Source organism: Streptomyces sp. NPDC047525, from assembly GCF_040643025.1.
GTDB classification, from domain to species: Bacteria; Actinomycetota; Actinomycetes; order Streptomycetales; family Streptomycetaceae; genus Streptomyces; species Streptomyces durmitorensis.
This window is the reverse complement of sequence record NZ_JBEYTL010000004.1, coordinates 454,538-565,666: the sequence shown is the minus strand read 5'-3', so window position 1 is coordinate 565,666 and position 111,129 is coordinate 454,538. Positions and strand designations below refer to the sequence as shown.

Here is a 111,129-nt window from a genome sequence, read left to right as displayed (position 1 = left end):
GGGTACGACGACCCAGGCGAGGCCCCGCACAAGGCTCTTCACCGCGCACCCCGCTCGCCGAGCAGCCGCATCCCGCGCCGCACGGCTTCGGCTTGCGCAGGGGCGAAGTCGGCGAAGAAGGCCCCGAGAAAGCCGTCACCGCTGCCGCTGCTGCTGCTGCCGCCGCCGCTGCCGAGCCCGTCGGCCACGGCCCGTACGCCCTCCGTGCCCAGCTCCTCCAGGAGGGAGTCGGGCAGCGCTCCGGCGAGCGCGCGGGCCGCCTCGTCCACGGCGGCTTGTGTGCGCGGGTCGGCGAGGTCGGCGTCCGCGAGCGCGTCGAGCAGTGCGTACACCTCGTGCGCGCGCTCCACCGCTCCCGGCGTGGTCAGCGCCGGGCGCATCGCGGCCAGGAGCCTGTCCCGGTCCTCCCGGGGCGCGGTGGTGTCGATCAGGGCGAGCAGCTCCCGGTCCTTCGCGGCCATCGCGGACTCGGGCCCTTCGCGGCCGGCGGTGGAGCGCGCCAACTCGGCGAAGAACTCACCGAGTTCGGGCGAGACGGGTCCTTCGGCGGACAGCGCACCACGCTCGGCGTCGTCCAGCAGAACCCGCAGCCGCGCACGCCGCCCACGGATCGCGGCCTCCTGCCGGGCGAGGTCGGCGTCCAGCTCCGCGAGCACCTCGGCGAGCTCGCGCCCCGCGTCGTCCGCGAGCACGTCCCGCACCTCGGCGAGCCCGAGCCCCAGCTCGGTGAGCCGCCGGATCCGCGCGAGCACGACGGCGTGCCGAAGGCCGTACTCCCGATATCCGTTGGACCGCCGCTCGGGCTCGGGCAGCAGCCCGAGGTGGTGATAGTGCCTGATGGCCCGCGTGGTGACGCCGACGATCCCGGCGAGCTCCCCGATCCGCATCCCGCCCGCCTGCCCGTTCATCCCGTTCATCGCGCTCATGAGGCCAGTAGAAACGTTGACGCTGCGGCAAGGTCAAGCGACGGCCCGGCGGGACCCGCCGGGCGGGCGAAGCCTGACGCCTACCGGTGACCCTGCGCCACGATCGAGGGAACAACTCCCGATCTCTTGGACGGCGGATCGAGCGATGTCCCAGTCTGGCGAGCGACCGAGGAAGGGGTGTGACATGGCTGCCATGCCACACGATCCGCTCACGCAGGCGGAGGTCCTGCTGGAGGGCTTCCTGGCCCTGGACACCCCGGAGGGATTCCGGGCGGAGCTGATCGAGGGGGAGATCGTCGTGACGCCGCCGCCGGACGGGGGTCACGAGGACTGCATCAGCCTGATCGTGAAGCAGGTGGTCAGGCGCTCCAGGACCGATATGCAGTTCTCCGGAAACAAGGGCCTGAAACTGAAGAGCGTGGGCGCCTGCCCGACGAACCACGCCATCACGGACGGCACCTTCGCCCCCATGGAGCGGCGCCTCTTCCGCGGCGCCGACCCCTGGATGCCCTGTGACGGCGTCGCTCTGGTCGTCGAGGTCACCTCCACCAAGCCGCAGGCGGACCGCGAGGCCAAACGGCGCTGCTACGCCCGTGGCGGCATCCCGCTCTACCTGCTCGTCGACCGTGAGGGCTCCTCGGTGACGCTGTTCAGAGACCCGGAAGGGGACGACTACCGCCAGGACTGCACGCTCCCCTTCGGCAAGACGGTGGCCCTGCCCGAACCGTTCGGCTTCGAGCTGGAGACCGCGGAGTTCGACTGAGGCGCCGACCGCATCGCCCGCACCGTGCGCGGCAGGCGTCGCGTTCCTCTCCGAACCCCTGACGGCGGGCATCGCGGCGGCCTTCACGCTCACCCTCGCAGGCTCGTTCCTGGCGGCGGGGGCGTCCGCGGGGCGGAGACCCGGCACACGCCGGGTAGCATGGTCGGCACGGCAGACGAGCCGGGCGGACGGCCGCGTGAAGCTCCCCTCACCAGGGGCTCTTCCCGAGGAACGTCCGGGCTCCACAGGGCAAGGTGGTGGCTAACGGCCACCCGGGGTGACCCGCGGGACAGTGCCACAGAAAACAGACCGCCGGAGACTTCGGTCTCCGGTAAGGGTGAAACGGTGGTGTAAGAGACCACCAGCGCCTGAGGTGACTCAGGCGGCTAGGTAAACCCCACCTGGAGCAAGGTCAAGAGGGGTCCTGGAGACAGGGCCCTGCGCGGATGATCGAGGGCTGCCCGCCCGAGTCCGCGGGTAGACCGCACGAGGCCCGCAGCAATGCGGGCCCTAGATGGATGGCCGTCTCCCCGGCCGCCGCGAGGCGACCGGGCGACAGAACCCGGCGTACAGCCCGACTCGTCTGCCAATGTGGCCCTGACCTGGGGTTTTCCCTTGGTCAGGGCCACTTTTCATTAAGCGGGACTTCCCGCTTCGACCTGCGGTTTCCCGGGAGTTCCCGCGCGGGTGTGCACGCGTTGTGCACGGGGCCTTGCACTCCGACTCGGTGCTCTCGTCGTCCTTGAGGATCAGATACCCATCCCGATAGCGTCGCCCAAGGGCAGGACTGTCCCGGTGATGTGGGTTTGTACGGTGAGCGGTAGAGGGGGCTGACCGTGTGCCATGGGGGAGTGCGGTGTGAGCGGAGGTCAGGTCCCTTCGGCCGGTGCTGGCTGCTGGGGAAACTGGATTAGCGTCGTTGCGCGCAGCTCCTCGTCCCGCAGGAGGGCGAGAATCTCGGGCGGCTCGTCGCTCATGACCAGGGCCGCTCCTGGGAGCACGGCTTGGCGCAGCAACGCCTGCCACACGTCGACGAACGGCTGCCCTTTCAGTACGTCCAGAGCATGGCGCTCAGCCTTCGCATCTTCCTCCCGCCTGGCCCGCCCCCAGTCCCTCAGCACGATCCGGATGTTCAACCGTGCCAGCTTTCGGCCCGCCACCAGACGCCGCTCGGGCAGGTTCAGGCCGAGCACTTTGACGGTCGTCCGCCCCTTGTCCGTCTCACCCAAGTACTCGCATTCCCTGAGGTCCAACCGCAAGTGGTCGAATGGGTCTTCCCGGGTCGGATCGATCAGCAGGGGTTCGCCGGTCTCCTCATCGCACTCCCACCAGTCCCGCTTGTACGTGCTGTTGCACGGGCCGCACACCAGAAGGTGGTTGGGCCAGAAGAAGGTCTTGAGCGCATCATGTTCCCGTGGTTCGAAGTGTTCGATGTCGGTCGCGGTGAAGCCCCCGCAGTACATGCAGCAGCCAAGGACTCCTGGGGCCATCTTGAGGAGCACGCCACGCAGTTCCTGCTTGACCTCGTCCTCGTCTTTCCAGAGGTTGTCCACATATTTCTTGCGTGCACCGCTGGCTACGTCCCTGAGCTCGATTCGTCCTGTGAGCAGTGTCATCCGTGCGGTGACGGCCTCGGGCAGGCCGAGTCGTTGAATCGGGATCATGCGTCGCGCTCCCGGGAAAGCCGGTATCGCTCCATCACTTCATCGACACGGGCCACTGGCGAGCTGGATAGGCGATCGCGTAGCCGTAGGTATTCCTCGGTTTGACCGGTATCAGCTCGCCCGAGCAGGACGTCGTACTCCAACTCGGCCAGTCTGCTGCGCAGTTCACGTGCTTCGTCGGAATATGGCGAGTCCAGGCCGAACAGGTCCGAAAGGGCGGCGTCGTCCCCCGTCCCGTATACGATCCGCCCGTAAAGATCTCCGTCCACCACCTGTGGCGGCTTCTGCTCCCCGGCCCCCGGCAGCCGGATCAGCCCGCCCGGGTCTGCTGCCTGGCAGATGTACGGGCTGTGGGTGGTGACGATGAACTGGATTGCCGGAAAGTGCGCAGTAAGCCACTGCCCGATGCGCTTCTGCCAGGTCATGTGCAGATGCGCATCGACCTCGTCGATGAGCACTACACCAGGGTGCGGCAGTACGACCGTGCCGCCGTCACGTTCCTCGAACACGAGGACCCCGTACGCCGCATGCATCTGCCGGACGATGTCCAAAACCAGGGCGACCACGGTCCGCTGACCGTCGCTCATCCGCTGCAGTTCGATCCGGGCGCCCTCCGGGCCGTTGTCACCGTGCCGCCGCAGCCACATCCCGTCCGAGTCCACGTCTTCGATGCGGTAGCTGTCCGGCAAAAGTCCGTCGTCGCCGTCATTGAGCAGCCGGAGAACCCCGGCCTTGAGCTCGCCGATCCCGGGACGCTCCTCCAGAGAACGCAGATGGAGGGAGAGCAGCCAGTCGAAAGCCTCGGTGAGGGCCGACTGCTCCTCGAAGAGGGTGCGGAGCGCGGCGGCCCGGTCGAGCTGCTGCGGGGTGCGCTCGTAGAGGCCGGTGCCGGTGAGGCGCCGGAAGGGTCCGTATGCGGCGCAGAACCAGCCGGGCGGTGGAGCCGAGGACCACAGGGCGGAGGTAAGGGGCCGGTGGGCTGAGAAGGCCACCTCGGTGGGCGGCTCAAAGTCCTCGACGAGCTCGTCGAGGAGGCCGACGTCCCGCTCGGGCCGCCAGTCGAGCCGCGCCTCCAGCGGCTCACCCCCGGCCGGAGCCATTGTGTCGGCGGCCCGGTCCGTGACGACTTTGGCCACCGCTGCACCGCGGGTGGCTCCGTGTGTCAGGTACTCCTCGAGATCCGGTTCCAGTTGGTGGGCCCGGCGGCCCCCGGTCAGTGCGAGCGCGAGTATGCGCAGCAGGGTGGTCTTGCCCGAGCCGTTGCGCCCGGCCATCACCGTCCAGCCCGCGTATCCGCCGTCGGGTCGGGTGAAGTCGAGGTCGCAGGCGCGCGGTCCGTGGAAACCACGCACCCCGTCCACTCTGAGCCCCGCCACGTACACCGGCCAATCCTTCCCTCGGCGTGACCTCACGTACGCCGTGTGTGATGTCGCCCACTGTACGGACCGCAGGTGACAGCGGCGGTCCCGGGCCTGATCTTTGCGTACGGTGCCGGGCCGCGTACACCGGCTGCTGTAATCGGAGTACAAACAACTGACTGGTCCGAACAGGGACTTACTGGGGGAGGGGACCATGAGCGGCGCCGCACCGGAGTGGGCCAGGACAGTGGAGGCGGCCCTGGCTGCCTCGGGCTGGCGGGTCTACGGTCCCGGAGACCGTGAGCTAGGTGTCGCCCACGAGGCGGTGCGTTCCCCAGTCTCTCCTTCGCTGGTCCTCTTCACGCTGTATGTGCACCGTCGGCTCTGCGGGATTGTCGCCGCCGGCCCCGCGCAGGGCGACGAGCAGGACCTGCTCGACACCGCGGCCGAACAGGCCGCCCGGGTCGCGGGCCGACACGCTGAACGGGCGTGGCGAGGCGCTCAGCCACTGCCGTTCCAATACGCCACCAACGGCGCCACCTGGCGGTTTCGTAACGCGCTGGACGCCGAACACCTCGACGGCACTCCCGCTGCTGACAGCCCTCAGGGCGGTGCTCGCAGCCGTCGGGTATTCGCCCCGCACCAGCCCGCCACGGTGGAACGCTGGATGCGGGAGGCCGAGCGGAAGCCGACTACTCCGACCTTCCGTGCCCGCCTGCGGAAGCTCCCCACCACGCGCCTGGACCACAAGCGGCTGCGGTCCGCGCAGTACAAGTCCATCAAGTTGCTGGAGAAGTCCCTCGCCCGCGACGACCAGCGGTCCCTGATCCAGATGGCGACCGGTGCGGGCAAGACGTACACCGTCGTTCAGAGCAGCTACCGTCTGCTGCGCCACGCGGAAGCCCGCCGAGTGCTGTTCCTGGTGGACCGCAACAACCTGGGCAAACAGGCGTACAACGAGTACCGGGACTTCGTTCCGCTCGGGGCCAAGACCCCCTTGCACGAGCAGATGCCACTGCGGTTGTTCAGCAAGGGCGCGGTCGCGGACTCGGACAAGATCGTGATCTCTACGATCCAGCGGCTGTGGTGCAAACTCTCGGGTATCCCCGTGCCGGCCGAGGACGACGAGAGTTTCGAGTCGGAGCGGGCCGACCGGCTGGCGGGCAGCGTGGCGTCCGTGGGCTACTGCCCCGACCTGCCACCCGACTTCTTCGACGTGATCGTGGTCGACGAGTGTCACCGGTCAATCTACGGGCGGTGGCGCCCGGTCCTGGAATATTTCGACGCGCATGTGGTGGGTCTGACCGCGACGCCGATCCAGCAGACCTTTGCCTTCTTCGATAACAACCTGGTCAGCCAGTACCCGTACGAGCAGGCCGTCGCAGACGGCGTCAACGTCGACTACGACATCTACAAGATCGGCACACAGATCACCCAGCAGGGATCGGTCATTCCCGCGCTGAGCACGGAGGTCCACCCCGACGGCACGGTCCAGCAGGTCAACTCCGTCATCGCCAAGGTCCACAAACTGACCCGCGCCGAACACTGGCAGAGCATGGATGAGGACGACCCTTATGCCCGCACCGAGGTCAACCATCGGGTGCGTTCCAAGGACCAGATCCGCCTAGTCGTGGAGACCTTCCGCGACAAACTCTTCACCGAGATCTTCCCGCCGATCGTCGACCAGGAGACCGGCGAGGTCCAGAGCCGGAAGATCGTCCCCAAGACCCTCTTCTTCGCTCAGAACGACCTGCACGCCGATGCGATCGTAGAAGCCGTACGCACTGCGTTCGGGGGAGCCGGGGACGGCTTCTGCCGGAAGATCACCAGCCAGGCGTCCCGTCCTGACAAGGCGCTGTCCGACTTCCGCAACAAGCGCGGTCTGCGTATCGCCGTGACCGTCGACATGATCGCCACGGGCACGGACATCCCGGCCCTAGAGTGTCTGGTCTTCATGAGGGACATCCAGACCTGGTCGTACTTCGAGCAGATGAAGGGGCGCGGAGCCCGCACCATTAAGGACCCCGACCTTGTGAAGGTCACGGCGGATGCCGTCCACAAGGACCGGTTCGTGATCGTCGACGCGGTGGGCGTCACCGAGCACCCGAAGACCGATGCTCGCCCGCTGGTACGGGACGACGCCCAACCCGTGCCCAGCTTGGAGCGGCTCCTGCGCGCCTGCGAGAAGGGCGAACTGCTCCACCCCGACGACATCGCCACCCTCGCCGGCCGCCTCAGCCGTCTCGGATGCCGACTGGACGAGGAGGGCCGGGCCGCCATCGAGGAGCACCTGAAGACCGACCAGACGTACGAAGGACTGGTCCGCTCACTGGTCCGGGCCGCCGACACCGAGCAGCCGACGGTGGTACGCGCCGAGAGCCCGGCCACGGACGAGGACGCGGAGGTCACCGATGCCGTGGGCTTGCTGACTGCGAGCGAGGAACTGCGCGCCGCGCTCCTCAAAGCCGCTCAAGACAGCTGGCTTCTGATCGACCATCTCAGTCAGGACCAGCTCCTCGAAGCGCGGGGGCTGCTCGACGAGGAAGAGGCCCGCAGGGTCGTCGACGACTGGCGAGCGTACATGGCCGAGCATGCGGACGAGATGCTGCCGCTACGGATCGCCTTCCAGGAGCGCCGACCGCCCCGCGAGGTGCTCCACGAGCTGAAGGTGCTGATCGGCAAGGTCCGGGCGACCCGGCGCGAATGGACTGAGGCCAGGCTCTGGAAGGCGTACGTGGACCTGGAGATCGCCCGGGATGCCGCGAGGCGGAATGCCGGGCTGGTCGAGTTCTTGTCCGTCGTGCGGTACGAGCTCGGCCTCGACGGGAAAGAGTTTCGGCCATATCGCAGTACGGTTGAGCGCCGCCTCGAAGCGTGGCTCGCCCGCCAGGAGACCGCGGGCGTCGACTTCGATGACCGGCAGCAGACATGGCTACGGCAGGTCGTGAACGTGGTGGCGGCCAACGCCACGCTGACGGTGCCCTCACTGGACGAGGGCCGACGAGCGGAGGCTGGCGGCTACGGCGACTTCGTGGATGCTTTCAAGGACACCCGGTGGCAGCCGGGTGAGCTGGTGAACGAGTTGGACAGGGAACTGGGTGCGTGAGCGCAAGCAAGGTTGAGGGCGGCGGCGAAGTTGGTAGAGCGGTGCTGCCAGAGGGGTGGGCGTGGGCGGCGGTAGCCGATGTCGGCGACGTCGAACTCGGGCGACCGCGCCACCCCAACTGGCACGAAGGCCCCGAAATGCGGCCCTACCTGAGGGTGTCCAACGTCTTCGAAGACCGCATCGACGTAACAGGTATGAAGGAGATGGACTTCTCCGGGGTCTTCGACAAATACCGCCTGGAGCCGGGCGACATCCTGCTGAACGAAGGCCAGAGCCCGCACCTCGTCGGCCGACCGGCCATGTACCGAGGCGAGCCCGCAGACGTGGCGTACACCAACAGCCTCATTCGCTTCCGGGCCAACACCGGGCTCCTGCCCGAATGGGCGCTGTTGGTCTTCCGCAACCATCTGCATTCGGGACGCTTCATGCGTGAAGTTCGCATCACGACGAACATTGCGCATCTGTCGGCGACCCGGCTGAAAGTGGTGGAGTTCCCGGTCCCTCCCACCGCCGAACAGCAGCGCATCATCACCGCCCTCGGCACCCACATGGCCCGGCTCGACGCCGTCGACCGGACGGTGGCCTCCGCCCGCCGCGACCTTGCCGCCCTTCGCAAGGCCGTCCTGCTGGACGCCGTACCAGAGCCAAAACAGTGGCCCGCGCACTGGGCGGCCACGACGACCGGCAGGGCCGGAACTGTCGAATTGGGCCGTGCCCGACACCCCAACTGGCACACCGGCTCGAAAATGCGCCCGTACCTGCGCGTCGCGAACGTCTTCGAAGACCGCATCGACACCAGCGACGTCAAGGACATGGACTTCTCTGGGGTCTTCGACAAATACCGCCTGGAGCCGGGCGACATCCTGCTGAACGAAGGGCAGAGCCCTCATCTTGTCGGCCGCCCTGCCATGTACCGGGGGATCCCCGAGGGGGTCGCCTTCACCAACAGTCTGATGCGCTTCCGTGCAGGCGCCGACGTGCTGCCCGGCTGGGCGCTCCTGGTCTTCCGCCGCCACCTGCACGCCGGTCGCTTCATGCGCGAAGTGCGCATCACGACGAACCTCGCACACCTCAGCGGGGTGCGCCTGAAGACCGTCGAGTTCCCGGTGCCGCCACTGGACGAACAGCGACAGTTGATCCGTACCACCAAGCAGCGCCTCGCTGCCCTCGACCGCATCGCGCTCGGCCTGGACCGCATCGCGCGGCACAACACCGCTCTGCGCCGCACTCTCCTCGCCGAGGCGTCCTCTGGTTGCCTCGCCCCCCAGGACCCCGCCGACGAGCCCGCCGAGGAGTTGCTCAAGCGGATCCGTGTCGAGCGTGAGGCGGCCGAGGCGGAGCGGAAGGTGGCACGCAAGGCCGCCCGCGTCGGCCGGAAGGCGACGACCGACCCCGCTGCCCCGCCTCCCGCCAAGACAGACGACACCACCCTCGCCGACGGCGAGCAGACTGCTCTCCCCCTGGAGTTCAACTCGTGAATCAGGAAGCCCGCCGGCTCGTAGACCGCCTGTGGAACTACTGCAACGTCCTGCGTGACGACGGCGTTTCTGCCTCCAGCTACCTGGAGCAGCTCAGCCTCCTAGTCTTCCTGAAGATGGCCGACGAGACGGAGCAGCTCAACGCCCACCGGCCCCTGGCCGATCATGAGCACATGCTGCCCACCGCTCCCGAGTGGCAGGGCCGCGGTTGGCCCGAGCTCATCGACCTCGAAGGCGACCCGCTGGAGGATGCATACAGCAAGCTCCTCACGGACCTCGGCCGGCGCAGCGCCCAGAACGACCACACCACCCTCAGCCTGATTTTCAACCGGGCCCGCAACCACATCGAGAACCCGGCCCATCTCCGCCGACTGATCGTCGACCTCATCGACAAGGAGAAGTGGCGCAACTCCCGTTCTGACATCAACGGCGCCGCGTACGAAGCTCTGATCGCCCGCAGTGCGTCGGACACCAAGGCCGGAGCGGGCCAGTACTTCACCCCACGCGCGCTGATCGAGTCCATCGTGCGGTGCATGCGCCCGACGCCGTACGACACGATCACCGACCCGGCCTGCGGCACCGGTGGCTTCCTGATCTCCGCGCACGAGTACATCACCCGGGAATACGGTGATGACCTCCCGGACGACGACCTCCACCGCCTCCGAACGGAGTCGATCTGGGGCCACGAGATCGTGCCCGCAACCGCACGCCTCGCTGCGATGAACTGCCTCCTGCACTCGCTCGGTGACCCGACTGGGAAGCCGATCATCGAGGTCGGCGACGCCTTGGCCAAGCCGCCCGAGCGGCACGCCAGCCTGGTCCTCGCGAACCCGCCCTTCGGCCGCAAGTCGGGCATCAATGTGTCCGGCAAGGAGGCCGACGCCGAGGCGGACGACCGTGACAACGTGACGTACAACCGCCCGGACTTCTGGGTGGGCGAACAGACCACGACCAACAAGCAGTTGAACTTCCTCCAGCACATCGGAACCCAGCTCACAGACAAGGGCAGGGCAGCCGTGATCGTTCCTGACGGCGTCCTGTATGAGGGCGGCGCCGGCAGCGTGGGCGATCTGGTCCGTCGCGAACTGCTTACCGGCTACAACCTGCACACGATGCTGCGTCTGCCGGAGAACATCTTCTACGCCGGCGGTGTGAAGGCCCATGTCCTCTTCTTCGAAGCAGTCCCTGGGCATCGCGCGGACGAGGACCCGCCGCACACCACCCACGTATGGACGTACGACCTCCGCACCGGCAGCCGCTTCACGCTCAAGCAGAACCCGATGAAGCCAGAGCACTTGGCCGAATTCGAGGAGCGAGCTTTCGGCCCGTCCGACCTGGACCGTAAGCACCGCAAGGAGTCCGACCGATTCCGCCGCCACAACGCCGCCGAGCTCCTCGCGCAGAAGCAGGTGAACCTGGACATCGCCCGCCTAAGCCCCGAAGCCGCGGCGGCGAAGGAGCCTCCGGCGTCCATCGATGAACTGACCCGGTCCGTGGCCGGAAACCTTCGTACAGCCCTGGCCGAGATCGAGGCCTTTGCCCAGGAACTTGGCGTCGACCTCACCACAGTGTCGGAGTGAGGTAAAGCTCGTCGCCCCCTTGCCCTCCGCCCACTGATGGCCTTCAGCGGGCGGAGGGCAAGGGGGCGACAATTTTTACACCTTGGGAGAGGGGGGCACGGAGGGAAGAGCCTGGTCCAGCAAGCCCTGCTCGATGGCTTGCCTTCGGATCGCGGCCATGGGCATGCCAGCGGAGCCGTCTGGCTGCTTGATGCACCAGAAGGTCCACCCAGGACTGGACGGCCCGCCAGTTGCAGCTGTACCCGCGCCGGACAGGGAGCCGAACTCCTCGCCGCTGGGTTCCAGGCGAATGCGGCCACCCGCGGTGATCGTTGCCTGGAACACACGCTGGGAGCGCTTGAGTTCACCACGGATTGCGGTGCCCTCCCCGAGCAGACCCACGCGCATCAGATCTGCGACTTGCACGCCGTAGCGAGGCTTCTTCTGTCGCGTGGATGTGCGCTGCCGAGGCACCGAATTCGTGACCTGGGTGAAGTTGAGCTGTTCGGCGGACCAGATTAGTTCGCACAGGCGGCGATACAACACCGCCCGCGCAGAGATAGCTTTGGTGTCGAAGCCATCAGGGTAGGCAGTGAAGACATCCTCCAGATTCGATTTCTCCCTGAATTTCCGGAAATTTGGGTTCCTCTTATAAGCGTTTGCATGGAGCGAGGCCGCCAGGAAATTCTGGGCAGCATAGTGGGGAAGCTTGTCGCGGTAGATGTCGGCACCGAAGCTTGCGTTGATGGATTTCTCCAGCAGGAGTAGCGCACCCAATCGATTGCGTTCCCGCTTGAAGTCCTGTTCGTTCGCTACTCCGGTCTGTACATGCAGGCTGAATTTGTTCGCCCAGATGTGCTCGATTTCCCAAGGTTCAGAAGTGCCTTCCAGTACGTTGGGGGTGTATCCAAGGTAGCGGTCAGCTCGGTCTGGTTGGCGGCTACCTGCCTCGACGAATGCAGTGATCCTGGCCAACAAGTATCGAATATTTCGACGATTGTTATGCAAGCTGAGCGTTTCGATGCCGGTGAAGTCGTACGGGATTTCGGCTGCCGCACGGCCGAGGAGTTTGCGGAGATCGTCAATCGTGGATGCATCACGCACGGACGGAAGTAGCCTTTGTACTTCTTCGCGGAAATCCTGGGCCTGTACCGCAGTGTCATTATTCACGAAACGAAGGGTGAACAAAAGATCCAGGTAGGAGGCGAGGAGCTGGGCTTTCTCGCGGACTGTTTGCAATGAGTCTTTGCGCCGGAGCGCAGCCATGATCAGCAGATGTTGAGCATCGATTCCGTTGGCAGAGTTGTAGAAGACGGCATGGAGGCCCTCGGTGCGTGTGCGAGCGGCCTTGAGGAGCTCGCGGTACTGCTCGGCGCCCGAGGCAACTGTCTCTAGGACGAAGTCCGAGTAGTCCTTCCCTTGAAGCCTCAAGCCGACCCGGTCTGGCTTGATCCGTACCCACTCGTGGAAGGCCCGCTCGATCTCGGCATCGTCACTACCGTCCGGGGCGGCATAGCGGGCGAGGAGAAGCGTTTCGAAGAAGTTGCTGGGAGCTTGGCGGCCGAACTCGCTCAACTCCGCAAGCATCTTTCGCCAGGCATCGTTGAGATCGGATTGCTCTCGGCCGGCTCTGGAGAGCACGAAACTTTTCAAGAGGTCAAGCGAAGTAAGCCCTGCTCCACGGTCGTTCATGGTCTCGAAGATCTCCCAGCTGAGATCACGGTTATCAGCAGAGATCTCGACGAGGTAAACGCGATCAGCCAGCCAGTCGGCGAATATCGGCAGACACTCGTCGCGTAGTGCTTCCGGAAGCGCCTCCGCGATGTCCTCAGCTCGCTCCCAGAGGTTCTGCACTGAGACCGTGGTACCAGATGGGTCGAAGCTGACACCAGATCGGAGTGCTTCCAGACATGGGCGGCGCTCTTCGACGTCGATGGTGTAATGGTGGTGGCCACCGGCGTAGCGCCTGACCATCTGCCCCACCATGATTGCGGTATCTTCTTCCCCCTGTTCCTTGAGGAGTTGCTCAATGTGGATCAGTAGGAGGTGGAGCGTGGTGAAGCGCTGTTGGCCGTCTACGAGACTCTTCTTCAGCTGGTCGGGATGGCAGACGAAGGGGCCGAGGAAGTAGGGGCGGTAAGAAACGTAGCGCTGTCGGTCGTGATCTGGCTGCCAGTCGCGCAGGAAGGCGTTCGCGAGATCGGACACGAGCTCGACGACGTGGCGGCGTTCCCACGTGTACTCGCGCTGGTAGTACTCCAACAGGTACTGCTCGCTGAACAGCTGGCGAACCGTGTGCTCGCGTCCTCGTACACCCTGTTGTGCGCCTTCGTTCATCCCCGTACTCCAACTGTCTGCTTCGTAGCGTGCCTTCTCAGCGCATCCGAGGTTCCAGTTGTACACGCTGGCACTGACAGTGAGCCCTTTGGCGGTGCCTCAGCTTTGATGCGCACAGAGAGCTGCACGGGCGGCACGGCGCGGGGCAGGATCGGGCCATGAGAATCCTGGTGATGGGCGGTACATGGTTCCTCGGCCGGTACGTGGTCGAAGGGGCGTTGCGACGTGGTTGGGACGTGACCACGTTCAACCGCGGGAGGACCGGAAAGGACATGTTCGGTGTGGAGGCGGTTCACGGGGATCGCACCGTTGTCCAGGACCTGCGTCGGCTAGCCAGCCATGGTCCGTGGGATGCGGTGATCGACACGTCCAATTCCGAACTCGCTCCCAGGGTAGTGCAGTTCGCGGCGAGGGATCTCGCCGAGCAGGCCGGGCGGTGGGTGCACATCTCCACGGTGTCGGTGTACGCGGGGTGGCCGCATCACCCGCTTACCGTGGATTCCGAAGTCCTCGTCTGTCCGGCCGATGCGGACGAGTCGAGGCGGTGTGCGTCACCGGCGACGACGCGGACTGCGGAGCGACGTCGCCCCGGTGCGTCGACCTGGAGGACTTGGGGGCGTGGCAACTCACCCACACCAAGGAAACCGGCCACATCCGCTACCGGCGTGCGCTGCACGACTACGCGGTGGTCGTCCCGGCGGACGGTTCGGTATGCCGAGTGGTCCCAAGCGGAAACGCGGGGCGTCATGACGGGTGACTGGGTTGGTGGGGGTTGCGCCAGTTCCCGCCGGGGCCTTGGGCGGACGTGCCCATCGAGGGGGGCACCTCCTGGATGTGTCGGCCGTGCGGGTCCTCGAAGCCTGCCCGGCGTCGTGCTGGTCGCTGGTGTCAGTGACATCGAACGGAGCGGCCCGCGCGGGGAAGCCGGTGCAGTCCAGGGGTGAGAATGGCGGCCCGCGGTCAGTCCGCGTAGAGCACGGCACCTCATCCAGGAGCACTGGCACCCCAACACTGTGCGCGTCCGCGCCTTCACCGCCGACGGCAACAAAGCCATCGACGTCCGCTACGCCGACCACGACCCCACCCGGGCAGCGCTGGCCGTCTGCCGTGAGCTCACCCACCACGGGGCCCGCGAACTCGGCGCTGGGCCGGTGCGCTTCTCCCCGCCCGGTGTCCGTAGATCTGAAGTCGTTAAAAGACCTGATGGAGGGGACTTCCGCTCTTCACGAGCGCCACGGTGTGGTGGTCGCGTTCCCCACCGGCGATCACCGTGGAGGTCCTGGCCATGGCACCGATTCCGACGAAGGCGCGGCAACGAAGGCGGCCTGGGCGGCGCTCCGGTTGCCGCCGGGCGGCGCGGATCGCGGACCGGCCCTGCGCGTGCGTGGCGGCGCGGGAAGAGGCGAGTCCTGTCCCCCGTCCTGACTGGCGTCCTGTCACGGGGGTCGAGTCGGGGGCCCCGCTTGGACAGGAGCACTTCGTATTCGTATTACCCCAGGTCAAGGCCCGGTCTGCCAGTGCGGGCCGGGCCAGCCTGCATATCGGTACAGGTGTGTGTCCCGATCTGCTGACAGATCGCCCCGGCGTGGCTCGCTTCGCGTACGGCCCTCACGGCCCGCTTGCCGGTGTGTCCGTCCGGCGATCACCTTGGATGTTCCGTTCCGCTTCAAGTAGGCCCCTGCGTCTGGCGATTGCTGAGCGGGCCGGTCAGACGTGTGGTGGTTGGTCGAGAGGGCGGTGGGCCGCTCGGTGAGAAGTCGGGCGTGGATCTGTTCCGTACTGGCAGTGCCGATGAGTAGATCGGTCCGCAACTGCCGTACGTACGTCGGCCGTCCGGCGTCCGCTCGGGCTGTTGTGTCAGGGGTGCGCGCGGGCCCACAGATCGGTGTCGGTGGGGCAATCGGCCATCGGCCGGTTCCGGTCGGCGGGCGGGGCGGTGGCGGGCCCGCTGTGGCCCGGCGGAGGCCCGCTCGTACCCGATCCGCCGGGCGGTTCGGGCATGGGCGGATGTGGCGGTTGGTGGGGGCGGGCCCACTAACGGGCTGAGGAGTGCTGGGAGTTCACCAGATCGGTCGGAGTAGATCTGTGAGCAGGCCGGTCGGGACGGCATGCAGGGGAATGCCGACCTAGTGGGGAGCGGTCGGCCAGCCGAGCAGGCCGGCCGGGGAGTCGTCTGGCAGATCAGTGCTTGACCTGCGTCTTCACCTCACTTGGCCGAGCGAGGAAGTCTCCGAAAGAATCTTGAAACGCTCCTTGTGCGGGTTGCTCCCGTCTGCCGATGACAGCTCTTGGACGCTGGATGGCAGATCGCCCGATGACCAGCAACTTCGTGTCCACTTGGCACGATCGGCCGGGTAATTCTCCTTAAAGGGCGTCAGTACATCTATATGCCCCGGCCCGTGGCGGCACATCCGCGGGCCACCGCAACTGAAAGCGAACGGTCCCGGTGCCGCTCATTTTGCGACAGGCGGGAGATGAACATGCCGTCGGGCTCCGAACCGGACAACAGTGATCACGCGCTTGACGACGTCGGCGAGACGGAGCGTCCATGGTCGACGGCCGCCACAGAACGGGCGGTTGACGGGCACATCCGCCCCGAACGAGAAGCGATCCAGCCTCCTGCTCGGCATCGCCATCACACGCGTGGAACCTCACCTCGGCGGCACATGCCGAGGCGATCACCCCTGCGCTGCGAGCGGTTGCTGACGGCGCAGGAGACCGCGGAGCGGCTCGGCGCGAAGCGCAAGACGCTCTACAACTGGTCCAGCACCTGGGAGGCGGAGCGACGCGGACCGGAGCCGCTCCGCCTGGGCGGTCGGTTGCTTCGCTACCGGGAGTCGGATGTGGCCCGTTACATCGACGAGCTGCCTCGGGCGACGTGAGACGCCGAGGTGCGAGAGCGGAGTGACGTACATGGCGAAGGAAGAACCGTACGACCGATGGCACAAGGCCAGGCCAGGACCGGGTGAGCCGGAGTGCCCGGACCACCCCGGCCTGGTGGCGAGCAATGAACACGGCTGCGAGAACCGCTGGCAGGCACGCTGGCGCGACAGGGGCGGCCGGCAGCGAGCCAGGAACTTCGCAAAGAACAAGAAGACGGCGGCAGTTGCCTTCCAGCGGAGCCAGCGGGCCGCCGTGGAAGAAGGGCGGGACCCCTTCCCGCACCGGGGCCGGAACACCGCGAGCACGACACCGACCATCACCGAGTACGTGGAAACGTTCCTCTCACGCCACGAAGGACGCGAAGGAACCGTCGAGTCCTACGGCTACCGGCTGCGGGGTCATGTGGTTCCGGCGCTCGGTACGCGCGCGGTCGGCGACGTGAAACGCGGGGAGTACCGCGACCTCTTCACCACGCTGAAGGCACAGGGGATGCCGGACGCCACCCGGTCCGGGGTGAAGAAGGCCCTCTCCGTCATGCTCTCCATGGCTGTGGAGGACGGCCACCTGGAAGGCAACCCCGTAGCCGGCATCCGGCTGCCGAAGGGGAGCGGGCGCAATGTGCGACTGACCTGGAAGCATGTCGTTGCCCTGGCCGAGGAGATCACCCCCCAGTACCGGATCATGATCTGGTACGGCTCCCTTCAAGCACTGCGCTCCATGGAAGCCGCCGGAGTGCGGTGCACGGATATGGAGACCCTTGCGGGAAAGCAGCTGGTCGAGGAGCAGCGACGGCGGGGCAAGGCGGCGCCGCTGAAGACGGAGGCCAGCCACGCACTGCTCGCCGTAGGGGCATTCCTTCGGGAGGAGTACGAGGCGCACCTCGCGCAGTGGCGCGCTCCGCTTTCGGGCGCGGCGCTCCGTAGGCGGGAACGCCGGGGGCTGGCGCCGATTCCCGAGGAGTTCGGCGACCTGGTCACCGTGACCCGGTTCTGGACCCCCGTGCGTGAGAACACGCTGTGCCGGGAGTTCGACCTGGCCAAGGAACGGGCCCGCGCCCGGGGCGTCATGGTGCCCAAGAACGCGACGTTCCGGGATCTGCGCCACTTCGCCGACGCCGTGCTGATGGCTTCCGGGTTGGAGCCCCGCAAGGTGCAGGCCCGCATGAGGCACGGCCGTATCGCCGAGACGCTGGACACCTACGGCTATTTGGTCTGGGAGGTCGACTGGGAGAACGCCCCTGCATCGTTCGAGGAGTTGTACGGCATCCCCGCACCGCCCGGTCTGCCGGACGCCGCCCTGGTTCCGTGGGCCGAGCGGAAACACCCGGACGCCGCCACCGTGCCGGACCCCCACGCCGGGCGGCACACGCCCAGCGGGGCGGCGTGACGGGGCACGCGGGGCCGCCCGGCGCGGTCGGGCACGCCCCGCCCCCACGCCCGTACCGCTGGACCCTGCATGGCCGCGCAAATCCGTGCACACGACGTGCATTGCAGTCTTCCCCATAGAGTGAACGCGCATGTCAGGGGCAGTATCAGCCGAGGCCCCCAGTGTCCCCGGCGTACAGCCCGACTCGTCTGCCGCTCTCCTTTTGGACCGGCGCCTGCCGCCGTGCCCGCTCGCGCCTCAGGACTGTCAGGGCCCTCAGGACTGTCAGGACCCTCAGGGCCCTCAGAACCTTCAGAACACCGAAAGCCCCGTAAGCGTCGTGAACCGGTCAAGGGCCGCCACCCCCGACACCGAATTGCCCCGCTCGTCCAGACCCGGGCTCCAGACGCAGAGCGTGCAGTGGCCGGGGACGACGGCGATGATGCCGCCGCCCACGCCGCTCTTGCCGGGCAGGCCCACGCGGTAGGCGAAGTCGCCCGCCGCGTCGTACGTGCCGCAGGTCAGCATGATCGCGTTGACCTGTTTCGACTGGCTGCTGCTCAGGAGGCGGGTGCCGTCGGCGCGGATGCCGTGGCGGGCCAGGAAGCCCGTGGCCAGGGCCAGGTCGGCGCAGGATGCCTCGACCGAGCACTGGCGGAAGTACTGGTTCAGGAGGACAGGGACCGGGTTGCCGATGTTTCCGTACGACGCCATGAAGTGGCCGAGCGCGGCGTTGCGGTCGCCGTGGGCGGACTCGGAGGCGGCGACGCGCTCGTTGATGGTGAGCTCGTCGTTGCCGCTCTCCGCGCGGAGGAATGCGAGGAGGGCTTCCGCCGCGTCGCCCGTCTGGGTCTGGAGGCGGTCGGTGACGACGAGCGCGCCCGCGTTGATGAAGGGATTGCGCGGGATGCCGTTCTCGTACTCCAGCTGCACCAGCGAGTTGAAGGGGTTGCCGGACGGCTCGCGGCCCACGTGTTCCCACAGGGCGTCGCCCTCGCGCGCCAGGTCGAGCGCGAGGGTGAAGACCTTGGTGATGGACTGCGCGGAGAACGGCTGCCGCCAGTCACCCACCCCGTACACCGTGCCGTCCGGCTCCGCGACGGCCATGCCGAACCGGCGTGGGTCGCACGCGGCGAGCGCCGGAATGTAGTCGGCGGGCCTGCCGCGCCCCGGCGTCTTCTCGATCTCGGCCGCGATGCGGTCGAGGACCGGCTGGAAGGTCAGGGACGAGGTCGTCATGATCGCCATTCTGGACTGCTCAGGGCCTGGGCGGCCGGGGGCGCGGGCGGGGTCAGGTGCCCTGTGAACCCGCGAGGACCTCGGGGCGGAGCAGTTCCGCCAGGCGCTCCGCAGGCAACAGGCCCTTCTCCAGGACGAGTTCGGCCACACCGCGCCCCGTGGCGAGCGCCTCCTTGGCGATGGCGGTGGCCGCCTCGTACCCGATGTGGGGATTGAGCGCGGTGACGAGGCCGATGGAGTTCTCGACCGCCGCGCGGAGTTCGTCCGTGTTGGCCGTGATTCCGGCTACGCACCGTTCGGCGAGCGTCAGGCAGGCGGCGCGCAGATGCGTGAGGCTCTCGGACAGGGAGTGCAGGATGATCGGCTCGAACGCGTTCAGCTGCAGCTGACCCGCCTCCGCCGCCATCGTGATGGTGACGTCGTTGCCGATCACCTCGAAGGCGACCTGGTTGACCACCTCGGGGATCACCGGGTTCACCTTGCCCGGCATGATGCTCGAACCGGCCTGCACCGGCGGCAGGTTGATCTCGTTCAGGCCCGCGCGCGGCCCGGACGACAGGAGGCGCAGGTCGTTGCAGCTCTTGGATAGCTTCACCGCGATCCGCTTCAGGACCCCGGACATCTGGACGAAGGCCCCGCAGTCCTGGGTCGCCTCGACCAGGTTCGCCGCCGTCACCAGCGGAAGTCCGGTGATGTGGGCGAGGTGCCCGCGCGCGGACTCCGCGTACCCCGCGGGCGCGTTGAGGCCGGTGCCGATCGCCGTCGCGCCCAGGTTGATCTCGTGGATCAGCTCGACGGCCTCGGCGAGCCTGCTGCGGTCCTCGTCGAGCATCACCGCGTACGCCGAGAACTCCTGCCCGAGCGTCATCGGCACGGCGTCCTGCAACTGCGTACGCCCCATCTTCAGGACGTCGCGGAACTCGACCGCCTTGGCCGAGAAGGCGTCCTCCAGCACGGCCATCGCCTGAAGCAGCTCGCGCACCGCGAAGACCGTGCCGATCTTGACGGCCGTCGGATAGACGTCGTTGGTCGACTGCCCGAGGTTGACGTCCTCGTTCGGGTGCAGGAACTCGTAGGCGCCCTTGGCGTGGCCGAGCAGCTCAAGGGCACGGTTGGCGACGACCTCGTTGGCGTTCATGTTCGTCGAGGTGCCCGCCCCGCCCTGGATGACGTCCACGACGAACTGGTCGTGCAGTTTGCCCTCGCGGATCTCCCGGCAGGCCTCGACGATGGCCGCCGCCTTGCGGGGCTCAAGGAGGCCGAGCTCCTCGTTGGCGAGTGCGGCGGCCTCCTTGACCGCGGCGAGCGCCTTGATGAGGTGGGGGTAGGCGGAGATCGGGGTCCCCGTGATGGGGAAGTTCTCCTTGGCGCGCAGGGAGTGGACACCCCAGTACGCCTCGGCGGGGATGTCACGGTGGCCGAGCAGGTCGTGCTCGCTGCGGACGGTCATGGTGGTGCGGCTTCCTTCTGGGGTGGGGACCTTGTACGTGGGGGAGCGGGGGTCGCAGGGGTGGGTGCGTCAGGTGTACGACGCCGGCGCGAGCGGTTCCAGCGCCCGCGCCGGGCGGATGCTCCCGACCACCGCCCCGCCCCCGAGCAGCGGCGCGTCGCCGAACCCCGCGAGTGCGGCGGGATCGACCCCGCAGCGCGCGAGCGCCGCCGCGGTCACCGGCAGGCGTGCCCGGTCCGCTCCGTCGGCGATCTTCACGGCGATGGCCCGGCCGTCCGGCAGGGCCGCGACCTGCACTCCTTCGAAGCCGTCCTTGGCGAGCAGCCCCGGCACGGCCCGCATCAGGGCCGCGACGTCGCGGCCGGAGCCCGACGCCATCTCGGCGTGCTCGCGCATCGCGTCGGCCACCCGTGCCTCGGGGGTGCCGGGGGTCGCCGTGGTGATCCTGGCCGCGGCGCGCGCCAGGCCGTGCAGGGAGATGGAGAACAGGGGTGCGCCGCAGCCGTCGACCGTCACGTGGGCCACGGCCTGCCCGGTGAGCTCCTCGACGGTCCGCGCGATCGCCCGCTGCAGCGGATGCGCGGGGTCGAGGATGCCGTCGAGCGACCAGCCGTTGAGCCGCGCCGTGTACAGCATCGCCGCGTGCTTGCCCGAGCAGTTCTGCGCGAGCCGTGACGGCATCCGTCCGGCGCGGATCCAGTCGTCCCGTACGACCGGGTCGAAGGGCAGGTCCGCGACATTGCGCAGGTCGTCCTCGACGAGCCCGGCCAGCTCCAGGATCCGCCGGGTCCCGGCGAGGTGCCGTTCCTCGCCGGAGTGGCTCGCCGCGGTCAGCGCGAGCAGCTCGCCGTCGAGCGGGAGACCGGCCCGCAGCAGCGCCACGGCCTGCACCGGCTTCAGCGCCGAACGAGGAAAGAAGGCCGCCTCGATGTCACCGATCTGGAGCTGCACGCTCCCGTCGGCGGCCAGCACGATCACGGATCCGTAGTGGATGCCTTCGATGACACCGCCGCGTACGAGACGGGCGACGGGCGCGTGCAGCGGTTCCCGCACGGCGGGCGCGGCGGCGAGTGAACTTCCGTACGCAGCAGTGGTGTTGAGGGTCTTCACGCGTCCGCTCCGGACTTCCGTACGGCCGACACCCGGCCGCGTACGCAGTACCACCCGGCCACCAGCGCCGCCGCGATCAGCGGCAGGCACAGCACGGTCGTGCGTCCGGCGCCCCCGTCGGCGTACATCAGGACCAGCACGGACACCAGGAAGAAGAGGGTGACGAGCTGGGTCCAGGGTGAGCCCGGAAGGCGGTAATCGGGGCGCTCGATGGCGCCCTCCTCCGTCTTTCGCCAGAACTGGAGATGGCAGAGCATGATCATGCCCCAGGTGGCGAGGATGCCAAGGGCCGCGAAGTTCAGGACGATCTCGAACGCGTCGGCGGGGACCACGAAGTTGAGCCCGACGCCGAGCACACAGATGCCGCTGGTCAGCAGGATTCCGCCGTACGGGACCTGGCTGCGGCTCATGACCCCGGTGAACCGGGGCGCGGAGCCGGACATCGCCATGGAGCGCAGGATGCGGCCGGTGGAGTAGAGGCCGGAGTTCAGCGACGACATGGCCGCGGTGAGCACCACGAGGTTCATCACGCCGCCGGCCGCCGGGATGCCGATGTTGGAGAGCACGGTGACGAAGGGGCTCTCGCCGGAGGTGTACTTGTTCCAGGGCAGCAGCATGGAGAGCAGCAGCACGGAGCCGACGTAGAAGAGACCGACGCGCCACATGATGGAGTTGATGGCCTTCGGCATGATCTTCTCGGGGTTCTCGGTCTCGCCCGCCGCGACGCCGACCAGCTCGACGGACGCGTACGCGAAGACGACGCCCTGGATGATCAGGAGCATCGGCAGCAGGCCGCTCGGGAAGATGCCGCCGTTGTCGGAGATCAGGGACGGGCCGGGGGAGTGGCCGTCCACGGGATGCTGGGTGACGAGCAGGAAGATCCCGATCAGCATGAAGATGACCAGTGCGCTGACCTTGACGATCGCGAACCAGAACTCCAGCTCCCCGAAGATCTTCACGGAGATGAGGTTCACCGTGAGGACGACGGCGAGCGCGATGAGGGCGATCACCCACTGCGGGATGTCGGAGAACATGCCCCAGTAGTGGGTGTAGGTGGCGACCGCGGTGATGTCGGCGATCCCGGTGGTCGCCCAGTTCAGGAAGTACATCCAGCCCGCCGTGTAGGCGCCCTTCTCGCCGAGGAACTCCCTGGCGTACGAGACGAAGGCGCCGGACGAGGGCCGGTACAGGACGAGTTCGCCAAGGGCCCGCACGACCAGGAAGGCGAAGGCGCCGCAGACGGCGTACGCGATGAACAGCGAGGGACCGGCCTCGGCGAGGCGGCCGCCGGCCCCGAGGAAGAGTCCCGTGCCGATCGCGCCGCCGATGGCGATCATGTTGACGTGCCGGGACTTCAGGGACTTGCTGTACCCAGCGTCCCCGGCGTCGACGTGAGCCGCCGGTTTCCGTATGTGCGACGGGTCTTCGAGGGACTGTTCGCTCACGCCTGGTGTCCGCCTTCCGGTGGGGCGTCCGTGCGCTCGGGGCGCACGATCGCGGTGAGGGTCGTCTCGACGCGGTCGAGGTGGTGCGCCATGGCCTCGGCCGCGTCGTGCGAGCTGCCGTCGACGAGCGCCTCGACGATGGCGCGGTGCTCGCGGTTGGACTGCTCGCGGCGGTCGCCGAGTTCGTTGAGGAACGCGGACTGGCGGGCCAGCGCGTCCCGGATCTCCTCGATCACGCGGCGGAAGACCGGGTTCTGGGCGGCCTGTGCGACGGCGAGGTGGAAGACCGTGTCCATGGCCACCCACGCGGTGGTGTCGGTCTCGCGCTCCATCCGCTCCAGGAGGTGGGTGAGGTGGTCGAGGTCCTCGGACGTACGGCGTGTGGCGGCGTAGCCCGTCATGGGGATCTCGACGTGCCGCCGGACCTCCAGGAGGTCGCTGGCCGCGTAGTCGCCGAAGGTGGGGTCCTCGACGGTCCCGTTCGACAGGACGAAGGTGCCCTTGCCGGTCCGGGAGACGGTGAGGCCCATCGTCTGCAGGGCCCGCAGGGCTTCCCGCAGCACGGGCCTGCTGACCTCCAGGCGACGGCAGAGCTCCGCCTCGGAGGGGAGCTTGTCGCCTACGGCGTAGTCGCCGCGCTCGATGGCGCTGCGCAGATGACCGAGCACCGCTTCCATGGCGCTGACGCGCCGGGGTGCCGGGTCACCTGTCTGGCTGTCTGACAGGTTCACGGGGGTGATCCTGCGGGGGGACGGGAGGGGCTGTCAAGGGTCCGGGGGAGGGCGGGGCCGGTGGGGGACGTGAGCCGGGGACGGCTGAATTTGGCCGTAGCATGTCAAGAATCATGGGGGTGTGTCTTGCCACCTCAAGGGGCCCATGCCTCAATGAGCAGCGATGCGGAAGGCTGACTGGCCGTCAGTTTCCGTGCTCAATTCCCCCCGCAATCCCCCCACTTGAAGGCAGGACACCCCCATGAGGCATGGCAATGGTGCAATCGGCGGGCAGGGCAGATTCGGCGCCCGCAGGCTCGGTGCCGGGTCGGCGCTCGGCGTCGGTCTGGTCGCCCTGGGCGCGATGGTGATGGCGCCCGCCGCCACCGCGGTGACCCCCGACACCGCGACCATCTCGTTCGACTGCGGCTCGTACGGCTCGGGCTCGGCGACGCTCAAGGCCACCCAGGACGGGACCGCCGCGACCATCAGCGTCTCCACGTCGGCGATCACCGCCCCCATCGACATCGCCGCGGGCTCGGTCGACTCGACGCTCACGCTCACCAAGAACGGCTCCGGCACCGCCACCTTCACCGGCAGCTCCAACCCGGCCATACCCGCCGGCGGAGAGGTCTCCACCGGACCGCTCGACGGGACCGTCGCCACCGGCGACAGCCTGGAGGGCAAGTCGCTGCAGGTCGTGGTCCTCGGGATCAGCGTGACCTGCAACGCCACGTCGGCACAGGCACCCGGGCCGTTCGTCTTCTGAGCGGCTTGAGGGCCTTGAGGGCCTTGAGGTTCTTGAGGGGCGGTGGCGCTCAGCCTTCCTGAGCGGCACCGCCCCTTTCGCCCGCCTCCCCCGCGAGCGGACGCCAGTACTGGTCCTTGCCCTCGTCCCGTACGACATAGCCCAGACCCTGCATCGTCTCGGCGAGGTCCCGGACATCGTCCCCTGACTTGTTCTTCAGTGCCGCCTTCCGCGCCGCGAGCACCGCGTGACCCTCGGCGGGCAGGCCGGGAGCGCCGGGGATCCAGCGGCGGAACAGGGGCGCGTGCGGGTCGGTGTCCCGCCACGGGTAGCCGTGCGAGCCGAGCGCCCTGGCCAGGGCCGGTGCCGCCGTCTTGTGGACGCCGCGCGTGAACTGGCGTGACGTCTCGTCGAGCACCACCAGTTCCTTGCCGTCCAGGAAGACCGCCGAGACGCGCTCGCGTCCGATCGTCCGCGTGCGGTTGTGCTGCTCGGCCGCGAGCTCCTGGTCGGTCAGCCTCAGCTTCAGGGTCTCCTCGATCTCCGTGACGGCGAGCAGCAGCCCGGCCACCAGGCCGACGCCCGCCGCGACCCCCGCCTGCCACGGCTTGTCCAGCGTGCCGACGAACGTGATGCCGTCCCGCCAGGGCAGCACCGGCGACCGGCTCAGCCACCGGGCAAGGGGCGGCAGGCCGATGCCGAGCAGGAGGCCGAGGACCGGCATGCCGATGAGTACGGTCAGCAGGTCACCGCGCGGGTATCCGAGCACCGTCGTCCGGTCCTTGTGGAGCGAGACGGGGCCGAGGCTCTCTTCGCTGGTCATGTCCTCGACGCTAGGCGGGCAGGAGGTCGCGGGGGAGCGGCCGAAAGTCGATGGACGGCAGACTTCGGTCGGTGTCGCGAGGCCGCGCGCCCCCCAACGCGAGGCCGCGCGCCCCCAAATCACGTTGCCGCCGCCCCACCCGCCCTCTACCGTCCCGATCATGCTGCCCACCGTGGACACCGACGAGCAATGGGACGCCGTCGTCCCCGACGAGGCCCTCATGCGGCCCGGAGTCGAGGACCTCTGCGACAGGCTCGGCCTCGCCGGGGCCTCGCTCGACCGGTTCACGGAGGGGACACAGCCCGTCTACGCCGTCGGCGACGACCTCGTGCTGAAGCTCTTTCCCGGCGCCGCGGCCGACGACGGGCTCGTCGAGGCGCGGGTGTTGAGCCATCTTCAGGGGCGGCTGCCCGTGCCCACACCGCGGGTGCACGCGTCCGGGGCGTACGAGAACGGCTGGCGCTACGTGCTGATGTCCCGGCTGCCCGGCGAAGACCTCGCCGCCGCCTGGCCGCGCATCCCGCGGGCCGACCGGGAGCGCCTGGTCACCGAGGCCGGTGAGGCGCTCGCCGCGCTGCACGCCCTTGACCCCGGGCCGCTCGCCGACGTGCTCGGCCCCGGTGACTGGGGAGCGTTCCTCGGCAGGCAGCGCGCCGGGGCCGTCCGGCGGCAGCGGGAGCGCGGGCTGCCGGAGAGCTGGCTGGAGCAGATCCCCGGATTCCTGGACGCCGTGCCGCCGCGTGCCGATGCGCCCCAGGTCCTCCTGCACACCGAGTTCATGCGGCAGCATCTGCTGGCCGCTCCCGGCGACGACGGGCGGCTCGCGCTCACCGGGCTCTTCGACTTCGAGCCCGCCATGATCGGGGACAGGGCGTACGACTTCGTGGGCGTCGGCCTCTTCGTCACGCGCGCGGAGCCGGGGCTGCTCGGCCGCTTCATGCGGGCCTACGGGCGGACCTTCGAGCCACGTGAACTCCTCGCCCACACCCTGCTGCACGTCTACAGCAACCTGCCCTGGTACCTGCGGGAACTGCCCGCACCACCGGAGCCGACGCTCGACGCGCTGGCCGATGCCTGGTTCGACACCGACGGCGGCTGAGGAAGCGTCAACTCGCTTCTAAGGCTCAAGGCTCAAGTGACCGGGTCCCCCGGCGTCGCCGGGCTCTGCTGCTCGCGTACGTTCCTCGTCCGCGAGCCCACCGACACCAGCGCCCCGACGGCCGTGCCCGCCAGGGCCGCAGGCACCATCCAGTTGCGGTTGAAGGAGTGGCCGAGCGCGCTGTCGGCCGAGTAGGCGCCGGGTCCCGTGATGGCGAGGGCGGCGGAGACCAGGCCGAGGAACGCTGGGTACTCGTAGCCGCCGCCCTGGCTGAAGAAGCCGTTGGGGGCGTGCACCGCGGTCGCCCCGGCCATGGCACCCGCCGCCGCCGAACCGGCGGCAGGGGTCGCGAGGCCGAGCGCGAGGAGGGTGCCGCCGCCCGCCTCGGCGAGCCCGGCGATGACCGCGTTCGCCTTGCCGGGCTGGAAGCCGATGGACTCCATGAAGGCGCCGGTGCCCTCGATGCCGTGCCCGCCGAACCAGCCGAAGAGCTTCTGGGCGCCGTGGGCGGCGAGGACTCCGCCGGTCGTGACGCGGAGCAGGAGCAGGCCGAAGTCGCGGCGGTCGAAGCAGGAACTGGTCATGGCGCTCTCTCCTGAGGTGGGCGGGCGTGTCCCCCCACCGTCCGCCAGAGCCGCGTCGCGCACCCGGCCCGATCGGCCGTACGGGTGACCCCGTCCGGTGGCGGTGCGGGGCGGCCGATGTGACCGTGGGTGCATGAGCATTCAGGTAAACAGGCTCGCCGACCCGACGGTCCGGGCCTTCGTCACCGCCGTGAACTCCCACGACCAGGCCGCCTTCCAGGCCGTCCTCACACCCGACGCGACCATGTCCGACGACGGCACGGACCGGGACATCGCCGAGTGGACGGAGCGCGAGGTCTTCTCCTCGCACGGCCACATGGACGTGGAGAACGAGTCGGACGGCGGGCGCGTGCTGATCGTCACGTACCGCAACGACACGTGGGGGGAGATGCGCACGAAGTGGCGGTTCACCGTCGACGGCGGGAAGGTCTCCCGGTTCGAGACGGGCCAGGCCTGAGGCAGGGACGGGCCAGGCCTGAAGCAGTGTCGGGCCAGGCCTGAAGCGGCACCGAGTGACGCGTTCCGCGTGAGGGCTTGCCTTCGCATGCACTTCAACTCCTAGCGTCCGTGGGCATGGAGACGACGCGTACGACACGTACGGCACACATGGCACGCAGGACACTGGGGCGCAGCGGCATCGAGGTCAGCGCGCTCGGCCTCGGCTGCTGGGCCATCGGCGGCGAGTGGTCGGGGCCCGACGGGCAGCCGTACGGCTGGGGTGCGGTCGACGACGAGGAGTCGGTGCGGGCGATCCGGAGGGCCGTCGACCTCGGCGTGAACTTCTTCGACACCGCGGACAACTACGGGACCGGGCACAGCGAGCGCATCCTCGGGCGTGCTCTCGGCGCGCGGCGGGACGACGTCGTCATCGCCACGAAGTGGGGAAACCTCTTCGACGAGGAGACGCGGACCGCGGTCGGTGGCGCCGATGACTCGGTGGCGTACGCGCGCCGCGCGCTGACCGCCTCGCTGAAGCGGCTCGGCACGGACCACGTCGACCTCTACCAGCTGCACATCGGCGACGCGGACCCGGAGCGTGCCGCGCAACTCCGTGATGCCTGCGAGGAGTTCGTGCGGGAGGGGCTGATCAGGGCGTACGGGTGGAGTACGGACGATCCGGCCCGCGCGGCACTCTTCGCCGAGGGGCCGCACTGCGCGGCGGTCCAGCACCGCTGCAACGTGCTGCAGGACGCGCCGCGGATGCTGGCGCTGTGCGCGGAGCTCGGGCTCGCGAGTGTGCTGCGGAGTCCGCTGGCGATGGGGCTGCTGACCGGGAAGTTCGGCGGCGGGCGTGTGCCGCGGGCCGGTGACATCCGCAGCGCGCCGCCCGCCTGGCTGCCGGGCTTCGGCACGGGCGGGGGCGCGGATCCCGAGTGGCTCGGGCGGGTGGACGCGGTGCGCTCGGTGCTGACCGGCGGCGGGCGGACCCTCGCTCAGGGCGCGCTCGCCTGGCTCTGGGCGCGGAGCCCGCTTGCGGTGCCCGTTCCGGGCTTCCGGACGGTGGCGCAGGTCGAGGAGAACGTGGGGGCGCTGGAGTACGGGGCGCTGACCGAGGGGGAGTTGGGGGAGGTCGAGCGGATCCTGGGGGAGACGCGCGGGGCGTAGGGGGACCTGCCGACCTGCCCCTTGAGCCGCGCTTGGTCAGAGGGCTGATCCGTACCTGACCAGCCCTCTGGCCAGCCCTCTGATCCGGCCCCTGATCCGCACGCACGTCGCAGGGCAACCGTTCCGCGGCCCCGGCCTCCCCGCGGCTCCCCGGCGCGGCCCCCACCGGCCGTCACGGAGCGGCTGCCCTGCACCCCTCCCCTTCAGAGTGGCAAGTGGGCCCTCAGTGGCAGCTCTTGTATCCGGGGTTGCTGTTCGTCCAGGAGCAGGAGTCCTTGAGCGAGCCGCTCGGCTTGATCAGGCGGGCCTTGTCGCTGGTGTTGTTCCAGACGTACGAACCGCGGCCCCAGTAGCGGACGCCGGAGGCGTTCGTGCCCTTGCCCGTGCGGACCTTGACGGTCTTGCCGGAGCCGATCTTGTAGCTGCCGAAGGTGTACGTGTAGCCGGTGTTGTCCTTCAGCTTGTAGCCCTTGAGCTGGATCGCCGAGCCGGAGTTGTTGTGGATGTTCACCCACTCCGCGTTCAGCGAGGAGTTGGACCGGGTGTCGCTGCCCGGGCTGTCGAACTGGATGTACCCGAGGTGCAGTCCGCCCTGGTGCGCGGCCGCGGTCGCGGGGGACGCGGCGAGCAGCGAGACCGAGAGGGCGGAGGCCGCGAGGACGGCCGGGACCGCGGAACGTATGCGCAAGGTGTGCTCCATGTGTGCTGTGCATGTGGAGTTCTCGTGGAGGGCATGCTGAGCATACGGGGCGCGATGTGCGTAATTGGCGCGGTACTTCCTATTCCGTTTGTGAGGATGTTGGCCGACCGTGAGGGGTGGGTCACGGTCGGCCACGAAGAGGCGCCTGCGGCTGACCGGCTAACCCCGCCCGACGAACGGCATGTTCGTCGCGAGCACCGTCGCGAACTGCACGTTCGCCTCGAGCGGCAGCTCCGCCATGTGGCGCACGGTCCGCGCGACGTCGGAGACGTCCATCACCGGCTCGGGCGCCAACTCCCCGTTCGCCTGAAGGATTCCGGCCTGCATCCGCTCGGTCATGTCGGTCGCCGCGTTGCCGATGTCGATCTGGCCGCAGGCGATCCGGTAGGGGCGGCCGTCCAGGGAGAGGGACTTCGTCAGGCCGGTCAGTGCGTGCTTCGTCGCCGTGTACGCGACGGAGTGCGGGCGCGGTACGTGCGCGGAGATGGAGCCGTTGTTGATGATCCGGCCGCCCTGCGGGTCCTGCTCCTTCATCTGACGGAAGGCCGCCTGCGCGCACAGGAAGGCGCCGTTGAGGTTCGTGTCGACGACGTGCCGCCACGCGTCGTACTCCAGCTCCTCGACGGGCACGCCGCCGGGGCCGAACGTACCGGCGTTGTTGAAGAGGAGGTCGAGACGGCCGAAGCGCTCGCGCACGGCCGCGAAGAGCGCGGCCACGTCCTTTGGCCGCGACACGTCGGTGGGGAGACAGAAGGCGTCGGTCTCGGCCGGGGCGTTCACCTCGGCGGGTCCCTCGGCGTGCGGGACGGGCCGCACCGCGGCGCCCTCCGACACACCCGCGGCGATCGCCGCCGTCTCCTCCAGCGTCTTGATCCGGCGCCCCGCGAGGGCCACGGACCAGCCGGCCCGCAGCAGTTCCACCGCCACGGACCTGCCGATTCCGGAGCCCGCTCCGGTCACCACGGCGATCCTCGTCTGTTCGGTCGGATGCCCAGTTAGCTCTGCGTTCATGGCCCCGCAGCGTACGGGAGGCCCGTCCACGCGGACATCATCCGCCCGCCATGCGGCTGTTGTGTACGCGACAGTCGGGCGTCGTCCCTCGCCACTTGCATGCCCGTGACACCAATCGTCAGGGGAGGGCCACATGACATCCGCAGGCCAGCAGGACGCAGCCGAACTCCGCGCAGCCGCCGCCCACTTGGGCCGCCGTCGTTTCCTCACCGTCACGGGTGCCGCGGCCGCGCTCGCCTTCGCCACCAACCTGCCGACGGCGGGTGCGGCGAGCGCCGCGGAGCTGGACGCGCGGAAGATCGCCGACAATCCGTTCACGCTCGGTGTGGCGTCCGGCGACCCGCAGCCCGCCTCGGTCCTGCTCTGGACCCGCCTCGCCCCGGCCCCGTACGAACCGGGCAACGGTCTGCCGGACGAGCGCGTCACCGTCCAGTGGGAGCTCGCCCACGACGCCCGCTTCCGCCGGGTGGCCAGACGCGGTTCGGTGACCGCCCACCCCGAGTTCAACCACTCCGTGCACGTCGAGGTGGGACACCTCGACGCCGCGCGGACCTACTACTTCCGCTTCAAGACGGGGAAGTGGATCAGCGAGACGGGCCGCACCCGCACCGCTCCCGCGGCCGGCAGCAAGGTGAGCTCCCTGACGCTCGCCGCGGTGTCCTGCCAGGCCTACCACGACGGCTACTTCACCGCGTACAAACACCTGGCCGACGACGACGTCGACGTGGTCTTCCACCTCGGCGACTACCTCTACGAGTACGCGGTGAACGCGGTCGGCGGCAACCGCAACTACACCGACCGCACCCTGCCCGCCCTCTTCAACCGCGAGACGCAGACGCTGGAGGACTACCGCCTGCGGTACGCCCTCTACAAGTCCGACCCCGACCTGCGCGCCGCGCACGCCGCGCACCCCTTCGTCGTCACCTGGGACGACCACGAGGCCGAGAACAACTACGCGGGCGACCTCGACGAGAACGGCAACCCGCCCGCCGAGTTCCTGGTCCGCCGCGCCGCCGCCTACCGCGCCTACTGGGAGAACCAGCCGCTGCGCAGCCCCCAGCGCCCCCAGGGCCCGGACCTGCAGCTCTACCGCCGCCTCCAGTGGGGCAGGCTCGCGCAGTTCGACATCCTGGACACCCGGCAGTACCGCTCCGACCAGGCCTACGGCGACGGCTCCCACGTCCCGGGCCCCGAGTCCACCGACCCCAAGCGCACCCTCACCGGGGCCACCCAGGAGCGCTGGCTCACGGACGGCTGGCGCCGCTCGCGGGCGCTGTGGAACGTCGTGCCGCAGCAAGTCACCTTCTCCCAGCGCAAGCTGGACCTCAACGCGGTGGCGAAGGTCAGCATGGACGCGTGGGACGGCTACACCGCGTCGCGCGAGCGGGTCCTCGCGGGTGCGAAGTCGGCCGGGATCGAGAACCTGATGGTGCTCACGGGCGACGTGCACGTCGGGTACGCCTTCGACATCAAGGACGACTTCGACGACCAGGCGTCCAGGACCGTCGGCACCGAGATCGTCGCCACGTCCATCGCGAGCGGCAAGGACGGCGCCGACAAGCCCGCGAACTGGGAGACCTACACCAAGGCCAACCCGCACATGAAGTTCTACAACGGGCGCCGCGGCTACGTGACCGTGGACCTGGGCCAGGATTCCGCGCGCGCCGACTTCAAGACGGTGTCGGCCGTCTCGAAGCCGGGGGCGCCGATCACCACGGCGGCGTCGTTCGTGACGGAGGCGGGCAACCCCGGCCTCGAACCCGCGTAACCGCAGGACGTGCAGGACGCGCGGGGTGTGCTCACTCGCCCGGGTAGCGCACCCCGATCCGCTCCCGCACCGCGTCCAGGGTCCGCATCACCGCGAGGGTGCCGTCGAGGGGGACGAGGGGGGACTCGGTGTCGCCCGCGCGCAGCCGGTGCATGACCTCGGCGGCCTCGTGCTTGAGGCTGTCGCGGGGGCCGTGCTCGGGGGCGGCGGTGAACTCCTCGGGGTCGCGGCCGTCGCGGTGCAGGACGAAGCGGTCCGGGAAGAAGAAGCCGTTCGGGACGTCGATGCGGCCCCTCGAACCGGTGACGGAGGCGGTGACGGGGGTGCCCGCGTTGATGGAGCAGTGCAACAGAGCGTGAGCACCGCTCTCCCACGAGAGCAGCATTCCGGTCTGGAGATCGACGCCCTCGTCCGAGAGCATCGCTCTCGCGGTCACCTCCGAAGGCTCCCCGAGCAGCAGCTGCGCGAACGACACCGGGTACACCCCGAGATCGAGCAGCGAGCCACCGCCCTGCGCCGGGTCGCGCAGACGGTGCGCGGGCGGGAAGGGCCCGGCGAGACCGAAGTCGGCCTGCACGGTCCGCACCTCGCCGATCGCCCCGTCGTCGATCAGCGCCTTCAGCCGCCTGACCAGCGGATGGCAGTACATCCACATGGCCTCCATCAGGAAAAGGCCCCGCTGCCGGGCGAGCGTCACCAGCTCCCGCGCCTCGCGCGCGTTCAGCGCGAACGCCTTCTCGCAGAGCACCGCGCGGCCCGCGTCCAGGCACAGCCCCGCCGCGGCCCGGTGCGAGGCGTGCGGCGTCGCCACGTACACGACGTCGACGTCCTTGTCCTCGGCGAGCGCGCCCCACTCCCCGTACGCGCGCGGTATCCCGAACCGCTCGGCGAACGCCTTCGCCGACGCGTCGGTCCGCGACGCCACCGCGACGACCTCCGCGTCCGGCATGTCGAGCAGATTCGCCGTGAACGACGCGGCGATCCCGCCCGTGGCGAGGATGCCCCAGCGCACGGGCTCACGGTTGTCTTCCACCACTGGGGCCCCTGTCCGTACCGCGGAGTACCGCGGAAATGGTCTCAACCAGCACAGCTGAGCTGAGAGCATAGGTAATCGCACGCCTAATCGGGAGGGAATCCGTATGCCGGAGCACGGCAGCCGCACCACGAGGGGGTCCGAAGCCCCCCTCATACGGCAGTCCAGGACGTCGGAACCGGGCCCCGCCACCGCCCCCGCCGCTCCGGCCCGCACCGCCCAGCGCCGCACGGGCCTGCTCGTCACGCTCGTCCTCGGCGGACTCACCGCGGTCCCGCCGCTCTCCATGGACATGTACCTGCCGGCGCTCCCGGAGGTCACCCGCTCCCTTCACACGTCCGCCGCGACCGCGCAGCTGACCCTCACCGCCTGCCTCACCGGCATGGCGCTCGGGCAGCTCGTCGTGGGGCCGATGAGCGACAAGTGGGGGCGGCGCAGACCGCTCCTCATCGGGCTCCTCATCTACATCCTCGCCACCGCGATCTGCGCGTTCGCGCCCACCGTCGAACTCCTCGTCGGCTTCCGCCTGTTGCAGGGCCTGGCGGGCGCCGCGGGCATCGTCATCGCCCGCGCCGTCGTCCGCGATCTCTACGACGGCGTGGAGATGGCCCGCTTCTTCTCCACGCTCATGCTGATCTCCGGGGTCGCCCCGGTCGTCGCGCCCCTCATCGGCGGCCAGGTCCTGCGCCTCACCGACTGGCACGGCATCTTCGCCGTGCTCACGGTGATCGGCATCGTCCTGACGGCGGTGGTCTGGCGGAGCCTGCCCGAGACGCTCGCCCCGCAGAAGCGGCACAGCGGCGGCACCGTCGAGGCGCTGCGCACCATGAAGTCGCTCCTCGCCGACCGCGTCTTCACCGGTTACATGATCGCGGGCGGCTTCGCCTTCGCCGCGCTGTTCGCGTACATCTCCGCGTCGCCGTTCGTCATCCAGGAGATCTACGGGGCGTCCCCGCAGACCTTCAGCCTGCTGTTCGGTGTGAACTCCGTCGGCCTGATCGTCGTCGGCCAGATCAACGGCAAGCTCCTCGTCGGCCGGGTCAGCCTCGACAAGGCGCTGGCCTTCGGCCTGACGGTCATCGTGCTCGCCGCCACCGCGCTGCTCCTGATGACCTCGGGCGTCTTCGGCGACGTCGGCCTTTTCCCCGTCGCCGCCGGGCTCTTCGTCCTGATGTCGGCGATGGGCCTCGCGATGCCCAACACCAACGCCCTCGCCCTGATGCGCACGCCGCACGCCGCGGGCTCCGCGTCGGCGCTGCTCGGCACGTCCTCCTTCCTCGTCGGCGCGATCGCCTCGCCGCTCGTGGGCATCGCGGGAGAGGCCACGGCCGTCCCGATGGCCGTCGTCCAGCTCGCCTGCGGTCTGGCGGCCATCGGCTGCTTCGTGGGACTGTGCCGCCCCTGGCAGCACTCGGCCAGGCCGACTCGGGAGGGGACGGACCACTGACCGCGCCACGCCTGCTGCGCGCCGGGACGCCGGACCGTGCGGGGCTCGACACGGACGAGATGGCCCACCTCGTACGCGAGGTGCGCGCGCTGACGCGCGGCGAGCGGCCCTGGTGCTCCGGCGCCGTCGTGATCGCCGGACGCGGGCCGGTGATCGCCGTGGAGGAGGCGGTGGGCCGCGCGGTGCGCTACGCCGCGTACGACCCCGAGATGGACGCGGGCGTCGAACTGCCGCCCGCGGAGCAGGTGTTGACCCGCACCGGCACGCCCTTCGACCTGGCCTCGCTGACCAAGCTGTTCACGACGGTCGCCGCGATGCAGCAGCTGGAGCGCGGCACGCTCGGCATCGACGCGCTGGTCTCGGCGTACGTCCCCGAGTTCAGGGCGGCGGCCGAGCACGGCATCACGGTGCGCCAGCTGCTCACGCACACCTCGGGGCTTCGCCCCGAACTCCCGCTGTACGACTGCCCGGACGACGCGGCGCGCCTCGCCGCGCTGCGGGCCGAGGCCCCCTCAGGACCGCCGGGCGACCACCTCTACTCCGACCTGAACATGCTGCTCCTCCAGCACGTCCTGGAGCGCCTCACGCGCCGCCCCCTCGACGTCCTGATCCGCGAGGGCATCACCCGGCCGCTCGGCATGGCGGCCACCTCCTTCGGGCCGCGCCCGGACGCCGCGGCCACCGAGGACCAGCGCAGGCCCTGGGCCAAGGCCGACCGGGGGATGCTGCGGGGCGAGGTGCACGACGAGAACGCCTGGGCGCTGGGCGGCGTCGCGGGCCACGCCGGGCTCTTCTCCACCGCACGCGACCTCGCGGTCTTCTGCCGCGCGCTGCTCTGCGGCGGCTCGTACGGCCCGGCGCGCATCCTCGGCCCGGACTTCGTGGAGCTGATGCTGACGCCGCCGGGGCTCGGCTTCGCCCTCGACCAGGCGTGGTTCATGGGGAGTCTCGCGGGGCGCGGCGCGGCGGGGCACACGGGGTTCACCGGGACGTCGCTGGTCATGGACCCCGCCACGGACACGTTCCTGATCCTCCTGGCGAACACGGTGCATCCTTGCCGTAGGCGTGCCGACAGCGGACCCCGGGCTCGGGCCGCCAGCCGCCTGGCCCGCGCGGCCCGCTGAGCGCGGGGCTCCGCGGGGGGCGTCGTTCACCCGCGGGCCGGTGGGGGCTTGGCGCGCAGTTCCCCGCGCCCCTTACGGGGCCCGCAGCCGCGCCCTCGCCCGCCGGGTGGCCCGTAGAATCACGGGGTGAACGCCCCGATTTCCCCGGCCTCCCCGGCCGAGACCCTGCGCAGCGCCCTCGCGGGGCTCCTCGACGGGCTTCCGCCCAAGCAGGCCACGCAAGCCGTCGACCGGCTGATCGCCAACTACCGGGGCCGTACCCCGACCGACGCGCCGATCCTGCGCGACCGCGCGGACGTCGCCGCGTACGCCGCGTACCGCATGCCCGCGACCTTCGAGGCGGTGCGTTCCGCGCTCGGTGCCCTCGCGGACGCGGCGCCCGCGGGGTGGGCGCCCGGCAGCCATGTGGACGTCGGCGGCGGGACCGGCGCGGCGACCTGGGCGGTGAGCGCCACCTGGGACGGCGAGCGGCCCGTCACGGTCCTCGACTGGGCGGAGCCGGCCCTCGCGCTGGGGCGTGAACTGGCCGCCGCGAACCCGGTGTTGAAGGCCGCGCAGTGGCAGCGCTCTCGTATCGGATCGGCGCTCAGCATCGAGAGCACCGATCTCGTCACGGTGTCGTACGTCCTCAAGGAGCTGACGGAGGACGACCGGCGCTCGGTCGTGGACGCGGCGGCCGAAGCCGCCCAGGCCGTCGTCATCGTCGAGCCCGGCACCCCCGACGGCTACACGCGCGTCATTCAGGCGCGGGACCGCCTGATCGCCGCCGGCTTCCGGATCGCCGCACCCTGCCCGCACAGCTCCGCCTGCCCGATCGTGCCCGGCGAGGACTGGTGCCACTTCTCCGCCCGCGTCAGCCGCTCGTCCCTGCACCGGAAGGTCAAGGGCGGCTCACTGGCGTACGAGGACGAGAAGTTCAGCTATGTGGCGGCGGTCCGCTTCGACGCCGATCCGGCGGGTCAGCGCGTCGTGCGCAAGCCGCAGATCCGCAAGGGCCAGGTCCTGCTCGACCTGTGCGCCGCGGACGAGACGCTGCACCGCGAGACGGTGACCAAGCGCCACGGACCGCTGTACCGCGCGGCCCGTGACGCGGAGTGGGGCGACGCCTGGCCGCCCCACCAGGAGAGCTAGGGCCCAGGCCCTAGCCGCGCAGCTCCTGCGTGCAGCACTTCACGCTGCCGCCGCCCTTGAGCAGCTCGCCCAGGTCCATGCCGACGGGTTCGTAGCCACGCTCCCGCAGCGGCGCGAAGAGGCCGACCGCGGCCTGCGGGAGCAGCACGTGCAGGCCGTCCGAGACCGCGTTGAGCCCCAGCGCCACCGCGTCCGGCTCATCGGCGATCAGCGCGTCGGGGAAGAGGCGCCGCAGGACGGCCTGGCTGCCCGGCGAGAACGCGGGCGGGTAGTACATGACGTCGTCGGTCGCGTCGTCGAGCACCGCCAGCGCCGTGTCCAGGTGGTAGTAGCGGGGATCGACGAGGTCGAGTCCGAGCACCGGGCGGCCGAAGAACTCCTGCGCCTCCCCGTGCGACAGAGGGCTGGCCCGGAAGCCGCGTCCGGCCAGGACGTAGGAGGACGTGACGGCGAAGTCGCCCTCGCCCTCGTTGACGTGCGTGGGTTCGTGGAGGTCCGTGAAGCCGTGCTCCCGGAACCACTCCAGGTGGGCCAGGGCTTCGTCGCCGCGCTCGGGATAGGCGAACCGCGCGCCGAGCACGCGGCCCCCGATGACGGTCGCGCCGTTCGCGGCGAAGACCATGTCCGGCAGACCGGGGCGGGGGGTGAGCTCCTCGACGGTGTGGCCGAGCGAGCGGTAGCGGTCGCGCAGGTCCTCCCACTGGGCGACGGCCAGCGGGACGTCGACCGGTTTCGAGGGGTCCATCCAGGGGTTGATGGAGTACGTGACCTTGAAGTGTGCGGGTGAGCACATCAGATAGCGCCGGGGTGTGGCGCGACGAGGAAAACGACTCAACGAGGGCTCCTCACGTACCGCGGTGGTCAGTTACTGCCCATAGTGGGGCAGTTGCTGCCCATGGTGCGGTCTGAGGAGCCCTCGCGCTGTGATCTGAACGGGTGGTTCAGCGAGTGGTCCACCCGGGTCGGTGGATGGTCAGGACGCCAGCGGTGCCGTCGACGTCCCCGTCTCATGACTCGCCGTGTGCCGAGCGCCCTTCCTGGAGCTTGCGCAGCAGCTCGCGCTTCTGCGCCTGCGGGCTGAGCCCGCCGCCGACCTGGCCGCCGCGGCCCCCGCCGCGCATGGCCTTGCGGGAGAGGTTGGTGCGCGTACCGCCCACGCCCAGCATGTTTCCTGCTCCGCCTCGTGACATGTGCGTACCTCCGGATCGAGAGTTCCCCGCGAGACGTCTCGTCTCGCTTTCTCGATTACTGTGAACGAGACGGTTCGTCTTGTCAAGGGTTAATGAGACGGTACGTCTCGGCTCGTTCGCTGCTACATTCGACGGCATGGTCCAGAAAACCGCCCCTGACTCCAAGCGTCGCAGCGAGCGTTCGCGCCGCGCGATCTATGACGCCGCCCTCGAACTCGTCTCCGAGGTCGGCTACGCCAAGCTCACGATCGAGGCCATCGCCTCCCGTGCGGGCGTGGGCAAGCAGACGATCTACCGCTGGTGGCCCTCGAAGGGCGCCGTCCTGCTCGACGCCTTCCTCGACCTCGGCCACCAGGCGGGCGTGGAGGCCAGCGCCGCGGCGGGCCACGAGATCGAGCACGAGCTCCCGGACTCCGGAGACCTGGAGGCCGACCTCAAGTACGTCGTGCGGGCCACCATCGACGAGCTCAAGAACCCCAAGTACGACGCCCCTTACCGGGCGCTGGCCGCCGAGGGCATGCTCAACGACGAGATCAGCGCCGAGTACGTGGAGAAGCTCCTCGAACCCTCGCTCCAGCTCTACGTGAAGCGGCTGCGGATCGCCCAGGAGGCCGGCCAGGTCGCCCCCGAAGTGGACCCCCGCATCGCCCTGGAGCTGTGGACGGGCCCGATCGCCCAGCGCTGGCTGCAGCGCACGGGCCCGCTCACGCACGAGTACGGCGACAAGCTCGTCGAGTACGCGCTCCACGGCATCGCCCCGCGCTGATCACGCGGGGTCGACCGGCCACCGCTCCCGCAGGCCGGCGGCGCTCACGCCCTTCGCCGCCTTCACCGGCGTCCGCGCGAGCAGCCCCGGCGTGTCCGTGATCACGCCGTTGACGCCGAGCCGCAGCGCCCGGTCGCGCTGAGCCGGAGTCGTCACCGTGTGCGCCCACACCCGGGGGATCCCGGAGTCGACCGCGCGCAGCAGATCCACGTCGCGCGCCCTGTGGTCCACGTCCAGGACGTCCACGAACCCGGCCCACCGCGCGGGCCGGTCCGTGCGCATCTGCGCCTTGGAGCGCCACAGCTGCGCGAGCAGGCCCATCTGGTGGGCGCGGGATGCGACGCCGGGCTCGTTCGAGTTCACGAACACCGAGCGGGTCAGGCCCCGCGCGCGGATCAGCGAGCCGAGCGTCCGCAGGCTGCGCGGATCCTTCGCCTCCAGCATCAGCACGATCCGCCCGCCGAAGCGGTCGAGGACCTCGGCGACCGTCGGCGGCCGCTCGGAGCGCCAGGCGCCGGGCAGTCCCGCGCTCGGCCGCAGCCTCACCTGCCGCCACTGGCGCAGGGTGAGCGAGCGCACCGGGCCCTTGGAGGTCGTCGTGCGGTCCAGGGTCTCGTCGTGCAGGGCCACGAGCGTGCCGTCGCGCAGCATCCGCGTATCGACGTCGATGACCTGGGCCGTGCCGCGCGCGTAGGCGGCCACCAGGCCGGACATGCTGTTCTCCGGCACCTCAAGGGCGCCGCCCCGGTGCGCGGTGTACGTGATCCGGGGGAGGGCCTCCACCGTCAGGGGGCCGCCGCCGCCCCATTCGAGCGGGGTGAGGGGGCCGGCGGGGGGTGCGAGGGTCAGTGTGGTGAGGCTCATGAGCCCCGAGAGTCCCGAGAGCACAGTCCTTGTGACCATGGCGAACACGGTAGGGGGGCATATCCCCTGTTAGTACGCAATGACGCGCGATGTCACCCTGCGCCTTGCATCACCCCAGCTACCCCGGATGTGGGCTCTGGCCCCCCGAGGAGCAGGATGGTGCGACCATGGGACATGCTTCTCGGCACAAATGCGAGGTGAGGGGATAGATGGGCGCGGAGTTCGGCCGCCGGTCCGGCGGACAGAGCAGGATTTCCCAGTGGCTTCGCCGACGTCCCCGACCGGAGGACACGGCAGGCGAGGAGGCGAGCCGCGAGGCTCTGCTCGTCGCCGCCGCGGCAGCGGGTCTGCCGCTCTCACCGGCGGCGCACCCCTCCGCGTACCGATGTTCCTGCGACCGCATCGGGTGTCCCACCCCCGCCAGGCACCCCATCTCCTTCGCCTGGCAGACGCAGTCCACGACCGACCGCGGGCAGATCGAGCGCTGGGCCAGGCATCAGCCGCAGGCCAACTTCATCACCGCGACGGGCATGGTCCACGACGTCCTGGACGTGCCGCTTGCCGCCGGGCGCGAGGCGCTCGCCAGGCTGCTCGCCGACGGCATCGACGTGGGTCCCGTCGCCGAGTCCGAGGGCCCCATGGACGAGGGGCGGATGCTCTTCTTCACGCTCACGCGCGGCACCCCCGAGGACGAGGACGAGTGGTGGCCCTGTGAGCTGGACTGCCACCCCGAGACGACGAACGAACACCCGGGCTTCCGCTGGCACTGCCGCGGTTCGTACGTCCTGGTGCCGCCCGCCCGGCTGCCGGGCGACCTGGCGGTCAGCTGGATCCGCGGACCCGAGCACGCGCTCCCGGACCCGCTGACGCTCCTGGAGACGCTCACCGACGAGTGCGCCCGCGTCGCGGGCGAGCCCCAGCACGACGTCGCCGCCTGGCCGTTGAGGGGCTGACGCCCGCGCGCGAAGGACGGGTTACTCGCCCTTCGCGCCCGTCAGGCCCTGGATGCGGCTCAGGAACGTCACCTTGCCCGTCCCCGCCGGGTCCACGACGACCTGGTTGGAGACGCGCTCCAGCATCACCGACTGCTTGACCTCGCCCGTCAGGAGAGGCTTCACGTCGGGTTCGACGGTGAGGTTCACGCCCTTCGCGGCGGTCTGCTTCTCGTAGTGGTGCGTCGAGAAGAAGACCATCGCGCCGCCGTCCTGGGTGCGCAGACCCACCGGCGCGAACGCTCCGTCGTTCTTCGGCTCGTCGATGTACTGGACGGCGATGCCGCGGCGCTTGGTGTTCTTGTCGCGGAACGCCTTCCACGTCGACGTGTGATCGCCCGGCGCGAACGTGTCGCCGCCCGACTTCAGATACGTCGTGTACTCCTTGCCGAGATTCTTCGGCGCCACGGCCAGCGCCGACGAGTTCACCGCGACCGGCTCGGCCCAGCCGTCCTTGTCCTTCTTCAGCTCGGGCATCTTGTCGGGCGCCACGAGGTTCAGGTACGACGCCTCCCACAGCTGGTCCTTGCTGCCCTTCGTGAAGACCAGGACCCAGCGCAGGTCGCCCCTGCGGTTGGACTTCGTGTCCGCGACGAACCACCGGGGCCAGCCGGCCTTCTTGGGGATCGAGTACTTCGCGTCCGTCAGCTCCAGCGGCACCTGCTTGGGGTTGCCGCCCGGCTTCTGCGCGCCCCGCGACTTCAGGCCCGCCTGGTTGATGGCGCCCAGCGGGCCCGTGACCCGGGCCGCGTCCAGGGCCGGGTCGTACGCCTTCTCGGCCTTGTTGTACGCGGTGAGGAAGTCCTGCAGAGCGCGGTCGGCCTCAGCCTTCGTCGCCGACGGGATGACCTCCCGCTCCCCGTGCACCGTCACGCACCCGGTCGCCGTCACCGTCAGTACGGTCGCCGTCGACGCCGCCATCGCGTACCGGACCGTCCGCTGCGACCGTCCGCCCCGCAGCGGAGTGCGCTGCCTTGGAAGCCTGCTCATGCGTTGCGTTCACCTTCCCCTTCCCGGGCCCGAACCCTACCGGGGCGAAGAAGAACGCGAGAGTCGGGATCAGGTACAGCAGCCACACCGTGACCTGGACAACCGTCGGATCGGGCTGGAAGTTGAAGACGCCCTTCAGGAGTGTGCCGTACCAGCTGTCCGGCGGAATCGTCGCGCTGATGTCGAACGCCTTGTTCTGCAGCCCGCCGAGGAACTCCGCCTCCTGCAGGTCATGGACGCCGTACGCGAGGACGCCCGCCGCCACGACCACCAGCATGGCGCCGGTCCAGGTGAAGAACTTCGCCAGGTTGATGCGGACCGTGCCCTTGTAGAACAGCCAGCCGAGGGCGATCGCGGTGAGCAGCCCCAGGAGCACGCCGATCAGCGGACCCGGCGTGCCGTCGCCCGACGCCCGCACGGAGGCCCACACGAACAGCGCGGTCTCCAGGCCCTCCCGGCCCACGGCGAGGAACGCGGTGGCGACCAGGGCGCCCGTGCCCATCTGCAGCGCCGCGTCCAGCTTGCCGTGCAGCTCCGCCTTGAGATGACGGGCCGTACGCCGCATCCAGAAGACCATCCACGTCACCAGGGCGACGGCGACGATGGACAGTGAACCGCCCAGCGCCTCCTGCGCCTTGAACGTCAGCTCCTGCGAACCGAAGGTGAGCGCACAGCCGAAGCCGAGCGCGAGCGCGCACGCGACGCCGATGCCGATCCAGATGGGCCGCAGGGCGTCGCGCCGCTCCGTCTTCACCAGATAGGCGATGAGGATGCAGACGACCAGGCTGGCCTCGAGACCCTCGCGCAGGCCGATCAGATAGTTGCCGAACATGTCTGTCAGATCCCCTCAGCCGAACAGTGCCCGGCCCCACCAGTCGTCCTTGCCGCGGACGCCCGGCGGGATCGCGAAGACCGCTGAACCCACGTGCTGGATGTACTCGTTGAGCGTGTCGGAGCGCGACAGCGTGCGCTGCACCGGAATGAATCCCGTGCGGACGTCCCGCTGGTACGCGAGGAAGAACAGCCCCGCGTCCAGGCGGCCGAGGCCGTCGGTGCCGTCCGTGAAGGAGTAGCCGCGGCGCAGGATCGTCGCACCGTCGTTGGTGTCCGGGTGCGCGAGCCGGACGTGCGAGTCGGGCTTCATCGCCTTCAGGAACGGCTCGTCGTGCTCCTTGGCCTTACCGACCGGGGCGCCCTCGCCCTTGTCACGCCCGAAGATGTCCTCCTGCTCGCCGAGCGGAGTCCGGTCCCAGGTCTCGACGTTCATGCGGATGCGGCGCGCGACGAGGTACGAGCCGCCGGCCATCCAGCCGGGCCCGTCCTTCTCGCCGACCCACACGTGCTTCGCGAGCGCGGAGGCGTCCTCGCCCGAGACGTTGCGCGTGCCGTCCTTGAAGCCGAAGAGGTTACGGGGCGTCTGCGCACCCGGCGTCGTCGACGAGGTCTTCCCGAAGCCGAGCTGCGACCAGCGCACCGCGACCTTGCCGAAGCCGATGCGGGCGAGGTTGCGGATGGCGTGCACGGCGACCTGCGGGTCGTCCGCGCAGGCCTGCACACAGAGGTCGCCGCCGCCGCGGGACCTGTCGAGGTTGTCGCCGGGGAACTTGGGCAGATCGACAAGCGCCTCGGGCCGCCGGTCCGCGAGCCCGAACTTCTCGAAGAGACCAGGCCCGAAGCCGATGGTGAGGGTGAGCCGGGACGGCTTGAGGCCGAGCGCCTCGCCGGTGTCGTCCGGCGGCGCCTCGGCGAGCCCGCCGAAGGCGCCCTCACCGACCTGGTGCCCCGCGGTCATCCGCGCGGCGGCCTTCGTCCAGTCCTTCAGGAGCTGCACGAACTGCTCGCGGTCGTCCGTCTTCACGTCGAACGCGGCGAAGTGCAGCCGGTCCTGGACGGCGGTCGCGATGCCCGCCTGGTGCCTGCCGTGGAAGGCGACCGCGCCGCCCGCCGACGCGGCCGGCACGGCCTCGTCCCCGGACCGGGCCACCGCCACCGCGCCCCCGGTCACCGCGGCGCCGAGCGCGAGCCCCGCACCGCCCCAGCCGAGGAGCGAACGCCGGGAGGGGGTACCGGAGTCGGCGCCCTTGTCCGCCTCGTCAGGAACGGGCGCCGTGCCCGTGTCGCCGGTGATCTCAGCCATCGTTCCGGTTCCCCCCAGCCGCTACTTGGACTTGACGACGACGGCGGCGGCCAGCTTCGACAGCGGCTCCGCGAGCGCGTTGACGCCGTCCTGGAGCTCCTTCTGCTCGGCCTTGCCGACCTTGTCGTACGACGTGTACTCGTACGAGTCCTTGCCCCCGCCCTGGCGGTACTTGTCGAGCAGCTTGTCCAGGGCCGCGAACTGCTTGTCGAGCTCCTTGGTGAGCGCCGGGTCGTTTTCCGACGCGACGGCCTTGAGCAGGCCGTACGCCTCCTCGGCGCCCTCGACGTTCGCCTTGAAGTCGACGAGGTCGGTGTGCGAGTAGCGCTCCTCCTCGCCGGTGACCTTGCCGGTGGCGACCTCGTCGAGCAGCTCCTTGGCGCCGTTGGCCATCGAGGTCGGGGTGATCTCGGCCTTGCCGACGCGCTTCTGCCAGTCCTTGAGGTCCTTGTCCAGCAGAGTGGCGAGCTCCTTCTCGCGCTCGCCGATCTTCTTGTCCTTCCACAGGGCCCGCTCCAGACGGTGCCAGCCCGTCCAGTCCTTCTCCAGGTCCTGACCCTCCTCGAGGCCGTCCTCGCGGACGTCCACCTTCGGGTCGATGTCGCCGAAGGACTCGGCGACCGGCTCGGTGCGCTCCCAGCCGATGCGGGAGGTGGAGTACGTCTTCTTCGCGGCCTCGATGTCGCCCTCGCGGACGGCGTCGGTGAAGAGCTTCACCTTGGGCAGCGTCGCGTCGGCCTGCTCCTGCGCGTAGGCGCGGTAGTCGGCGACGGCCTTGTCCAGACGCGGGTCGCGCTTGACGGCCTTGCCGCCGCTGACGGTGACCTTCTGGCGGATGCCGTCGCCCTTCATGCCGGGCTTGCAGGCGATCTGGTACGAGCCGGACTTCACCTCGGCGGTGAGCTTCTGCTTGGTGCCGGGGCCGATGTTCTCGCGCTCGCTGACGATGCGGTCGTCGGGAAAGAGGAGGTAGACCTCGGTGACCTTGGAGCCCTTGTTCTCGATGGCGAGCTCGACGTGCCCGGAGCTGAGCTTGGTCTTGGAGACCTCGCACTTGTCGTCCGTGGCGGTCACCTCGACGGTGTTGCCACCGCTCTTGGCGTCGCTCTTCTCGGTGCAGCCCGTGACGGCGGTGAGCGCTGCCGCTGCGGCGATGGCAGTGGCGACGGGGAGGCGGACGGGGCGCATAGGGGCTCCAAGGCGGGTCACGGACGGTTCCGGCATGCCGGTGAGGCGGACCTAACTTAACCGACCCTTACCTGGTCGATACCCAGCTGTTCCGTGATTCACCTCTCAACGGTTGGGGGTGCTCACGGGGGTGTCACGGTGGGGTGATGGGGGGTTCATGGGGTGGCAAAGTGAGGGTCAAGTCGGGCTGGATGGTTCCAGCCCGGATGGGGGTCCCCCCTGCTCCTTAAGAGCTTGGGGGAGTTTGAGGCCATCTTGTACGGGGTCTGGGGCGGAGCCCCAGTTTCGGGAAGGGGCGGGATTGGGGAAGCCCCGCAGGGACCGCCTTCAGCCCCGGACGGGGGCAACCAGCGGAGCCCCCGTCCGGGGATGCGGAAATACCTCGACGGGCTGCCGGTACACCTCGCTCAGGAGCTCCCCGGTGAACACCCCGGCCGGAGGCCCCTCCGCAGCGACGACCCCACCCCGAAGCACCGCCACACGATCCGCGTACGCCGCCGCAAGCCCCAAGTCATGCAGCACCACCACCACCGCGTCCCCCGCGGCGGCCCGCTCCCGGCAGACCCGAAGCACCAGCTCCTGGTGGCGCAGATCGAGCGCCGCGGTCGGCTCGTCGAGCAGCAGCAGCGGCGCACGCTGGGCGAGGACGCGGGCCAGCGCGACCCGCGCCCGCTCACCCCCGCTGAGCGCGGAGAAGGGACGGGCGGCGAACTCGCTCACCTCCGTCGCGGCCATCGCCTCCCGCACGACACGGTCGTCCTCGTCCTCCAGTGCCGTCCCGGCCCAGGGCGCACGCCCCATCCGTACGACGTCCTCGACCGCGAAGGGGAAGGAGAGCGCGGCGGCCTGCGGCAACACGGCCCGCCGCAGGGCCAGTTCGCGGGCGGCCCACGCCGTGGTGGGCCGCCCGCAGACGCGTACGACCCCTTCGTCGGCCGGAAGGTCCGCGGCAAGGGCGGCCAGCAGCGTCGACTTCCCCGCCCCGTTGGGCCCGACCAGGGCAAGCACCTCGCCCGCCCGCGCGGTCAGGGACACCCCGGCGATGACCTCGCGCCCCCCGAGCCGCACCCGCAGCTCCGACGCCTCGGCCAGGGCGTCGCCGGGTGAGACGGGCCCCGGCAGCGCACGCCCGCGTCCGGACGAGAACAGCCGCTCGGCGACCCACCCGACCATGCCCGTCTTGCTCGTCTTGACCGTCATGCCCAACCCCCTTGCTTGCGACGGGTCCTGCGCAGCAGCCAGAAGAAGAACGGGCTCCCGAAGAGCGCGGTGAGCACCCCGAGCGGCAGCTCCGCCGGAGCCGCCACCGTCCGCGCCGCGAGATCAGCGCCGACCAGGACGACCGCCCCGCCCAGCGCACTGCCCGGCACGAGGAAGCGGTGGCCCGGGCCCGCCGCCATGCGCAGCAGATGCGGGACGAGGAGTCCCACGAACGTGATGATCCCGGCGACGGCCACGGCGGCGGCGGTCAGCAGCGCCACCACGAGGACGAGGACGAGCCGCAGCCGTTCGACGTCGACGCCGAGATGCCGCGCGGGCCGCTCGCCGAGCGCGAGGAGGTCCAACTTCCGTGCGTACAGCGGCGCCACGGCCAGACCGGCCACCGCGCACGGCAGCACGGCGAGCACCTTCGGCCACGTCGCACCCGAGAGCGAGCCGAGCTGCCAGAAGGTGATCTGGGTGATCTGCGCGTTGTCCGCGAAGAAGATGCAGAGGCCGATCAGCGCCCCCGCGAACGCGTTCACCGCGATCCCGGTCAGGATGAGCGTGACGACCTCCGTGCGCCCGCCGCCCCGCGAGAGGACGTACACGACAAGGACGGTCGCGAGCCCGGCCACGAACGCGCAGACCGTCACCGTCCAGTTCCCGAAGAAGCTGAGTCCGAGCGCGATCGACGCCACCGCGCCGACGGCCGCGCCCGCCGAGATCCCGATGACGCCGGGCTCGGCGAGCGGATTGCCGAACACGCCCTGCATGAGTGCCCCCGCGCAGCCGAGCGAGGCCCCGACGAGCAGGGCGAGCGTCACGCGCGGCAGCCGCACGTTCCACAGGACGCTCTCGCCGACCCGGTCGAGCGCGCTCCCACCGAGACCGATCCGGTGCTGCACGGAGCTGAGGACGTCCCCGAGGGGGATGTCGTACGCGCCGATGCCGGCGGAGAGGAGACAGAGGAGGACGAGGACGGCGACGAGTCCGACGGTGAGGGCGGCGGTCGCGCTCCGGCGGCGGACGCCGGGCTTGTGCGGCTCCCGCGATGCGGCTCTGTCGTCCACCGGCTTGGCGAGGACGCTCACTTCGCGCTCCCGTACAACTGCTCCACCAGCGACTTCAGTACCTGGTCCGTCCGGGGTCCGTAGTTCAGGAGCACCCCGTCGTCGATCGAGACGATGCGGCGGTCGAGCCCCGCGGGGGTCTCGGCGACGCCCGGGATCTTGAGCAGCCCGTCCACGCCGTCCACGGATTCGAGCCCCTTCGACATGACCAGGATCGCGTCGGGCGCCGCCTTGGCCAGCGCCTCGCTGGTGATCGCCGTGAAGTCCTTCTTCAGGCCCGACTCCTTGCCCGCGTCGACGGCGCCCGCCGCCTCCAGGAGCGAACTCGCGCCGGACTCCCGGCCGCCGAGCAGATAGACGGAGGCCGAGCCGCGCAGGTAGAGGAAGGCGACGCGGGGCTTCTCGGTGCGGGCGGATGCCGGGATGGACTTCCGTACCTTCGCGATCCGTTCCTGCGTACGGGACTTGAGCTCGTCGCCCGACTTCTCGACGCCCAGAGTCTTGGCCACCGCCTCGATCCGCGGAGCCACGTCGTCGAGGCCCTTCGCCGGGTCGAACACGACCAGCGGGATGCCCGCGTCCCGGATCTGGCCGATGGCCTCGGCGGGCCCCGTCGAGGTGTCCGCGAGGACGACCGTCGGCTTCAGGGACAGGACGCTCTCCGCCGAGACGTCGTGCGCACGTGTCACCACCGGCAGCTTCTCCGCCTGCTCGAAGGTGGCGGTGATGTCGCGGGCCACGACGTTCTTTCCGAGCCCGAGCGTGAAGACGATCTCGCTGAGGCTGCCGGTCAGCGGCACGATGCGGCTCGTGTCCTCGACGGTGACCTTCTTGCCGTCGGCCGACGTGACGGTGGCGGGCAGCGCGGGGGAGGGACGGGACTTCAGCGGCTCGACCCGGTCGGGCGCGGAAGCCGCGGCCTTCGCCTTCGGGGAGGTCTCGCCACCGCCGTCCGACGACGATCCGCAGCCCGTGAGAGCCAGGGCGAGAACGGCGGTCCACGCGCCGGCGATACGGAGTGAGCGCGGCATACGCACCGAAGTCCACCGTCCTGTCGTGCTGTTGAGGGTCTGTTGTCGGTCTGTTGTCGGTCTGTTGTCGGTCTGTTGCGGGTCTGCTGTGGGGCGCTTGGGGCGCGGGTGGCCGGGATGGGGGTTCCGGCCGGAGTGATCGTAGTTTAGGTTAGCCTTACCTCATTAGCCACACCTGGAGGGGTCCCATGTCGTCGTCAAGACAGGCGCGAGCCATCGCCCGCGCCGGAGCCGTGGCCGTGCTCACCGCACTCGTCGGAGCACTGCTGCCGACGGCCACCGCGCACGCGCAGGACCGCACGGTCCAGGGCGGACGGCTCGACTGGGGCATCAAATCCTCCTTCCAGAGCTACGTCACCGGGCCGATCGCCCAGGGGAGTTCGACGCTGCAGGGCGGGGCCGCCACGGTCGGCGGCAGCCAGTTCCGCTTCCACTCGGCGAAGGGTTCGTACGACCCGGACAGCGGGGCCTTCAGCGCCGGGTTCTCCGGAGGGGTGCACTTCCTCGGGCACAAGAAGGGCGGCTCGTACGAGCTGGACCTCACCATCAGCCGCCCCACCGTCAAGATCTCCGGCGGCTCCGGCACGCTCTACGCCGACATGGTCAGCAAGGAGAAGGGCACGGGCAAGGTCACGACCAGCGCCCAGGTGCCGCTCGCGACCCTCGGCATGTCCGGCATCAACATGAAGGGCGGCGCGGGCCCGATCGCCCTCAACAACCTTCCCGCCACGCTCACTTCCCAGGGTGCGAAGGCCTTCGCCGGGTACTACACGGCGGGCACCGAGCTCGACCGGGTGAGCCTGTCGACGGACCTCGCGGCGAAGTCCGGCTCCGGCGAGCCGTCGAAGAAGCCCTCGCCGAAGCCCTCGAAGTCCGCGAAGTCCGACGAGAAGGCGAAGGCCGGTCGGATCGAGGACGCCGCCGTCGACTGGGGCGTGCGCCGCACCTTCCGGGAGTACGTCACCGGCTCCATCGCCCAGGGCGAATGGAAATTGTCCGCCGGGGCCCAGGACGGCGGCGCGCTCTTCCGCTTCCCGCAGGGCGAGGGGACGTACGACAAGAAGAAGCAGACCCTCGACGCGGACTTCGCCGGTGCGGTGCGCTTCACCGGTGAGCACGGCCTCGATCTCGCGCTGAGCAAGGTCGCCGTCGAGGTGAAGGACGGCAAGGGCACGCTCTTCGCGGACGTCGACAGCACGGGCTCCGACAGCAAGGGCGGCAAGGGCGTCACGCTGAAGAAGGCCCCGCTGATCACCTTCGCGGCCAAGGAGTTGAAGCCGAAGGACGGGCTCGTCTCCCTCACCGAGGTGCCCTCGAAGCTCACCGCCGACGGCGCCAAGGCGTTCGGCGGCATGTACAAGGCGGGCTCCGACATGGACCCGCTCTCGCTCGCCGTCGGCCTCAACGCCGACGCGAAGCTGCCCGCGCTGCCGGACCTCGGCTCTTCCGCGAGCCCGGCACCGCAGGCGAAGAAGGCCGAGCCGAAGACCGAGAACACCGCTTCGGACGCCTCCGACTCCTCGTCGCCCGCCCTGCCGATCGGTATCGGCGCGGGCGTGGCCGTACTGCTGGCCGCCGCGGTCACGTTCGGCGTCGTACGCAAGAAGCGTGCGGCGACGGACGCCCCCGGCTCGGATTCCTGACCTTTCGGCTCGGATTCCTGCCCCATCGCGGGTCGTCCCGCCTCTGCTTGCTCGTCTCTCTGCTTACTCGTCTCTCAAGGAGAAGCCTGACCATGGCCGCCAACCGTCGTCCCATAACCCTCGCGGCAGCCGTCGCGACCGCCGTCACGCTCGGCGCGACCGCCCTGACCCTTCCGGCGCTCGCCGCGGACAGCGGCAACGCCGCCGCGCCGCAGGTGGAACTCAAGGACGGCACGCTGGACTGGGGCTTCAAGGAGTCCTTCCGCAAGTACGTCACGGGCATGGCCGCGGGCAAGATCGAGGCCACGGACGGCGCCAAGCAGGCCGCCGACAACGGGGTGTTCACCTTCACCGACGGCAAGGGGACGTACGACACCGGGACGCACGCCACCGACGTCGCCTTCAAGGGCAGCGTCCGCTTCTCCTCCACGGCTCACGGCTTCGACATCAAGGTCGCCGACGTGAAGGTCCGCACCAAGGGCACGAGCGGCGCCATCCAGGCCGACGTCAGCCTCAACGGCACCGCCCAGAACGACATCGACCTCGCCAAGCTCGACCTGACCGGCATCACGCCCGGCACGGGCGAGGGCGGCGCGATGACCTACAAGGACATCCCGGCGACGCTGACGGCGGACGGCGCCAAGGCGTTCAACGGCATGTACAAGGAGGGCGACAAGCTCGACCCGGCCACCCTCTCGGTGAAGTCGGGCGGCGCCCCGACCGAGAAGCCGACCGAGACGCCGAAGCCGACGGACAAGCCCACCGAGACGCCCAAGCCGACCGCGAAGCCCACCGAGACCCCGAAGCCGACGGCGAAGCCCACCACGACGCCGAAGCCGACGTCCGGCACCGAGCAGCCCGCGGGCGAGGTCCACGACGGCTCGCTCGCCTGGGGCGTGAAGGAGAGCTTCCGCCGGTACATCGAGTCCGGCGGCGGCGCCACGCTCTCCGGCGGCGCCGAGAAGAACGACAACGGCTACGACTTCCCGTACGCCAAGGGCGACGTGGACAGCGACGCGAAGAAGCTGGACGCGTCCTTCGGCGGCGCCGTCCGCTTCCAGTACAAGGCGCACGGCATCGACATGAAGTTCAGCGACATCAAGGTGGCCGCGAGCGGCACCAAGGGCACGCTGACCGTGGACGTCACCACGCCCAAGGGCACCAACAACGACGTGAAGTTCGCGACGCTCGACCTCTCCAAGGCCTCGTACACGGCGAAGGACGATGTCGTCGTGCTCGACAAGGTGCCTGCGGCGTTCACCGCGGCGGGCGCGAAGCAGTTCGAGAGCGAGGACGCGCCGTCCGGCTACAAGGCGGGTGACGCGATCGACCCGGTGACCGTGGCTCTCGCGGTCGCCGACGGTGCACAGCTGCCGGGCGGCAGCGGTGGTACCGGCGGCAGCGGCGGCACGGGCGGTTCCGGCTCCACCGGCGGGGGTTCGTCCGACCTCGGCGGTTCGGTCGGCGGCGGCACGGGGGGCACGGGCGGCTCGATGGCGTCCACCGGTGCGTCGGTGCCGACGGGCGCGCTGCTCGGGACGGCTGGCGTGATTGTCGCCGCGGGCGCGGGAGCGGTCTTCGTGGCCCGGCGCCGCACTTCCTGAGGATGTTTGAATGCCCGGGTGACAGAACTACTTGAGGGACCGGACGTCCTGCGAGTCTTCTGCGGGCCCGACGGTCGGCACGGCAATGAGCTCGGTGTCGTGCGCGACGGGGCCCGCGTTCCCGGGCGGGGCGAGCGGCAGGAGATCGCCGGGAAGCTCGGCTTCAGCGAGACGGTGTTCGTCGACGACCCCGAGCGCGGGGTCATCGACATCTACACCCCCACGCTGCGGCTTCCCTTCGCCGGGCACCCTTGCGTCGGTACGTCCTGGCTGCTCGACGTCCCCGAACTGGTCACGCCCGCGGGGGTGGTGGAGGCCCGTCATGACGGGGAGTTCAGCTGGATCGCCGCGCGGCCGGAGTGGGCGCCAAAGCGGACGCTGCGTCCGTACGGGAGCCCGGCCGAGGTGGATGCCCTCGCGGTGCCCCCGCGGGGGGAGTGGGTGTACGCCTGGGCGTGGGAGGACGAGGCGGCGGGGCGGGTCCGCGCCCGGGGCTTTCCGGGGCGCGATGACGGCATCCGGGAGGATGAGGCCACGGGGGCGGCGGCGCTGCTCCTGACGGAGCGGCTCGGCCGTGCGCTCAACATCACGCAGGGACGCGGCTCACAGATCCTCACGGCGCCTGCGCCCGGGGGGTTGATCGAGGTCGGGGGACGGGTGCGGCTGGCAGGGGGCTGAGGTCCGCCTCCGGCGGTTCCTTTCTCCAACCCCGCCCCTTCCCGGCTGCATCTATTGGCGGCTTCGCCGCGGGCCGCTGGCGCGGGGGCCTTGGTTGCCGTCATCACCGGCTCCGCCGAGTTCGTCCTCAAACGCCGGACAGGCTGACAGATTCCGGCCGGGCTGGATATATCCAGCCCGGATGGGGGTCCCCCCTGCTCCTTAAGAGCTTGGGGGAGTGTGAGGCCATCTTTTCGGGGTCTGGGGCGGAGCCCCAGCCAGGCCCGGGGCGGAGGCACGGTTTTCGGGAAGGGGCGGGGTTGGGGAAAAAGAAGCCGCTTACGCGGACAGCGGGAACTCTTCGCCCAGCTCGCGGAACACCCCGGTGTTCAAAGCGAAAGCGCGCTTGCACTCGTCCACGATCCGCTGCCTCTCCAGCTCATCGGGGACGACTTCCCCGAGACCGTCCAGCAGTTCGCGATAGCCCCGCTTGAACGCGGCCGGGTTCGAGATTCCCTCGAAGACGTAGAACCGCACACCGTCGCCCTTCCGGGCGAACCCCCACGTCTGCTCCGCCTTGCCGCGGATGATCTGGCCGCCGGAGAGATCGCCGAGGTAGCGGGTGTAGTGGTGGGCCACATAGCCCCCCGGCCACTCCGCGGCGCATTCCGCGACCCGCGCCGCGTACGCCGCCGTGGCGGGCAGCGGGGTGGCCGAGGTCTGCCAGCCCGCGCCGCGCAGATGGGAGAGGTCCCGCTCCAGCTCCGCGACGCGCAGCAGCTCGGGCTGGATGAACGGCCCCGCGACCGGATCGTCCTTCAGCGCCGCCGCGCCCTCCTCCAGGGCGCGGTACACGAACCACAGCTGCTCGGTGTAGCGCGCGTACGCGTCGACGCCGAGCCTGCCGCCGAGGAGGTCGCTCATGAACGTCGAGGTCTCCGCCTCCGTGTGCTGCTCGTGCGACGCGGTGCGGATGACCGTGGAGAACGGATCCATGAGGGACCTCCGAAGCCGAATGGAGCGTAGAAAGCCGAAGAAAGGCGGGAACCAGTGCGAACCGGCGTGGCCTTCACCGATCATCCAAGTTAGGCTTACCTAAGTCAACTGGTTCCCGACGTCCTGTCGGTAAAACGCTACCCGCTCAGAGCTCAGGGAAGCGTAAGGATCTCCGCCCCGCTGTCCGTCACCACGAGCGTGTGCTCGAACTGCGCGGTCCGCTTGCGGTCCTTCGTCACCACGGTCCAGCCGTCCTCCCACATGTCGTACTCGTACGTGCCGAGGGTCAGCATCGGCTCGATCGTGAACGTCATGCCGGGCTGGATGACCGTCGTCGCGTGCGGGCTGTCGTAGTGGGGGACGATCAGGCCGGAGTGGAAGGACGTGTTGATGCCGTGGCCGGTGAAGTCGCGGACGACGCCGTAGCCGAAGCGCTTGGCGTACGACTCGATGACGCGGCCGATGATGTTGATCTGGCGGCCGGGCTTGACCGCCTTGATGGCGCGGTCGAGGGACTCACGGGTCCGCTCCACGAGGAGCGTGGACTCCTCGTCGACGTCCCCGACCAGGTACGTCGCGTTGTTGTCGCCGTGCACCCCGCCGATGTACGCGGTCACGTCGAGGTTGATGATGTCGCCGTCGTTGAGGACGGTGGAGTCCGGGATGCCGTGGCAGATGACCTCGTTGACCGAGGTGCACAGCGACTTCTGGAAGCCGCGGTAGCCGAGCGTGGACGGGTAGGCGCCGTGGTCGCACATGTACTCGTGGGCGACGCGGTCCAGCTCATCGGTGGTCACGCCGGGCGCGATGTGCTTGGCGGCCTCGGCCATCGCGCGCGCGGCGATACGGCCCGCCGTGCGCATCAGCTCGACGGTCTCGGGGGTCTGCACCTCCGGCCCCTTGTACGGGGTGGGCGCGGGTTTCCCCACGTACTCCGGGCGCCTGATGTTTCCCGGAACGGGACGGATGGGGGAGAGCTCCCCTGGGACGAGCAGTGACTGGCCAGACATGCCAGCGAGTCTAACCAGCGGTGGTGGGGCAGCATGGCTCAGAGAGCGTGACCCAGCAGTACCCAGCGGTACTGAAATGAGAGGAGCGGGCCATGGCGCTGTTCAAGAAGCGGACCGTCGGCAAGCCGGGCGAGTGGTACTACTGCCTGGAGCACCAGAAGGTCGAGGAGGGCCCCGACTGCCCCGGCAAGGACCGCTTCGGGCCCTACGCGTCCCGCGAGGAGGCCCAGCGCGCGATGGAGACCGCCGCGGAGCGGAACCTGGAGTGGGAGACCGACCCGAAGTGGCACGACAAGGACGCCCGGGGCCAGGGCGGCAACGCCTGACCAGCCGCCGGGCGCCCGGTCATCCGGCGGCGGAGACCTCCCGGCGCCGGAGCGCGTCCTCGTCGGTGGTCGCGTCGTACGAAAGCAGCTTCGGAAGCACCGCTGTCAGGGCGGCGACCGAGGCGACGCAGGCGAGGCCGCCCGACCAGATCGCGCTGCGGGTGCCGGTCCAGCCGGCGGCCGCCCCCGCGCGGACCTGGCCCAGCTGCGGGCCGACGCTGTAGGAGAGCACCTCGATGCCGGCGAGGCGCCCCCGCAGCTCGTCCGGGATCGTCTGGTTCCAGATCGTGGAGCGGCCGAGCCCGCTGAGCATGTCGCCCGCGCCCGCGAGGGCCAGGCACACGAGCACCAGCCATACGTTGCCGAACCATCCCGCGGCCGTGATCGCGAGCCCCCAGCCCGCCGCCCCGAACACGACGAGCAGCCCGTGCCGCCGCACCCGCGAGGTCCACCCGCTGGTCAGGCTGAGCAGCAGCGAGCCGACCGCACCGGCCGCGTACATCAGGCCGAGCGACCACTCCGCGTCGAGATCCTCCGCGAGGAACGGGAAGATCGTGTTCGGGAAGGCGAAGAACATCGCCGCCATGTCGATCGCGTACGTGCCGAGCAGCACCGGCCGCGACCACGCGTACCGCGCGCCTTCCGCGAGGCCCCGCAGGGAGGGCTTCTCCGCGTCGTGCGCGGGAGGCGCGGGTGCGATGCGGGCGCACAGGGCCACGGAGGCGGCGAAGGAGACCACCGTCACCGCGTACGCGGGTGCGTGCCCGGCGTAGGCGACGACCAGGCCCGCCAGCGAGGGGGCCGCGATCGCGCCGACGTTCCAGCGCAGCGAGTTGAGCGCGGAGGCGGCGATGAGCTGGTCGTGCGGCACGATGCGCGCCATCAGGGAGTCCAGCGCGGGGCGTTGCAGTCCCGCGAGCGCGGAGACCCCGGCCGCCACCACGTACAGCGGCCACAGCAGCGGCTCCGGGAGCAGCGCGTTCATCAGGAGCACCGCCGCGAGCAGGCCGAGCCCCGCCTCGGTCAGGAGAATCACCTTGCGCCGGTCCACCGCGTCGGCCAGCGCACCTCCGTAGAGCCCGAAGACGATCAGCGGCACCAGCTCGACCGCGCCCATCGCCCCGACGGCGAGCGGCGAGTCGGTGAGGTCCTTGATCTGCAACGGCAGCGCGACCAGGGCCATGAAGCTGCCGAAGGTGGTGACGAGCCCCTGGACCCAGAGCAGCCGGAAGTCACGCGTGGAGCGCCAGGGGGAGAGGTCGGGCAATACGGAGGAGAGGGACACGAACAGCCATGGTCAGCGCGGCCGGTACCGCGGGGCAACTCATTTCTCCGGGCGGGGGCGCCTCCCTCACCACCGCGCCGGTGGCGGTGACGTCAGCTGGTCGGCCAGGCGGGAGAGCCGGTCACGGAGGCTGCGGCGGCCCCGCGCCGCGGGGAGCGAGTTCTCACCGGCCGCCGCGCTCACCAGGTGCTGGACCATGTCGAGATCGAGCTCGGGCGTCTGCGGCACGGTCAGTGCCTCGTGCGCCATGGCCCGCAGATCGCCGTGCCCCGAACCCAGGGCAAGCACCGTCGCCCCCGCCGCACGGGCGTCGTGCACCCGCTCAAGCAAGCCCGCGCCCGGCGACGCGGCGGGCGTGTCCGGTGCCACCACGAGCAGTGTCTCGCCGCGCCGTGCCGCCTCGATCCGGCCGAGCCCGGTCGAGAGGTGGGCGGGGTCGCCCTCCCGCACCCGGTGGCGTACGAGCGTCGGCGTCAGTTCCGGTGTCCCGGACCACGCGGCCTCGTCCACGAGATGCGCGGCCAGATGCCACGGCTCGTACTCCTCCGTGCCCACGAGCAGCAGCCCGCCCCCGTGCGGCACCACGGAGGACCGCAGCGTCCCCGCGAAGCGTCGCGTCGCGCCCACCCACTGGGTTCCTGCGAGCACTTCGCGCAGCAGCGCGACCCGTACGGCGTCCATGGGGCCGCATCCTGCCTCAACATGTCAGTCGTCAGGCGGAGTTCACCGGGAATTCGCCCGGGGTGGGGACTGACCCGGGATGGCTGATGAGACAACTGTTCCCTTCCGTGCCGGACGCGAGGGCTACGCGAGCTTCCGGATCCCCGCCGTCGTCCTCACCGACTCCGGCTCCCTGCTGGCCTTCTGCGAGGGGAGGGTCGGCTCGCAGGACGACTTCGGCAACATCGACGTGGTGCTGAAGCGGTCAAGCGACGGCGGCCGCACCTGGGGTCCGCTCCAGGTCGTCGTCAAGAACGGCGACGACCTCGCGGGCAACCCCGCCCCCGTCGTCCTCGACACCGGCCGCGTCCTCCTCGTCCACGTCCGCAACGCCGCCGCCGCGACCGAGGACGCCATCCGCCGCGGCAAGGTCTCCGCCGCGAACGGGCGGCGCATCTGGGTGCAGCACAGCGACGACGACGGGCTGACCTGGTCGGCCGCCCGGGAGATCACCGGACAGGTGAAGAAGGCGAACTGGCGGTGGTACGCGACCACTCCCGGCCACGCGCTGCAGACCAGCACGGGCCGTGTCGTCGTGCCCGCCAACCACTCCCTGCCGCCCACCGGGACGGACAACGGCACCGAGGGCAAGTACAACGGCGGCCACTGCCTCCTCAGCGACGACCTCGGCCAGACCTGGCGCATCGGCTACGTCGACGACAACACCGACGGCTATGTGAACGTGAACGAGACCACCGCGGCGGAACTCCCCGACGGGCGGCTCTACTTCAACACCCGCAACGACTCGCCGTCCCCCGGCACCCGCGCCGACGCCCACTCCGGCGACGGCGGCCAGAGTCTCGCCAAGCCCTTCCGGCCGCAGGCGGGGCTCGTCGGACCCGTCGTCGAGTGCAGCGTGCTCCAGCTGCGTACGCCGGACGTGCTGCTGTTCTCCGGGCCCGCCGACCCCGGCTTCCGTGCCCTGATGACGGTGCGCCGGAGCCACGACGGCGGCACCACGTGGCGGCACGCGTACACGGTGGACGGGCTGCCCGCCGCGTACTCCGACCTCGTCCGCGTCGACGACGAGACCGTCGGACTCCTCTACGAGACGGGTGACTTCAGCGCCTACGAGACGATCACGTTCCGGCGGATACCGGTGAGCGCGCTGACCTGACCCGGACGGCGGACAGGCGGTGAGTAAGGTCGGCCGTATGACCTCTAACGACAGTGTGCAGAAGGCCCCCGCCAAGGATCCCTGGGAGCTGCCCGACGTGTCCGGACTCGTCGTCGGCGTGCTCGGCGGCACGGGTGACCAGGGCCGCGGCCTCGCCTACCGCCTGGCCCGCGCGGGCCAGAAGGTGATCATCGGCTCCCGCGCGGCCGAGCGGGCGCGGACCGCCGCCGACGAGCTCGGCCTCGGTGTCGAGGGCGCCGAGAACGCGGAGTGCGCGCGGCGCAGCGACATCGTGATCGTCGCCGTGCCGTGGGACGGCCACGGCAAGACCCTCGAAGCGCTGCGCGAGGAGCTGAGCGGCAAGCTCGTCGTCGACTGCGTGAACCCGCTCGGCTTCGACAAGAAGGGCGCCTACGCCCTGAAGCCCGAGGAGGGCAGCGCCGCCGAGCAGGCCGCCGCCCTGCTTCCGGACTCCAGGGTCACGGCCGCCTTCCACCACCTCTCGGCGGTCCTGCTCCAGGACGCGGACGTCGAGGAGATCGACACCGACGTGATGGTCCTCGGCGAGGTCCGCGCCGACACGGACATCGTGCAGGCGCTCGCCGCGCGGATCCCCGGCATGCGGGGCGTCTTCGCGGGGCGTCTTCGCAACGCGCACCAGGTCGAGTCCCTGGTGGCCAATCTGATCTCCGTGAACCGGCGGTACAAGGCGCACGCCGGGCTGCGCGTGACCGACGTCTAGGACGTAGCGGGCATGGGGGACACTGGTTGCGGACGCCGATCGCCACGTCGTGTCGAACGTCGCTCGGTGCGTCGTCCGCCCGGTGTCCCACCACCTCCCCGAATCGACCCCCGACAGGAGCCGACCCCCATGCCCCGCCTCGCTCTCTACGCCCTCACGGTCTGCGCCCTCGCCGTCGTCGCGGCCGTGGTCTCCTTCGTCCAGGGCTACTGGATCGGCGTCGTCTGGGTGCTCCTCGCAGGACTCTCGTCGAACATGGCGTGGTACTACCTGCGCCGCGCGAAGGCCCAGCGGGACGCCGCGCGCGCCGCTACGGGTTGAGCGTGCAGTACTGGCTCGGGTCGCCGTCCCAGAAGCGGTAGAAGTCCTGGCCGCAGTACGTCTCCAGGTCGTACACACCGAGGCCGCGCAGGATCGCGTCGATCGCGTCGAAGAATGCGCCGTTCACCTCGGGGATCCACAGGATGCCGAAGACGGCGATCAGGCCGAACGGCGCGAACGGCTCCACCTGGCGGCGGATCTTGTGCGAGAGCCAGGGCTCGATGACGCCGTAGCCGTCCAGGCCCGGGATGGGCAGCGAGTTCAAGATCGCCGCCGTCACCTGGAGCAGGGCGAGGAAGGCGAGCGCGAACCGGAAGGTGTCAGGGACACCGGAGAGCGCGTCGAGCCAGAACGGCGCCGTGCAGACGACCGCGAAGAGCACGTTCGTGAGCGGCCCCGCGGCCGAGATCAGACTGTGCTTCCACTTGCCCTGGATCCGGCCGCGCTCGATGAAGACCGCGCCACCCGGCAGACCGATGCCGCCCATGATCACGAAGAGCACCGGAAGCACGATGCTGAGCAGCGCGTGCGTGTACTTGAGCGGGTTGAGGGTCAGATAGCCCTTCGCGCCGATGGAGATGTCGCCGCTGTGCAGGGCGGTGCGGGCGTGCGCGTACTCGTGCAGACAGAGCGAGACGATCCAGGCCGCTGTCACGAAGAGGAAGACGGCGAGCCCCGGATTGTCCGCGAACCCGGTCCACGCGGCCCAGCCGGAGACCGCGGTGACGGCGGCGATCCCCAGGAAGACGGGGCTGATCCGCCGGTCGCTGCGTCGGGTGGGAGCGGTGGTCATGAGGCGGGGCTCCTGGAGGTGGCGGGCCGGTTGTCGTACGGGACCGTACCCCGGCGTACGTCGAAAACGTCTCGCACTCGGTGGGGAGTTCCGGGGAGGGTGGGGGCATGGCGCTGTGGAACGTGACGTACAGGCCCGACACCGTGGGACGGGTGCGGTCGGTCCAGTTGGTGACGCGAGGGTTCGCGCAGGGCTGGTTCCGGCGGGAGGCGGGGGTGCTCGTCTCCCTCGGCGTGCGGGAAGATGACGGGTGACCGCCGGTTCCCCTCTCCCACGGACAGGCCGGACAGCGGTCCGCCGGGCGATCGAGGACGAACACGGCGAAGCCGGTGACCGACGGTGCGCCCACGCCCGGCGCAGCACCCGAGACCGCCCCTCACCTCCACCGGAGACAATGGACCCCGTGCGCTATCGCATTCTCGGCACCACCCAGGCATTCGACGCCGACGGCACGACCATCGCCGTCGGCGGCTCAAGGCTGCGCGCACTCCTGACGGTCCTCGCCCTGCGCACCCCCCGCCCGGTCCCGGCACCCGCACTCGTCGACGAGGTGTGGGGCGGCGACCCGCCCGCCGACGCGACCGGCGCGCTGCAGGCACTGGTGGGCCGCCTGCGCCGGGCCATCGGCGCCGAGGCGATCACCTCGACCGACGGCGGCTACCGGCTGTGCGCCGCACCGGACGACATCGACCTGTACCGCTTCGACCGCCTCGCGGGCGAGGGGACGGACGCCCTCGCGGATGGCGACGCGGCCAAGGCGGCGGCGATCCTCGACGACGCGCTGGCCCTCTGGCAGGGCCCGCCGCTCGCCGACCTCCCGGACCGCACGGCGGAGGCCGCCCGGTGGGAGTCCCGCCGCCTGGAGGCCCGCCGCGCCAGGCTGGCCGCGGCCCTCGCCCTCGGCCGGGCCGAGCAGGTGCTGCCCGAGCTCGCCGCCCTGTGCGACAGCCACCCCCTCGACGAACCGCTCCAGGCCCTGCGGCTGCGGGCGCTGCGCGACGCGGGCCGCCCGGCGCAGGCGCTGGCCGCGTACGACGCGGTGCGCCGCCTCATCGCGGACCGCATCGGCACCGACCCGGGCCCCGGACTCCGCGCTCTCCACGAGGAGTTGCTGCACCACGACACCCCGCCGCACGCCTCGCAGCCCCCGCAGCCGCCCCCCTCCCGGGTCCGCCCGCCGGAGAGACCGCAGGGCAACCTGCGCGCCAGGCTCACCTCCTTCGTCGGCCGCGAGGACGACATCGAGGCCATCCGGGACGACCTGACGCGGGCCCGCCTCGTCACGCTGCTCGGACCCGGCGGCGCCGGCAAGACGCGGCTCTCGCAGGAGGCGGCCGAGGCGTACGCGGACGGCGTGCCCGACGGTGTGTGGCTGGCCGAGCTCGCGCCGGTCGAGGACCCGGACGCGGTGCCGGAGGCGGTCCTCACCGCGCTCGGCGCCCGCGAGACGGTGCTGCGCGGCGCGGGCGCCGAAGAGCTGCGCGCGGTCTCGGAGCGGCACGGCGACGACCCCGTCGTCCGCCTCACCGAGCACTGCGCGCCGCGCCGGATGCTCCTGATCCTCGACAACTGCGAGCACGTCATCGACGCCGCGGCCCGCCTCGCCGACCGGCTGCTCGCCCACTGCCCCGGCCTCACCGTCCTCGCCACCAGCCGTGAACCCCTGGGCGTACCGGGGGAGTTGCTGCGCCCCGTCGAGCCCCTGCCCGAGCCGATCGCGCTGCGGCTGCTCGCGGACCGTGGCGCGGCGGCCCGGCCGGGTTTCCGGATCGAGGACGACCCGTCGGCGGCGGCCGAGATCTGCCACCGCCTCGACGGCCTGCCGCTGGCCATCGAACTGGCCGCGGCGCGCCTGCGCATGCTCACCACCCGGCAGATCGCCGACCGCCTCGACGACCGCTTCCGCCTCCTGACGAACGGCGCCCGCACGGTCCTGCCCCGCCAGCAGACCCTGCGCGCGGTCGTCGACTGGTCCTGGGAACTCCTGGACACCTCCGAGCGCACCGTCCTGCGCCGCCTCTCCGTCTTCGCCGGCGGCTGCGATCTGGCCGCCGCCGAGGCGGTGTGCGGGGCCCCGGCCGAGTCCGCCGTGGCCGGTGACGGGGCGGGGGTCCGGCCGCTCGACGTCGCGGACGTGCTCGGCTCCCTCGTCGACAAGTCCCTTGTCGTCGCCGCCCCTTCGCCGCAGGGCGTGATGCGCTACCGGCTCCTGGAGACCGTGGGGGAGTACGCGGGGGAGCGGCTCGACGAGGCCGGTGACCGCGGCGCCGCCGAACGGGCCCACCTCGTGTACTTCCGGGAGCTGGCCCGGCTCACCGAACCGCGGCTGCGGGGCGGCGGGCAGCGGGAGGCCGTCGAGCGGCTGGAGGTCGAGTACGAGAACCTGCGCACCGCCCTGCGGCACGCGGTCGCCGCCCGGGACGAGCAGGAGGCGCTCTGCCTGGTCCTCTCGCTCTCCTGGTACTGGACCATCCGCGACCTGCGCCTGGAGATCCGCAACTGGTCCCGCGACGTCGTCGCCCTCGGCCCCGACCCGTTCGCGCGCCCCGTCACCCCGGTGGAACCGCTCTACGAACGCTGCACGGACAACCCGCCGCCCATGCGCCCGGAGGTGCTCCAGGAGGCGCGGCGCGGAATCCACCTCATCCAGCTCTCCTGCATGGACATGAACCTGGAGGCGTGGCAGACGCCCGAGGCCATGGAGAAGCTCGCGGGCATCAGGGAGGCCTACCGGCCGGGTCTTCCGCAGACCTGCTGGTCGCCGGGGAGCCTGTGGTTCTTCGCGGTGCTGCTCAAGGGGGACATCGACCAGCTGTACGACATCATCGACGCGACCATCACCACCTGCCGCGAGCGCGGGTACGACTGGGAGCTCGCCGCGTCCTTGCAGCAGCGCGCCAACATCCTCGCCAACCGCGCCGACTGGGCCGGTGACGCCCGCCGCGACGCCGACGAGTCCCTGGAGATCTTCACCAGGCTCGGCGACGTGTGGGGCATGGCCGAGGCGCTCTCCTCGCGGGGCGAGGCCCATGAGCGGCGCGGCCGGTACACCCTCGCCGCCGAGGACTTCGCCGCCGCCATCGAGCACGCGGAGCGGCTCGGCGCCCCCGCGCAGGCGAACGTGCTCACGGCCCGGCTCGGGGCGGTGCTCGCCGAGGCGGGCGAACTGGTCAGGGGCGAGGAGATGCTCTGGTCGGTCATGGAGAACGTCGGCAACGCCGCCGCCAACTCCAGCGAATCCCTGCCCGCCGCACGGTTCTTCCTCGTCGACCTGCTCGCCCGCACCGGCCGCACCGCCGAGGCGCGCGAACAACTCCGGCTGCTCCAGGAAGAGTTCAAGGCCGTCGACTTCGTCATCTTCGAGGGCTTCATGCTGGGCGCCGAGGCCTGGATCGACACCGTGGACGGCCGCCATGCCGAGGGTCTTGTCATGGCGCGCGCCGCGCTCGACAAGTCCCTCGACCCGCTGACCAAGATGATGGCGCCGCAGATGACCTCCGTCCACCTCACCGTCGCCGCCCGCGCCCTGGCCGCGCTCGACGGCGGCGGGCACGCCCACGACGCGGCGCGGCTGATCGCGGTCGCCGACCGTGAGCTGCCGCCCGGTCACTTCGCACCGGCCGCGGAGCGCGAGATCCACACGGCCGCCGTGGAGTTGGCGCGCGGGGCACTGGGTGACGTGGCGTACGAGGCTGCGTACGCGGAAGGCGGCGGACTCTCCGTGGAGGAGGCCGCCGCCCTCTGCGACCGGCACATCGGCTAGCGGCTCCGCGCTCAGCTCTTCGTGCGGAACTTGTGGATCGCGATCGGCGCCATGACCAGCGTGAGCAGCGCCGACCAGCCGACCGTCACCCAGATGTCGTGCGCGACCGGGCCGCCCACCATCAGGCCGCGCGCGGAGTCCGCGAGCGAGGACAGCGGGTTGTAGTCGGTGAAGGCCTGCAGCCAGCCCGGCATCGACTGGGTCGGCGCGAAGATCGACGAGCCGAACTGCAGCGGCATCAGGACCAGGAAGCCCATCGCCTGCACGGACTGGGCGCTCTTCATCGCGACGCCGAGGACCAGGAAGATCCACATGATGGACATCCCGAAGAGCGCGGAGAGGCCGACGGCGCCGAGCAGACCGCCCCAGTTGGTGATGTCGAAGCCCACCAGGACACCGACGATCATCATGATCGTCGTCGCGATGAGCAGCCGCATCAGTTCCACCACGATCTTGGCGAAGAGGACCGAACCCTGGCCGATCGGCAGGGTGCGGAAGCGGTCCATGATGCCGTTCTGGAAGTCCTGGTTGAAGCCGGTGCCGACGGCCATGGCGATGTTCATGCTCATCATCGCCATCATGCCCGGCACCACGTACTGCACGTACGCGTCCTGACCGCCGCCGAGCGCCTGGCCGATGGAGCCGCCGAAGACGTACACGAACAGGAGCGTGAAGACGATCGGCATCAGGATCGCGTCGAACATCGACTCCGGGTCCTGGCGGATCCACAGCAGATTGCGGCGGACCAGGGCGCTGGTGTGCCGCACGTGGTCGCGCAGCCCGATGCGGGCGTCGGCCTCTCCCTGGTGGAGGGGCGGCGTGAGAGTGGTGCTGCTCATACGGCAACCTCCTCGAGTTCGGGGCGGGCGTCCTGCGGGGCGCTGGCCTTGTGGCCGGTGATGGAGAGGAACACCTCGTCCAGGCTGGGCAGTTCGGTGGCGATGGAGCCGATCGTGATGCCGCGCGCGGTGAGCGCGCCGACCACGGCGGTCAGCTGCTCGTCGCTGAGGATCGGCACCAGGACCGTGCCGGACTCGGCGTCCACGGTGGAGGTGGCGAGGCCGGTCAGGCCCATGTCGTCGAGCGCGCCGGCCAGCGGGCGCAGCTCCAGCGGGTCGGCCGGGCGGATGCGCAGGGTGCGGCCGCCGACCTTCGCCTTCAGCTCGTCGATGCCGCCGTTGGCGATGACCTTGCCGCGGTCGATGACGGTCAGCTCGGAGGCCAGCTGCTCGGCCTCCTCCATGTACTGGGTGGTGAGCAGCACGGTGACGCCGTCGGTGACCATGCGCTTGACCTCGGTCCACACCTCGTTGCGGGTGCGGGGGTCGAGGCCGGTGGTCGGCTCGTCCAGGTAGAGGACGGACGGGCTGCCGATCATCGACGCCGCGAGGTCGAGCCGGCGGCGCATGCCGCCGGAGTACGTCTTGGCGGGGCGGCTCGCCGCCTCGGTGAGGGAGAACCGCTCCAGGAGCGCGTCGGCCTTCGACCTGGCCTCCTTGCGGGAGAGGTCGAGGAGCCGCCCGATCATGTAGAGGTTCTCGCGCCCGGAGAGCTTCTCGTCCACGGCCGCGTACTGGCCGGTGAGGCCTATGACCCGGCGGAGCTGGCGGGGCTGCTTGACGACGTCGTACCCGGCCACGAAGGCCGAGCCCGAGTCCGGGACGACGAGGGTGGAGAGGCAGCGTACGAGGGTGGTCTTGCCGGCGCCGTTCGGACCGAGCACGCCGAGGACCGTGCCCTCGCGTACGTCGAGGTCCACGCCGTCCAGTGCTTTGGTCTCGCCGTAGTGCTTGACCAGTCCCCTCACGGTGACGGCGCTTCCGGCGCCGCCGGGGGTGATGTCGATTCGCTTCATGGCAGAAGAGTGACAGCAGCCACCGACAAACCGCCGACAGGCCGCCTACACCCGGGGGAAAAGCGGACAGCCCGTCGACGGGGGAAATCGACGGGCTGCCGGTGGTGCCGCTATGGCTCTAGTGGACCGAGTGCTCCGCGGCGGGGAACGTACCGCCCACCACGTCCTGAGCGAACGCCTTGGCCGCGCCGCCCATCACCGCCCGCAGATCCGCGTACTGCTTCACGAAGCGCGGCATCTTGCCGCCGGTCAGGCCCAGCATGTCCGTCCAGACCAGGACCTGCGCGTCGCAGCCCGCGCCCGCGCCGATGCCGACCGTCGGGATGTGCAGGGACCGGGTGACCTCGGCCGCCAGCTCCGCGGGGACCAGTTCGAGGACCACCGCGAACGCGCCCGCGTCCTGCGCGGCCTTCGCGTCGCTCAGCAGGCGGTGCGCCGCCTCGTCGCCGCGGCCCTGGACGCGGTAGCCCATGGTGTTCACGGACTGCGGCGTCAGGCCGAGGTGGGACATGACGGGGATGCCCGAGGAGACGAGCAGCTCGGTCTGGGCGAGCGAGCGTTCGCCGCCCTCCAGCTTCACCGCACCGACTCCGGCCTCCTTCACCAGGCGCGTCGCCGAGCGCAGCGCCTGGACCGGTCCTTCCTGGTACGAACCGAAGGGCAGGTCGCCGACGATCAGGGCACGCGACGTGCCCCGTACGACGGCAGCCGACAGCATGGTCATCTCGTCGAGGGTGACGGGCACGGTCGTCTCGTACCCGAGGTGACAGTTGCCCGCCGAGTCGCCGACCAGCATCACGGGGATGCCCGCCTCGTCGAACACGGACGCGGTCATCGCGTCGTACGCGGTGAGCATGGGCCACTTCTCGCCCCGCTCCTTGGCGGCGGCGATGTCCCGCACGGTGATGCGGCGGGTGCTCTTGCCTCCGTACAGCGCCTTGCTGCTGTCGGTGGACTGGCTCGCGGAGGGCCCCGCAGGCTGGTTCTGGGCAGCCGAAAGTTGCGTCATCGCAACGGCTCCTTCTCTTATCTCGAGGCGCCCTGACGGCGTCCCCGGATCACCTCCATGGTGGCATCGCGTGCCGCCCGTCGGCTAGTGGACCCTTCGGTAAAGTCTTTACAATACGAGACGGTCTCGTATCGAAATGGCCCTAGGGTGGGAGCCATGACTACTCCCGCCGTCACCACCCCACGCATTCCGGAAGCCGTCCACCGGCGCCGTTGGGCGATCCTCGGCGTCCTGATGCTGAGCCTGCTGATCGTGGTGCTCGACAACTCGATCCTGAACGTCGCCATCAAGACGATCTCGACCCCGGAGCCCACGGGCCTCGGCGCCACCCAGGGCGACCTGGAGTGGGCCATCAACTCCTACACCCTGGTCTTCGCCGGGCTGCTCTTCACCGCGGGTCTGCTCGGCGACCGGCTCGGCCGCAAGCGGATGCTGCTCGTGGGCCTCGCCGTCTTCGGCATCGGCTCGGCGCTCGCCGCCGAGTCCGGCTCACCCGTCCAACTCATCCTGTTCCGCGCGGTGATGGGCCTCGGCGCCGCCTTCGTGATGCCCGCCACCCTCGCCGTCCTGATGAACGTCTTCGAGCGCGACGAGCAGCCCAAGGCCATCGGCATCTGGGCGGGCGGCGTCGGCCTCGCCATCGCGATCGGGCCCATCACCGGCGGCGTACTGCTCGACCACTTCTGGTGGGGCTCGGTCTTCCTGGTGAACGTGCCGATCGTCATCGTCGCGATCGGCCTGATGATCTGGCTCGTCCCCGAATCGCGCGACCCCAGGCCGGGCCGCATCGACCTGGTGGGCGTGGCCCTGTCCGTCGTCGGCCTCGTCCTGCTCGTCTACGGAATCATCAAGGGCGGCCAGCTCGCTGACTTCACCGACCCCGCCGCCCTCGCGACCATTGTGGCGGGCATCGCCGTACTTGTCGGGTTCGTGCTCTACGAGAAGCGCAGCGACCACCCGTCCATCGACATCTCGTACTTCAAGAACCGCGTCTTCTCGGCGGCGATCAGCTCCCTCGCGCTGGTCTTCTTCGCGCTGATGGGCGTCACGTTCTTCGCGGTCTTCTACACGCAGAGCGTGCGCGGCTACTCGCCCCTGGAGACCGGCCTGTTGATGCTGCCGCTCGCCGCCGCGCAGCTCATCTTCGCGCCGCGCGCCCGCCTCGTCGTCGACCGCTTCGGGGTGCGCGCCGTGTGCTCGGGCGGACTGCTGCTCCTGGCCGCGATGCTCTCCGCCTTCACGATCCTGGAGGCCGATACGCCGATCTGGATCCTGGAAGTCATGTTCTTCCTGATGGGCACGGGCATGGCGCACATCATGACGCCCGCGAGTGTCGTCATCATGCAGGCGCTGCCCCGCGAGAAGGCGGGCTCCGCGTCAGCCCTGAGCAACACCTTCCGGCAGGTCGGCGGCGCCCTGGGCATCGCGGTGCTCGGCTCCGTGCTCTCCGCGGCCTACCGCAGCGGAGTCGAGGACAAGCTCACCCTGCTGCCCGCCGATGTACGGCACACCGCGGGCGAGTCCATCGAGGCCACCCTCGGTGTCGCCGCCAAGCTCGGTCCGCGCGGTGAACCGCTGGTGACCGCCGCCCACGACTCCTTCCTGCACGCCATGCACGTCACGGCGCTCTGCGGCGCGGGCGTCGCCCTGATCGGCGTCGTGGTCGTCGCCCTGTTCCTGCCGGGCCGCACGCCCCAGGAGCCGGAGGCGGAGCAGAAGGAGGCGGACCCGGTGGGCGCCGGGCACTGAGGCGGCGCCGGGTACTGAAGGGGCGCAGGGCACTGGCGAGGCACGGGGCATGGATGGGGCTGCAGGGCCGGGCAGGGACAATCGGCCTGGCAGAGCGCCGGATGACGAGAGACGGAGTTGACGTGGGCCACATCGCCAAAGGCGTCCGGGGCCGCCCCCGCAGCGAGGCCGTGGAGCGGTCGATCGTCGAGGGCGTCCTGAAGATGATCGAGGACGGTGTGCCCCTCGCCGACCTCTCCGTCGAGCGGATCGCGCGCACGGCGGGCGTGGGCAAGGCCACCATCTACCGTCGCTGGAGCGGCAGGGAAGAGCTCTTCGTCGACATCCTGCGCGGCGTGGAGGACCCCCCTCCCGAACTGGCGGGGGAGTCCATGCGCGGGGATCTCGTCACGCTCCTCGACCATCTGCGCAGGCGCGGCGTGAACATGAGGTCCTCCGCGATCCTGCACAACGTCTTCGCGCAGATGAAGAGCCTGCCCAAGCTGTGGGAGGCGTACCACGCGACCGTCGTCGAACCGCAGCGCCGCGTCATGATCGGCGTGCTGCGCCGCGGCGTCGAGAACGGCGAACTGCGCGCGGACGTCGACATCGTCCTCGCCAACGACCTGTTCGTCGGACCCATGCTCGTGCGCACCGTCCTGCGCTCCGACGCGCCGCTCGACGAGGGTCTCGCCGAGCGGATCGTGGACTCCGTGCTCGCGGGTCTGCGGCCCACGGGGTGAATGTGCGCGTTTCGTCACAGCGGCCCGTTGTGCGGCGAGATGCGGAACCCGCCGCGCCGCCCCGCTCGTCCTCGTCCCGTACGGCCGTCACGGACGGCGGGGAGGACACCCGATCATCGCCTAGGGTTTCAGGGGCGAGGACGGTTGCACGGCACCAGTGAGGCGACGAGCGTATGGCGCAGGCGTATGTGACGGAAACGGGCAACGGCGGCTCGGGGCCTGACCGCCAGGGGTCCCGGTTCCGGCGCCTGGTCGACGGATGGCGCGGCGACCGGGGCATCTGGAGGCGCGGGCTCGTCACGGCCGGGGTCGCGGTCCTTCTCGCGCTGGTGATGCTCTTCCACGCGCAGATCCCGAACGGCGTCGGCAACCTCGGCAGCCTCATCGAGACGTTCCTGCCCTGGCTCGGCATCCTCGTGCCGGTGCTCCTCGTCATCGGCTTCGTCCGCAAGTCCGCCACCGCGCTGATCGCCGTGCTGCTTCCGGCGGTCATCTGGGTGAGCTCCTTCGGCGGCCTGATCTCCGACAAGTCCGGGGCCGGCGGCGACCTGACGGTCGCCACCCACAACGTGAACGCGGAGAACGCCGACCCGTCGGGCACCGCCCGTGACGTCGCCGCGTCCGGCGCCGACGTCGTGGCCCTCGAGGAGCTCACGGCGGACGCCGTCCCGACGTACGAGAAGGCCCTGGCCGGCACCTACAAGTACCACTCGGTGCAGGGCACGGTCGGCCTGTGGAGCAAGTACCCGCTGACCGGCACCAAGCCCGTCGACATCAAGCTGGGCTGGACGCGCGCGATGCGGACGACGGTCAACAGCCCCAAGGGCGAGGTCGCCGTCTACGTCGCCCACCTGCCGTCGGTGCGGGTCAAGCTGGACGCGGGCTTCACCGCCAACCAGCGGGACGCGAGCGCGGACGCGCTGGGCGAGGCGATCGCCGACGAGCAGATCTCCAAGGTGGTGCTGCTCGGCGACCTGAACGGCACGATGAACGACCGCGCCCTGAACGCGGTCACCTCACAGATGCGGTCCACGCAGGGCGCGGCGGGCGACGGCTTCGGCTTCAGCTGGCCCGCGTCGTTCCCGATGGCGCGGATCGACCAGATCATGGTGAAGGGCGTCGAGCCGATGTCGTCGTGGACGCTGCCGGAGACGGGCAGCGACCACCTGCCGATCGCGGCGCGCGTCGAGCTCTAGCCCCTGGAGTCCTCGAGAGCCCCCGGGAGTCATCGGGAGCCCTCGGGGCGCTCCTGCCACATGGCGCACATCTCTTTTTAACCTCACGGAATACTGAGCCTGAGACGCTTTGTTCCGTACGTAAACTTACGGAACACCACTCCCTCATGCGCTCCCCCGGAAGGTTCTTCATGCCCCTGGCCCTGCTCGCCCTAGCCGTGGGCGCCTTCGGCATCGGTACGACCGAGTTCGTGATGATGGGCCTGCTGCCCAACGTCGCGGACGACCTGGACATATCCATCCCCACCGCCGGGCACCTGGTCTCGGCGTACGCCCTGGGTGTCGTCATCGGCGCCCCGCTGCTCGCCGCGGTCACCGCGCGGATGCCCCGCCGCCGGGTCCTCATCGGCCTGATGGTGCTCTTCGTCGCCGGCAACGCGCTGTCGGCGGCGGCCCCCGACTACCACTGGCTGATGGCCGCCCGCTTCCTGAGCGGCCTTCCGCACGGCGCGTTCTTCGGCGTCGGCGCGGTGGTCGCCACCGGTCTGGTGGCGCCCGAGCGCAAGGCGCGCTCCGTCTCGCTGATGTTCCTCGGCCTGACCGTCGCCAACATCGTCGGCGTGCCCGTGGCCACGGCCATGGGGCAGCAGCTCGGCTGGCGCGCGACGTTCCTCGCGGTCAGCGCGATCGGCCTCGCGGCGATCGCCACGCTGGCCTTCTTCGTGCCCGCCGACCACGGCCACGGCGAGAGCGGCGGCCTGCGCGGGGAGCTTCGCGCGCTCGGCAGCGTTCCGGTGTGGCTCGCGCTCGGTACGACCGTCGCGGGCTTCGGGGCGCTCTTCTCCGCGTACAGCTATGTGACGCCCATGCTCACGGACGCGGCGGGCTACGCCGAATCCAGCGTCACGCTGCTGCTCGCGCTGTTCGGTGTCGGCGCGACCGCGGGCAACCTGCTCGGCGGCCGGCTCGCCGACCACTCCTTGCGGGGCACGCTCTTCGGCGGGCTCACGGCGCTCGTCGTGGTCCTCGCCCTGTTCCCGCTCCTCATGGGTGCGGCGTGGAGCGCGGCGCTCGCGGTGACGCTGCTCGGCATGGCGGCCTTCACGACGGGTTCGCCCCTGCAGCTGATGGTCATGGAGAAGGCGTCCGCGGCCCCGTCCCTGGCCTCGTCCGCGAACCAGGCCGCGTTCAACCTCGCCAACGCGGGCGGCGCGTGGGTCGGCGGCCTCGCGCTGGCGGCGGGCTTCGGGGTCACGTCACCGGCGGTGGTGGGCGCGGGCCTCGCGGTCCTTGGGCTCGCCGTGGCGGGGGTGGCGTATCTGGTGGACCTGCGGTCGCCTGTCTCCGGCGGTGGCCGCTTGGTGGCGGCGCACTCGGTGTCCGATCGTGAGACGTCCCACGCCGGGTAATCAGGTGGGTGGGTGGGAACGATCCGCCGCGAAGCGGCTGTACAGGGCGGCGCCCACCCACCCCGGGGTCAGACGGATTCCCGCCACCGGTTGGTGATCGGCAGCCGCCGGTCCTTGCCGAAGCCCTTCGCGGAGATCTTCGTGCCCGGCGGGTACTGCCGCCGCTTGTACTCGGCGGTGTCCACCATCCGCAGCGTCTTGACGACGAGCTCCCGGTCGTACCCGGCGGCGACGATCGTGTCCGCGCCCTGGTCGCGGTCGACGTACATCGCCAGGATCGCGTCGAGCACGGGATAGTCCGGCAGCGAGTCCGTGTCCACCTGGCCGGGACGCAGCTCCGCGCTCGGCGGCTTGCTGATGGAGTTCTCCGGGATGGGCGGCGTCTGGCCGCGCTCCAGCGCCGCGCGGTTGCGCCACTCGGCGAGCCGGAAGATCAGGGACTTGTAGACGTCCTTGATCGGCCCGTACGCCCCGACCGAGTCGCCGTAGAGCGTCGAATACCCCACCGCCAGCTCGGACTTGTTGCCCGGGGCGAGGACGATGTGACCCTCCTGGTTGGAGAGGGCCATCAGCATCGTGCCGCGCAGGCGCGACTGGAGGTTCTCCTCGGCGAGTCCGGTCAGGCCGAGCGACCCCATGTACGCGTCGAACATCGGGGCGATCGGCACGGTCCGGAAGTTCAGCCCCGTGCGCCGGGCCAGGTCTTCCGCGTCGCTGATGGAGTGGTCCGAGGAGTAGCGGGACGGCATGGCGACGCCGTACACGTTCTGCGCGCCGAGCGCGTCGCAGGCGATCGCGGCGGTGAGCGCGGAGTCGATTCCTCCGGAGAGGCCGATCAGCACGCTGCTGAATCCGTTCTTCGCGGCGTACGCACGCAGCCCGACCACCAGCGCCGAGTACACCTCCTCGTCGTCGTCGAGCCGCTCGGCGTACCCACCGGTGAGCTCCGGCTCGTACGCGGCGAGGGGCTCATCGGAGAGCGTGACGTGCTCGATCCGCAGGCCGTCGTCCACGACGCCCGACGGCGGCTCCGCCGCGGCGGCGGGCAGCTCCAGATCAAGGACCACGCACCCCTCGGCGAACTGCGGCGCCCGCGCGATGACTTCGCCGTCCCGGTCCACGACGACCGAGTCGCCGTCGAAGACGATCTCGTCCTGGCCGCCGATCATGGCGAGGTAGGCGGTGGTGCAGCCGGCCTCCTGCGCACGCTTGCGCACCAGCTCGAGCCGTACGTCGTCCTTGTTCTGCTCGTACGGCGACGCGTTGATGGAGAGCAGGAGCCCCGCCCCCGCGGTGCGCGTCGCGGGGACGCGGCCGCCGTCCTGCCAGAGGTCCTCGCAGATGGCGAGCGCGACGTCGACGCCGTGCACGCGCACGATCGGCAGGGTCTCGCCCGGCACGAAGTAGCGGAACTCGTCGAAGACGCCGTAGTTCGGCAGGTGGTGCTTGGAGTACGTCAGGACGGCCTCGCCGCGGTGCAGCACGGCGGCGGCGTCACGCGGCGCGCCCGCCGGCTGGCCGTACTTCGGCTTGGCCTCCTCGGTGCGGTCGAGATAGCCGACGACGACCGGCAGCTCGCCGTACCCCTCGTCGTTCAGCCGCACGGCGAGCGCCCGCAGCGCCTGACGCGAGGCGTCGACGAAGGACGAACGCAGGGCGAGGTCCTCGACGGGATAGCCGGTGAGCGCCATCTCGGGGAACGCGACGAGGTGCGCTCCCTGCTCGGCGGAGTGCCGGGTCCAGCGGACGATGGCCTCGACGTTCCCGGCGAGATCGCCGACGGTCGAGTCGATCTGATTCAGTGCGAGGCGTAGTTGAGGCACGGGGCCCAGTGTAATCGTCAGAGCGACGCGATGCCCTGACGGGACGCCCCACCGGGGCGTCCCGCCCTGGCCTTCGGTCAGCTGCGGTAGCCGAGGACCGTCATCATTCCTGCCTCCGAGTGATACACGTTGTGGCAGTGGATCATCCACAGGCCCGGGTTGTCGGCGTCGAAGTCCACCGTCAGCGTGCCGTTCGGCAGGACGACCGCGGTGTCCTTGCGGGGGCCGCCCGCCACGTTCGCCAGGGAGAACGTGTGGCCGTGCAGGTGGACCGGGTGCCACATCGTCGTCGAGTTGGCGAAGACCAGGCGGACGCGTTCGCCCGCGCGGACCGGGTGGCGCTGGTCGGGGGAGTAGGGCTTCTTGTCGAAGGCCCAGTCGTACTTCGCCATTCCGCCGGTCAGTTGGATCCTGACCGTGCGGTCCGGCTTGCGGGACGGGAGGGCCACCGACCGCGCAGCCCGCAGCTTGTCCGCCGTCAAGAGGCGGCCCTTCAGCTCCTTGGGTCGGGTCGAGGGGGCGGGCGCCGCGCCGCCGCCCGTGCGCAGGACCGCGAGGGCCGACGCCTTCTTGCCCTCGGCCGCCGCGGTCAGCGGGAACGCGCCGTCCTTGGCGGTGACCAGGACGTCATAGCGCTCACCCATGCCGAGCAGCAGCGCGTCCGTCTTCGCGTGCTCCACCGGGAAGCCGTCCGTGTGCGTCACCGTCATCTCGTGGCCGCCGAGCGCCACCCGGAAGGCCGTGTCGCCGCCGGCGTTGATGATGCGTAGGCGGATGCGGTCGCCGGGGCGGGCCTTGAAGGTGGAAGGGGCGTCCGGTGTGCGGCCGTTGATCAAGTAATGCGGGTACGCCACGTCGCCCGCGTCGCCGCCCAGGAGGTCGCTCTTGGCGCCCATCATCATCCGGGAAGGGCCTGAGGGGCCTGAGGAGCCTGAGGGGTCTGAGGTGGGGCTCGGCTTGGGTGAGGGGCCGGTCCGCAGCGACATCTTCGACATGTCGTGGCCGTCCATGTCGTGGCCGCTCATGCCCTTGCCGAGCTCCGCGAGCACGGCGTCCGGTGTCGAGCCGTCCACCCCGTCGACCCAGTCGTCCAGGACGACGACCCACTCCTTGTCGTACTTCAAGGGCTCCTTGGGGTCGTCGACGATCAGTGGTGCGTACAGACCGCGGTCCTGCTGCGTGCCCGAGTGGGGATGGAACCAGTACGTCCCCGGGTGCGGAACCGCGAAGCGGTAGGTGAAGTCGGCGCCCGGCTTGACGGCCTTCTGGGTGAGGCCGGGGACGCCGTCCATGTCGTTGCGCAGGGCCAGGCCGTGCCAGTGCAGGGACGTGGACTCGGGGAGGTGGTTGGCGAGCGTGAGGGCGAGGGTGTCGCCCGCGGTGACGCGGACCTCCTTGCCGGGCAGCCGGTCGCCGTACGCCCAGGTCTTGACCGTGCGGCCGCCGAGGTCGAGCTTGGCCGTCATGGCCATGAGCTTCACCTCGCGGACCGTGCCGCCGCCGGCTCGCTTCTTCTCCGCGGCGGCGACTTCCTCGCCGGAGGGGTCGACATAGCCCTTGGGGCGGCCGTCGGGCGATCCCTCGGGGGAGCCCTCGGGCTTGGAGCCGCCGCCGTGTCCGGCGTGACCGGAGTCCGGTCCTGAGCCGGAGCAGGCCGTCAGGATTCCCGAACCGGCGACGGCGGTCGCGGCGCCGAGCAGGGCGCGGCGCGATGGGGCGCGGCGCGCGGGGGAGCGCAGGGGTTGAGTGCGCATGGCTGAGTACACCTCGTCGTGGTGGTGCGTGCAGATGGGCGCATCTGCTGCTTCTGGTACACCGCTCGACGCCCGGAGGTTCCCAACAAGGACCCCACCAGGACGCGGGCAGCGCGAAGCAGCCGGTGCGTCGGCCTAAATGCGCAGCACCGAGAGGCAGGAGAGGAGTATGCGGGGTGGCGGCGGATTGGGCCGCAGCCCGTCGAGCAGCCGGGCGAGCGGGCGCGCGGGGACGGCGAAGCCGCCGGGGCGCAGCAGGCCTGCTTTCAGGAGCAGGAGGAGAGTGAGCGCCGAGAGGACCGCCAGGCACACGGACAGCGGGTCCATCCCGTCCGTCCCGACGGGTGAGGACGCGGACGTGGCGGCGAGGTGTGGCCGCGCGGGGGCGGCGTGGCCGCCGTCGCTCATCTCTTGCTGACCGGCGGCTTGTTCGGACACGCTTGCGTGACTCGTCGACGGGCTCGTCGAGTGACTGGGCGAGGACTGGCCCGCCGAGTGACTCGGCGACGAATGGCCCGTCGGGTGGCCCGTCGGGTGGCCGAGCGTATGCATCGTCACGATGCCGAAGAGCAGCGCGGCGAGCAGCAGGAGCTGCCTGCCGTTCGCTGATCTCTTCGTGGCCGCCATGGGCGGAACCTTACCCCCGGCGGGTATTCGGCAACATGCGGACCCCCGGTACTCCACTGATCATGAGCTCATGATGAATATGGTCAATAGGGGACGAATCGGTTCCGTTGAGGGTAACGACAGACGGCGATGCCGGCGGACTCGCCATGGAGCCGAAGGCAAAGGCGGAGGCGGGGGCCATCACTAGCGCCGTCCGCCCCGCCGTGCCGATCACGCCCGCCGAGCCCCGCCCCGCCACCGCCCGAGCCGCCGCCGTCTCGCTCCTGCTGGCGCTCGGCGCGCTCGCCTACAGCGCGTGGCTCCTGGAACCCCTCCTGGGGACGGGGCTCTCCCCGGTGAGTTCGTACGTCAGTGAACTCGCCGCCCGGGACCAGCCGTTCGGGACGCTGTTCCGCACGACCGACCTGACCGCCGGGCTGTTGCTCCTCGCGGGCGCGGTGTGCGCGCTGCTGTGGCTGCCGCGCCGGAGGATCGCCGTCGTGGGGTGGGCGGGGCTGGCGCTGTTCGGTGCGGCCACGGCGGTCGACTCCCGGCTGCCGCTGAGCTGCGCGCCGACCGCCGATGCGGCGTGCGTGGCCAGGGAGCGGGCGGGGCTCGTGCCCGCGGCGCATACGGCGCACGTGGTGAGCAGCAGTGTCGCGATGACGGGGGCGCTGGTGGGGATGGTGGCGCTGACGTTCGCGGCGCGGAGGTACGGGCACGGGGTCCTGCCGTCCCTCGCGGGCCCCTTCAGCCTCCTCCTCCTGCTCCTCGAACTGGCGGCCACCGCCTGGACCCTGGCCGCCATCGCCGCCTTCGACGCGGGGCACGGCACGTGGGCGCTGGGGGTGGGGCAGCGGCTCCAGGTGCTGCTGATCGCTCTCTGGCTGGGGCTGCTCGCGCGTGCGGTGGTGCGGCGCGGATGAGTTTCGTACGGATCGGGGGAGTGCCGCACCACGTGGAGGTGACGGGGAGCGGGCCGGTCTGCGTGCTGAGCGCGGGGCTCGGGCTCGCGTGGTTCGACTGGGATCCGGTGGTGGAACTCCTCGCCCCGTGGCGGACGGTCGTCCGCTTCGACCGGCCGGGGTCGGGACTGAGCGGGCACGCGCGCGTGGCGCCCACGCTGGGTGGCGAGGCCGAGCGGATCGCGCGGATCTTGGACGCGGTGAGCCCCGGCGGTCGTCCTGCCACGGTGGTCGGGCACTCGCTCGCGGGCTTCCACTGCGAGGCGTTCGCCCGCCTCTTTCCGGCGCGTACGGCGGGCCTGGTCCTGGTCGACTCCAGCGTCGAGGAGCGGCCGAGGGTGCGGGTTCCGCGCGGGGTGCGGGTGGGGGCGGCCCGGGTGTGCGGGGCGGTGCTGAGCGGGGTGGGGGTGCCGCGGGCGGTGGGTCCTGCGCTGCGGAGGGTGGCGGTGCGGGGGGGCTTGGCGTCCTCGTCGTTGGACGAGGTGAGGCGGGTCTATGGGGCGAGCCGTGTGCTGCGGGGGTCGCTTCTCGAGTACGTGACGTACGGCGACGCAGCGCTCGAACTCACCACTCTCCGCCGGGAGTTCCCCCTCCGGGAGCGGCTTCCGGTGACGGTGCTCGCCGCGTACTCGGGGGGTGCGGTGGGCTGGCTCGCCCGGCAGCGGTCCCTTGCCGCCTCGCTCGACGCGACCTTCCGCGTCGCGGAACCATCGGGTCACTTGGTCATGCGGGACGCCCCGGGCGACGTGGCGGAGGCGGCGCTGTCCACGCCGTGAGGGTGCCGGGCGCTCCGCTCCGCGGCTTCCCCTCGCCGCGTGCACTGTCCGTGGCCCGCAGCCCCTGGCCCGCCGCTTCGCGGCGGATCTTTCCCGCCCACCCACCCGATTACCCGGCGGTGCCATCGTCAGGGACGTCGCGTGGGTGTACCGCAGGGCAATCGGGTGGGTGGGCGGGGATGTCCCGTCGCGGAGCGGCGGGTTGAGGCGGGCGCCAGGCAAGGCAGAACACCACGCCCCCCCCGAGTCGCCGCCGGGCAATCGGGTGGGTGGGCGGGAGGCACCCGCCGCGGAGCGGCGGTTCAGGGGATACCCCCGGGTCACTGGGAAGCGGCGTCCCCCCGGCCTTCGCCGGAGCCGGGCGGTGCAGGGATACCGCCCCCGAGCAAAGGGACACCGAAGGGCCACTAAGAAGTGGCCCCCCGGCTCCCCCGGAGCCCCCGCACACTCTCCCGGATCACAATGTGCGTCCCCAGCAGATGCCTCTCCTGGCCCGCCCGAGGTGCCCCCGCCAGAGCGAGGCGGACCGCCGTCCGGCCCATCTCCTCAGCGGGAATGTGCACCGTCGTCAGGCCGGGGGTGATGTCCGCCGCCACGGGGTCGTCGTTGTAGCCGACCACCGAGATGTCCTCAGGCACCCGCAGCCCGTACTCCCGCAGCGCGATCATCGTGGCCGCCGCCACCCTGTCGTCGCCCGCGAACACCGCCGTGAAGTCCGGCTTGCCGTCCGCCTTCTTGAGGAGGTCCATGATCGCCTCGTACCCGTGGTTCTGCCCGAAGCCGATGCCGTGCAGGATCGCCTCCTCGCGCGGCACCCCGTGGTCGGCCAGCGCCCGCAGGTAGCCCGCGACACGGTCCTCGCCCGTGGTGTGTCCTGGCTGGTAGCCGATCAGGGCGATCTTGCGGTGGCCCGCGCCGAGCAGGTGGCTCGTGATCGCGTACGCGCCCGCCTCGTTGTCGTACTCGACGACCAGCGCGGGCACGTCCGGCGCCGGCGCGGGCCGCCCGCACAGGATGAGGCGGGAGCCCGCCGCCGCCAGCGCCTCCGCGTACCGCGCCATCCGCTCGCGGTACTCGTCGTCCTCGATGACACCGCCCACCAGGACCACCGCCTCGGCGGCCTGCTCGCGCATCATCTGCACCAGCGCCAGCTCACGGGCCGGATCGCTGTTCGTCGACGCGACCAGGGTGAGCCTGCCCCGCTGGGCGGCCTCCATCTCCACGCCCTGCGCGACATGGGCGTAGAAGGAGCTCACCAACTCGAACATGAGCACCGCGATCGTCTTGCGGCCCGCGCCCGCCAGGGCACGCGCGTGCGCGTTGGCGACGTAGTCGAGGTCCTTGACGGCCCGCAGCACCTTCGCGCGCGACGCCGTCGACGTCGGGTAGTTGCCCGCGAGGACCCGCGAGACGGTCGCGACCGAGACGCCCGCCCGCGCCGCCACATCGCGGATGGTGACCCGCTCACCCACTGTGTCTCCTCATGTTGCAGTATCCGGGCCAAGTTGCAGGCCAAGTAGCTGGCCGAGTTGCAGTATCAGGCTCAAGTAGCCAAGTCCGGGGCGGTGTTGCCCCCACGGCACCCCGCCCCGGACCATCATCCCGCGCCCGCCCCGGATCAGTGCGCGGCCTCGTACTCCTTTGCGAACTCCGCGTGTGCCTTGTCGCCGCCCTGCGTCTGCCACTTCTTGTACACGGCGTCCCAGTCGGACAGCTTCTTGCGGCCCGAGACGATCGCCGTGACACCGTCCTCGATGATCTGCTGCATGGACGCGCCCTGCCGGTTGTACGTGTCCGACATCAGCCCCCAGTGGTCGTCGCGGACGAGGTTCGGCACGACCGCCTTCTCCCAGGTGTGCAGCCGCTTGGTGAGGTCGGCGTAGCCGGGGAAGTACAGCGGCTGCGGTGCGTCCATGAGGTAGGCGAAGGGGAGGTTCGTGCGGTTCTCCACCAGGCCGAGCGAGTTGGCGATCGGGTCGCCGTTCTTGTCGTACTCGAAGTGCGTGCCCTCGACGCCCGAGTGCATCAGCTCGTACTCCTTGGAGCCGAAGGGCGACGCCAGCCAGTCCAGGACCCGCAGCATCAGCTTCACGCGGTCCTTGGAGGCCTTCTTGATGACGGTGTAGCCGAAACAGCCGCGGTTCTGCTGGTAGACGGGCGTCGCGCCGTCGACCACGTACGGCACGGCGGCGTCGAGCGTGAACTCGTCCTTGATGCCCTGCGCGTTGGAGATGACCGCGCCCCAGCCGTCCGTCATCGAGCGGACCGTGCCGTTGTAGAACTGCGTCTTGAGGTCGACCTGGGAGATCGAGGTGGCATCGGAGTTGTACGAGCCCGCCTTGCGCATCTTGGACATGTACTCGAGCGCGGCCTTGAACTCGTCGGTCCCGAACATGTCGGTGACCTTGCCGTTCTTGATCTGCCACTGATTCGGCGCCCCGTGCCACATCGCGTGGTAGAGGTAGCCGAAGAAGCCGACCGACGAGGCGCCGAGCGCGTACTTCTTGTTCTGCGAGGCCTCCCTGGCCATCGTCTGGAAGTCCGCCGCCGCCATGCCCGGCTTGTACCCCGCCTTGGCGAAGGCCTCCTTGTTGATGAACATCGCGCCCTGCACCTTGGCGCGCTCGATCGGCAGGCCGTAGATGCGGCCTGCGACGCGGCCCATGCCTTCCCACGCGTACGTGGGGATGTTGGCGAGGTTCGGGTAGTCCTTCACGGCGTCGCCGGACAGGTGCTCCGAGAGGTCCGCGCAGCGCGACTTCACGAACTGCGACTCGCGCGGCAGGACGTAGCCGCCACCGAAGTTGATCATGTCGGGCAGGTCGTCGCCGGACATCAGGGTCGACATCTTGGAGCGGAAGTCCGCGTCCGGCACCACCGAGAACTCGACCTCGACACCGAGGGCCTCGTTCATCGCCTGCCAGAACTTGTTCGATCCGACCGGCTTCGGCGGGGTGCCGTAGGTGATGGTCATGACCTTGATCTTCTGCTTGCCGTTGCCTGGCTTCTCGGCCGTCGCGGCGACCAGCTTCTGCGGGTACTTGGTGAACCCGGGCTGCACGCCCTCCGCGGTCGGCGCGAGGTCGGGCGTCGGGCCCTTGGCGGGCGTGTACGTCGGCCAGGGCGCCGCCTTCTTGTTGGCGTTGCTGACCGAACCGCCGCCGCTGGAATCCGTGGAGCAGGCGGTGAGCAGGGAAGGAGCCGCGACCGCGGCCCCGCCGACGGCTATGGAGCGCAGCAGCGTACGGCGCGACATCGAGGAACCGGACACAGTGTCAACCTTTCGGACATGCGGAGTCGTGCGGGAGGTGGTGGCTCAGCTCTTGATGGCGCCCGTGAGCACGCCCTTGGTGAAGTACTTCTGGAGGAAGGGGTAGACGATCAGGATCGGCACGGTGGCGATCACCAGGACGGCCATCTGCATCGTCTGCGGGGCCGAGACGTTCGACGCGTCGCTCAGTCCGGTGTCCGCGATCTGCGAGCCGCCCATGACGTACGTACGAAGGACCTGCTGGAGCGGCCAGTGGTCGGACTCCAGATAGATCGAGGCATGGAACCAGGCGTTCCAGTAGCTCACCGCGTAGAAGAGGCCGACCACCGCGAGGGCTGCCTTGGAGAGCGGGAGCACGACCCGCCACAGGATCTGCCAGTCGTTCGCGCCGTCGAGACGTGCCGCCTCGTACAGCTCCTCGGGAACGCCCTGGAAGAACCCGCGCAGGACGACCAGATTGAAGACGTTGATGAGCAGGGGGACGATCAGGGAGCTGTAGCTCTCCAGCATGCCCATCCCCTTGACCAGCAGGAACGCGGGGATCATGCCGGGCGGGAAGAGGAACGTGAACAGGACGATCAGCAGGATCGGCTTTCCGCCGTACACCTTGGGGCGGCTCAGCGCGTACGCCAGGAACGTCGTGCACGCGAGCGAGGCGAGGGTGCCGATGACCGTGATGCCGGCGCTCACCCCGAGCGCCTTGGTGACGATGCCGCCCTCGAAGACCTGCTCGTAGGCCCGCAGCGTCGGGTGCGTCGGCCACAGGACCCAGCCGCCGTTGGCGATGACCTCGCGGTTCGATGCGAACGACGTCGAGATGATGACGAGGAACGGCACGAAGACCATGACCAGGATGGTGACGATCGCCAGGGCCTTGGCCACCTGGGTGACCGGCTTCGGCTTCTCCATCCAGGACGGGCGTACGGGGCGTGCGGGGCGCCCGGGGCGGGCCGGGCGCGCCGGACGCCCGGTGCGTATCGCGGCGGTTTTCGTGCTCACTTGTAGACCCCCTGCTCGCCGAGGCGATGGGCGACCTTGTTGGCCGCGAAGACGAGAATCGCGCCGACCACGCCCTTGAACAGGCCCGCCGCCGCGGCGTATCCGGTGTCGCCGCCGACGATGCCCTGCCAGAAGACGAAGGTGTCGAGCACCTCACCGGCCTCGGGCCCGACCGACTGCCGTTGCAGCAGCATCTGTTCGAAGCCGACGGAGAGGATGTCGCCGAGCCGCATGATCAGGAGCAGGATGACGACCGGCCGGATGGACGGCAGCGTCACGTGCCAGAAGCGGCGCCAGGGGCCCGCCCCGTCGATGGCGGCTGCCTCGTACTGCTGCTCGTCCACCTGCATCAGCGCGGCGAGGAAGATGATCGTGCCCCAGCCCGCGTCCTTCCAGACGACCTGCGCGACGACGAGCGCGGGATACGCGTCCGGGTTGCCGATGATGTCGACGGAATGCAGACCCGCCTGCCCGAGCACGGAGTTGAGCAGGCCGGTGTCGGCGAGCACCTGCTGGAACAGGGCCACGACGATGACCCACGACAGGAAGTGCGGCAGATAGACCACCGACTGCACGAAGCGCCGCGTGAGGTCCGAGGTCAGGCTGTGCAGGAGCAGGGCGAGGCCCAGGGGCACCGGGAAGAAGAAGACCAGCTGGAGCACGGCGAGGAAGAGCGTGTTCCAGGTCGCGTGCCAGAAGTCCGGGTCACCGAACATCCGGTCGAAGTTCTCGAAGCCGACCCAAGGGCTGGCCCAGAGGCCGTCGAAGGGGACGTACTCCTTGAAGGCGACGGCGTTCCCGATGAACGCGCCGTAGTGGAACACCAGGAAGTACGCGCCCCCCGGCACCATGAGCAGCAGCAGGAATCGCGAGGAGCGAAACCGTTTCCATCGCTCATCACGCTTGGTTTTGTTGCCATTTGGCCTGTTACTGCGCTTGCCGGGCGGCTTCACCGCCTCGGTTTCCGTCCGTTCCTTCGTCACCGCTGACACGGCAGCCCCTCCGTTGTCGGAACAAGGTGACCGGAATCTAAAGCGGTTACTAACCCTGGTCAACCCCCTTGGCCCCGCGATCTCTTGACCACCGTCCCGACTTCGGCCTAGCCTCCAGGCGCTGTTGGGTAACCGGTTACTACGAGGGATGGTCACGCGTGGCAGACCAGGCAGAGTTGAAGGGTCCACCGATCAGTCCACCGATCACGGCGCTCGCCATGAGCGCGGACGTGGCGGACCGGGTGTTCGCCCCCGACATCCGCGAACGGCTCGCCCGCAGCGTGGAACTGGCGCCCGCCCTGCTCACCGGGTCGCTCACCGGGGACGAGGCGCGGGCGGTGCTCGCCGACACGGAGATCCTGGTCACCGGCTGGAACTGCCCGCCGGTCACGGCGGAGGTCATGGCCTGCGCCCCTAGGCTGCGGGCCCTCGTGCATGCCGCAGGGTCGGTGAAACCCGTGGTGACGGACGCGCTGTGGGACCGGGGCGTGGTGGTCTCGTCGGCGGCCGACGCCAACGCGGGGCCCGTCGTCGCCTACACGCTCGCCGCGATCACCTTCGCGGCGAAGGGCGCGCTGCCGGCCGCGGCGGGCTACACCACGGGGTGGCCGCCCTTCACCGAGCGGACGGGCGCGGACTCCCGCACCGTCGGCATCATCGGTGCGTCGCGGATCGGGCGGGGGGTGATCGCGGCGCTGCGGGGCTCCGACGCGGGATGGCGCGTGCTGCTGACCGATCCCTACGTCACGGGGGAGGAGGCGGCCGGGCTCGGAGTGGAGCTCGTCGACCTGTCGGAACTGTGCCGCCGCAGCTCGATCGTCAGCGTCCACGCGCCCCAACTCCCCGAGACGCGGGGCATGGTGAGCGAGGAGATGCTGAAGCTGATCCCGGACGGGGGCACCGTCATCAACACGGCGCGCGGCTCACTGGTCGACACGGAGGCGCTGGCCCGCGAGTGCGGGGCGGGGCGCCTGGACGCGTTCCTCGACGTGACGGACCCCGAGCCGCTGCCGGCCGGTCACCCCTTGCTGGTACTCCCGAACGTCCTGGTCACCCCGCATGTCGCGGGGGCGCAGGGGAGCGAGGTGCGCAGGCTCGGGGAGTACGCGGTGGGGGAGGTGGAACGGTTCGTGCGGGGGGAGGGGCTGCGGGGGCGGTTGTTGCGGGAGGAGTTGCCTCGGATGGCGTAAGGGAGGGCTCCGCCCCGGGCTCACTCCTCAAACGCCGGAGGGGCTGGATTTTCAGCCCGTCCGGCGTTTGAGGACGAACTCGGCGGAGCCGGTGATGACGGCAGCCAAGGCCCCCGCGCCAGCGGCCCACGGCGGAGCCGCCAATAGATACAGCCGGGAAGGGGCGGGGTTGGGGAAAATTACGGCTTCGCCCCACGCGCCTTCAGCAGATCCACCATCAGCTCGATCTCCGACTCCTGAGAGTCCACCATCCCCTGCGCGAGCCGCCGCTCCACCGTCACCTCACACCGGTCCACACACCCCTCGGCCATGTGGATCCCGCCCTTGTGATGCTTGATCATCAGCTGGAGATACCGCACCTCGGCAGCCCGCCCGCTCAGCTTCCCGAGATCCTTGAGCTCCGTATGGGTCGCCATCCCCGGCATCAGCGCACCGTCCTTGCCCGGCGGCAGGTCGCCCATGCCCATCCACTCCATCGGAGCACCCTCCGGCACCTTCGGCAGCTCCCACAGGTCGAGCCAGCCGAGCAGCATGCCCCGCTGGTTCGCCTGGGTCTGGGCGATGTCGTACGCGAGGCGCCTGATCTCCTCGTCCTTCGTGCGGTCGCGCACGATGTACGACATCTCCACGGCCTGCTGGTGGTGCGTCGCCATGTCCCGGGCGAAGCCCGCGTCGGCCGACTTCGTGGACGGGGCGGACGTGCCGGACGTGCCGGACGAGCCGTCCGTCGAGGCGACCGCGGCGGTGATCCCGCCGGCCGCGACGACCGCCGCCACGACACCCCCGACGATCCAGCCGGTACGCCGGGAGGGTGCCCGCCTCACTGGCCCTTGCCACCCGTGCAGGCGGCCCCCGGCTCCGGGGTCTGCTTGCCCTGTACGTACGTGGAGAAGAAGGAGCCGACCTTCGGGTCGGACGCGCCGGTCACCGTGCGCTGGTGGCCCCAGGCCGACAGCATGATCGGGTCCTTCTGGTCCTTGACCGGGCTCATCAGCGAGTACGGCGTCTGCTTGACCTTCTGCTCCAGCTTCTTCAGGTCCGCGTCCTTCGCCTTGTCGTTGTACGTCACCCAGACCGCGCCGTGCTCCAGGGAGTGCACGGCGTTGCGCTCCGGGAGCTCGTCCTTGTAGACGTCGCCGTTGCAGTTCATCCACACCTGGTCGTGGTCGCCGCCGACCGGCGGGGTCATCGCGTAGCTGACGTCCTTGGTGACGTGCGTACGGCCCAGCTGCTTGGCGTCCCAGACCTTCTCGCCGTCCGCGGTCGTCTTGAACTTCGGCGCGGACTTCCCGTCGGAGGCGACCTTGTCGGAGTCGTCGTCGGCCTTCTGGAAGAGGACGACACCACCCACGGCGAGCGCGGCGACCACCACGGCGCTCAGGGTGATCGTGATGATGCGGCCACGGCGATCGCGTGCGCGCTCGGCCTTGCGCATCTCCTCTATCCGGGCCTTGCGGGATGCGGTGCTCGTGTTCTTGGCGGAACCCATGATGTGTCCTTCGGCGAAACGGCGGAAAGGGCGGGACGCGCGTGACGGAACAGGGTGGAGCGGTTCGCTGATCGTAATGGGCGAGCCGTGCGGGCTGTAGGGGCAGTCCGAGCCGCCCGCTGTTACGGCCGCGCCGATCAGCAGGCACTATGGGCACAGGGCGGCACATGGCCCGCAACGCGCTCGAAACCGTGTGGTGGGATGCTCATGTGCCCCGATGTGTCCCAAGGCTCGAGAGCAGCACGGACGCAGACGGCCTGACCAGCAAGGATGGGTGGAAGCGGAAGATGGACAAGCAGCAGGAATTCGTGCTCCGGACACTGGAGGAGCGCGACATCCGGTTCGTACGCCTGTGGTTCACGGATGTCCTCGGCTTCCTGAAATCAGTCGCGGTGGCTCCCGCCGAGCTTGAGCAGGCCTTCGACGAAGGCATCGGGTTCGACGGCTCGGCGATCGAGGGATTCGCCCGGGTGTACGAGTCGGACATGATCGCCAAGCCGGACCCGTCGACCTTCCAGGTGCTGCCCTGGCGCGCGGAGGCCCCCGGCACCGCCCGTATGTTCTGCGACATCCTCATGCCGGACGGCTCCCCGTCCTTCGCGGACCCGCGTTACGTCCTGAAGCGGGCCCTGGCGAAGACCTCCGACCTCGGGTTCACCTTCTACACCCACCCCGAGATCGAGTTCTTCCTCCTGAAGGACAAGCCGCTGGACGGCTCGCGGCCCACCCCCGCCGACAACTCCGGCTACTTCGACCACACCCCGCAGAACGTGGGCATGGACTTCCGCCGTCAGGCCATCACCATGCTCGAATCCATGGGCATCTCGGTCGAGTTCAGCCACCACGAGGGTGCGCCGGGCCAGCAGGAGATCGACCTCCGTTACGCGGACGCGCTCTCCACGGCCGACAACATCATGACGTTCCGTCTGGTCATGAAGCAGGTGGCGCTGGAGCAGGGGGTCAACGCGACCTTCATGCCGAAGCCGTTCTCCGAGCACCCGGGCTCGGGCATGCACACGCACCTCTCCCTCTTCGAGGGCGACCGCAACGCCTTCTACGAGTCGGGCTCCGAGTACCAGCTCTCCAAGGTCGGCCGCTCCTTCATCGCGGGCCTCCTGAAGCACGCCGCCGAGATCTCCGCGGTCACCAACCAGTGGGTGAACTCCTACAAGCGCATCTGGGGCGGCTCGGAGCGCACGGCGGGCGCGGGCGGCGAGGCACCCTCGTACATCTGCTGGGGCCACAACAACCGCTCCGCGCTGATCCGCGTCCCGATGTACAAGCCCGGCAAGACCGGCTCGGCACGGGTCGAGGTCCGCTCGATCGACTCGGGCGCGAACCCGTACCTGACGTACGCGGTCCTGCTCGCCGCGGGCCTCAAGGGCATCGAGGAGGGCTACGAGCTCCCGCCGGGCGCCGACGACGACGTATGGGCCCTGAGCGACGCGGAGCGCCGCGCGATGGGCATCGAGCCGCTGCCGCAGAACCTGGGCGAGGCGATCGCACTGATGGAGCGCAGCGAGCTCGTGGCCGAGACCCTGGGCGAGCACGTGTACGACTTCTTCCTGCGCAACAAGAAGCAGGAGTGGGAGGAGTACCGCAGCGAGGTCACGGCCTTCGAGCTGAGGAAGAACCTGCCGGTGCTGTAAGCGCAGGTCAGGGACTTACGGAAGCGCTGAGCCATTGGGGGCCGCCTGCCGAATGCAGGGCCCCCCAACGGCTCAACGCGTCTGCTGGGCCGCCTGTGGGCCGTGGCCGGCCGAAATCGTTTTCGCCCGGTCCTTGGAGGTCCCGCGTCGCGTCGGACCCCGTGGCGGCTCCTACAGACATCAATCACAACTGTAGCGACTTGTCAGTAGTTGCCGCTAACCTGATGACATCTAGGCGATCGCCCGTCAGGGAAGCAGGGGTCATCGAGGTGGCTGAGATTATTGGCGCTGCACTGGGCCTAATCGGTAAGGCCGTTGCATCACCGGCCAAAGATGCTGCTTTTCGGCGCCCCAAAATTGTGAGCGTGCTGAAGAAGCTCGGGCTCGACCCCAAGCAGCCCCCGAGAGATGTCTATAGCCTATACGCCTATGCGCTAGTCGAATGTTTGTACGGGAAAGACGAGTCGGTCCTAAACCTCTTCAGCGACGAGTATGTTCAGGAATCATTTTTCAGATCATTTTCGGACGATAACTGGTCGCGCCTCAGTGTGGAACTAAGCGAGGCGGTGCATCGAAACCGGGAGACGAGAGAGTTTGGGTATCTCCCGCACTCTATTGAAGAAGAGACCCGAGAGTTTGTTGCTAAGTTTCAAGACCTCGTAAGTCGTAGCAGGTTGGCATATGAGATCCGCGTCGAGCACAAGCTAGACGGCATGTCTGTAATGCTTGACCAAGTACTAAAAACGAGACATCAAGAAGAAAGGCACCGGCAAGCTGAGGATCCGGAGCGTGCTACCTCAAGTCCGGCAGAAAGGCTTTTTGATGATGTCCGAATTTGGTTTGAGGCAGTAGGGTATCGAATCCGAAGGCAGTGGTCCATTCAGCAATTGGGTGTGGCCCTTAGCGTAGAGGTTCCTCAGCGTCGCCGTGGCAGGTTTGACCTTGTTATTGCACTCTGTGTCGACGGAGAGCTGGCTCCGTATCACCTGCAAGCCTTGCAAGAACTCGTGGAGGAGAATGAGGCATCAGAAGGTTGGGGGATTGCGCAGCTAAGAGTTAGCAAGGCTGCACGAGTCCAGGTCGAACAGTCTGGTGGTGGCCTCTACTGCTACTCGTTTGATGAATTGATCGATCTCGAGGCAGACTTTGAACCCTACATCACTTGGCTCGAAGGTGAAGTCCGTAGTCGCCATATCGACACGCGCTTCGTGCCTCTTTCGTGTCGTAAAGATGAGGTAGATCCACGTACCGAAAAAACCTATGAAGCTAGCTCTTATGACTGGCGAGACGGCGGCCTCGATAACTACGTTGACGCCTGGCTGTCTGACCCTGCGAAGAAACACCTCTCGCTCTTGGGCGAGTTCGGCATGGGGAAGTCCTGGTTTGCACTGCATCTAGCGGGAAGGCTCGCGGCTGGCTGGAAAGATGCCAAGAAGCGGGGTGTCGCACGCCCACGGATTCCGCTGGTGGTTCCGCTGCGTGACTATGCTAAGCAAACCTCAGTTTCTGCGCTACTGTCAGAGTTTTTCTTCCATAAGCATCAAATCGAAATAAGGAACTATGAAGTTTTCAATGTCCTGAACAAGATGGGACGGTTCCTACTTATTTTCGACGGCTTTGACGAAATGGCCTCCCGGACTGACCGCAACACAATGGTTGGGAACTTCTGGGAGTTGGCAAAAGTCGTAGAGCCCGGGGCAAAGGTGCTGCTCAGCAGTAGAACGGAGTACTTTCCCGAAGCCAAAGAGGCACGGGATCTCTTCGATGCGCGTGTTTCGGCTTCCACAACGGCGATGCCTGCTGACGGCCCCACCTTTGAGATAGTGGAACTCGTGCCGTTCGACGATGAGCAGATTCGGATGATGCTTAGGCACCTGTTGGTGCCAGAAAAACTCGAAGTCGTTATGGAGCATGAAGGGGTTCGCGACCTCATGCGTCGACCGGTAATGTCAGAGCTAGTTATTGATGCCTTGCCGGAGATTGAGCAGGGCGCCGTAATCAATTTGGCTCGCATTTACCTTTATGCGATCAAGCGCAAGATGGATCGTGACGTTTCATCAGAGCGCACTTTCACATCTCGGGCTGATAAGCTCTTCTTTCTTTGTGAAGTAGCTTGGGAGATGATCCGAACAAATCAGCTAAGCCTGAACTATAAAGATTTTCCCGCCAAACTCCGCGCCTGCTTTGGTTCGGTTGTGGAGAATTCCCAGGATCTTGATTTCTGGGAGCAGGACATGCGTAACCAGAGCATGCTTGTGCGGAATTCTCGGGGAGATTATGGACCGTCTCACAAATCACTTCTTGAGTTCCTCATCGCTTTCAGGTTTGCTGCCGAACTGGGCTTGCTCGAAGGGGACTTCCTGAAGCTAATTCCTGGCGCAGAAAAGGATAACGGGAAGCGGTATTCGTGGTCTGAGTACTTCACTCTGCGGAGTGACAACGGAGAATTCCCGGGAATCTCTGATTTTCGCTCTGAGGATGTCGATCGGCTGGCCGAAAATTTTGGATCCGCAGAGTATAATCCAGTAGTTTTTGACTTCCTTGCGGCGATGGTGAAGGAGTCGAGCTCCTGCAAGGATGTGCTTCTGAAGCACATCAAGGCAACCGCGCATGCTCAGAACCCGAAAGCTCTGGGCGGCAACTGTGCCCATCTGCTCGTTCAGGCGGGTGGCGATCTCGAAGGCGCCGATCTCGGCGGAACTAACCTGAGGGGTCTCGGCAAAACGGGTGACATCTTCATTGATGTATCTCTCACAAACGCTAACCTTGCCAATGCGGACCTCTCGGAAACCAATCTTGCTTATTATAGAAAGGGGGGTGCGAACTTTAGAGAGGCAGCCCTGGCGGATAGCGGATTTCTCGTGAGTAGAGTGCAAATTCGGCAAATTGAGGTGCACGGCAGTGGAGCGATCACCGCTTTGCGTGTGAATTCTACGAGTGCGCGTCCTTGGGGTGTCGGGGATTCGGCTGTCCTCCACTGGAGTTCGGGTAATATCTTGGATCGGCCAAAGATTTTCCCTATTGATTCCTATACGTCTCCGTGGTTGGGGGGCGTTCGGATTTTTTTGTGGGGAGAAGAAGCCTGGGGATGTGCGGATTCTTCTGGTGGGGTTGTCGTGCGCTCTACGCGCACCGGGGACGTAATTAGGCGGCTTCCTGAAGGTACGTTGGGTGCTGTTGATTGGGCTGGTCGTGATGCGGTAATGGTGGCGGCAGGCCGTGAAGAATATAAATTCGGATGGCGTGTGATTGATCCTGCGTCTGGGGCTGTCCTCGCAGAATTTGATGAGACCCCGAGTCATGAGGGTGGTGTCCGAATGTGGGCTACCACTTTGACGCCAACAGGGGCGGCTGTGTGGGCCGCTGCGGAGCATGAGACGTGGAGGAGTGAAATCTCTGCCGAGACCGCAGGGCTGCAGCAGACAAGCCACATTCCGGTTGGTACGTCTCATGCGCTTGCTGCTGGAGGCCACCTAGGCCTAATGGTAGATGAGGAGAATGTCTACATTCATGATGCAGAATTCAAACCTATTGTGTATGCGAAGCAAGACATTGGTAATGCGCTCGAAGAGCTAACTGATGCGTCATATATCGTTATGGCAGCCGATAAGCGACGCGTGGTTGGTGCCTCCAAGTCGAAGATTTCCGTGTGGGAAACCGTCGGAGCATGGCATGAGGTCTGGTCGCATCAATTGTCGGCGCCTCCGACTGAGATGCCAGTTCTGTCGATCGACGAGTCCGTTGTCCTCTGTGCGCTACGTTCGGGCGAACTTCTGTCCTGGTCTCTGGATAGCGGGGAGCGGACGGGTGGCATCACGGTCAACCCTCATCTGCAAGGTGCCAATTTCTCAAAATGGGCCGAGATGGAATCTTGGGTGCGTGAGTCGATTCTCTTGGCGGGCGGCAACATTGAGGACGACCAATAAAGTTCTGAATTCATGCATTTCGGCCGCTGCTACCTGTAGTCAGCGGTAGGTAGCAGTTGAAGTGCATCTGTTACGTGAATTGTGCGTTCGGCCATGTGTAGCACCTCTCGCTGCTTGACAGACCGGCATTAGGAATCAGTCACCCAAACACGGTGGAGGGAGGGCATGGTTGGCCGCGTCTGCTCGGCTGTGCCTGTGTCGGTGGTGGACGGGATGGGATCCCCAACACTCGCCACGATGGGCCCCGCAGTCGCGTACGGGGCCCCTTCCATCCCAGAGTCAGAGATCCCCCCGCCGAGGCGGGAGCGGCGCCCCCTGCTGAGCCGCCGCCCGCCCGATGGAGCGGAGCGCAGCGCAGCCCAGTCAGGTGCGTTGATGACGTAGAGAAGGGTTTTAGCCGGATGAGTGCTGGCCCGAATACGTACCTGTGATCTCATACAAACTGTCCACGGCGTTCCGGGTGCGGCTCTCGCTGCTCGGCATCAGATGCGTGTAGACCCGGAGCGTGAAGCCCGGGTCTGTGTGCCCCAGGTACGTGCTCAGGGCTTTGATGCTCTCGCCGGCATCAAGCAACACGGAGGCGTAGAAGTGCCGCAAGGCGTGCATGCCGTGTTCGCGGGCGGCCAGGAAGTCCTCGCCAGGCTTGGGCTTCGGGATGACCCCGGCGTCCACGAGGGCAGGTTTCCAGAACCGCTGATTGAAGCTCGTGCGCCACATGGCGCCGTTTCCGGCGGGACCTGTGAACAGCAGGGGCTTCGTGGTGAGCGGGCCGTCTGGTCGCAGCCACGGCAGAGTGACCAGCACGGGCGGGTGCTTCTCCATGTGAACCTTCAGAGCCGCTGCGATCTGGTCGGGTAACGGCACGTCCCGTTCCTTCTCGCGTTTCGGCGGCGCGAACACCTGCTTGCCGCTGGCCATCTTGACTTGGTAGCCGACGTGTAGCCATCCCGTGTCGAATCCCACCTCATCCAGGGGGAGACCGAAGATTTCCCCCTGCCGGAGTCCGCAGCCGGCGCCCAGATCGACCATCGCTCGGTAAGACTCCGGGAGCGCCGACCGCACGGCGAACGTGCGCTCACGCGTCCACGGCTTGATGCGGCCTGGGTTCGGGGCGGGGATACGCACGCTCTGGGCCTTGCAGGGGTTCTGCCTGAGGTATCCGTCCTCGACCGCAGCGGAAAGCACGGTGGAGGCAGTGCCGAAGATGACGCGGCGGTATGAGGACGCGGGGGTGGCACGTTCCAGTTCAGCCAGCCATTCGCGGATGTGCTCGGGCCGGAACGAGCCGAGAGGGCGCGGGCCCAGATACGGGATTGCGTGGCGGCGCAGGTGTACACCGACGGGGCCGCGCGTTGCCGCGTCGGCAGTGTGGGAGTTGAGCCACTTCTCGGCGTACTGCCGGAACGTGGTCTGACTCGCCTTCGGGTCTACGTACCGGTTGGCGTCCATGTCAGATTCGATCCGGGACAACCACTTCTCGGCGAGGCGCTTCTGTCCGTCGCGGAAGCTCTTGGACTTCTCGGTTCCATCGGGTCCGACGTAGCGGGCCCGGTAGCGCAGACCGGAGCCGTGACGGTCGGACCTGGTGCGGACGGTCTTGCCGTTGTCGTCAGTTTCGGTCTTGAACCAGCGGTCTTGGATGTGGCCAGCCATGGGGCAGCGGTCCTTTCCGAACATGGAAGGGGGAGGGCTGCGGTGCAGCCCTCCCCGGTGATGTGTGCGTTTTAGGCTGCGGCCTGGTCGCCGTTCTTCCGCTGCGTGACGTAGGCCCGGACGTCGGCGGGGTCGTATCGCACGTGCTTGCCGACGCGGAAGCCGGGCGGACCGGTGCGCTTCTTGCGCCACTGGTAGACGGTTTCGAGAGGCACGCCGAAGATCACGGCGATGTCGTCGGGGGTGAGGTAGCGGTCGGGTAGCCCCCCGCGCAGGGTGGCGCGAGGGTCGCTCTGGGCGGGGGCGGTTCGGCTCATGGCGTCCTCGGAAAGGTGGAGGCACATTGCGCTGAGTCGCGACTCATCGCGACTCAGACCGGGCTTGAGACGCTTTGAGTCGCGATGAGTCACGACTCAGGCAAATGTGGGGCCACCTGGCTGAGCGTGATCCCGTTGTAGGTGGCGACCTGTTGGCCGTAGGCGTCACGGGGCCGGGTGCGGTTGAGTTGCGGGACGACGGACAGCAGGTTGCGGCCGAACACCTGCTTCGTTCCGACTGCCTTCACGCCGTTGTCCTCGGCCCACTCGCGCCAGGCGGACCACAGGACGTCCACGGGCACGCTGCAGGCGGGTCCGGTCGTGCAGCGTTCGCGGAGGAAGGCGGACGTGGGTGAGGCGGTGTCCTGCATGGTGGTGACCGCCTCACGGCTGGATGACGGTTCGGTGATCCGCCCCGTGGACTCCAGCCGGGCCAGCCCGTCCAGGGCCCAGTTGATGATGCCTGGCATCTCGGCGGCGAGCCTGTCGATGAGGGTGGGGTCTTCCTTGCCCAGCCAGGACAGCGTCATATTGAGGACGATGAAGCGGCGGGCGATGACGCCGGAGGAGTCGCCGAAGTGCGGCAGCTCGTTGGACAGGATCATCAGCCGGGTGGGCAGCTTGCCCGTCCAGGGCTGGCGGTACTTGCGGTCGATGTCGATCGTGTCCTCACCGGAGATGGTGAGCAGCCGTTCGACGACCCCGCTGCTGTCGTTGCCGGACAGACGGGCATCGGAGATGACGGCGAGGGGCTTGCCAATCAGTGTGGAGAGTCCGAAGTTCGTGCCCAGCCCCGCCAGGGTCGGGCCGGCCAGGTTCTCCTTGCCGACCAGCATCTTCAGAACGCGGGCGATGGTGCCCTTACCGGACCGCGAGGGGCCGACCATGAGAAGAATCTTCTGTTGGTCGGTGCGGCCGGACAGGATGTAGCCGAACCATTCCTGAAGTGCGGTGATGGGCTCGGGGTTGTCGGGCCAGATCTGGCGCAGGAACCCTTCCCAGGTGGGGGCGATCGCGTCGGGGGCGTAGCTGAATGGCACGGAGACGAGGTTGAAGAAGCCGGGACTGTGCGGCAGTAGTTCGCGGTCCCGGATGCGCAACAGCCCGTTCTCGCAGGCCACGATGGGCCCGTCGTCGGGCCGCTCGTGCTCGTCCATCCAGGTTGGTGCGTTGGTCTCGGTGGGCAGCAGGATGATGGCCCCGAGTGCGTCGAGCAGGTTGCTGATCTTTGTCTTGGTGGGGGCCCAGTCGTGCATTTCGGGGTTGCCATCGCGGTCGCTGCCGCCCTGGTAGGTCGCGTGTTCCAAGCGGGTGTACATGCCCTTACGGATCTGGGCATCGTCGATCTCGCGCCAGCTCGTGCCGTTCCAGCGCATCCAGGACGCGCGCCAGCGCCGGTACAGCAGAGCGCCATCGTCGTTCTGCCAGTCGGGCAGGATGCGGCGGGCGACGGCCATGGGGTTGGAGGGCGCGGGCAGTTCCTCGGTGTTCATGCAAGGCCCCTCCCTTCCGTGGGGGTGCGTGCGGGGTGGCTCATGCCGTGGCGAGGGCGGCGAGATTGAGGCCGTTGGCGACGGCCCGCCGTGCGTAGGGTTCGGGCACGCCGACCGCGACGGCGGCGGCCACGACCTCCTCCCCGAGGGCGTCCAGACCGCACGGACCGGGGCACTGGCCGTGCTGCTTGGCGAGGAAGCGGGCGACCTGGAATGCCTGTGATCCGGCGCCGGATTCCGTACGTTCGGACACCAGGGCGAGGCCTCTTTCCAGGCCTACACGCACGTAGCGCTCGGTGTGGCGGCATCCGGTGGCCACCGACCGATCCCACGCTGCCTGGCCGTGGGGAGAAGAGGCCACCCCGCCGCGCGGCGGGGTGGCCTCTTCCCGTTCGGCCAATGCGCGCACGGCATACGGAAGGGGCGCCATGCGGCCGGTGCCGGGGCCGAGCCAGCGGGCGTACGCCATGCGGGACTTGATGTCGACACCGGGCCGTACCCCGTGTGCGGAGCACATCGTGCCCACGTAGATCCAGTGCTGGCCGCGTGTGGTGGGCACAGTGCGGGTGGGCGGCAGATGTACGTGAGCCCAGGCGATGGCGTCGGCGTGGTCGAGGTCGACGACGGTGAGGCGGACGCCGGCGGGGTGGTAGGCGACGGCGGTGGCCTGCCGCCATGCGGTCCTCCACGCCGGGGAGGTGAGCGTTTCGGGGTGGGTGGTCGCGGCGGCCCATGCGTGGCAGGGGCGCGGGCAGGTGCAGGGACCGGCCTGTTTCATGTTCGGTCGGCCGCCGCACACGTTCTTGGCGCAGGCCGGGCAGTTGCCGAAGGGGGCCTTGCCCACGCGCAGCGGCAGCACGGGCACGCCCCTGGCGGCGAGTGCCAGCGCGGTGGCCAGCGGTGTGGGCGGCTGTGACTGGCGGCGGTCTCGTCCAGGCGGGATGGCATAGGTCATGCTGGGGGTTCTCCTGCTCTCTTGGAGGGACGGGAGGACCGGGGCGGGTGGAGGCTTTGGCGAGACGACACCCGCCCCGGGCGTAGCTAGAACGGCGGCTCGTCGTCTGCGGACGCCGTGCCGGTCGGAGCCTGCGCACCCCATCCGCCGGAGGCGGGGGTGCCGGTGTTCCAGGCGTCGGCGGCCGGGTGGGTGGTGGCGCCGTTGCGCTGGGCGCGGGTGACCTTGGCGGTGGCGAAGCGCAGCGAGGGGCCGATCTCGTCGACTTCCAGGCCGAGCATGGAGCGGTTCTCGCCCTCGGGGGTCTGCCAGTTGTGCTGACGCAGGCGGCCGGTCACGATCACGCGTGTGCCCTTGGCGAGGCTGTCGCCGACGTGCTCGGCCAGGTCGCGCCAGGCGGTGCAGCGCAGGAACATCGCGGTCCCATCGCGCCACTGGTTGGTGGTCTTGTCGTAGGTGCGCGGGGTGGAGGCGACGGTGAATTTCGCCATCGCTGCGCCGCTGGGGGTGAAGCGGATTTCGGGGTCGTCGGTGAGGTTGCCAATGACGGTGAGCGGGGTCTCTCCTGCGGACATGGGTTACTCGCCTTCCGTGCCGTCGATGTCGGTGTCGTCGTGGGTGATCGGGCCGCTGTAGCCGAGCGGGCTCGTGGCGGTGTGGGCGCGTTCCAGAGCGGCGGCCAGCGCGTGCGCGTGGTCGTGCGCTTCTTGGAGCGCGGCGCTCGCCGTGACGATGTGGTTTTCGGGCGTGCCGTAATCGGCGCTGACGTGCCCGCGCCCGTTGAGGACGGTGAGGGCCCGCTCGATCTGCTCGAAGGCCTGCGGGAGGCGCTGGGAGAGCGACTTGAGCGCGCCGATGGCGCGGTAGGCCTCGGGCGGGTACGCCAGGCCGCTGGGGTTCTCGCGGGTGGGGAAGGTCAGGTGGTTGAACTCCCGGATGGCCTCGGCGGCATCGCGTGGGAGGTCGACGGGGTCGACGTGCTTGTCGGGCATGGGAGTTGGCCTCCTCAGGCGGTGGCGGGGGTCGTGTCGGTGCGGATGACGGCGAAGGCGTCGTGGATGGCGTCGTAGTGGACGTGGACAGGAGCCGGGGTTTCCGCGCGGGCTTCGGTGGCGCGGCGTGTGGCGCGCAGTGAGGCGCGGGGGTTTCCGGCGGGGAAGGCGTCCAGTCGCACGGGGTGGTGGCCGGTGCACTCGCGGCAGGTCACAACACGCCCCCTTCAGATCGGCCCGCCGGAGCGGCGGGACTCAGACGGCGGGCGGCGGCGTGCAGTTTGGCTTCCAGGACGGCGGGCGGGGCGGGGGTGAAGCTGTGCAGGGCGACGGTGGCGGCGATGATGACGTCGCACAATTCGTCGGCCACGTCGCGGTAGGTGTGGGTAGTGCCCTTGCGGGGGTTCTGGCCGGTCGCGCCGATATACGCGGCGGACGCTTCGCCCGCCTCTTCCACGACCTTGAGCAGGCGCATGGTGATCTCGTGTGCTTCCGTGCCGTTGACGGCATCCAGGCGGTCCACGATGCGGGCGGTGACGGGCCACAGGACTGCACTCATGAGGCTTCCTCCTCAGGAAGGTTCGGGGTGTCGTGGGCGGTGTCCGTACGGCGGTACCGGCCAAGGTCGACGACGGTGGCCAGGGACCCGGCCGTCTCGCCGTGCTCGGGGGCAGGCTGCGGTTCGCCGGGCGGCCTGGGACCGCCTGCCGGGCTGGCCGCCAGGGCGGCGGCGAGTGCGGCGTCATGGCGGCGGGCAACGGCATGGCCGGTGAGGGCCACCGCGCCGAACACGGCGCCTGGGGCGGCCAGTACGGCGACCGCGATGAGGTCGGCGTTCATGTCGCCTGCTCTTCTTGTGCGGCACGGACCAGGTCGGGCAGGGAGCTGCCGAGCGCGGCGAGGCGGTGCTCCATTGCCTGCCAGGACGCGGGGTCGATGCTCATCAACGCGTGGGCGGCGGTGGGCAGGTCGCCGCGGGCGGCGGCGGTGAGGGCGTCGCGGATCTCGCCGGCGGCCATGAGGGAGATGGAGTCGGGCACGGCGGGTCCTCCGATCACAGGTCGGGGATGGCGCCGATGACGGCGCGGGTCAGTTCGCTGATGGGTCCGGCGGCGCCGGTGGAGGCGAGGAAGAACCCGAACATCACGGCGATGAACGCGGCGCCGTAGCCGAGGGACTTGGAGCGGAGCAGGAAGAACAGGACCAGGCCGAACAGGGCGACCATGGAGACGGTCACGGCCACGGGAATCTCCTTTGACGTGGGGCCGGGCGGCCGGTTGGATGCGGGCAGGCGCCCGGGTGCTGGCAAGCTCGGGTCGCGGCCGACGGTTGCGCCCACTTAGCTTTGGCAAAGAGCGGGGTACGTCTCATGACGGGCACCGTCGGCCACTTCGCGTTCCGGGGTCAGCGGGTGCCTTCGCGGTGGGTACGGGCGTAGAGGTTGTAGAGGTGGCGGCCCATCCGTATGCGTTTGCCGTAGCCCTTGCAGCGGCGGCAGCGCTTGCCGCGCTTGATGCGGCCCTTGCGGTCGGTTTTGGTCGCGTAGCCCAAGCCGCGGCACTTGCGGCAGTCGCCGAACGGCGAGGCCGCACACACCGATGCGTAACCGAGTGTGACGACGAGTAGGCAGGCGATAGCGAGCGTGATCGAGGACATCACGGGCCTCCACGGGCTGTTTCAGGGGTTTGCGCAGGTGGGCCGCTATCACCTAGCGGCCTGATCAGGTGCTATGCGGGTCGCTAGCGGGGTCTCTAGCGCTAGAGGGTTGATCCCCTAGCGCTAGAGACCCCTGACGGTCAGCCCGCGTCCCGCTTACGGTCACGCTCCGCAATCGCTTCGACGATGCGGGCCCGCTCAAAGCCGGTCCGGTTAACGGTCTTGCCCTTGATCCGGCGCGCGACCTGGCCGGTGCTCACGCCGTACGGCTTGAGTGCGGAAGTGAGCTGGCGGGCCTGGTCGGCGGACTCCTCCATCTCGCCCCACGCGCCGTACTTCTCGGGGCGCATGTCGGCGAGCCGCTCCACGGTGACGTCGTTCCACGGCTTGGCCTCGCTGGCGGGGACGACGGCGAGGATGTCCTCCAGCAGCGTGTCGACCACGTCGCGGCGCTCCGGCTCCTGGCCTGCGGCGATGCCGCGCAGGGTGCCCGCGTCGATGCGCGCCTTGCGGGCCCGCTCGCAGATGACTTCGGCGGCCGGGTTGTCGATGTAGTAGCCGCGCACGATCTGCGGGTCGTCGGCGGCGCCCACCAGGTAGCCGATGCCCTTGTCGGACTTGGTGAAGCTGGTGGCGCGGATGCCGTTCTTGTAGTTCGACGTGCCCAGGATCATGTCGTTCTCCAACTGGCCCATGACCCGCAGGCAGTACCGGGTGCCCACGTTCGCGCTGATAGCGGTGGGCAGCGAGTCCTTGTCCGGGCGCTGCGTGGCCAGCAGCAGAATGATCCCCAGTGCCCGGCCGCGCTTGATGATGCCGGTGCACAACGTCCCGGCTTCCTTGCCGTACTTCTCGTGGGAGAACAGCTCCTGGCACTCGTCGATCGCGAGCACCAGCGGGTGCAGACCCAGCGAGCGGTTCGCGGCCAGCTCCGGAGTGACCTTGTTCTCCGGGCACTTGTCCTTGGGCAGCGAGCTGATGACCTTCGCCCGCCGCTCCAGGTCCTTGTAGACGTAGCGGATCGAATCCAGCGCGGCGGCGGCGGTTTCGTCGTCCGCGCCGGAGCCGTAGTCGGCGGCGACCCGCTTGATGGGGTCCAGGTCGCCGGTGCCCTTCAGCTCCCAGATCAGCAGTTCGGCGAGCACGTCCAGTGCCGTGGCGAGCAGCGGTGTGCGCAGGGCGAACGTCTTGCCCATGCCGGGCATGGCGCCGATGAGGACGTTGTCGTACATCAGCGTCAGGTCGACGTTGCGTCCGCGCTGGTCGGTGCCGAACGGCAGCGCCTTGAACAGCGACGCGCTGCCGGACTTGGCCAGCGGCCAGGCGGGCGGCTTGACCTTGTTCAGTGCCTTGTCGCCGACCCACAACACCATCCGGCCCGCGTGCTCGTCAGGCACCGGCTCGGGCCACACACAGCCCAGCGGGCGGCGCAGACCAGAGGCCAGCTTCTCGCGCCGGTCCAAGATGTCCGGCACGGTCACGCCGTAGGGAAGGTCGACGTCGGCGCGCCAGCCGGGGCCGTCGCGGGTGATCGGGGCGGGGAACTTGATGCCTTCCCCGCCCTTGCCCAGCGCCTTGTTGATCTCAGAGATTCCCAGCGCCCCCAGAGCCCGTTCGACGATCCCGGAGGTGAGCTTCTCGACTTCGGTGGTCACGACCGCGCGGGAGATGACGGGCTTGTCGGACGGCGCCCCGAGGAAACCGAGTCCGGCGGTCAGCGCGGCGAAGGCCAGGGCGGTGAGCCAGGCCGGTGCGAGCACGTACAGGACCAGTGCGAGGACCGGGCCCAGGATGAGCCCGGCCGTCATCAGGGTCATGCGCAGCTTGACCCGCCGATCCCGCTGGCGCGAGAGGGTCATGTACTCCATGACGTTCTCGCGGCTGGCCGCCGCCCGCCGCAGTGGGTCGCCCTCGGCATCGGCGGCCCAGCGCAGGGTGCCGCCGATGAACTTCGCGGCTCCGGCAGGTGCCTGGCAGGCCAGGCGCAGGCTGTACCAGGGCAGACGCACCGCGTGGTAGGCAGCCGAGTGGCCCACGTAGCCGCCCAGCCATCCGGCAGCGCTGACGAACTCCGGCTTGGAGCGCGCCCACGCCGGGATCACGTCCTGACGCTTCGCGGCCCGGATCCTGTCCATCAGCCCGGGACCGGCAGGTGCCGGGGTGTCGACCATGACGGCCGACTCATCGTCGCTGGAGTCATCAGGGGAGTCGGCCGACTTGGGCGCGGCCGAGTCGGGCGACCAGTCGGCGTCCGAGTCGGGTACCGGATCGGTCGATCCGGTGCGCAAGGCGCGGGCCGACGTCAGGTCGACCACCTTGCCGACCGAGTCGGCGTCGGGGCCATCCATCATCTCGGCTTCGAGCCGGTTGAACAGCTCGTTCTCGTCGGGGTGATTCACTGAGACTTCCTTCCAGGGATGGAGGGTGGCGGGGCCCGGCCGCTGCTTTGGTCGGTTGAGACCGGGCCCCGTCGACGTGCATCGTGGTCGCGTGAGGAAGCCGCAACTGTCACTCCTCGGTGACAGCCCGGTCCTTCTACGCAGGCCGTTGTTGCGGCTACAGGTCGAACAGGCCGCACTGACCCGAAGTGGTGTCGGGCATTTGCCGCTTTGCCGCGCGGGCGGCGGCGGTGTGGCAGTCCGGGCACCAAGCCCGCAGTTCCGCGGGCGGAAGCCCGGCCGCGGTAACGGTGGACGCGAGCGGGTCGGCGGGAGCCGCGATGAGACGGACCCGGCGGCCGTGCTTGCTGGTGTAGCCGTCGTGCTCGTGCGGGCACCGTCCCTCGCCCTTGGCGTGCGGGTTGCCGCACGCACCCGCGCACTGGCAGCGGTGGCCGGCGGACTCCATAACGGTGTTGAAGACAGCGGCGCCGACGATGGGCTGTGACTTCATGCCGTCGCCTTCCGCCAGGTGTCGGGCTCGGCCCTGCCCAGCAGGATGCGCAGCGCGGCCACGGCCTGCGGCGGGACGACCCCGTTGCCGAGTGCCTTGAGCTGGGCGGTGCGCGAAAGGGCGGGGACACCGGTGACGTGTCCCTCGTTCAGGGCCATGAGCCATTCGACGAAGGCCGGGTTTAGTCGTCCCAGATCGTCAGTTGGCCTGGGGGCGGGGCGACCGATGACCGCCTCCCACCGCCGGATCGCTTGCTCGTAAGGGCCCCACGCAAGGTCGGGTTGCCCCGCCCGTACGTTGGGCTCTGCCGCTCGCTGTCGGCCGCGGCCGGGGTTGGCAGGAGTTCGCACACTTCGGCGGCCAGGCTCTTGCCGTGTGTCCCGGCCTCCTGCGAGGGCGAGCGCTTGGTCTGCCGGTTCTCGTTCGCCGACGCCCGCGGGGTCGGCAGCAGAGAGACGACGTGGCGCAGGTTCATCCCGCCCTGTGCCGCATGCCCGGCCCCGGTGCTCTCCGAGGTCGAGGGCGTCGGCAGCAGCGAGACGGCGGTGGGAAGCTGCCCGCTCTGCCCACCGCCGCGCCAGTCCCGGGCCGCCGGAGTCGGCAGGCCAGGCCCAGAAGATGAGCCGCTTACGCTGGTGGGCGGCCTTGATATCGCTCGCGCGTACACAGCACCAGTCCGCATCGAACCCGATGGCGGCAAGGTCGGCGAGGACGGTGTCGAAGCCGAGAGAAAGGTGGCCTGCGACGTTCTCAAAGACCGCGAGTCGGGGTCGTAGAACGCCAAGGGCGCGGGCGATGTGCGGCCAGAGGTGCCGGTCATCCTTGGTTCCCTTCCGCTTGCCCGCCGTGCTGAACGGCTGGCACGGATAGCCGCCGATGTAGACGTCCACCGGCTCGACGTCGTGCCAGTCGATGGCGGTAATGTCCCCGAGGTTGGGCACCCCGGGGTAGTGGTGGGCGAGGATGAGCGCGGCGCCAGGGTCGTTGTCCGCCACCCACGCCAGCTCCCCGCCGAACACGGCCCGGACGGCGTCGTCCAGGCCTGCGTATCCGGTACACACCGAACCGATCCGCAGGTCCCTCATGCGGCTGCCTCCGCGTCCTCCACAGAGTGCAGGGTCCGGCCCTCGGCGCGCTCGGCGGTCAGCACGTCGCGGACGTGCCGTGCGGGCTTGGCACCGCAGCGCAGCGCCTTGCGCAGCGCCTCGCCGTTGTCGACTTCCGCATCCGACCAAGTAGCCGTCAACTGCCGTGCCTCTGCGAGGAGTTCGGCCATGCCGCGCCGTGCCGTCTTGGGAGCGCGACGGCGGTTGGCCGACGGCTTCGGTCGTGGCTGCGGGTTGGGCGTCTTGTCCTTGGGCGGGTCCGGCTCCGACCGTTCGTCAAGCGGCTCTTCTTCGGTCGCGGGGGCGAGTTCTCCGAGTTTGAGCAGCACACGGGAGCGCCGTGGTGTCTTCGAGCGCCACCGCCGTCCGTGCTGCTCGCGCAGATCCGCGCGGGCCAACTGCCGTTCCCGTTCCCGGGCGAGCGCGTCGGTGTAGGAGGTGATCTCCCACAGCGTCATGCGCCGCCACAGCGCGAACGTGGTCAACGGCGCCAGCAGCCAGCGACTGAACCGGATCTTGTCCATCCGGCGGCCCGTCACCGCGCCAATGCGCACGGCGTAGATGTGCGCGCCGATCTCGGAGAACACCACCCACAGCAGCGGCATCGTGCCGTGCGCGACCTTGGCCCACAGGCTGTCGCCCGCGGCGACGTTCAGACCGCAGGTGATCAGCGTGAGCACCCAGGGCACGAACCGCACCCACCCGAGCGCCATATCCATGCGGATCAGCAGCAGGTTGGCGACGGTGAACACCGGGATCGCCACGTCGATACCGACCGGCAGCATCCACGGCTCGGCAAATCCCCAGCGCAGCGCGGCGGCCGACACCGCGTCGAAAGAGGCGATGAACCCGAGTGAGCCAACCCCGGCCGCAGCAGCAGCCCCGATCCCGGCAAGGCCCAGCTCCGGGCGGGTCAGCGGCGGAACCGTCGCAGAGTCCGTACTCGCGATGACGGTCATGCCGACTCCTCCCCGAACTGCGGGTTGGGCAGGCCGGTCAGGTCGGCGATCTCGTCACCGGTCAGCACCGTGTTCTCGTCCATGGCGTGCGCCACGGTGCGGATCTCGCCCCACAGGTGACCGATCTTGCGGCGGGCCATCCCCTGCACCATCGCCCAGGACTTGCCGTGGGCCGGGACGTGGCCACGGCCGATCCGAAAGCCGTGCTGCGCGAGGATGGCGATGGCCTGCTCACGGTCGTGGAGAGCCGCGCAGGCGGCCGCCCGTTCCGGCGTCCACAGCCCGTAGGCCATCAGGTAATTGACCTGGGCGATCGATCCGGCTGCAGCCTGCGCGGCGAAGTGCCACGCATGCACGTCGCGTGTCTCGAAGGCGGTGTTGCCGGTCAGGCACCAACCACCGTCTTCCGGCGTCCAGGCGATGACCTCACTGGTCACCACCCGCATGCCATAGGCCAGGGCGAGCACGGCGTGACCGGCCTCATGGAAGGCCATGCCCAGACGGGCCTGCTCGTAGGTAAGAGGCATGGTCAGCATCGGCTTGGGGCGGCCGGTGTGGTCCGCGAGCAGCGCGGCAGCGGGAGCGGTGGAGTTCATGCCGCCACCGCCTTGCGGGAGCGCTCACGACGGACGGTCGGCCGCTTCAGCGGGACGACGTGGAACAGCTCCGGCGCGTAGGCCTCCACCGCCTGAGCGGCGATGCGGATCGCGTCGTCGGGCATGTTCGGGTTGTCGGCGAGGATGTCGCGGGCCGCGTCCAAGCGGGCCGCGCGCTCCGTCTCGCTCTCGCCGTCCTCCCCGAGCCACAGCTCAAGAGGGGTACCGAGGGCAAGTTCGACGAAATCGGTGTCACTGACGGCCTCATGGCCGCCGACATAGCTACGCATGATGACTCCTGAAGTGGAGGGACGGGAGGAGAGCCGGGGCGGGCGCAGGCTTTGGCGAGACGGCGCCCTCCCTGGCGAGGCGGGGAGGTCAGACGGTGGCGATGATGAGCGCGGCGATGAGCACCCATAGGTGGTGGAAGGACTGGTCAAGGGCGTAGGCACCGGTGCCGATGTGCGGGTTGTCGTCGCGCCCGGGGCGCGGGGCACCGAGCCGGTAGAACTCGCCCTTGCCGGTCACCTTGGCCAGCCATGCGAGGGTGCTGCGGCGATCGGCCCACCAGTGTGTGACGGCGTCGATGCCCAGCCCCAGCACGAGGCCGGGCACGCTCACGGAGAGGTTCAGCAGCCACAGGACCGGCAGTAACAGCGCGAGCTTGGTGGCGGTCAGGGTGGCGACGTGCCGGGCGCCGGCGAGGCGGCCGACCCAGCCGGGACGGCCCTTGTGCGCGGACTGGCAGGAGGTCTGCACCCAGTGGTCACCCACGCTGTGGGCGACGTACAGGGCGACGAACACAGCAGCGAACACAGCAGCCATCGGGAGACTCCTCGAAGGGAAGGAAGCGCCGGGGCGGCCTCGGTCTTTGGCGAGAGGGCGGCCAGTCCCGGCAGGGAAGTCCGGACGGTGGAGCGGTCCGGTAGTGCCCCGGAAGGGAGTCGAACCCTTCCTTGCGACCATCGGGGCGGTAGAGCGATCGAACGGTGGCGCCGGTCGCTAGAAGCTGTAGTAGATGTCGCCGTGGTGGACACCGCCGCTGACGCCGTAGCGCTCGCCGTGAACGACGGTCACGTCCTGGCTCGGCTGCTGGGTGGCCGCGATGATCGCGTCAGCCGCGTCCATCGCGGCCTGCATGCGGGCCTCGTGCTCTTCGGGCGTCTCGTTGCGGCTCACGGGTGATCTCCTCAGCGGTTAAGGGCGGTTGGTGGGTGGGCGTCAGTTCTGTGCATCGCGGCGCTGTACGAGTTGAATGGCCATGCGGGCGAAGTCGGCGACGGCGTCGAAGTCGGCGAACTTCACGCCGTGGATCGCGGTCGCCTGGATCATGTCGCGCAGGACCGAACAGACATCCGCCTGCTGAGCGGGGGGTCGGCTTGTGGCTCGGGGCGAACTGCGCCGCGGCAGCACTGACGCGGCGACCGATCTCGTTCAACTGACTCTGGTCCACGGTGAGCGTCCTTTCGGGAAGGGCTCGGGACTGTCCCGGCTCTCCGCGGCCCCGGCACCAGGCCGGAACCACAGACAGCCGGTCAGTGCCACCAGCTCTTCTTGGGCGTGACGCTGGGACAGCCGTTAACCATGTGGCTCACACACTGCGGGCAGTCCTCGCGAGGACCGAGACGGCGATGGATGCTCTTGTTGTAAGCGTGCTGCCAGCACTGCGGGCACTCGCCCGGGGGCGTCTCTCGGTTCGGCATCATGGGCTCCTTCGTAGGCTCGGGACGATCCCGGCTCCCCTCAGCCCCGCCCGTACGCGACCGCCCCGCAGGGCGCACGGACGGGCGGAGGAGGCAACCGGCCGCAGCGCTAGCCGCCGCGGTGCGGCGAAAGGCGACCGGTTGCCCGCGGCACCCTGCGGTGCCAGCACGCTGGAGATGGAGCGGCACCGCCGTGCCGGTCGGTCACGGCCGCGCCCATCGCTTTCGTCAGTTCACTGCCACTCCTTCAGTTCGCTGATCAGGGGATTCGCACTGCAAGGGGGACCCAGTCCCCACACTCCGGCCGTTGCTCGCGGTCACCGGGCCACCTCGCCAGTAGGGCCGAAGCCCCGTTCCCCTGGCCTTTAGCGGGATTGCAGCGTCCCCGCCCTCTGCGTTCGTGCAGGTCAAGCACTTACAACTCGCCGTTAGCGAAGCCCTTCCGGGTTTCGCGTCCCGACCTGAGTTCAGATTGACCCAGGTCAATCTGACTGTCAAGAAGGTTCGCCGGGGGATCTGAGATTGACCTAGGTCCGGTTACCCTCGGGGGCATGGATTCGAGCCCCGAAGCGTCCAAGCAAACGGCCAAGGAGATCGCTGCTGACTACCGCGCGAAGATTGCGGACCCGGACAACGAGGACTACTCGCCGGGGAAGCGGCTGCCCGCCGCACGCCAGCTTGCCAAGAAGCTCGGCGTGCAGCTCATGACTGTGCAGAGCGCGTACAGCCAACTTCGAGATGAGGGCTTGGTTCTCACCCAGCAGGGGCGCGGGACGTTCGTACGCGACCCATCGGCGCCGCTCGGCACCGAGCCGGGCAGTAGCCCCGCCTTCACCGCCCTGGCCGGAGAGCTCAGTTCGATCCATGACGCTCTCCGACTTCTCGGTGAGCGTCTGGACCGGCTTGAGGAGATCGTGAGTAGCGAGACGCCACCTTCGCGGTGAGTACGTCGGCGCGCCTCAGCAGCCCTTCCGTCGTGGCGCGCGCCTCGCCCAAACTCGCTTTGAGCAGTGCGAGTTCAGCGGAAGTGAGGCCCGCTAGCTCGTTCTTTCGCTCATTGATCCCTGGCATGCAAATGAGCATGAGACCGCGAACGACGGAGGACCCGGACAGAGTGTCCGGGTCCTCTTTACTTGCAGGTCAGGGGTGTTGACGGTTCGTCAGTGGATTACTTCGTCCACGGCATCCAGTACCGCAACCCATGGAAGTTCCCGCCCTGGCGGCGCGTCACGGGGCTCGTACAGCGGCCATACGTCCGGCCCGTAGACGAGCCGGACACCGGCTTCCCGCAGAGCTTCGATGTGGCGCTGCCACGCCGGGTGACGAGCGTGCGCGGCGTTAACGCGGGGGAAGACGACGACCGGCAAGCCGATAGTCCCGAGGGCTTCGCCCACCTGTGTCAGAGCCTGGTTGTCCATGAGGCCGCTCGCGAGCTTCGCGACCATATTGGCCGACGCTGGAGCCACGACGTAGCAGTCAACGGCCGGGTGCGGTCGGGCGTCGCCGGGGAGGCGCGGTTCGTCACGGACGGGTAGGCCGGTCAGCTTCTCCAACCGGTCGGCCTCGCCGTTCATCCGAAGCCAGATTCCCGCTGTCGGCGTCAGCGTCACGGCCGCCTGCCACCCACGTTCCATCGCGGGCTCGACCAGGCCGGTGCGGAGCGACTCCACCCCGCCGGCCGCTGAACCGACGACTCCCAGTACCCCGCGCTTGCTCGAACTCACTGCACCGCCCTGCACCGTTGGGCCATCACGAACACCTCGGACGAGCGCGATCCGCCGCTCACGGGCGACTGTTTGACCAGGTCCCGTAGCGTCTCGCGCACCCTGGGATTGTTGCGTACGAGCTGCGGTGCCGTGCGTTCGGCGGTACGCAGCTCAGAGAACGCCTCATCACCGTGTCCGGCGAGCGAGAGCGCGCGGCTGTAGTCGATGCGGTGCGAGACGCTGCGCTCCTGCGGCATGTGGTCGACGTCGATCCGGCCGTTCTCCACCACGTACGACACGTTGTCCAGATCAAGCTCGATAGACAGTCGGTGGAGGATCACGTTCGTGGGGCCAAATCCGGTTTGCCAGTAATTCTCATCCGAACCGAGGTCGTCAGCGAGTTCCTCGGCCCGGTTCAGGAGGCGGGTCGCAGTCGGGCGGTCCTGGTGCCGAGCTGCCGCGACGGCGGCCCGTAGGTGGATCATCCCGAGCAAGCTCAGCGCGGATGGGTCGCTCTCCGCTACCTGAGAGGCCAACCACGTCGCTGTGGTGTCGCCTAGCTCCATCGCGGCTTCGTACCGACCGTTGGCGAGCAGTGCGTGCGCGCCGGACCGCGCGGCTGAGGCGAGCACCAAGGGATCGTCAGACTCGTCCGCCGCTCGCATCGCGCGCTCTGCGGCCAACCAGGAGACGTCGGACTCTCCAACCTTCGCGAGCGTCGTAGCCGCGAGGTGGTGAGTGCGGGCAGAGACTGCCCAGCAGTCGCGGCGGTCCTCTCCCCGGCGTCCCGCACGGTCCTCTAGCTCCTGTGCCGTCTGAAGAAGCGCCGGAAGGGCAGCGATCACGCTGCCGAGTCGCCCGCCCTGGTAGTCGTTCCAAGCGTGCTCCACGCGCACCGCCACGGGCGCAGGGGTGGGGAGCTGAACGTCTGCCTCTGGCCCGAAGAGCAGGCGCGAGAGCCGCCGCGGACTCATGAGCGCATCTCGTACTGCCGGTACGTCGTCCTGGTGCTTCTCGTCCTCCACTAGGAGGGTCTGACCGAGCAGGTCGCCCAAAGGTACGCGCAGGATGCGCGCCAGTTCCGCGAGCATGTCGATTCGCGGCGGCTTCCTGCGGCCGGTCTCTGCCTTCGCGAGCCAATCAGTGCTGCGGCCGGCCAGCCCGGCCAGCACCTCTTGCGTGTAGCCGCGACGCTTCCGGTAGAACGCGATGCGCTCGCCGATGCTGAGGTGATCTCCAAGGCCACGCATGGGGTGCTGCCTCCTGCTGCTGGTAGGGGCGTCCTTCACGTTACAGAGCCAGTCAGACGGCCGGTAGGTGCTCTCGCCGTCTCGCTACGAGCTTGATGGACCCAAAGGGAAGAGACCCGGACAGATTGTCCGGGTCTCTTCAATGGAAGTACTGAAAGGCATCTTCAGTGGCGTGATGCAATCACGTGAGGTGCCTACCTTCCAGCCGTCCGTTGGCGGACTCCTCGTACACGTCCTCTGTCAACTCTGCGATCCGATGAATAGTGGCAGCGTCGACTTGTTTCGCTACTGATAGGCCGTGGACAATCTCGTTCCTGATCCTATTGAGTTCTCGGATCTCACGGTAAGTGGCCTCCGATAGGAGTCCCTCGGAAACGAGTCGTTCCGCCATCTGTCGAACGCTCTGAGGGCGCCTGTTTTCCTCACCCTGGAAGTGTTGGGCCAGTGTCCATTCCAGCCCGGAGAAGGCGAGAACAAATGCCGCTCGAAGTACTTCTTGGTTTCCTGAGGACTCTCCAAATTTTGCGAGGTCTGTTACCGTACGCAATCGCCGATCAATTTCATCCTTCCGTGCGAGAATGTCAGGCTGTGCGAGAACAATAACTTCCACATCCCAGCCCTCAATTCCCCGGAGTCTCGCGCGGATGCTGTTGATTTGGTCGATCTTCATTTGAGAGTCAGCAGATTTCTGCTGAACGATCTCAAAGATGACACCGCCCCCTGGACCTACGGCGATGGCGTCGAATTCCTCTATGCCGCGCTTAGCGAACCCAGCAGGAAGAAGCCCCTCTCCGGATGCGCTCGTATACATGGTCCACCCTGGAGGGAGCCTCTCTGCGCGCTCCCGCAGCGCGTTCATCGTGGCATCTTGCCAATCCATGGCAATTCCTCCTGTGGCATAGCCAGATTTACGGAAACGTAAACGAACGGGTCGCCATCAAATAGGTATGGAAGGATGATTGATGGTGGATTTCTTAACCCGGACCCTAGGACGTCTCTTCTGGACGCGGAGACATCTTGAATCTGTGCGTCATCCATCATAATCTCGGGATACATCCCATCGATTATTCGTTTCAGGATGTTGTCGATGTCGACATCCGTTGGGCCCACGTGAAAGTATGTTACTGAAGCGGCCAAGTCGCCCAAGAGTGGAAATCCATCCTCAGGTAGGTTCTCGATGGCGTATGTTCGCACCTTCTCGACCCAGCGCTGCTTTTTCTTGGAATCCTTGGAATTTACCGATAGAGGGATACCGGGAACTACGAACTCCCATGCCATTCGATCGATGTCCCGTCCCTAGCTCTACGTCTGGCACCTCGGAGTCAGCCTACGGGTGAATGCTGACCGAGGCGATAGCGCAACTGATGATCCCAGGGAGCCCCTGCCGGGCTGGTGTGCAGCAGCCCCGGCGAGTGAGGGGGAGGGGCGGCCAAGCGCGGGTCGCTAGCGACAGGGAGTGGATACCTGGGCCGTCTGTGGGCCGTCGAAGGGCGGCCCACAGGGACCGGTGACGACCAACGTCGACCGTTAACTGCCTGCTCGTCAGGGGGGCGACTGGGAACGGCCCAGGCCGTCGTGAGGGTGCGCCAGTTCCTGCGCAACAAGAAGCAGGAGTGGGAGGAGTACCGGAGTGAGGTCACGGCCTTCGAGCTGAGGAAGAACCTGCCGGTGCTGTAAAGCTGCCGCTAGGGGCGCGGGGAACTGCGCGCTCAGCCCTCGATAGGCCGCAGACGCGTCTGCCAGGTTGCTCGGCAGGCGCGTCTGCGGCTTTTTCGTGGTTGCTCGCGCAGTTCCCCGCGCCCCTGACGGGGCGCCCCCTACGGGGCGCTGACGATCGCCGCCCGCAGAGGAGTCGTCCCGCGGACGCGATACTCCTGGATGGCCCAGCCATTGCCGTCCGGATCCTTGAAGTACATGAACGTGCCGCCGTCCTGCGGCGCATGCGCCACCGGCTCCGAGATGTCCAGGCCGCGCGCGGTCAGCTCCGCGTGCGCGGCCTTCGCGTCGGCGACGCACAGCTGGAGGCCCTGGTAGGAGCCGGGGGCCGGGGTGGGGCCGTCCATCGTGTCCCAGAGGGTGTCGGCGAGGGCGATGGAACAGCCGGACCCCGGCGGGGTCAGCTGGACGATGCGCATGCCCGGCATGACCTCCTGGTCGATGTCCACGTGGAAGCCGAGCTTGTCGCGGTAGAACTCCATGGCCCGGTCGACGTCGCTGACGGGGAGCGGGATCACCTCGAGTGTGTATTCCATGGGCCGAGTACATCAGGGCGAGGGGGCCCTGTCAGCGCTCCGCCACACCCCGTCCGAGGGCTGCGAGAAGTGGAGTTGAAGCCTCCTGCGCGTGCGGGAGGCACCGGCCCTTCGGCCGCCTCACGCGAAGCGCCAGCGCGTCTGGCTGAACGGCTCGCCCTTGCCGAAGCCGAAGGCGGTACGGGGGGCCACCTCGAAGACGTACGCGTGGCCCGGACCGTGGTGGAAGCAGCCGTCCTGCACCTCGTAGTGCCAGAAGCTGCCGTACTTCTCCTCCCACGCCGCCGCAAGGCGCCGCAGCCTGTCCTCGTCGGTGATCCGGACCGCGGAGCCCTCGACGACCAGGTCGTAACCCTTGTCCCAGAGGTTGATGCCCGTGGTCAGCACGACCTCGGGGTTGGCCGCCACGTTCCGTGCCTTGCGCTCCTCGGGGCCCGTGCAGAAGTGCAGCGCGCCGTCCAGCCAGACCGCGGGCAGCGGTGTGACGTGCGGGCGGCCGTCGGGGCGCACGGACGAGATCCAGAAGAGCTCGGCCGCCTTGAGCTGCCGCACGGCGTCGGACCACGGGGTCGCGGCCGCCCCCGCACTGCTGTACCGGGTGTCCAGTTCCGTACGGGGTTCCTTGCTCGGCATGTTCCGCCTCCTGACGCCGCCACCCATGCTCCTGTCCAAGTACGGACTCCGCACGCGGGCAGAACTCATCGGTGAGGCCGTAGGCTCGGGCCAGGAGTGATCGAACGGAGGCGCGGGGATGACGGTGCCGCAAGGGCGCAGAAGCAGTACGTTCACGCGGCTGCTGCGGCATGGCTTCACCGATCCGTCCGCCGCGGAGCGGCTGCTCGGGGCTCCCGAACTGTCCGCGGTGCGGACCGACCCGGTGCTGCTCGACGCCCTGGGCGCCGCCGCCGACCCCGACCTGGCCCTCCTCGGCCTCGTACGGCTTGTCGAGGGGCAGCCCGACGACACCGGCCGCCGGGAGCTGCTCGACACGCTGGTCAGCGCCAAGCCGCTGCGTGACCGGCTGCTCGGGGTGCTCGGCGCCTCCGAGGCGCTCGCCGACCACCTGGCCCGGCACCCCCGCGACTGGCGGGCCCTGGTCACGTACGAGCTTGCCGACCTGCACCCCGGCGTCGAGGAGTTCGAGCGCGGCCTCGCCGACGCCACCGACCCCGTCTCGCTCCGCGTCTCCTACCGCCGCTGCCTCCTTGCCATAGCGGCCCGCGACGTCTGCGGCACGACGGACGTGGCCGAGGCCGCGGCCGAGCTCGCGGACCTGGCGACGGCGACCCTGCGTGCCGCGCTCGCCATGGCCGAGGCCGCCGCGCCCGACGACGCCGCGCGGTGCAGGCTCGCGGTCATCGCGATG

General features: G+C 69.2%; 107 protein-coding genes and 1 other RNA gene (2 of these 108 only partly in view). 39 read left to right on the top strand and 69 right to left on the bottom strand.

Annotated elements, in window-relative coordinates:
- Together ABZ833_RS14985 and ABZ833_RS14980 are read right to left on the bottom strand one after the other, a co-directional pair.
- A protein-coding gene (locus ABZ833_RS14985) for a hypothetical protein (RefSeq protein ID WP_361046015.1) crosses the window boundary here: on the bottom strand, positions 1-42 show its 5' end (the start). The gene continues 768 nt to the left of window position 1, outside the view; only the first 42 of its 810 coding nucleotides appear in the window; its start codon is at positions 40-42; its stop codon lies beyond the left edge, outside the window.
- Positions 39-887, bottom strand: a complete 849-nt coding sequence (locus ABZ833_RS14980; protein ID WP_361046340.1) for a MerR family transcriptional regulator — start codon at positions 885-887, stop codon at positions 39-41. The genes ABZ833_RS14985 and ABZ833_RS14980 overlap by 4 nt, the downstream gene beginning before the upstream one ends.
- Before the next feature lie 232 nt (positions 888-1,119).
- Between ABZ833_RS14980 and ABZ833_RS14975 the strand changes: the two genes are divergently transcribed.
- Positions 1,120-1,689 carry a Uma2 family endonuclease gene (locus ABZ833_RS14975; protein ID WP_361046338.1) on the top strand — a complete coding sequence of 190 codons (570 nt, stop codon included), beginning with the start codon at positions 1,120-1,122 and terminating at the stop codon, positions 1,687-1,689.
- Between the two features lie 176 nt (positions 1,690-1,865).
- Positions 1,866-2,275: RNase P RNA component class A (gene rnpB, locus ABZ833_RS14970), an RNA gene on the top strand.
- 283 nt (positions 2,276-2,558) lie between these two features.
- Here rnpB and ABZ833_RS14965 read toward each other — a convergent pair.
- On the bottom strand, positions 2,559-3,353 hold the full coding sequence (locus ABZ833_RS14965; protein ID WP_361046012.1) for a hypothetical protein: 795 nt from the start codon (positions 3,351-3,353) through the stop codon (positions 2,559-2,561).
- The gene (locus ABZ833_RS14960) at positions 3,350-4,714 is read right to left on the bottom strand and encodes an AAA family ATPase (RefSeq protein WP_361046335.1); all 1,365 of its coding nucleotides are present in this window, start codon (positions 4,712-4,714) and stop codon (positions 3,350-3,352) included. The genes ABZ833_RS14965 and ABZ833_RS14960 overlap by 4 nt, the downstream gene beginning before the upstream one ends.
- A 211-nt stretch (positions 4,715-4,925) precedes the next feature.
- Between ABZ833_RS14960 and ABZ833_RS14955 the strand changes: the two genes are divergently transcribed.
- The 3 genes from ABZ833_RS14955 to ABZ833_RS14945 are packed head-to-tail and all read left to right on the top strand — an operon-like array spanning position 4,926 to position 10,875.
- Positions 4,926-7,817, top strand: a complete 2,892-nt coding sequence (locus ABZ833_RS14955) for a DEAD/DEAH box helicase family protein (protein WP_361046009.1) — start codon at positions 4,926-4,928, stop codon at positions 7,815-7,817.
- Positions 7,814-9,295, top strand: coding sequence for a restriction endonuclease subunit S (locus ABZ833_RS14950; protein ID WP_361046006.1), 1,482 nt, complete (start codon positions 7,814-7,816; stop codon positions 9,293-9,295). The genes ABZ833_RS14955 and ABZ833_RS14950 overlap by 4 nt, the downstream gene beginning before the upstream one ends.
- The gene (locus tag ABZ833_RS14945) at positions 9,292-10,875 is read left to right on the top strand and encodes a class I SAM-dependent DNA methyltransferase (protein ID WP_361046003.1); all 1,584 of its coding nucleotides are present in this window, start codon (positions 9,292-9,294) and stop codon (positions 10,873-10,875) included. Before ABZ833_RS14950 ends, ABZ833_RS14945 begins: the two co-directional genes overlap by 4 nt.
- Positions 10,876-10,950: 75 nt before the next feature.
- Here the strand turns inward: ABZ833_RS14945 and ABZ833_RS14940 are convergent, their stop codons facing one another.
- A complete protein-coding gene (locus ABZ833_RS14940) occupies positions 10,951-13,191 on the bottom strand; it encodes a DUF262 domain-containing protein (RefSeq protein ID WP_361046001.1) in 2,241 nt (746 codons plus the stop codon).
- A gap of 158 nt (positions 13,192-13,349) precedes the next feature.
- Between ABZ833_RS14940 and ABZ833_RS14935 the strand changes: the two genes are divergently transcribed.
- From ABZ833_RS14935 to ABZ833_RS14925, 3 genes are all read left to right on the top strand, one after another.
- Complete coding sequence (locus tag ABZ833_RS14935; protein WP_361045998.1) at positions 13,350-14,135, top strand: NAD-dependent epimerase/dehydratase family protein; 786 nt, start codon at positions 13,350-13,352, stop codon at positions 14,133-14,135.
- Between the two features lie 1,722 nt (positions 14,136-15,857).
- The gene (locus tag ABZ833_RS14930) at positions 15,858-16,073 is read left to right on the top strand and encodes a helix-turn-helix domain-containing protein (RefSeq protein WP_361045996.1); all 216 of its coding nucleotides are present in this window, start codon (positions 15,858-15,860) and stop codon (positions 16,071-16,073) included.
- A gap of 31 nt (positions 16,074-16,104) precedes the next feature.
- Positions 16,105-17,460 (top strand): hypothetical protein, encoded by a 1,356-nt coding sequence (locus ABZ833_RS14925; RefSeq protein ID WP_361045994.1) that lies wholly within the window; start codon positions 16,105-16,107, stop codon positions 17,458-17,460.
- A 291-nt stretch (positions 17,461-17,751) separates the two neighbouring features.
- On the opposite strand, the gene ABZ833_RS14920 is transcribed toward ABZ833_RS14925, so the two are convergent.
- From ABZ833_RS14920 to ABZ833_RS14900, 5 genes are all read right to left on the bottom strand, one after another.
- Positions 17,752-18,687, bottom strand: coding sequence for a glutaminase (locus ABZ833_RS14920; protein ID WP_361045991.1), 936 nt, complete (start codon positions 18,685-18,687; stop codon positions 17,752-17,754).
- Between the two features lie 43 nt (positions 18,688-18,730).
- Positions 18,731-20,128, bottom strand: coding sequence for an aspartate ammonia-lyase (aspA, locus tag ABZ833_RS14915; RefSeq protein WP_361045989.1), 1,398 nt, complete (start codon positions 20,126-20,128; stop codon positions 18,731-18,733).
- A gap of 69 nt (positions 20,129-20,197) precedes the next feature.
- Positions 20,198-21,238 (bottom strand): asparaginase, encoded by a 1,041-nt coding sequence (locus ABZ833_RS14910; protein ID WP_361045987.1) that lies wholly within the window; start codon positions 21,236-21,238, stop codon positions 20,198-20,200.
- Entirely contained in the window at positions 21,235-22,683 is a 1,449-nt protein-coding gene (locus ABZ833_RS14905; protein WP_361045984.1) for an amino acid permease, read from the bottom strand. Before ABZ833_RS14905 ends, ABZ833_RS14910 begins: the two co-directional genes overlap by 4 nt.
- Positions 22,680-23,414, bottom strand: coding sequence for a FadR/GntR family transcriptional regulator (locus tag ABZ833_RS14900; protein ID WP_361045982.1), 735 nt, complete (start codon positions 23,412-23,414; stop codon positions 22,680-22,682). Before ABZ833_RS14900 ends, ABZ833_RS14905 begins: the two co-directional genes overlap by 4 nt.
- Before the next feature lie 241 nt (positions 23,415-23,655).
- Here ABZ833_RS14900 and ABZ833_RS14895 point away from each other — a divergent pair, with 241 nt between their 5' ends.
- The gene (locus tag ABZ833_RS14895) at positions 23,656-24,162 is read left to right on the top strand and encodes a hypothetical protein (protein ID WP_361045979.1); all 507 of its coding nucleotides are present in this window, start codon (positions 23,656-23,658) and stop codon (positions 24,160-24,162) included.
- Positions 24,163-24,211: 49 nt separating this feature from the next.
- Here the strand turns inward: ABZ833_RS14895 and ABZ833_RS14890 are convergent, their stop codons facing one another.
- Positions 24,212-24,964, bottom strand: a complete 753-nt coding sequence (locus ABZ833_RS14890) for a DUF883 C-terminal domain-containing protein (protein WP_361045977.1) — start codon at positions 24,962-24,964, stop codon at positions 24,212-24,214.
- Positions 24,965-25,124: 160 nt separating this feature from the next.
- Between ABZ833_RS14890 and ABZ833_RS14885 the strand changes: the two genes are divergently transcribed.
- Positions 25,125-26,063: an aminoglycoside 3'-phosphotransferase/choline kinase family protein gene (locus ABZ833_RS14885; RefSeq protein WP_361045975.1), complete on the top strand. Its 939-nt coding sequence runs from the start codon at positions 25,125-25,127 to the stop codon at positions 26,061-26,063.
- A gap of 32 nt (positions 26,064-26,095) precedes the next feature.
- On the opposite strand, the gene ABZ833_RS14880 is transcribed toward ABZ833_RS14885, so the two are convergent.
- Positions 26,096-26,647, bottom strand: a complete 552-nt coding sequence (locus ABZ833_RS14880; RefSeq protein WP_361045973.1) for a DoxX family protein — start codon at positions 26,645-26,647, stop codon at positions 26,096-26,098.
- 133 nt (positions 26,648-26,780) lie between these two features.
- Between ABZ833_RS14880 and ABZ833_RS14875 the strand changes: the two genes are divergently transcribed.
- Both ABZ833_RS14875 and ABZ833_RS14870 read left to right on the top strand, forming a co-directional pair.
- A complete protein-coding gene (locus ABZ833_RS14875) occupies positions 26,781-27,104 on the top strand; it encodes a nuclear transport factor 2 family protein (protein WP_361045971.1) in 324 nt (107 codons plus the stop codon).
- Positions 27,105-27,220: 116 nt separating this feature from the next.
- Positions 27,221-28,252 (top strand): aldo/keto reductase, encoded by a 1,032-nt coding sequence (locus ABZ833_RS14870; protein WP_361045968.1) that lies wholly within the window; start codon positions 27,221-27,223, stop codon positions 28,250-28,252.
- Positions 28,253-28,475: 223 nt separating this feature from the next.
- Here the strand turns inward: ABZ833_RS14870 and ABZ833_RS14865 are convergent, their stop codons facing one another.
- Entirely contained in the window at positions 28,476-28,940 is a 465-nt protein-coding gene (locus tag ABZ833_RS14865) for a lamin tail domain-containing protein (protein ID WP_249590228.1), read from the bottom strand.
- 171 nt (positions 28,941-29,111) lie between these two features.
- Positions 29,112-29,963 (bottom strand): SDR family oxidoreductase, encoded by an 852-nt coding sequence (locus ABZ833_RS14860; protein WP_361045965.1) that lies wholly within the window; start codon positions 29,961-29,963, stop codon positions 29,112-29,114.
- A gap of 133 nt (positions 29,964-30,096) precedes the next feature.
- On the opposite strand from ABZ833_RS14860, the gene ABZ833_RS14855 reads away from it, so the two are divergent.
- On the top strand, positions 30,097-31,731 hold the full coding sequence (locus tag ABZ833_RS14855) for an alkaline phosphatase D family protein (protein ID WP_361045962.1): 1,635 nt from the start codon (positions 30,097-30,099) through the stop codon (positions 31,729-31,731).
- Between the two features lie 31 nt (positions 31,732-31,762).
- On the opposite strand, the gene ABZ833_RS14850 is transcribed toward ABZ833_RS14855, so the two are convergent.
- Positions 31,763-32,764 (bottom strand): Gfo/Idh/MocA family oxidoreductase, encoded by a 1,002-nt coding sequence (locus ABZ833_RS14850; RefSeq protein WP_361045960.1) that lies wholly within the window; start codon positions 32,762-32,764, stop codon positions 31,763-31,765.
- Positions 32,765-32,870: 106 nt separating this feature from the next.
- Between ABZ833_RS14850 and ABZ833_RS14845 the strand changes: the two genes are divergently transcribed.
- The 3 genes from ABZ833_RS14845 to ABZ833_RS14835 all read left to right on the top strand — a co-directional run bounded on the left by ABZ833_RS14845 (position 32,871) and on the right by ABZ833_RS14835 (position 36,466).
- Positions 32,871-34,211: a Bcr/CflA family multidrug efflux MFS transporter gene (locus ABZ833_RS14845; RefSeq protein ID WP_361045958.1), complete on the top strand. Its 1,341-nt coding sequence runs from the start codon at positions 32,871-32,873 to the stop codon at positions 34,209-34,211.
- Entirely contained in the window at positions 34,166-35,335 is a 1,170-nt protein-coding gene (locus ABZ833_RS14840; protein ID WP_361046332.1) for a serine hydrolase domain-containing protein, read from the top strand. Before ABZ833_RS14845 ends, ABZ833_RS14840 begins: the two co-directional genes overlap by 46 nt.
- 126 nt (positions 35,336-35,461) lie before the next feature.
- A complete protein-coding gene (locus tag ABZ833_RS14835; protein ID WP_361045955.1) occupies positions 35,462-36,466 on the top strand; it encodes a small ribosomal subunit Rsm22 family protein in 1,005 nt (334 codons plus the stop codon).
- Positions 36,467-36,476: 10 nt separating this feature from the next.
- Here the strand turns inward: ABZ833_RS14835 and ddaH are convergent, their stop codons facing one another.
- Together ddaH and ABZ833_RS14825 are read right to left on the bottom strand one after the other, a co-directional pair.
- Positions 36,477-37,301 carry a dimethylargininase gene (gene ddaH, locus ABZ833_RS14830; protein WP_361045953.1) on the bottom strand — a complete coding sequence of 275 codons (825 nt, stop codon included), beginning with the start codon at positions 37,299-37,301 and terminating at the stop codon, positions 36,477-36,479.
- 172 nt (positions 37,302-37,473) lie between these two features.
- On the bottom strand, positions 37,474-37,656 hold the full coding sequence (locus ABZ833_RS14825; protein WP_249590234.1) for a DUF6243 family protein: 183 nt from the start codon (positions 37,654-37,656) through the stop codon (positions 37,474-37,476).
- A gap of 136 nt (positions 37,657-37,792) precedes the next feature.
- On the opposite strand from ABZ833_RS14825, the gene ABZ833_RS14820 reads away from it, so the two are divergent.
- On the top strand, positions 37,793-38,422 hold the full coding sequence (locus ABZ833_RS14820) for a TetR/AcrR family transcriptional regulator (protein ID WP_361045949.1): 630 nt from the start codon (positions 37,793-37,795) through the stop codon (positions 38,420-38,422).
- On the opposite strand, the gene ABZ833_RS14815 is transcribed toward ABZ833_RS14820, so the two are convergent.
- Complete coding sequence (locus tag ABZ833_RS14815) at positions 38,423-39,325, bottom strand: glycerophosphodiester phosphodiesterase family protein (protein WP_361045947.1); 903 nt, start codon at positions 39,323-39,325, stop codon at positions 38,423-38,425.
- A gap of 170 nt (positions 39,326-39,495) precedes the next feature.
- Here ABZ833_RS14815 and ABZ833_RS14810 point away from each other — a divergent pair, with 170 nt between their 5' ends.
- Positions 39,496-40,239: a bifunctional DNA primase/polymerase gene (locus ABZ833_RS14810; protein ID WP_361045945.1), complete on the top strand. Its 744-nt coding sequence runs from the start codon at positions 39,496-39,498 to the stop codon at positions 40,237-40,239.
- A 21-nt stretch (positions 40,240-40,260) separates the two neighbouring features.
- Here the strand turns inward: ABZ833_RS14810 and ABZ833_RS14805 are convergent, their stop codons facing one another.
- The 7 genes from ABZ833_RS14805 to ABZ833_RS14775 all read right to left on the bottom strand — a co-directional run bounded on the left by ABZ833_RS14805 (position 40,261) and on the right by ABZ833_RS14775 (position 47,897).
- Positions 40,261-41,199: a hypothetical protein gene (locus tag ABZ833_RS14805; RefSeq protein WP_249593070.1), complete on the bottom strand. Its 939-nt coding sequence runs from the start codon at positions 41,197-41,199 to the stop codon at positions 40,261-40,263.
- Positions 41,102-42,100: an iron uptake transporter permease EfeU gene (efeU, locus tag ABZ833_RS14800; RefSeq protein ID WP_361045943.1), complete on the bottom strand. Its 999-nt coding sequence runs from the start codon at positions 42,098-42,100 to the stop codon at positions 41,102-41,104. Before efeU ends, ABZ833_RS14805 begins: the two co-directional genes overlap by 98 nt.
- Positions 42,101-42,115: 15 nt before the next feature.
- Positions 42,116-43,405, bottom strand: coding sequence for an iron uptake transporter deferrochelatase/peroxidase subunit (gene efeB / locus ABZ833_RS14795; protein WP_361045941.1), 1,290 nt, complete (start codon positions 43,403-43,405; stop codon positions 42,116-42,118).
- A 21-nt stretch (positions 43,406-43,426) separates the two neighbouring features.
- Entirely contained in the window at positions 43,427-44,593 is a 1,167-nt protein-coding gene (gene efeO / locus ABZ833_RS14790) for an iron uptake system protein EfeO (RefSeq protein ID WP_361045939.1), read from the bottom strand.
- A 327-nt stretch (positions 44,594-44,920) separates the two neighbouring features.
- Positions 44,921-45,793 (bottom strand): heme ABC transporter ATP-binding protein, encoded by an 873-nt coding sequence (locus ABZ833_RS14785; RefSeq protein WP_361045937.1) that lies wholly within the window; start codon positions 45,791-45,793, stop codon positions 44,921-44,923.
- The gene (locus ABZ833_RS14780; RefSeq protein WP_361046329.1) at positions 45,790-46,866 is read right to left on the bottom strand and encodes an iron ABC transporter permease; all 1,077 of its coding nucleotides are present in this window, start codon (positions 46,864-46,866) and stop codon (positions 45,790-45,792) included. The genes ABZ833_RS14785 and ABZ833_RS14780 overlap by 4 nt, the downstream gene beginning before the upstream one ends.
- A gap of 17 nt (positions 46,867-46,883) precedes the next feature.
- Entirely contained in the window at positions 46,884-47,897 is a 1,014-nt protein-coding gene (locus tag ABZ833_RS14775; RefSeq protein ID WP_361045935.1) for an ABC transporter substrate-binding protein, read from the bottom strand.
- Between the two features lie 188 nt (positions 47,898-48,085).
- On the opposite strand from ABZ833_RS14775, the gene ABZ833_RS14770 reads away from it, so the two are divergent.
- The 3 genes from ABZ833_RS14770 to ABZ833_RS14760 all read left to right on the top strand — a co-directional run bounded on the left by ABZ833_RS14770 (position 48,086) and on the right by ABZ833_RS14760 (position 51,822).
- Positions 48,086-49,540 carry an HtaA domain-containing protein gene (locus ABZ833_RS14770; RefSeq protein WP_361045933.1) on the top strand — a complete coding sequence of 485 codons (1,455 nt, stop codon included), beginning with the start codon at positions 48,086-48,088 and terminating at the stop codon, positions 49,538-49,540.
- 92 nt (positions 49,541-49,632) lie between these two features.
- Positions 49,633-51,144 (top strand): HtaA domain-containing protein, encoded by a 1,512-nt coding sequence (locus ABZ833_RS14765; protein WP_361045930.1) that lies wholly within the window; start codon positions 49,633-49,635, stop codon positions 51,142-51,144.
- 18 nt (positions 51,145-51,162) lie between these two features.
- The gene (locus ABZ833_RS14760) at positions 51,163-51,822 is read left to right on the top strand and encodes a PhzF family phenazine biosynthesis protein (RefSeq protein WP_361045927.1); all 660 of its coding nucleotides are present in this window, start codon (positions 51,163-51,165) and stop codon (positions 51,820-51,822) included.
- A gap of 318 nt (positions 51,823-52,140) precedes the next feature.
- Here the strand turns inward: ABZ833_RS14760 and ABZ833_RS14755 are convergent, their stop codons facing one another.
- Together ABZ833_RS14755 and map are read right to left on the bottom strand one after the other, a co-directional pair.
- Entirely contained in the window at positions 52,141-52,797 is a 657-nt protein-coding gene (locus ABZ833_RS14755; RefSeq protein ID WP_361045925.1) for a biliverdin-producing heme oxygenase, read from the bottom strand.
- A 152-nt stretch (positions 52,798-52,949) separates the two neighbouring features.
- A complete protein-coding gene (map, locus tag ABZ833_RS14750) occupies positions 52,950-53,807 on the bottom strand; it encodes a type I methionyl aminopeptidase (protein WP_361045922.1) in 858 nt (285 codons plus the stop codon).
- A gap of 92 nt (positions 53,808-53,899) precedes the next feature.
- Between map and ABZ833_RS14745 the strand changes: the two genes are divergently transcribed.
- On the top strand, positions 53,900-54,133 hold the full coding sequence (locus tag ABZ833_RS14745; protein ID WP_361045920.1) for a hypothetical protein: 234 nt from the start codon (positions 53,900-53,902) through the stop codon (positions 54,131-54,133).
- 19 nt (positions 54,134-54,152) lie between these two features.
- Here the strand turns inward: ABZ833_RS14745 and ABZ833_RS14740 are convergent, their stop codons facing one another.
- Both ABZ833_RS14740 and ABZ833_RS14735 read right to left on the bottom strand, forming a co-directional pair.
- Complete coding sequence (locus tag ABZ833_RS14740) at positions 54,153-55,424, bottom strand: MFS transporter (protein ID WP_361046326.1); 1,272 nt, start codon at positions 55,422-55,424, stop codon at positions 54,153-54,155.
- Between the two features lie 60 nt (positions 55,425-55,484).
- On the bottom strand, positions 55,485-56,099 hold the full coding sequence (locus ABZ833_RS14735) for a hypothetical protein (protein WP_361045917.1): 615 nt from the start codon (positions 56,097-56,099) through the stop codon (positions 55,485-55,487).
- 79 nt (positions 56,100-56,178) lie between these two features.
- Between ABZ833_RS14735 and ABZ833_RS14730 the strand changes: the two genes are divergently transcribed.
- The 3 genes from ABZ833_RS14730 to ABZ833_RS14720 all read left to right on the top strand — a co-directional run bounded on the left by ABZ833_RS14730 (position 56,179) and on the right by ABZ833_RS14720 (position 58,318).
- Positions 56,179-57,255, top strand: a complete 1,077-nt coding sequence (locus tag ABZ833_RS14730) for a sialidase family protein (RefSeq protein ID WP_361045914.1) — start codon at positions 56,179-56,181, stop codon at positions 57,253-57,255.
- 37 nt (positions 57,256-57,292) lie between these two features.
- Positions 57,293-57,997 carry an NADPH-dependent F420 reductase gene (npdG, locus tag ABZ833_RS14725; RefSeq protein ID WP_361045912.1) on the top strand — a complete coding sequence of 235 codons (705 nt, stop codon included), beginning with the start codon at positions 57,293-57,295 and terminating at the stop codon, positions 57,995-57,997.
- Positions 57,998-58,126: 129 nt separating this feature from the next.
- Complete coding sequence (locus ABZ833_RS14720; protein WP_361045909.1) at positions 58,127-58,318, top strand: hypothetical protein; 192 nt, start codon at positions 58,127-58,129, stop codon at positions 58,316-58,318.
- Here ABZ833_RS14720 and ABZ833_RS14715 read toward each other — a convergent pair.
- The gene (locus tag ABZ833_RS14715) at positions 58,308-59,111 is read right to left on the bottom strand and encodes a site-2 protease family protein (protein WP_361045906.1); all 804 of its coding nucleotides are present in this window, start codon (positions 59,109-59,111) and stop codon (positions 58,308-58,310) included. The genes ABZ833_RS14720 and ABZ833_RS14715 overlap by 11 nt on opposite strands.
- Before the next feature lie 107 nt (positions 59,112-59,218).
- On the opposite strand from ABZ833_RS14715, the gene ABZ833_RS14710 reads away from it, so the two are divergent.
- Both ABZ833_RS14710 and ABZ833_RS14705 read left to right on the top strand, forming a co-directional pair.
- Positions 59,219-59,365 carry a hypothetical protein gene (locus ABZ833_RS14710; protein WP_361045903.1) on the top strand — a complete coding sequence of 49 codons (147 nt, stop codon included), beginning with the start codon at positions 59,219-59,221 and terminating at the stop codon, positions 59,363-59,365.
- A 140-nt stretch (positions 59,366-59,505) separates the two neighbouring features.
- Positions 59,506-62,874 carry a BTAD domain-containing putative transcriptional regulator gene (locus ABZ833_RS14705; RefSeq protein ID WP_361045900.1) on the top strand — a complete coding sequence of 1,123 codons (3,369 nt, stop codon included), beginning with the start codon at positions 59,506-59,508 and terminating at the stop codon, positions 62,872-62,874.
- 11 nt (positions 62,875-62,885) lie between these two features.
- Here the strand turns inward: ABZ833_RS14705 and ABZ833_RS14700 are convergent, their stop codons facing one another.
- The 3 genes from ABZ833_RS14700 to panB form a co-directional block, all read right to left on the bottom strand.
- On the bottom strand, positions 62,886-63,713 hold the full coding sequence (locus tag ABZ833_RS14700; protein ID WP_361045898.1) for an ABC transporter permease: 828 nt from the start codon (positions 63,711-63,713) through the stop codon (positions 62,886-62,888).
- Positions 63,710-64,729 carry an ATP-binding cassette domain-containing protein gene (locus ABZ833_RS14695; protein ID WP_249590256.1) on the bottom strand — a complete coding sequence of 340 codons (1,020 nt, stop codon included), beginning with the start codon at positions 64,727-64,729 and terminating at the stop codon, positions 63,710-63,712. The genes ABZ833_RS14700 and ABZ833_RS14695 overlap by 4 nt, the downstream gene beginning before the upstream one ends.
- Before the next feature lie 118 nt (positions 64,730-64,847).
- Positions 64,848-65,738, bottom strand: coding sequence for a 3-methyl-2-oxobutanoate hydroxymethyltransferase (gene panB, locus ABZ833_RS14690; RefSeq protein WP_361045895.1), 891 nt, complete (start codon positions 65,736-65,738; stop codon positions 64,848-64,850).
- Between the two features lie 156 nt (positions 65,739-65,894).
- Between panB and ABZ833_RS14685 the strand changes: the two genes are divergently transcribed.
- From ABZ833_RS14685 to ABZ833_RS14670, 4 genes are all read left to right on the top strand, one after another.
- On the top strand, positions 65,895-67,487 hold the full coding sequence (locus ABZ833_RS14685; RefSeq protein ID WP_361045893.1) for an MFS transporter: 1,593 nt from the start codon (positions 65,895-65,897) through the stop codon (positions 67,485-67,487).
- Positions 67,488-67,690: 203 nt separating this feature from the next.
- Positions 67,691-68,209 (top strand): TetR/AcrR family transcriptional regulator, encoded by a 519-nt coding sequence (locus tag ABZ833_RS14680; RefSeq protein ID WP_361046324.1) that lies wholly within the window; start codon positions 67,691-67,693, stop codon positions 68,207-68,209.
- A 173-nt stretch (positions 68,210-68,382) separates the two neighbouring features.
- On the top strand, positions 68,383-69,405 hold the full coding sequence (locus tag ABZ833_RS14675; protein ID WP_361045890.1) for an endonuclease/exonuclease/phosphatase family protein: 1,023 nt from the start codon (positions 68,383-68,385) through the stop codon (positions 69,403-69,405).
- Between the two features lie 170 nt (positions 69,406-69,575).
- Entirely contained in the window at positions 69,576-70,793 is a 1,218-nt protein-coding gene (locus tag ABZ833_RS14670; RefSeq protein WP_361046321.1) for an MFS transporter, read from the top strand.
- A 68-nt stretch (positions 70,794-70,861) separates the two neighbouring features.
- Here ABZ833_RS14670 and ABZ833_RS14665 read toward each other — a convergent pair whose 3' ends face one another.
- From ABZ833_RS14665 to ABZ833_RS14655, 3 genes are all read right to left on the bottom strand, one after another.
- Positions 70,862-72,616: an NAD+ synthase gene (locus ABZ833_RS14665; RefSeq protein WP_361045887.1), complete on the bottom strand. Its 1,755-nt coding sequence runs from the start codon at positions 72,614-72,616 to the stop codon at positions 70,862-70,864.
- Between the two features lie 77 nt (positions 72,617-72,693).
- Positions 72,694-74,370 carry a multicopper oxidase family protein gene (locus ABZ833_RS14660; protein ID WP_361045884.1) on the bottom strand — a complete coding sequence of 559 codons (1,677 nt, stop codon included), beginning with the start codon at positions 74,368-74,370 and terminating at the stop codon, positions 72,694-72,696.
- A gap of 135 nt (positions 74,371-74,505) precedes the next feature.
- Positions 74,506-74,997, bottom strand: a complete 492-nt coding sequence (locus tag ABZ833_RS14655) for a hypothetical protein (protein ID WP_361045882.1) — start codon at positions 74,995-74,997, stop codon at positions 74,506-74,508.
- A gap of 146 nt (positions 74,998-75,143) precedes the next feature.
- Here ABZ833_RS14655 and ABZ833_RS14650 point away from each other — a divergent pair, with 146 nt between their 5' ends.
- Positions 75,144-75,902, top strand: coding sequence for a DUF998 domain-containing protein (locus tag ABZ833_RS14650; protein WP_361045881.1), 759 nt, complete (start codon positions 75,144-75,146; stop codon positions 75,900-75,902).
- Positions 75,899-76,717, top strand: a complete 819-nt coding sequence (locus ABZ833_RS14645) for an alpha/beta hydrolase (RefSeq protein WP_361045879.1) — start codon at positions 75,899-75,901, stop codon at positions 76,715-76,717. Before ABZ833_RS14650 ends, ABZ833_RS14645 begins: the two co-directional genes overlap by 4 nt.
- A 407-nt stretch (positions 76,718-77,124) precedes the next feature.
- Here the strand turns inward: ABZ833_RS14645 and ABZ833_RS14640 are convergent, their stop codons facing one another.
- The 4 genes from ABZ833_RS14640 to ABZ833_RS14625 form a co-directional block, all read right to left on the bottom strand.
- Positions 77,125-78,189: a LacI family DNA-binding transcriptional regulator gene (locus tag ABZ833_RS14640; RefSeq protein WP_249590265.1), complete on the bottom strand. Its 1,065-nt coding sequence runs from the start codon at positions 78,187-78,189 to the stop codon at positions 77,125-77,127.
- A 146-nt stretch (positions 78,190-78,335) separates the two neighbouring features.
- Positions 78,336-79,973: a sugar ABC transporter substrate-binding protein gene (locus ABZ833_RS14635; protein WP_361045877.1), complete on the bottom strand. Its 1,638-nt coding sequence runs from the start codon at positions 79,971-79,973 to the stop codon at positions 78,336-78,338.
- A 60-nt stretch (positions 79,974-80,033) separates the two neighbouring features.
- Complete coding sequence (locus tag ABZ833_RS14630; RefSeq protein ID WP_361046319.1) at positions 80,034-80,897, bottom strand: carbohydrate ABC transporter permease; 864 nt, start codon at positions 80,895-80,897, stop codon at positions 80,034-80,036.
- An 86-nt stretch (positions 80,898-80,983) separates the two neighbouring features.
- Positions 80,984-81,838 (bottom strand): ABC transporter permease subunit, encoded by an 855-nt coding sequence (locus tag ABZ833_RS14625; protein ID WP_361045875.1) that lies wholly within the window; start codon positions 81,836-81,838, stop codon positions 80,984-80,986.
- A gap of 359 nt (positions 81,839-82,197) precedes the next feature.
- On the opposite strand from ABZ833_RS14625, the gene ABZ833_RS14620 reads away from it, so the two are divergent.
- Positions 82,198-83,169 (top strand): hydroxyacid dehydrogenase, encoded by a 972-nt coding sequence (locus ABZ833_RS14620; RefSeq protein ID WP_361046316.1) that lies wholly within the window; start codon positions 82,198-82,200, stop codon positions 83,167-83,169.
- Positions 83,170-83,348: 179 nt separating this feature from the next.
- On the opposite strand, the gene ABZ833_RS14615 is transcribed toward ABZ833_RS14620, so the two are convergent.
- Both ABZ833_RS14615 and ABZ833_RS14610 read right to left on the bottom strand, forming a co-directional pair.
- The gene (locus ABZ833_RS14615; protein ID WP_361045872.1) at positions 83,349-83,993 is read right to left on the bottom strand and encodes a DUF305 domain-containing protein; all 645 of its coding nucleotides are present in this window, start codon (positions 83,991-83,993) and stop codon (positions 83,349-83,351) included.
- A complete protein-coding gene (locus ABZ833_RS14610; protein ID WP_249590269.1) occupies positions 83,990-84,658 on the bottom strand; it encodes a DUF3105 domain-containing protein in 669 nt (222 codons plus the stop codon). Before ABZ833_RS14610 ends, ABZ833_RS14615 begins: the two co-directional genes overlap by 4 nt.
- 287 nt (positions 84,659-84,945) lie before the next feature.
- Here ABZ833_RS14610 and ABZ833_RS14605 point away from each other — a divergent pair, with 287 nt between their 5' ends.
- Positions 84,946-86,307, top strand: a complete 1,362-nt coding sequence (locus ABZ833_RS14605; RefSeq protein ID WP_160504710.1) for a glutamine synthetase family protein — start codon at positions 84,946-84,948, stop codon at positions 86,305-86,307.
- A gap of 269 nt (positions 86,308-86,576) precedes the next feature.
- Positions 86,577-90,233 carry an NACHT domain-containing protein gene (locus ABZ833_RS14600; RefSeq protein WP_361045868.1) on the top strand — a complete coding sequence of 1,219 codons (3,657 nt, stop codon included), beginning with the start codon at positions 86,577-86,579 and terminating at the stop codon, positions 90,231-90,233.
- A 393-nt stretch (positions 90,234-90,626) separates the two neighbouring features.
- Here ABZ833_RS14600 and ABZ833_RS14595 read toward each other — a convergent pair whose 3' ends face one another.
- The 21 genes from ABZ833_RS14595 to ABZ833_RS14495 all read right to left on the bottom strand — a co-directional run bounded on the left by ABZ833_RS14595 (position 90,627) and on the right by ABZ833_RS14495 (position 104,555).
- A complete protein-coding gene (locus tag ABZ833_RS14595; protein ID WP_361045866.1) occupies positions 90,627-91,886 on the bottom strand; it encodes a tyrosine-type recombinase/integrase in 1,260 nt (419 codons plus the stop codon).
- Positions 91,887-91,957: 71 nt separating this feature from the next.
- A complete protein-coding gene (locus ABZ833_RS14590) occupies positions 91,958-92,203 on the bottom strand; it encodes a helix-turn-helix domain-containing protein (protein WP_361045864.1) in 246 nt (81 codons plus the stop codon).
- 89 nt (positions 92,204-92,292) lie between these two features.
- Entirely contained in the window at positions 92,293-93,696 is a 1,404-nt protein-coding gene (locus ABZ833_RS14585) for a phage/plasmid primase, P4 family (protein ID WP_361045862.1), read from the bottom strand.
- Positions 93,697-93,736: 40 nt separating this feature from the next.
- Positions 93,737-94,651, bottom strand: coding sequence for a bifunctional DNA primase/polymerase (locus tag ABZ833_RS14580; protein WP_361045859.1), 915 nt, complete (start codon positions 94,649-94,651; stop codon positions 93,737-93,739).
- A gap of 86 nt (positions 94,652-94,737) precedes the next feature.
- On the bottom strand, positions 94,738-95,226 hold the full coding sequence (locus tag ABZ833_RS14575; RefSeq protein WP_361045856.1) for a single-stranded DNA-binding protein: 489 nt from the start codon (positions 95,224-95,226) through the stop codon (positions 94,738-94,740).
- Positions 95,227-95,229: 3 nt separating this feature from the next.
- Positions 95,230-95,643: a hypothetical protein gene (locus ABZ833_RS14570; protein ID WP_361045854.1), complete on the bottom strand. Its 414-nt coding sequence runs from the start codon at positions 95,641-95,643 to the stop codon at positions 95,230-95,232.
- A 14-nt stretch (positions 95,644-95,657) separates the two neighbouring features.
- On the bottom strand, positions 95,658-95,858 hold the full coding sequence (locus ABZ833_RS14565) for a hypothetical protein (RefSeq protein WP_361045851.1): 201 nt from the start codon (positions 95,856-95,858) through the stop codon (positions 95,658-95,660).
- The gene (locus tag ABZ833_RS14560; RefSeq protein ID WP_361045848.1) at positions 95,855-96,202 is read right to left on the bottom strand and encodes a MazG-like family protein; all 348 of its coding nucleotides are present in this window, start codon (positions 96,200-96,202) and stop codon (positions 95,855-95,857) included. Before ABZ833_RS14560 ends, ABZ833_RS14565 begins: the two co-directional genes overlap by 4 nt.
- Positions 96,199-96,483, bottom strand: a complete 285-nt coding sequence (locus ABZ833_RS14555) for a hypothetical protein (RefSeq protein WP_361045846.1) — start codon at positions 96,481-96,483, stop codon at positions 96,199-96,201. Before ABZ833_RS14555 ends, ABZ833_RS14560 begins: the two co-directional genes overlap by 4 nt.
- On the bottom strand, positions 96,480-96,683 hold the full coding sequence (locus tag ABZ833_RS14550) for a hypothetical protein (protein ID WP_361045844.1): 204 nt from the start codon (positions 96,681-96,683) through the stop codon (positions 96,480-96,482). Before ABZ833_RS14550 ends, ABZ833_RS14555 begins: the two co-directional genes overlap by 4 nt.
- A 14-nt stretch (positions 96,684-96,697) precedes the next feature.
- Positions 96,698-96,886 (bottom strand): hypothetical protein, encoded by a 189-nt coding sequence (locus ABZ833_RS14545; RefSeq protein WP_361045842.1) that lies wholly within the window; start codon positions 96,884-96,886, stop codon positions 96,698-96,700.
- 161 nt (positions 96,887-97,047) lie between these two features.
- Entirely contained in the window at positions 97,048-97,299 is a 252-nt protein-coding gene (locus ABZ833_RS14540) for a hypothetical protein (RefSeq protein WP_361045839.1), read from the bottom strand.
- A gap of 140 nt (positions 97,300-97,439) precedes the next feature.
- Entirely contained in the window at positions 97,440-99,698 is a 2,259-nt protein-coding gene (locus tag ABZ833_RS14535) for a cell division protein FtsK (RefSeq protein ID WP_361045837.1), read from the bottom strand.
- Between the two features lie 157 nt (positions 99,699-99,855).
- On the bottom strand, positions 99,856-100,191 hold the full coding sequence (locus ABZ833_RS14530; protein WP_361045835.1) for a hypothetical protein: 336 nt from the start codon (positions 100,189-100,191) through the stop codon (positions 99,856-99,858).
- The gene (locus ABZ833_RS14525) at positions 100,188-101,276 is read right to left on the bottom strand and encodes a DNA cytosine methyltransferase (RefSeq protein WP_361045832.1); all 1,089 of its coding nucleotides are present in this window, start codon (positions 101,274-101,276) and stop codon (positions 100,188-100,190) included. Before ABZ833_RS14525 ends, ABZ833_RS14530 begins: the two co-directional genes overlap by 4 nt.
- Positions 101,273-102,256, bottom strand: coding sequence for a DUF2637 domain-containing protein (locus ABZ833_RS14520; RefSeq protein ID WP_361045829.1), 984 nt, complete (start codon positions 102,254-102,256; stop codon positions 101,273-101,275). The genes ABZ833_RS14525 and ABZ833_RS14520 overlap by 4 nt, the downstream gene beginning before the upstream one ends.
- Positions 102,253-102,852 (bottom strand): hypothetical protein, encoded by a 600-nt coding sequence (locus ABZ833_RS14515; protein WP_361045826.1) that lies wholly within the window; start codon positions 102,850-102,852, stop codon positions 102,253-102,255. Before ABZ833_RS14515 ends, ABZ833_RS14520 begins: the two co-directional genes overlap by 4 nt.
- Entirely contained in the window at positions 102,849-103,142 is a 294-nt protein-coding gene (locus ABZ833_RS14510; RefSeq protein WP_361045824.1) for a hypothetical protein, read from the bottom strand. Before ABZ833_RS14510 ends, ABZ833_RS14515 begins: the two co-directional genes overlap by 4 nt.
- Before the next feature lie 88 nt (positions 103,143-103,230).
- Positions 103,231-103,677, bottom strand: coding sequence for a transcriptional regulator (locus ABZ833_RS14505; RefSeq protein WP_361045822.1), 447 nt, complete (start codon positions 103,675-103,677; stop codon positions 103,231-103,233).
- A gap of 177 nt (positions 103,678-103,854) precedes the next feature.
- Positions 103,855-104,031: a hypothetical protein gene (locus ABZ833_RS14500; protein ID WP_361045820.1), complete on the bottom strand. Its 177-nt coding sequence runs from the start codon at positions 104,029-104,031 to the stop codon at positions 103,855-103,857.
- Between the two features lie 356 nt (positions 104,032-104,387).
- Complete coding sequence (locus tag ABZ833_RS14495; RefSeq protein WP_361046315.1) at positions 104,388-104,555, bottom strand: pRL2-8; 168 nt, start codon at positions 104,553-104,555, stop codon at positions 104,388-104,390.
- Positions 104,556-105,106: 551 nt separating this feature from the next.
- Here ABZ833_RS14495 and ABZ833_RS14490 point away from each other — a divergent pair.
- Positions 105,107-105,499, top strand: coding sequence for a winged helix-turn-helix domain-containing protein (locus ABZ833_RS14490; protein ID WP_361045818.1), 393 nt, complete (start codon positions 105,107-105,109; stop codon positions 105,497-105,499).
- Positions 105,500-105,715: 216 nt separating this feature from the next.
- Here ABZ833_RS14490 and ABZ833_RS14485 read toward each other — a convergent pair whose 3' ends face one another.
- From ABZ833_RS14485 to ABZ833_RS14470, 4 genes are all read right to left on the bottom strand, one after another.
- Positions 105,716-106,279, bottom strand: a complete 564-nt coding sequence (locus ABZ833_RS14485) for a flavoprotein (RefSeq protein ID WP_361045815.1) — start codon at positions 106,277-106,279, stop codon at positions 105,716-105,718.
- Positions 106,276-107,511 carry a helix-turn-helix domain-containing protein gene (locus ABZ833_RS14480; protein WP_361045813.1) on the bottom strand — a complete coding sequence of 412 codons (1,236 nt, stop codon included), beginning with the start codon at positions 107,509-107,511 and terminating at the stop codon, positions 106,276-106,278. Before ABZ833_RS14480 ends, ABZ833_RS14485 begins: the two co-directional genes overlap by 4 nt.
- Before the next feature lie 181 nt (positions 107,512-107,692).
- Positions 107,693-108,370 (bottom strand): hypothetical protein, encoded by a 678-nt coding sequence (locus ABZ833_RS14475; protein ID WP_361045811.1) that lies wholly within the window; start codon positions 108,368-108,370, stop codon positions 107,693-107,695.
- Complete coding sequence (locus ABZ833_RS14470; RefSeq protein ID WP_361045808.1) at positions 108,367-108,789, bottom strand: RusA family crossover junction endodeoxyribonuclease; 423 nt, start codon at positions 108,787-108,789, stop codon at positions 108,367-108,369. Before ABZ833_RS14470 ends, ABZ833_RS14475 begins: the two co-directional genes overlap by 4 nt.
- Positions 108,790-109,086: 297 nt before the next feature.
- Here ABZ833_RS14470 and ABZ833_RS14465 point away from each other — a divergent pair, with 297 nt between their 5' ends.
- Positions 109,087-109,188: a glutamine synthetase gene (locus ABZ833_RS14465; RefSeq protein WP_361045806.1), complete on the top strand. Its 102-nt coding sequence runs from the start codon at positions 109,087-109,089 to the stop codon at positions 109,186-109,188.
- 140 nt (positions 109,189-109,328) lie between these two features.
- Here the strand turns inward: ABZ833_RS14465 and ABZ833_RS14460 are convergent, their stop codons facing one another.
- Together ABZ833_RS14460 and ABZ833_RS14455 are read right to left on the bottom strand one after the other, a co-directional pair.
- Positions 109,329-109,763 carry a VOC family protein gene (locus tag ABZ833_RS14460; RefSeq protein WP_361045804.1) on the bottom strand — a complete coding sequence of 145 codons (435 nt, stop codon included), beginning with the start codon at positions 109,761-109,763 and terminating at the stop codon, positions 109,329-109,331.
- 120 nt (positions 109,764-109,883) lie between these two features.
- Positions 109,884-110,396, bottom strand: a complete 513-nt coding sequence (locus ABZ833_RS14455) for a pyridoxamine 5'-phosphate oxidase family protein (protein WP_361045802.1) — start codon at positions 110,394-110,396, stop codon at positions 109,884-109,886.
- Between the two features lie 118 nt (positions 110,397-110,514).
- Here ABZ833_RS14455 and ABZ833_RS14450 point away from each other — a divergent pair, with 118 nt between their 5' ends.
- Positions 110,515-111,129, top strand: partial view of a bifunctional [glutamine synthetase] adenylyltransferase/[glutamine synthetase]-adenylyl-L-tyrosine phosphorylase gene (locus ABZ833_RS14450; protein WP_361045800.1) — the 5' portion only. It continues 2,397 nt past the right edge of the window; 615 of the gene's 3,012 nt are visible here — the first part of the coding sequence; it begins with the start codon at positions 110,515-110,517; the stop codon falls past the right edge of the window.

What these genes read in the sequence shown, in the direction of transcription:
- ABZ833_RS14980 (WP_361046340.1), bottom strand. Translation starts at nt 887, where the DNA reads ATGCGGATCGGGGAGCTCGCCGGGATCGTCGGCGTCACCACGCGGGCC.
- ABZ833_RS14975 (WP_361046338.1), top strand. Translation starts at nt 1,120, where the DNA reads ATGCCACACGATCCGCTCACGCAGGCGGAGGTCCTGCTGGAGGGCTTC.
- ABZ833_RS14965 (WP_361046012.1), bottom strand. Translation starts at nt 3,353, where the DNA reads ATGATCCCGATTCAACGACTCGGCCTGCCCGAGGCCGTCACCGCACGG.
- ABZ833_RS14955 (WP_361046009.1), top strand. Translation starts at nt 4,926, where the DNA reads ATGAGCGGCGCCGCACCGGAGTGGGCCAGGACAGTGGAGGCGGCCCTG.
- ABZ833_RS14940 (WP_361046001.1), bottom strand. Translation starts at nt 13,191, where the DNA reads ATGAACGAAGGCGCACAACAGGGTGTACGAGGACGCGAGCACACGGTT.
- ABZ833_RS14935 (WP_361045998.1), top strand. Translation starts at nt 13,350, where the DNA reads ATGAGAATCCTGGTGATGGGCGGTACATGGTTCCTCGGCCGGTACGTG.
- ABZ833_RS14930 (WP_361045996.1), top strand. Translation starts at nt 15,858, where the DNA reads ATGCCGAGGCGATCACCCCTGCGCTGCGAGCGGTTGCTGACGGCGCAG.
- ABZ833_RS14925 (WP_361045994.1), top strand. Translation starts at nt 16,105, where the DNA reads ATGGCGAAGGAAGAACCGTACGACCGATGGCACAAGGCCAGGCCAGGA.
- ABZ833_RS14920 (WP_361045991.1), bottom strand. Translation starts at nt 18,687, where the DNA reads ATGGCGATCATGACGACCTCGTCCCTGACCTTCCAGCCGGTCCTCGAC.
- aspA (WP_361045989.1), bottom strand. Translation starts at nt 20,128, where the DNA reads ATGACCGTCCGCAGCGAGCACGACCTGCTCGGCCACCGTGACATCCCC.
- ABZ833_RS14895 (WP_361045979.1), top strand. Translation starts at nt 23,656, where the DNA reads ATGAGGCATGGCAATGGTGCAATCGGCGGGCAGGGCAGATTCGGCGCC.
- ABZ833_RS14890 (WP_361045977.1), bottom strand. Translation starts at nt 24,964, where the DNA reads ATGACCAGCGAAGAGAGCCTCGGCCCCGTCTCGCTCCACAAGGACCGG.
- ABZ833_RS14885 (WP_361045975.1), top strand. Translation starts at nt 25,125, where the DNA reads ATGCTGCCCACCGTGGACACCGACGAGCAATGGGACGCCGTCGTCCCC.
- ABZ833_RS14880 (WP_361045973.1), bottom strand. Translation starts at nt 26,647, where the DNA reads ATGACCAGTTCCTGCTTCGACCGCCGCGACTTCGGCCTGCTCCTGCTC.
- ABZ833_RS14875 (WP_361045971.1), top strand. Translation starts at nt 26,781, where the DNA reads ATGAGCATTCAGGTAAACAGGCTCGCCGACCCGACGGTCCGGGCCTTC.
- ABZ833_RS14870 (WP_361045968.1), top strand. Translation starts at nt 27,221, where the DNA reads ATGGAGACGACGCGTACGACACGTACGGCACACATGGCACGCAGGACA.
- ABZ833_RS14860 (WP_361045965.1), bottom strand. Translation starts at nt 29,963, where the DNA reads ATGAACGCAGAGCTAACTGGGCATCCGACCGAACAGACGAGGATCGCC.
- ABZ833_RS14855 (WP_361045962.1), top strand. Translation starts at nt 30,097, where the DNA reads ATGACATCCGCAGGCCAGCAGGACGCAGCCGAACTCCGCGCAGCCGCC.
- ABZ833_RS14845 (WP_361045958.1), top strand. Translation starts at nt 32,871, where the DNA reads ATGCCGGAGCACGGCAGCCGCACCACGAGGGGGTCCGAAGCCCCCCTC.
- ABZ833_RS14825 (WP_249590234.1), bottom strand. Translation starts at nt 37,656, where the DNA reads ATGTCACGAGGCGGAGCAGGAAACATGCTGGGCGTGGGCGGTACGCGC.
- ABZ833_RS14820 (WP_361045949.1), top strand. Translation starts at nt 37,793, where the DNA reads ATGGTCCAGAAAACCGCCCCTGACTCCAAGCGTCGCAGCGAGCGTTCG.
- ABZ833_RS14815 (WP_361045947.1), bottom strand. Translation starts at nt 39,325, where the DNA reads ATGGTCACAAGGACTGTGCTCTCGGGACTCTCGGGGCTCATGAGCCTC.
- ABZ833_RS14810 (WP_361045945.1), top strand. Translation starts at nt 39,496, where the DNA reads ATGGGCGCGGAGTTCGGCCGCCGGTCCGGCGGACAGAGCAGGATTTCC.
- ABZ833_RS14805 (WP_249593070.1), bottom strand. Translation starts at nt 41,199, where the DNA reads ATGGCGGCGTCGACGGCGACCGTACTGACGGTGACGGCGACCGGGTGC.
- efeU (WP_361045943.1), bottom strand. Translation starts at nt 42,100, where the DNA reads ATGTTCGGCAACTATCTGATCGGCCTGCGCGAGGGTCTCGAGGCCAGC.
- efeB (WP_361045941.1), bottom strand. Translation starts at nt 43,405, where the DNA reads ATGGCTGAGATCACCGGCGACACGGGCACGGCGCCCGTTCCTGACGAG.
- efeO (WP_361045939.1), bottom strand. Translation starts at nt 44,593, where the DNA reads ATGCGCCCCGTCCGCCTCCCCGTCGCCACTGCCATCGCCGCAGCGGCA.
- ABZ833_RS14785 (WP_361045937.1), bottom strand. Translation starts at nt 45,793, where the DNA reads ATGACGGTCAAGACGAGCAAGACGGGCATGGTCGGGTGGGTCGCCGAG.
- ABZ833_RS14775 (WP_361045935.1), bottom strand. Translation starts at nt 47,897, where the DNA reads ATGCCGCGCTCACTCCGTATCGCCGGCGCGTGGACCGCCGTTCTCGCC.
- ABZ833_RS14770 (WP_361045933.1), top strand. Translation starts at nt 48,086, where the DNA reads ATGTCGTCGTCAAGACAGGCGCGAGCCATCGCCCGCGCCGGAGCCGTG.
- ABZ833_RS14765 (WP_361045930.1), top strand. Translation starts at nt 49,633, where the DNA reads ATGGCCGCCAACCGTCGTCCCATAACCCTCGCGGCAGCCGTCGCGACC.
- ABZ833_RS14755 (WP_361045925.1), bottom strand. Translation starts at nt 52,797, where the DNA reads ATGGATCCGTTCTCCACGGTCATCCGCACCGCGTCGCACGAGCAGCAC.
- map (WP_361045922.1), bottom strand. Translation starts at nt 53,807, where the DNA reads ATGTCTGGCCAGTCACTGCTCGTCCCAGGGGAGCTCTCCCCCATCCGT.
- ABZ833_RS14745 (WP_361045920.1), top strand. Translation starts at nt 53,900, where the DNA reads ATGGCGCTGTTCAAGAAGCGGACCGTCGGCAAGCCGGGCGAGTGGTAC.
- ABZ833_RS14735 (WP_361045917.1), bottom strand. Translation starts at nt 56,099, where the DNA reads ATGGACGCCGTACGGGTCGCGCTGCTGCGCGAAGTGCTCGCAGGAACC.
- ABZ833_RS14730 (WP_361045914.1), top strand. Translation starts at nt 56,179, where the DNA reads ATGGCTGATGAGACAACTGTTCCCTTCCGTGCCGGACGCGAGGGCTAC.
- npdG (WP_361045912.1), top strand. Translation starts at nt 57,293, where the DNA reads ATGACCTCTAACGACAGTGTGCAGAAGGCCCCCGCCAAGGATCCCTGG.
- ABZ833_RS14720 (WP_361045909.1), top strand. Translation starts at nt 58,127, where the DNA reads ATGCCCCGCCTCGCTCTCTACGCCCTCACGGTCTGCGCCCTCGCCGTC.
- ABZ833_RS14715 (WP_361045906.1), bottom strand. Translation starts at nt 59,111, where the DNA reads ATGACCACCGCTCCCACCCGACGCAGCGACCGGCGGATCAGCCCCGTC.
- ABZ833_RS14710 (WP_361045903.1), top strand. Translation starts at nt 59,219, where the DNA reads ATGGCGCTGTGGAACGTGACGTACAGGCCCGACACCGTGGGACGGGTG.
- ABZ833_RS14705 (WP_361045900.1), top strand. Translation starts at nt 59,506, where the DNA reads ATGGACCCCGTGCGCTATCGCATTCTCGGCACCACCCAGGCATTCGAC.
- ABZ833_RS14700 (WP_361045898.1), bottom strand. Translation starts at nt 63,713, where the DNA reads ATGAGCAGCACCACTCTCACGCCGCCCCTCCACCAGGGAGAGGCCGAC.
- ABZ833_RS14695 (WP_249590256.1), bottom strand. Translation starts at nt 64,729, where the DNA reads ATGAAGCGAATCGACATCACCCCCGGCGGCGCCGGAAGCGCCGTCACC.
- panB (WP_361045895.1), bottom strand. Translation starts at nt 65,738, where the DNA reads ATGACGCAACTTTCGGCTGCCCAGAACCAGCCTGCGGGGCCCTCCGCG.
- ABZ833_RS14685 (WP_361045893.1), top strand. Translation starts at nt 65,895, where the DNA reads ATGACTACTCCCGCCGTCACCACCCCACGCATTCCGGAAGCCGTCCAC.
- ABZ833_RS14680 (WP_361046324.1), top strand. Translation starts at nt 67,691, where the DNA reads ATGATCGAGGACGGTGTGCCCCTCGCCGACCTCTCCGTCGAGCGGATC.
- ABZ833_RS14675 (WP_361045890.1), top strand. Translation starts at nt 68,383, where the DNA reads ATGGCGCAGGCGTATGTGACGGAAACGGGCAACGGCGGCTCGGGGCCT.
- ABZ833_RS14670 (WP_361046321.1), top strand. Translation starts at nt 69,576, where the DNA reads ATGCCCCTGGCCCTGCTCGCCCTAGCCGTGGGCGCCTTCGGCATCGGT.
- ABZ833_RS14660 (WP_361045884.1), bottom strand. Translation starts at nt 74,370, where the DNA reads ATGCGCACTCAACCCCTGCGCTCCCCCGCGCGCCGCGCCCCATCGCGC.
- ABZ833_RS14655 (WP_361045882.1), bottom strand. Translation starts at nt 74,997, where the DNA reads ATGGCGGCCACGAAGAGATCAGCGAACGGCAGGCAGCTCCTGCTGCTC.
- ABZ833_RS14650 (WP_361045881.1), top strand. Translation starts at nt 75,144, where the DNA reads ATGGAGCCGAAGGCAAAGGCGGAGGCGGGGGCCATCACTAGCGCCGTC.
- ABZ833_RS14645 (WP_361045879.1), top strand. Translation starts at nt 75,899, where the DNA reads ATGAGTTTCGTACGGATCGGGGGAGTGCCGCACCACGTGGAGGTGACG.
- ABZ833_RS14635 (WP_361045877.1), bottom strand. Translation starts at nt 79,973, where the DNA reads ATGTCGCGCCGTACGCTGCTGCGCTCCATAGCCGTCGGCGGGGCCGCG.
- ABZ833_RS14630 (WP_361046319.1), bottom strand. Translation starts at nt 80,897, where the DNA reads ATGGAGAAGCCGAAGCCGGTCACCCAGGTGGCCAAGGCCCTGGCGATC.
- ABZ833_RS14625 (WP_361045875.1), bottom strand. Translation starts at nt 81,838, where the DNA reads ATGGTGCCGGGGGGCGCGTACTTCCTGGTGTTCCACTACGGCGCGTTC.
- ABZ833_RS14620 (WP_361046316.1), top strand. Translation starts at nt 82,198, where the DNA reads ATGAGCGCGGACGTGGCGGACCGGGTGTTCGCCCCCGACATCCGCGAA.
- ABZ833_RS14610 (WP_249590269.1), bottom strand. Translation starts at nt 84,658, where the DNA reads ATGGGTTCCGCCAAGAACACGAGCACCGCATCCCGCAAGGCCCGGATA.
- ABZ833_RS14605 (WP_160504710.1), top strand. Translation starts at nt 84,946, where the DNA reads ATGGACAAGCAGCAGGAATTCGTGCTCCGGACACTGGAGGAGCGCGAC.
- ABZ833_RS14595 (WP_361045866.1), bottom strand. Translation starts at nt 91,886, where the DNA reads ATGGCTGGCCACATCCAAGACCGCTGGTTCAAGACCGAAACTGACGAC.
- ABZ833_RS14590 (WP_361045864.1), bottom strand. Translation starts at nt 92,203, where the DNA reads ATGAGCCGAACCGCCCCCGCCCAGAGCGACCCTCGCGCCACCCTGCGC.
- ABZ833_RS14585 (WP_361045862.1), bottom strand. Translation starts at nt 93,696, where the DNA reads ATGAACACCGAGGAACTGCCCGCGCCCTCCAACCCCATGGCCGTCGCC.
- ABZ833_RS14580 (WP_361045859.1), bottom strand. Translation starts at nt 94,651, where the DNA reads ATGACCTATGCCATCCCGCCTGGACGAGACCGCCGCCAGTCACAGCCG.
- ABZ833_RS14575 (WP_361045856.1), bottom strand. Translation starts at nt 95,226, where the DNA reads ATGTCCGCAGGAGAGACCCCGCTCACCGTCATTGGCAACCTCACCGAC.
- ABZ833_RS14570 (WP_361045854.1), bottom strand. Translation starts at nt 95,643, where the DNA reads ATGCCCGACAAGCACGTCGACCCCGTCGACCTCCCACGCGATGCCGCC.
- ABZ833_RS14560 (WP_361045848.1), bottom strand. Translation starts at nt 96,202, where the DNA reads ATGAGTGCAGTCCTGTGGCCCGTCACCGCCCGCATCGTGGACCGCCTG.
- ABZ833_RS14555 (WP_361045846.1), bottom strand. Translation starts at nt 96,483, where the DNA reads ATGAACGCCGACCTCATCGCGGTCGCCGTACTGGCCGCCCCAGGCGCC.
- ABZ833_RS14540 (WP_361045839.1), bottom strand. Translation starts at nt 97,299, where the DNA reads ATGTCCTCGATCACGCTCGCTATCGCCTGCCTACTCGTCGTCACACTC.
- ABZ833_RS14530 (WP_361045835.1), bottom strand. Translation starts at nt 100,191, where the DNA reads ATGAAGTCACAGCCCATCGTCGGCGCCGCTGTCTTCAACACCGTTATG.
- ABZ833_RS14525 (WP_361045832.1), bottom strand. Translation starts at nt 101,276, where the DNA reads ATGAGGGACCTGCGGATCGGTTCGGTGTGTACCGGATACGCAGGCCTG.
- ABZ833_RS14520 (WP_361045829.1), bottom strand. Translation starts at nt 102,256, where the DNA reads ATGACCGTCATCGCGAGTACGGACTCTGCGACGGTTCCGCCGCTGACC.
- ABZ833_RS14515 (WP_361045826.1), bottom strand. Translation starts at nt 102,852, where the DNA reads ATGAACTCCACCGCTCCCGCTGCCGCGCTGCTCGCGGACCACACCGGC.
- ABZ833_RS14510 (WP_361045824.1), bottom strand. Translation starts at nt 103,142, where the DNA reads ATGCGTAGCTATGTCGGCGGCCATGAGGCCGTCAGTGACACCGATTTC.
- ABZ833_RS14505 (WP_361045822.1), bottom strand. Translation starts at nt 103,677, where the DNA reads ATGGCTGCTGTGTTCGCTGCTGTGTTCGTCGCCCTGTACGTCGCCCAC.
- ABZ833_RS14495 (WP_361046315.1), bottom strand. Translation starts at nt 104,555, where the DNA reads ATGCCGAACCGAGAGACGCCCCCGGGCGAGTGCCCGCAGTGCTGGCAG.
- ABZ833_RS14490 (WP_361045818.1), top strand. Translation starts at nt 105,107, where the DNA reads ATGGATTCGAGCCCCGAAGCGTCCAAGCAAACGGCCAAGGAGATCGCT.
- ABZ833_RS14480 (WP_361045813.1), bottom strand. Translation starts at nt 107,511, where the DNA reads ATGCGTGGCCTTGGAGATCACCTCAGCATCGGCGAGCGCATCGCGTTC.
- ABZ833_RS14475 (WP_361045811.1), bottom strand. Translation starts at nt 108,370, where the DNA reads ATGAACGCGCTGCGGGAGCGCGCAGAGAGGCTCCCTCCAGGGTGGACC.
- ABZ833_RS14470 (WP_361045808.1), bottom strand. Translation starts at nt 108,789, where the DNA reads ATGGCATGGGAGTTCGTAGTTCCCGGTATCCCTCTATCGGTAAATTCC.
- ABZ833_RS14460 (WP_361045804.1), bottom strand. Translation starts at nt 109,763, where the DNA reads ATGGAATACACACTCGAGGTGATCCCGCTCCCCGTCAGCGACGTCGAC.
- ABZ833_RS14455 (WP_361045802.1), bottom strand. Translation starts at nt 110,396, where the DNA reads ATGCCGAGCAAGGAACCCCGTACGGAACTGGACACCCGGTACAGCAGT.